This window comes from Eubacteriales bacterium (assembly GCA_041390245.1).
Classification (GTDB): domain Bacteria; phylum Bacillota; class Clostridia; order Christensenellales; family JAWKQI01; genus JAWKQI01.
In genome coordinates this window covers 57,672-173,014 of the sequence record JAWKQI010000004.1, presented here as the reverse complement: position 1 = coordinate 173,014, position 115,343 = coordinate 57,672, and the positions used below count along the sequence as shown (strand labels likewise).

114 protein-coding genes, 4 tRNA genes, 3 rRNA genes and 1 other RNA gene (2 of these 122 cut by a window edge) are annotated in these 115,343 nt (G+C 39.1%); 40 read left to right on the top strand and 82 right to left on the bottom strand.

Features of this window, described 5'->3' with window-relative positions; genetic code table 11:
• The 3 genes from gltX to R2876_06385 all read left to right on the top strand — a co-directional run.
• Nucleotides 1-424 carry the end of a glutamate--tRNA ligase gene (gene gltX, locus R2876_06395; protein MEZ4358233.1) on the top strand. It extends 1,043 nt beyond the left edge of the window, so 424 of the gene's 1,467 nt are visible here — the last part of the coding sequence; its start codon lies beyond the left edge, outside the window; the stop codon is at nucleotides 422-424.
• A complete protein-coding gene (gene ychF / locus R2876_06390) occupies nucleotides 421-1,518 on the top strand; it encodes a redox-regulated ATPase YchF (GenBank protein MEZ4358232.1) in 1,098 nt (365 codons plus the stop codon). Before gltX ends, ychF begins: the two co-directional genes overlap by 4 nt.
• Before the next feature lie 131 nt (nucleotides 1,519-1,649).
• A complete protein-coding gene (locus R2876_06385) occupies nucleotides 1,650-3,872 on the top strand; it encodes a vitamin B12-dependent ribonucleotide reductase (protein MEZ4358231.1) in 2,223 nt (740 codons plus the stop codon).
• Between the two features lie 42 nt (nucleotides 3,873-3,914).
• Here R2876_06385 and R2876_06380 read toward each other — a convergent pair whose 3' ends face one another.
• From R2876_06380 to R2876_06335, 10 genes are all read right to left on the bottom strand, one after another.
• Nucleotides 3,915-5,204 carry a UDP-N-acetylglucosamine 1-carboxyvinyltransferase gene (locus R2876_06380; protein MEZ4358230.1) on the bottom strand — a complete coding sequence of 430 codons (1,290 nt, stop codon included), beginning with the start codon at nucleotides 5,202-5,204 and terminating at the stop codon, nucleotides 3,915-3,917.
• Between the two features lie 142 nt (nucleotides 5,205-5,346).
• The gene (gene rpsR / locus R2876_06375; protein MEZ4358229.1) at nucleotides 5,347-5,598 is read right to left on the bottom strand and encodes a 30S ribosomal protein S18; all 252 of its coding nucleotides are present in this window, start codon (nucleotides 5,596-5,598) and stop codon (nucleotides 5,347-5,349) included.
• 24 nt (nucleotides 5,599-5,622) lie between these two features.
• Nucleotides 5,623-6,039 (bottom strand): single-stranded DNA-binding protein, encoded by a 417-nt coding sequence (locus R2876_06370; protein ID MEZ4358228.1) that lies wholly within the window; start codon nucleotides 6,037-6,039, stop codon nucleotides 5,623-5,625.
• A 12-nt stretch (nucleotides 6,040-6,051) separates the two neighbouring features.
• Nucleotides 6,052-6,339, bottom strand: coding sequence for a 30S ribosomal protein S6 (gene rpsF / locus R2876_06365; protein MEZ4358227.1), 288 nt, complete (start codon nucleotides 6,337-6,339; stop codon nucleotides 6,052-6,054).
• Between the two features lie 180 nt (nucleotides 6,340-6,519).
• On the bottom strand, nucleotides 6,520-8,070 hold the full coding sequence (locus tag R2876_06360; protein MEZ4358226.1) for a CARDB domain-containing protein: 1,551 nt from the start codon (nucleotides 8,068-8,070) through the stop codon (nucleotides 6,520-6,522).
• Nucleotides 8,071-8,136: 66 nt separating this feature from the next.
• Nucleotides 8,137-9,204, bottom strand: coding sequence for a branched-chain amino acid aminotransferase (locus R2876_06355; protein ID MEZ4358225.1), 1,068 nt, complete (start codon nucleotides 9,202-9,204; stop codon nucleotides 8,137-8,139).
• A gap of 80 nt (nucleotides 9,205-9,284) precedes the next feature.
• Nucleotides 9,285-9,893 (bottom strand): YigZ family protein, encoded by a 609-nt coding sequence (locus tag R2876_06350; protein ID MEZ4358224.1) that lies wholly within the window; start codon nucleotides 9,891-9,893, stop codon nucleotides 9,285-9,287.
• Nucleotides 9,894-11,120, bottom strand: coding sequence for a tyrosine--tRNA ligase (gene tyrS / locus R2876_06345; GenBank protein ID MEZ4358223.1), 1,227 nt, complete (start codon nucleotides 11,118-11,120; stop codon nucleotides 9,894-9,896). It abuts the gene before it with no gap.
• Between the two features lie 110 nt (nucleotides 11,121-11,230).
• Complete coding sequence (locus tag R2876_06340) at nucleotides 11,231-11,752, bottom strand: spore maturation protein (protein MEZ4358222.1); 522 nt, start codon at nucleotides 11,750-11,752, stop codon at nucleotides 11,231-11,233.
• Complete coding sequence (locus R2876_06335) at nucleotides 11,749-12,345, bottom strand: nucleoside recognition domain-containing protein (protein MEZ4358221.1); 597 nt, start codon at nucleotides 12,343-12,345, stop codon at nucleotides 11,749-11,751. Before R2876_06335 ends, R2876_06340 begins: the two co-directional genes overlap by 4 nt.
• Before the next feature lie 172 nt (nucleotides 12,346-12,517).
• Between R2876_06335 and R2876_06330 the strand changes: the two genes are divergently transcribed.
• Complete coding sequence (locus tag R2876_06330; GenBank protein ID MEZ4358220.1) at nucleotides 12,518-12,766, top strand: AbrB/MazE/SpoVT family DNA-binding domain-containing protein; 249 nt, start codon at nucleotides 12,518-12,520, stop codon at nucleotides 12,764-12,766.
• Here R2876_06330 and rsmI read toward each other — a convergent pair.
• The 22 genes from rsmI to serC all read right to left on the bottom strand — a co-directional run bounded on the left by rsmI (nucleotide 12,755) and on the right by serC (nucleotide 33,199).
• A complete protein-coding gene (gene rsmI / locus R2876_06325; protein MEZ4358219.1) occupies nucleotides 12,755-13,585 on the bottom strand; it encodes a 16S rRNA (cytidine(1402)-2'-O)-methyltransferase in 831 nt (276 codons plus the stop codon). The two genes, R2876_06330 and rsmI, sit on opposite strands and share 12 nt — an antisense overlap.
• Before the next feature lie 12 nt (nucleotides 13,586-13,597).
• Nucleotides 13,598-14,335 carry a tRNA1(Val) (adenine(37)-N6)-methyltransferase gene (locus tag R2876_06320; protein ID MEZ4358218.1) on the bottom strand — a complete coding sequence of 246 codons (738 nt, stop codon included), beginning with the start codon at nucleotides 14,333-14,335 and terminating at the stop codon, nucleotides 13,598-13,600.
• A 114-nt stretch (nucleotides 14,336-14,449) separates the two neighbouring features.
• Nucleotides 14,450-15,673: a peptidoglycan-binding protein gene (locus R2876_06315; GenBank protein MEZ4358217.1), complete on the bottom strand. Its 1,224-nt coding sequence runs from the start codon at nucleotides 15,671-15,673 to the stop codon at nucleotides 14,450-14,452.
• Between the two features lie 337 nt (nucleotides 15,674-16,010).
• Nucleotides 16,011-16,274, bottom strand: an RNA gene (gene ffs / locus R2876_06310) — signal recognition particle sRNA large type.
• A gap of 13 nt (nucleotides 16,275-16,287) precedes the next feature.
• A complete protein-coding gene (locus R2876_06305) occupies nucleotides 16,288-17,574 on the bottom strand; it encodes an adenylosuccinate synthase (GenBank protein MEZ4358216.1) in 1,287 nt (428 codons plus the stop codon).
• A gap of 155 nt (nucleotides 17,575-17,729) precedes the next feature.
• On the bottom strand, nucleotides 17,730-18,359 hold the full coding sequence (gene upp, locus R2876_06300; protein ID MEZ4358215.1) for a uracil phosphoribosyltransferase: 630 nt from the start codon (nucleotides 18,357-18,359) through the stop codon (nucleotides 17,730-17,732).
• A gap of 15 nt (nucleotides 18,360-18,374) precedes the next feature.
• Nucleotides 18,375-18,821 (bottom strand): ribose 5-phosphate isomerase B, encoded by a 447-nt coding sequence (rpiB, locus tag R2876_06295; GenBank protein ID MEZ4358214.1) that lies wholly within the window; start codon nucleotides 18,819-18,821, stop codon nucleotides 18,375-18,377.
• Between the two features lie 124 nt (nucleotides 18,822-18,945).
• Entirely contained in the window at nucleotides 18,946-19,983 is a 1,038-nt protein-coding gene (locus tag R2876_06290; protein MEZ4358213.1) for an L-threonylcarbamoyladenylate synthase, read from the bottom strand.
• Nucleotides 19,984-19,994: 11 nt separating this feature from the next.
• On the bottom strand, nucleotides 19,995-21,056 hold the full coding sequence (prfA, locus tag R2876_06285; GenBank protein MEZ4358212.1) for a peptide chain release factor 1: 1,062 nt from the start codon (nucleotides 21,054-21,056) through the stop codon (nucleotides 19,995-19,997).
• A 4-nt stretch (nucleotides 21,057-21,060) separates the two neighbouring features.
• On the bottom strand, nucleotides 21,061-21,924 hold the full coding sequence (prmC, locus tag R2876_06280; protein ID MEZ4358211.1) for a peptide chain release factor N(5)-glutamine methyltransferase: 864 nt from the start codon (nucleotides 21,922-21,924) through the stop codon (nucleotides 21,061-21,063).
• Nucleotides 21,911-22,933 carry a DUF1385 domain-containing protein gene (locus R2876_06275; GenBank protein ID MEZ4358210.1) on the bottom strand — a complete coding sequence of 341 codons (1,023 nt, stop codon included), beginning with the start codon at nucleotides 22,931-22,933 and terminating at the stop codon, nucleotides 21,911-21,913. The genes prmC and R2876_06275 overlap by 14 nt, the downstream gene beginning before the upstream one ends.
• A 9-nt stretch (nucleotides 22,934-22,942) precedes the next feature.
• Entirely contained in the window at nucleotides 22,943-23,149 is a 207-nt protein-coding gene (locus R2876_06270; protein ID MEZ4358209.1) for a hypothetical protein, read from the bottom strand.
• Nucleotides 23,115-23,315 (bottom strand): 50S ribosomal protein L31, encoded by a 201-nt coding sequence (gene rpmE / locus R2876_06265; protein MEZ4358208.1) that lies wholly within the window; start codon nucleotides 23,313-23,315, stop codon nucleotides 23,115-23,117. The genes R2876_06270 and rpmE overlap by 35 nt, the downstream gene beginning before the upstream one ends.
• 84 nt (nucleotides 23,316-23,399) lie before the next feature.
• Nucleotides 23,400-24,929 (bottom strand): transcription termination factor Rho, encoded by a 1,530-nt coding sequence (gene rho, locus R2876_06260; GenBank protein ID MEZ4358207.1) that lies wholly within the window; start codon nucleotides 24,927-24,929, stop codon nucleotides 23,400-23,402.
• 235 nt (nucleotides 24,930-25,164) lie between these two features.
• Nucleotides 25,165-26,790 carry a CTP synthase gene (locus R2876_06255; GenBank protein ID MEZ4358206.1) on the bottom strand — a complete coding sequence of 542 codons (1,626 nt, stop codon included), beginning with the start codon at nucleotides 26,788-26,790 and terminating at the stop codon, nucleotides 25,165-25,167.
• Between the two features lie 64 nt (nucleotides 26,791-26,854).
• Complete coding sequence (locus R2876_06250) at nucleotides 26,855-27,517, bottom strand: MBL fold metallo-hydrolase (GenBank protein MEZ4358205.1); 663 nt, start codon at nucleotides 27,515-27,517, stop codon at nucleotides 26,855-26,857.
• Complete coding sequence (locus tag R2876_06245) at nucleotides 27,511-27,972, bottom strand: DUF1934 domain-containing protein (GenBank protein MEZ4358204.1); 462 nt, start codon at nucleotides 27,970-27,972, stop codon at nucleotides 27,511-27,513. The genes R2876_06250 and R2876_06245 overlap by 7 nt, the downstream gene beginning before the upstream one ends.
• A 180-nt stretch (nucleotides 27,973-28,152) precedes the next feature.
• Nucleotides 28,153-29,484 (bottom strand): germination protein YpeB, encoded by a 1,332-nt coding sequence (locus tag R2876_06240; GenBank protein MEZ4358203.1) that lies wholly within the window; start codon nucleotides 29,482-29,484, stop codon nucleotides 28,153-28,155.
• 10 nt (nucleotides 29,485-29,494) lie between these two features.
• Nucleotides 29,495-30,172: a spore cortex-lytic enzyme gene (gene sleB, locus R2876_06235; protein ID MEZ4358202.1), complete on the bottom strand. Its 678-nt coding sequence runs from the start codon at nucleotides 30,170-30,172 to the stop codon at nucleotides 29,495-29,497.
• Nucleotides 30,173-30,183: 11 nt separating this feature from the next.
• A complete protein-coding gene (gene spoIIR / locus R2876_06230) occupies nucleotides 30,184-30,732 on the bottom strand; it encodes a stage II sporulation protein R (protein ID MEZ4358201.1) in 549 nt (182 codons plus the stop codon).
• 188 nt (nucleotides 30,733-30,920) lie between these two features.
• Nucleotides 30,921-32,105: a phosphoglycerate dehydrogenase gene (locus R2876_06225; GenBank protein ID MEZ4358200.1), complete on the bottom strand. Its 1,185-nt coding sequence runs from the start codon at nucleotides 32,103-32,105 to the stop codon at nucleotides 30,921-30,923.
• A gap of 14 nt (nucleotides 32,106-32,119) precedes the next feature.
• A complete protein-coding gene (gene serC / locus R2876_06220; GenBank protein MEZ4358199.1) occupies nucleotides 32,120-33,199 on the bottom strand; it encodes a 3-phosphoserine/phosphohydroxythreonine transaminase in 1,080 nt (359 codons plus the stop codon).
• Nucleotides 33,200-33,357: 158 nt separating this feature from the next.
• Between serC and R2876_06215 the strand changes: the two genes are divergently transcribed.
• Nucleotides 33,358-34,662: a replication-associated recombination protein A gene (locus R2876_06215; protein MEZ4358198.1), complete on the top strand. Its 1,305-nt coding sequence runs from the start codon at nucleotides 33,358-33,360 to the stop codon at nucleotides 34,660-34,662.
• A gap of 327 nt (nucleotides 34,663-34,989) precedes the next feature.
• On the top strand, nucleotides 34,990-38,106 hold the full coding sequence (gene ileS, locus R2876_06210) for an isoleucine--tRNA ligase (protein MEZ4358197.1): 3,117 nt from the start codon (nucleotides 34,990-34,992) through the stop codon (nucleotides 38,104-38,106).
• A 57-nt stretch (nucleotides 38,107-38,163) separates the two neighbouring features.
• On the opposite strand, the gene R2876_06205 is transcribed toward ileS, so the two are convergent.
• The 14 genes from R2876_06205 to mnmA form a co-directional block, all read right to left on the bottom strand.
• Nucleotides 38,164-38,523 (bottom strand): DUF4437 domain-containing protein, encoded by a 360-nt coding sequence (locus R2876_06205; protein MEZ4358196.1) that lies wholly within the window; start codon nucleotides 38,521-38,523, stop codon nucleotides 38,164-38,166.
• A 197-nt stretch (nucleotides 38,524-38,720) separates the two neighbouring features.
• A complete protein-coding gene (locus tag R2876_06200; GenBank protein ID MEZ4358195.1) occupies nucleotides 38,721-38,891 on the bottom strand; it encodes a 4Fe-4S binding protein in 171 nt (56 codons plus the stop codon).
• A gap of 74 nt (nucleotides 38,892-38,965) precedes the next feature.
• Nucleotides 38,966-39,844 (bottom strand): stage 0 sporulation family protein, encoded by an 879-nt coding sequence (locus tag R2876_06195; protein MEZ4358194.1) that lies wholly within the window; start codon nucleotides 39,842-39,844, stop codon nucleotides 38,966-38,968.
• On the bottom strand, nucleotides 39,841-40,800 hold the full coding sequence (locus tag R2876_06190) for a hypothetical protein (GenBank protein MEZ4358193.1): 960 nt from the start codon (nucleotides 40,798-40,800) through the stop codon (nucleotides 39,841-39,843). The genes R2876_06195 and R2876_06190 overlap by 4 nt, the downstream gene beginning before the upstream one ends.
• Nucleotides 40,797-41,432, bottom strand: coding sequence for a dTMP kinase (tmk, locus tag R2876_06185; protein MEZ4358192.1), 636 nt, complete (start codon nucleotides 41,430-41,432; stop codon nucleotides 40,797-40,799). Before tmk ends, R2876_06190 begins: the two co-directional genes overlap by 4 nt.
• Nucleotides 41,429-42,088: an HAD hydrolase-like protein gene (locus R2876_06180; protein ID MEZ4358191.1), complete on the bottom strand. Its 660-nt coding sequence runs from the start codon at nucleotides 42,086-42,088 to the stop codon at nucleotides 41,429-41,431. Before R2876_06180 ends, tmk begins: the two co-directional genes overlap by 4 nt.
• An 11-nt stretch (nucleotides 42,089-42,099) precedes the next feature.
• Nucleotides 42,100-43,503, bottom strand: a complete 1,404-nt coding sequence (locus R2876_06175; GenBank protein ID MEZ4358190.1) for an aminotransferase class I/II-fold pyridoxal phosphate-dependent enzyme — start codon at nucleotides 43,501-43,503, stop codon at nucleotides 42,100-42,102.
• Nucleotides 43,504-43,645: 142 nt separating this feature from the next.
• Nucleotides 43,646-43,762 (bottom strand): 5S ribosomal RNA (rrf, locus tag R2876_06170).
• Nucleotides 43,763-43,900: 138 nt separating this feature from the next.
• A 23S ribosomal RNA gene (locus tag R2876_06165) occupies nucleotides 43,901-46,820 on the bottom strand.
• Nucleotides 46,821-47,010: 190 nt separating this feature from the next.
• A tRNA-Ile gene (locus tag R2876_06160) sits at nucleotides 47,011-47,087 on the bottom strand.
• A gap of 23 nt (nucleotides 47,088-47,110) precedes the next feature.
• Nucleotides 47,111-47,186: transfer RNA gene (locus tag R2876_06155), tRNA-Ala, on the bottom strand.
• Nucleotides 47,187-47,313: 127 nt separating this feature from the next.
• Nucleotides 47,314-48,841, bottom strand: a 16S ribosomal RNA gene (locus R2876_06150).
• Together the 16S, 23S and 5S rRNA genes with 2 tRNA genes alongside form the textbook arrangement of a ribosomal RNA operon.
• Nucleotides 48,842-49,026: 185 nt before the next feature.
• Entirely contained in the window at nucleotides 49,027-49,809 is a 783-nt protein-coding gene (locus R2876_06145) for an NUDIX hydrolase (GenBank protein ID MEZ4358189.1), read from the bottom strand.
• Nucleotides 49,809-50,882 (bottom strand): tRNA 2-thiouridine(34) synthase MnmA, encoded by a 1,074-nt coding sequence (mnmA, locus tag R2876_06140; GenBank protein ID MEZ4358188.1) that lies wholly within the window; start codon nucleotides 50,880-50,882, stop codon nucleotides 49,809-49,811. The genes R2876_06145 and mnmA overlap by 1 nt, the downstream gene beginning before the upstream one ends.
• A 172-nt stretch (nucleotides 50,883-51,054) precedes the next feature.
• Here mnmA and R2876_06135 point away from each other — a divergent pair, with 172 nt between their 5' ends.
• On the top strand, nucleotides 51,055-51,969 hold the full coding sequence (locus tag R2876_06135; GenBank protein MEZ4358187.1) for a ComEC/Rec2 family competence protein: 915 nt from the start codon (nucleotides 51,055-51,057) through the stop codon (nucleotides 51,967-51,969).
• Nucleotides 51,970-51,983: 14 nt separating this feature from the next.
• Here R2876_06135 and R2876_06130 read toward each other — a convergent pair whose 3' ends face one another.
• The 4 genes from R2876_06130 to R2876_06115 form a co-directional block, all read right to left on the bottom strand.
• A complete protein-coding gene (locus tag R2876_06130) occupies nucleotides 51,984-52,487 on the bottom strand; it encodes a GNAT family N-acetyltransferase (GenBank protein ID MEZ4358186.1) in 504 nt (167 codons plus the stop codon).
• A 62-nt stretch (nucleotides 52,488-52,549) separates the two neighbouring features.
• Nucleotides 52,550-52,951, bottom strand: a complete 402-nt coding sequence (locus tag R2876_06125; GenBank protein MEZ4358185.1) for a thioesterase family protein — start codon at nucleotides 52,949-52,951, stop codon at nucleotides 52,550-52,552.
• 49 nt (nucleotides 52,952-53,000) lie between these two features.
• Nucleotides 53,001-53,216: a trp RNA-binding attenuation protein MtrB gene (mtrB, locus tag R2876_06120; GenBank protein ID MEZ4358184.1), complete on the bottom strand. Its 216-nt coding sequence runs from the start codon at nucleotides 53,214-53,216 to the stop codon at nucleotides 53,001-53,003.
• A 75-nt stretch (nucleotides 53,217-53,291) separates the two neighbouring features.
• Nucleotides 53,292-56,744 (bottom strand): DNA polymerase III subunit alpha, encoded by a 3,453-nt coding sequence (locus R2876_06115; GenBank protein MEZ4358183.1) that lies wholly within the window; start codon nucleotides 56,742-56,744, stop codon nucleotides 53,292-53,294.
• A 164-nt stretch (nucleotides 56,745-56,908) separates the two neighbouring features.
• Between R2876_06115 and R2876_06110 the strand changes: the two genes are divergently transcribed.
• From R2876_06110 to R2876_06100, 3 genes are all read left to right on the top strand, one after another.
• The gene (locus tag R2876_06110) at nucleotides 56,909-57,433 is read left to right on the top strand and encodes a hypothetical protein (GenBank protein ID MEZ4358182.1); all 525 of its coding nucleotides are present in this window, start codon (nucleotides 56,909-56,911) and stop codon (nucleotides 57,431-57,433) included.
• A gap of 99 nt (nucleotides 57,434-57,532) precedes the next feature.
• Nucleotides 57,533-58,390: a class II fructose-bisphosphate aldolase gene (locus R2876_06105; GenBank protein MEZ4358181.1), complete on the top strand. Its 858-nt coding sequence runs from the start codon at nucleotides 57,533-57,535 to the stop codon at nucleotides 58,388-58,390.
• A gap of 8 nt (nucleotides 58,391-58,398) precedes the next feature.
• Nucleotides 58,399-59,925 carry an FGGY family carbohydrate kinase gene (locus R2876_06100; protein MEZ4358180.1) on the top strand — a complete coding sequence of 509 codons (1,527 nt, stop codon included), beginning with the start codon at nucleotides 58,399-58,401 and terminating at the stop codon, nucleotides 59,923-59,925.
• 44 nt (nucleotides 59,926-59,969) lie between these two features.
• On the opposite strand, the gene R2876_06095 is transcribed toward R2876_06100, so the two are convergent.
• From R2876_06095 to R2876_06070, 6 genes are all read right to left on the bottom strand, one after another.
• Nucleotides 59,970-60,437, bottom strand: a complete 468-nt coding sequence (locus R2876_06095; protein MEZ4358179.1) for a hypothetical protein — start codon at nucleotides 60,435-60,437, stop codon at nucleotides 59,970-59,972.
• Nucleotides 60,430-61,176 carry a sulfite exporter TauE/SafE family protein gene (locus R2876_06090; GenBank protein MEZ4358178.1) on the bottom strand — a complete coding sequence of 249 codons (747 nt, stop codon included), beginning with the start codon at nucleotides 61,174-61,176 and terminating at the stop codon, nucleotides 60,430-60,432. Before R2876_06090 ends, R2876_06095 begins: the two co-directional genes overlap by 8 nt.
• A gap of 40 nt (nucleotides 61,177-61,216) precedes the next feature.
• Nucleotides 61,217-61,561, bottom strand: coding sequence for a hypothetical protein (locus R2876_06085; protein MEZ4358177.1), 345 nt, complete (start codon nucleotides 61,559-61,561; stop codon nucleotides 61,217-61,219).
• A gap of 241 nt (nucleotides 61,562-61,802) precedes the next feature.
• The gene (locus tag R2876_06080) at nucleotides 61,803-62,270 is read right to left on the bottom strand and encodes a hypothetical protein (GenBank protein MEZ4358176.1); all 468 of its coding nucleotides are present in this window, start codon (nucleotides 62,268-62,270) and stop codon (nucleotides 61,803-61,805) included.
• Nucleotides 62,263-62,736, bottom strand: coding sequence for a TSUP family transporter (locus tag R2876_06075; protein MEZ4358175.1), 474 nt, complete (start codon nucleotides 62,734-62,736; stop codon nucleotides 62,263-62,265). Before R2876_06075 ends, R2876_06080 begins: the two co-directional genes overlap by 8 nt.
• A gap of 22 nt (nucleotides 62,737-62,758) precedes the next feature.
• Nucleotides 62,759-63,259, bottom strand: a complete 501-nt coding sequence (locus R2876_06070; protein MEZ4358174.1) for a TSUP family transporter — start codon at nucleotides 63,257-63,259, stop codon at nucleotides 62,759-62,761.
• 134 nt (nucleotides 63,260-63,393) lie between these two features.
• On the opposite strand from R2876_06070, the gene istA (R2876_06065) reads away from it, so the two are divergent.
• The 4 genes from istA (R2876_06065) to R2876_06050 all read left to right on the top strand — a co-directional run bounded on the left by istA (R2876_06065) (nucleotide 63,394) and on the right by R2876_06050 (nucleotide 69,135).
• Nucleotides 63,394-64,929, top strand: a complete 1,536-nt coding sequence (gene istA, locus R2876_06065; GenBank protein ID MEZ4358173.1) for an IS21 family transposase — start codon at nucleotides 63,394-63,396, stop codon at nucleotides 64,927-64,929.
• Nucleotides 64,919-65,629 (top strand): IS21-like element helper ATPase IstB, encoded by a 711-nt coding sequence (istB, locus tag R2876_06060; GenBank protein ID MEZ4358172.1) that lies wholly within the window; start codon nucleotides 64,919-64,921, stop codon nucleotides 65,627-65,629. Before istA (R2876_06065) ends, istB (R2876_06060) begins: the two co-directional genes overlap by 11 nt.
• Before the next feature lie 64 nt (nucleotides 65,630-65,693).
• Nucleotides 65,694-68,099: a glycyl radical protein gene (locus R2876_06055; GenBank protein MEZ4358171.1), complete on the top strand. Its 2,406-nt coding sequence runs from the start codon at nucleotides 65,694-65,696 to the stop codon at nucleotides 68,097-68,099.
• Between the two features lie 79 nt (nucleotides 68,100-68,178).
• The gene (locus R2876_06050; GenBank protein MEZ4358170.1) at nucleotides 68,179-69,135 is read left to right on the top strand and encodes a glycyl-radical enzyme activating protein; all 957 of its coding nucleotides are present in this window, start codon (nucleotides 68,179-68,181) and stop codon (nucleotides 69,133-69,135) included.
• Between the two features lie 1,211 nt (nucleotides 69,136-70,346).
• Here R2876_06050 and R2876_06045 read toward each other — a convergent pair.
• Both R2876_06045 and R2876_06040 read right to left on the bottom strand, forming a co-directional pair.
• Nucleotides 70,347-71,090: a site-specific integrase gene (locus R2876_06045; GenBank protein ID MEZ4358169.1), complete on the bottom strand. Its 744-nt coding sequence runs from the start codon at nucleotides 71,088-71,090 to the stop codon at nucleotides 70,347-70,349.
• Nucleotides 71,091-71,737: 647 nt separating this feature from the next.
• Nucleotides 71,738-72,886: a sugar diacid recognition domain-containing protein gene (locus R2876_06040; GenBank protein MEZ4358168.1), complete on the bottom strand. Its 1,149-nt coding sequence runs from the start codon at nucleotides 72,884-72,886 to the stop codon at nucleotides 71,738-71,740.
• A gap of 409 nt (nucleotides 72,887-73,295) precedes the next feature.
• Here R2876_06040 and istA (R2876_06035) point away from each other — a divergent pair, with 409 nt between their 5' ends.
• From istA (R2876_06035) to R2876_06025, 3 genes are all read left to right on the top strand, one after another.
• Nucleotides 73,296-74,843, top strand: a complete 1,548-nt coding sequence (gene istA, locus R2876_06035) for an IS21 family transposase (GenBank protein ID MEZ4358167.1) — start codon at nucleotides 73,296-73,298, stop codon at nucleotides 74,841-74,843.
• Nucleotides 74,821-75,585, top strand: a complete 765-nt coding sequence (gene istB, locus R2876_06030) for an IS21-like element helper ATPase IstB (GenBank protein ID MEZ4358166.1) — start codon at nucleotides 74,821-74,823, stop codon at nucleotides 75,583-75,585. The genes istA (R2876_06035) and istB (R2876_06030) overlap by 23 nt, the downstream gene beginning before the upstream one ends.
• A gap of 423 nt (nucleotides 75,586-76,008) precedes the next feature.
• Nucleotides 76,009-76,674 carry a uracil-DNA glycosylase gene (locus R2876_06025; GenBank protein MEZ4358165.1) on the top strand — a complete coding sequence of 222 codons (666 nt, stop codon included), beginning with the start codon at nucleotides 76,009-76,011 and terminating at the stop codon, nucleotides 76,672-76,674.
• A 65-nt stretch (nucleotides 76,675-76,739) separates the two neighbouring features.
• On the opposite strand, the gene R2876_06020 is transcribed toward R2876_06025, so the two are convergent.
• On the bottom strand, nucleotides 76,740-78,650 hold the full coding sequence (locus R2876_06020) for an NAD(+) synthase (GenBank protein MEZ4358164.1): 1,911 nt from the start codon (nucleotides 78,648-78,650) through the stop codon (nucleotides 76,740-76,742).
• 220 nt (nucleotides 78,651-78,870) lie between these two features.
• Here R2876_06020 and R2876_06015 point away from each other — a divergent pair, with 220 nt between their 5' ends.
• The 4 genes from R2876_06015 to R2876_06000 all read left to right on the top strand — a co-directional run bounded on the left by R2876_06015 (nucleotide 78,871) and on the right by R2876_06000 (nucleotide 81,340).
• A complete protein-coding gene (locus R2876_06015) occupies nucleotides 78,871-79,098 on the top strand; it encodes a spore coat associated protein CotJA (GenBank protein ID MEZ4358163.1) in 228 nt (75 codons plus the stop codon).
• Nucleotides 79,095-79,355, top strand: coding sequence for a spore coat protein CotJB (locus R2876_06010; GenBank protein MEZ4358162.1), 261 nt, complete (start codon nucleotides 79,095-79,097; stop codon nucleotides 79,353-79,355). Before R2876_06015 ends, R2876_06010 begins: the two co-directional genes overlap by 4 nt.
• A 3-nt stretch (nucleotides 79,356-79,358) precedes the next feature.
• Entirely contained in the window at nucleotides 79,359-79,955 is a 597-nt protein-coding gene (locus tag R2876_06005; GenBank protein MEZ4358161.1) for a manganese catalase family protein, read from the top strand.
• A 200-nt stretch (nucleotides 79,956-80,155) separates the two neighbouring features.
• Complete coding sequence (locus R2876_06000) at nucleotides 80,156-81,340, top strand: ABC transporter substrate-binding protein (protein MEZ4358160.1); 1,185 nt, start codon at nucleotides 80,156-80,158, stop codon at nucleotides 81,338-81,340.
• Nucleotides 81,341-81,397: 57 nt separating this feature from the next.
• Here R2876_06000 and R2876_05995 read toward each other — a convergent pair whose 3' ends face one another.
• Nucleotides 81,398-81,892, bottom strand: coding sequence for a macro domain-containing protein (locus R2876_05995; protein ID MEZ4358159.1), 495 nt, complete (start codon nucleotides 81,890-81,892; stop codon nucleotides 81,398-81,400).
• Between the two features lie 29 nt (nucleotides 81,893-81,921).
• Nucleotides 81,922-82,635: an alpha/beta hydrolase gene (locus R2876_05990; protein ID MEZ4358158.1), complete on the bottom strand. Its 714-nt coding sequence runs from the start codon at nucleotides 82,633-82,635 to the stop codon at nucleotides 81,922-81,924.
• A 148-nt stretch (nucleotides 82,636-82,783) separates the two neighbouring features.
• On the opposite strand from R2876_05990, the gene spoIIID reads away from it, so the two are divergent.
• From spoIIID to R2876_05970, 4 genes are all read left to right on the top strand, one after another.
• Nucleotides 82,784-83,035, top strand: coding sequence for a sporulation transcriptional regulator SpoIIID (gene spoIIID / locus R2876_05985; protein ID MEZ4358157.1), 252 nt, complete (start codon nucleotides 82,784-82,786; stop codon nucleotides 83,033-83,035).
• 65 nt (nucleotides 83,036-83,100) lie between these two features.
• A complete protein-coding gene (mreB, locus tag R2876_05980) occupies nucleotides 83,101-84,138 on the top strand; it encodes a rod shape-determining protein MreB (GenBank protein MEZ4358156.1) in 1,038 nt (345 codons plus the stop codon).
• A 109-nt stretch (nucleotides 84,139-84,247) separates the two neighbouring features.
• Entirely contained in the window at nucleotides 84,248-85,252 is a 1,005-nt protein-coding gene (locus R2876_05975; protein ID MEZ4358155.1) for an LCP family protein, read from the top strand.
• A 177-nt stretch (nucleotides 85,253-85,429) separates the two neighbouring features.
• Nucleotides 85,430-86,446 (top strand): LCP family protein, encoded by a 1,017-nt coding sequence (locus tag R2876_05970; protein ID MEZ4358154.1) that lies wholly within the window; start codon nucleotides 85,430-85,432, stop codon nucleotides 86,444-86,446.
• 29 nt (nucleotides 86,447-86,475) lie between these two features.
• Here the strand turns inward: R2876_05970 and R2876_05965 are convergent, their stop codons facing one another.
• Together R2876_05965 and R2876_05960 are read right to left on the bottom strand one after the other, a co-directional pair.
• Nucleotides 86,476-87,405 carry a PHP domain-containing protein gene (locus R2876_05965; GenBank protein ID MEZ4358153.1) on the bottom strand — a complete coding sequence of 310 codons (930 nt, stop codon included), beginning with the start codon at nucleotides 87,403-87,405 and terminating at the stop codon, nucleotides 86,476-86,478.
• Complete coding sequence (locus tag R2876_05960; GenBank protein MEZ4358152.1) at nucleotides 87,392-88,129, bottom strand: tRNA 2-thiocytidine biosynthesis TtcA family protein; 738 nt, start codon at nucleotides 88,127-88,129, stop codon at nucleotides 87,392-87,394. The genes R2876_05965 and R2876_05960 overlap by 14 nt, the downstream gene beginning before the upstream one ends.
• A gap of 101 nt (nucleotides 88,130-88,230) precedes the next feature.
• Here R2876_05960 and R2876_05955 point away from each other — a divergent pair, with 101 nt between their 5' ends.
• From R2876_05955 to R2876_05945, 3 genes are all read left to right on the top strand, one after another.
• Nucleotides 88,231-88,698, top strand: a complete 468-nt coding sequence (locus R2876_05955; GenBank protein MEZ4358151.1) for a small multi-drug export protein — start codon at nucleotides 88,231-88,233, stop codon at nucleotides 88,696-88,698.
• A 57-nt stretch (nucleotides 88,699-88,755) separates the two neighbouring features.
• Nucleotides 88,756-88,844, top strand: a tRNA-Ser gene (locus tag R2876_05950).
• Nucleotides 88,845-88,865: 21 nt separating this feature from the next.
• Nucleotides 88,866-88,959 (top strand) — tRNA-Ser (locus tag R2876_05945).
• A 144-nt stretch (nucleotides 88,960-89,103) separates the two neighbouring features.
• Here the strand turns inward: R2876_05945 and rnk are convergent.
• The 4 genes from rnk to R2876_05925 form a co-directional block, all read right to left on the bottom strand.
• Nucleotides 89,104-89,511: a nucleoside diphosphate kinase regulator gene (rnk, locus tag R2876_05940; protein MEZ4358150.1), complete on the bottom strand. Its 408-nt coding sequence runs from the start codon at nucleotides 89,509-89,511 to the stop codon at nucleotides 89,104-89,106.
• Nucleotides 89,512-89,777: 266 nt separating this feature from the next.
• Nucleotides 89,778-90,200: a Fur family transcriptional regulator gene (locus tag R2876_05935; GenBank protein MEZ4358149.1), complete on the bottom strand. Its 423-nt coding sequence runs from the start codon at nucleotides 90,198-90,200 to the stop codon at nucleotides 89,778-89,780.
• Between the two features lie 143 nt (nucleotides 90,201-90,343).
• Nucleotides 90,344-91,162, bottom strand: a complete 819-nt coding sequence (locus R2876_05930) for a metal ABC transporter permease (GenBank protein MEZ4358148.1) — start codon at nucleotides 91,160-91,162, stop codon at nucleotides 90,344-90,346.
• On the bottom strand, nucleotides 91,155-91,832 hold the full coding sequence (locus tag R2876_05925; protein ID MEZ4358147.1) for a metal ABC transporter ATP-binding protein: 678 nt from the start codon (nucleotides 91,830-91,832) through the stop codon (nucleotides 91,155-91,157). Before R2876_05925 ends, R2876_05930 begins: the two co-directional genes overlap by 8 nt.
• A gap of 130 nt (nucleotides 91,833-91,962) precedes the next feature.
• On the opposite strand from R2876_05925, the gene R2876_05920 reads away from it, so the two are divergent.
• A complete protein-coding gene (locus R2876_05920) occupies nucleotides 91,963-92,877 on the top strand; it encodes a metal ABC transporter substrate-binding protein (protein MEZ4358146.1) in 915 nt (304 codons plus the stop codon).
• A gap of 163 nt (nucleotides 92,878-93,040) precedes the next feature.
• Nucleotides 93,041-93,850: an alpha/beta hydrolase gene (locus R2876_05915; protein MEZ4358145.1), complete on the top strand. Its 810-nt coding sequence runs from the start codon at nucleotides 93,041-93,043 to the stop codon at nucleotides 93,848-93,850.
• Nucleotides 93,851-93,968: 118 nt separating this feature from the next.
• On the opposite strand, the gene R2876_05910 is transcribed toward R2876_05915, so the two are convergent.
• The 3 genes from R2876_05910 to R2876_05900 are packed head-to-tail and all read right to left on the bottom strand — an operon-like array spanning nucleotide 93,969 to nucleotide 95,199.
• Nucleotides 93,969-94,163: a hypothetical protein gene (locus tag R2876_05910; protein MEZ4358144.1), complete on the bottom strand. Its 195-nt coding sequence runs from the start codon at nucleotides 94,161-94,163 to the stop codon at nucleotides 93,969-93,971.
• A gap of 11 nt (nucleotides 94,164-94,174) precedes the next feature.
• The gene (locus R2876_05905) at nucleotides 94,175-94,567 is read right to left on the bottom strand and encodes a phosphodiester glycosidase family protein (protein MEZ4358143.1); all 393 of its coding nucleotides are present in this window, start codon (nucleotides 94,565-94,567) and stop codon (nucleotides 94,175-94,177) included.
• Complete coding sequence (locus R2876_05900; protein MEZ4358142.1) at nucleotides 94,540-95,199, bottom strand: hypothetical protein; 660 nt, start codon at nucleotides 95,197-95,199, stop codon at nucleotides 94,540-94,542. Before R2876_05900 ends, R2876_05905 begins: the two co-directional genes overlap by 28 nt.
• 244 nt (nucleotides 95,200-95,443) lie before the next feature.
• On the opposite strand from R2876_05900, the gene R2876_05895 reads away from it, so the two are divergent.
• The 3 genes from R2876_05895 to dmpI all read left to right on the top strand — a co-directional run bounded on the left by R2876_05895 (nucleotide 95,444) and on the right by dmpI (nucleotide 97,887).
• Nucleotides 95,444-97,066 (top strand): InlB B-repeat-containing protein, encoded by a 1,623-nt coding sequence (locus R2876_05895; GenBank protein ID MEZ4358141.1) that lies wholly within the window; start codon nucleotides 95,444-95,446, stop codon nucleotides 97,064-97,066.
• Nucleotides 97,067-97,270: 204 nt separating this feature from the next.
• Entirely contained in the window at nucleotides 97,271-97,630 is a 360-nt protein-coding gene (locus tag R2876_05890; protein MEZ4358140.1) for a hypothetical protein, read from the top strand.
• Nucleotides 97,631-97,698: 68 nt separating this feature from the next.
• Nucleotides 97,699-97,887: a 4-oxalocrotonate tautomerase DmpI gene (gene dmpI, locus R2876_05885; GenBank protein MEZ4358139.1), complete on the top strand. Its 189-nt coding sequence runs from the start codon at nucleotides 97,699-97,701 to the stop codon at nucleotides 97,885-97,887.
• 75 nt (nucleotides 97,888-97,962) lie between these two features.
• Here the strand turns inward: dmpI and R2876_05880 are convergent, their stop codons facing one another.
• Entirely contained in the window at nucleotides 97,963-98,706 is a 744-nt protein-coding gene (locus tag R2876_05880) for a hypothetical protein (GenBank protein ID MEZ4358138.1), read from the bottom strand.
• A gap of 158 nt (nucleotides 98,707-98,864) precedes the next feature.
• Here R2876_05880 and R2876_05875 point away from each other — a divergent pair, with 158 nt between their 5' ends.
• Nucleotides 98,865-99,551, top strand: a complete 687-nt coding sequence (locus tag R2876_05875) for a DUF3298 and DUF4163 domain-containing protein (GenBank protein MEZ4358137.1) — start codon at nucleotides 98,865-98,867, stop codon at nucleotides 99,549-99,551.
• 41 nt (nucleotides 99,552-99,592) lie between these two features.
• On the opposite strand, the gene R2876_05870 is transcribed toward R2876_05875, so the two are convergent.
• Nucleotides 99,593-99,883: a hypothetical protein gene (locus R2876_05870; GenBank protein MEZ4358136.1), complete on the bottom strand. Its 291-nt coding sequence runs from the start codon at nucleotides 99,881-99,883 to the stop codon at nucleotides 99,593-99,595.
• An 11-nt stretch (nucleotides 99,884-99,894) separates the two neighbouring features.
• Nucleotides 99,895-100,077 carry a holin gene (locus tag R2876_05865; protein ID MEZ4358135.1) on the bottom strand — a complete coding sequence of 61 codons (183 nt, stop codon included), beginning with the start codon at nucleotides 100,075-100,077 and terminating at the stop codon, nucleotides 99,895-99,897.
• Nucleotides 100,078-100,566: 489 nt separating this feature from the next.
• On the opposite strand from R2876_05865, the gene R2876_05860 reads away from it, so the two are divergent.
• Entirely contained in the window at nucleotides 100,567-101,790 is a 1,224-nt protein-coding gene (locus tag R2876_05860; protein ID MEZ4358134.1) for an O-antigen ligase family protein, read from the top strand.
• A gap of 40 nt (nucleotides 101,791-101,830) precedes the next feature.
• Here R2876_05860 and trpA read toward each other — a convergent pair whose 3' ends face one another.
• The 7 genes from trpA to trpE are packed head-to-tail and all read right to left on the bottom strand — an operon-like array spanning nucleotide 101,831 to nucleotide 108,262.
• Nucleotides 101,831-102,619, bottom strand: coding sequence for a tryptophan synthase subunit alpha (gene trpA / locus R2876_05855; GenBank protein MEZ4358133.1), 789 nt, complete (start codon nucleotides 102,617-102,619; stop codon nucleotides 101,831-101,833).
• Nucleotides 102,616-103,806 carry a tryptophan synthase subunit beta gene (trpB, locus tag R2876_05850; protein ID MEZ4358132.1) on the bottom strand — a complete coding sequence of 397 codons (1,191 nt, stop codon included), beginning with the start codon at nucleotides 103,804-103,806 and terminating at the stop codon, nucleotides 102,616-102,618. Before trpB ends, trpA begins: the two co-directional genes overlap by 4 nt.
• Complete coding sequence (locus R2876_05845) at nucleotides 103,799-104,413, bottom strand: phosphoribosylanthranilate isomerase (protein ID MEZ4358131.1); 615 nt, start codon at nucleotides 104,411-104,413, stop codon at nucleotides 103,799-103,801. Before R2876_05845 ends, trpB begins: the two co-directional genes overlap by 8 nt.
• Nucleotides 104,406-105,194, bottom strand: a complete 789-nt coding sequence (gene trpC / locus R2876_05840) for an indole-3-glycerol phosphate synthase TrpC (GenBank protein MEZ4358130.1) — start codon at nucleotides 105,192-105,194, stop codon at nucleotides 104,406-104,408. Before trpC ends, R2876_05845 begins: the two co-directional genes overlap by 8 nt.
• On the bottom strand, nucleotides 105,195-106,217 hold the full coding sequence (gene trpD / locus R2876_05835; GenBank protein MEZ4358129.1) for an anthranilate phosphoribosyltransferase: 1,023 nt from the start codon (nucleotides 106,215-106,217) through the stop codon (nucleotides 105,195-105,197).
• An 18-nt stretch (nucleotides 106,218-106,235) separates the two neighbouring features.
• Complete coding sequence (locus R2876_05830; protein ID MEZ4358128.1) at nucleotides 106,236-106,799, bottom strand: aminodeoxychorismate/anthranilate synthase component II; 564 nt, start codon at nucleotides 106,797-106,799, stop codon at nucleotides 106,236-106,238.
• Complete coding sequence (gene trpE / locus R2876_05825) at nucleotides 106,799-108,262, bottom strand: anthranilate synthase component I (protein ID MEZ4358127.1); 1,464 nt, start codon at nucleotides 108,260-108,262, stop codon at nucleotides 106,799-106,801. Before trpE ends, R2876_05830 begins: the two co-directional genes overlap by 1 nt.
• Before the next feature lie 382 nt (nucleotides 108,263-108,644).
• Between trpE and nadA the strand changes: the two genes are divergently transcribed.
• From nadA to R2876_05800, 5 genes are all read left to right on the top strand, one after another.
• On the top strand, nucleotides 108,645-109,550 hold the full coding sequence (gene nadA / locus R2876_05820; GenBank protein ID MEZ4358126.1) for a quinolinate synthase NadA: 906 nt from the start codon (nucleotides 108,645-108,647) through the stop codon (nucleotides 109,548-109,550).
• A 28-nt stretch (nucleotides 109,551-109,578) separates the two neighbouring features.
• Complete coding sequence (gene nadB, locus R2876_05815) at nucleotides 109,579-111,114, top strand: L-aspartate oxidase (protein ID MEZ4358125.1); 1,536 nt, start codon at nucleotides 109,579-109,581, stop codon at nucleotides 111,112-111,114.
• 12 nt (nucleotides 111,115-111,126) lie between these two features.
• Nucleotides 111,127-111,960, top strand: coding sequence for a carboxylating nicotinate-nucleotide diphosphorylase (nadC, locus tag R2876_05810; GenBank protein MEZ4358124.1), 834 nt, complete (start codon nucleotides 111,127-111,129; stop codon nucleotides 111,958-111,960).
• A gap of 141 nt (nucleotides 111,961-112,101) precedes the next feature.
• Nucleotides 112,102-113,022: an ATP-binding cassette domain-containing protein gene (locus tag R2876_05805; protein ID MEZ4358123.1), complete on the top strand. Its 921-nt coding sequence runs from the start codon at nucleotides 112,102-112,104 to the stop codon at nucleotides 113,020-113,022.
• The gene (locus R2876_05800) at nucleotides 113,015-113,875 is read left to right on the top strand and encodes an ABC transporter permease (protein ID MEZ4358122.1); all 861 of its coding nucleotides are present in this window, start codon (nucleotides 113,015-113,017) and stop codon (nucleotides 113,873-113,875) included. Before R2876_05805 ends, R2876_05800 begins: the two co-directional genes overlap by 8 nt.
• Nucleotides 113,876-114,194: 319 nt before the next feature.
• Here R2876_05800 and atpC read toward each other — a convergent pair whose 3' ends face one another.
• Together atpC and atpD are read right to left on the bottom strand one after the other, a co-directional pair.
• On the bottom strand, nucleotides 114,195-114,608 hold the full coding sequence (gene atpC, locus R2876_05795) for an ATP synthase F1 subunit epsilon (protein MEZ4358121.1): 414 nt from the start codon (nucleotides 114,606-114,608) through the stop codon (nucleotides 114,195-114,197).
• 5 nt (nucleotides 114,609-114,613) lie between these two features.
• Nucleotides 114,614-115,343: the 3' portion of a F0F1 ATP synthase subunit beta gene (atpD, locus tag R2876_05790; protein ID MEZ4358120.1), read on the bottom strand. Its footprint extends 656 nt past the window's final position; only the last 730 of its 1,386 coding nucleotides appear in the window; its start codon lies beyond the right edge, outside the window; the stop codon is at nucleotides 114,614-114,616.

Below are 115,343 nucleotides of genomic sequence, written 5' to 3'. Positions count from 1 at the left end.
TAACTTCAGCCTTATATCAAGGCTAATACAACCGAGGCTGGAGACTATGACAGAAATCTATGATAAGCTTGAGTTCTTAATGGAATTTAGCGAATACGACATGGAGCTTTTTGTAAGTAAGAAGATGAAGACAACTCCTAAAGATTGCCTGCCCTTTCTAACTTCCTCCCTTAAAGTATTGGAAAAGCTTAATGACTATTCTGAAGAAGGTATAAAAGACGTATTACTTAAACTCGCAGAAGAACTGGGCATTAAAAGCGGCAAGCTTTTAGGGCCTTTAAGAACAGCGGTTACAGGCGTGCCTGTCACTCCCGGCGGAGCTATCGAAGTCATATGCCTTTTAGGCAAAGAAGAGAGCTTAAGGCGGTTAAAAATAAGTATAGACCTTTTAAAAAAATATTTATCCACTGGAGAAGATAAATGAAGTTAGGAATAGTAGGGTTGCCGAACGTGGGGAAAAGCACCCTTTTTAATGCACTTACAAATGCAAAAGTCGCGAGCGAAAATTTTCCGTTTTGCACTATAAATCCAAATATCGGTATGGTTGCCGTTCCAGACGAACGGCTAAATGTGCTGTCCAAAATGCACAATCCCGAAAAAATAACTCCTGCAGTCATCGAATTTGTAGACATTGCAGGCCTTGTCCGGGGCGCAAGCAAAGGCGAGGGTTTAGGCAACCGCTTCTTATCACATATACGGGAGGTAGACGCAATAGTCCACGTAGTGCGCTGTTTTGAGGACAGCAATATTTCACATGTAGACGGCAGCGTAAACCCCCTCCGTGATGTTGAAACGATAAACTTTGAACTTATCTTTGCAGATTTGGAAACAGTTGATAAACGGCTGATTAAATCTGAAAAATTAGTTAAAACTAACGATAAAAAGTACGTAATTGAAACAGCGGCGCTAAAAAAGATAAAAGATTTTTTGGAAAAAGGTATTCTGGCACGTAATATGGATTTAGACGGTGAAGAAAAAGAAGTCTTAAATGAGCTTTACCTTTTAACAGCTAAACCAGTCATATATGCTGCAAACGTCAGCGAAGACAATATAACTGCTCCAACTGATGAATTGCCAGGTTTTACAGCCCTATTTAAACTGGCGGATAAAGAATCTGCTGAAATCATGATAGTATGTGCAAAGATAGAATACGAACTATCCGAACTAACGCAAGAAGAACGAAAAGAGTTTTTAGAAGACTTAGGCCTTTCTAAATCCGGCCTTGAAACCCTCGTTGAGAAAAGCTATAAATTATTGGGGCTTATAAGCTATCTAACTGCAGGGCCTAAAGAAGTCCGTGCATGGACTATACCAAACGGCACCAAAGCGCCACAGGCCGCCGGAAAGATACATTCGGATTTTGAAAGGGGTTTTATAAAGGCAGAGGTCATAAGTTATGAGGACTTGATAAATATAGGTGATATGCAGCATGCCAAAGAAAAAGGTCTTATCCGGCAGGAAGGGAAAGAATACGTAGTAAAAGACGGAGACATAGTTTTATTCAAGTTTAACGTATAAGAGGTCTAAAAAGGCCTCTTTTTTTACAATATTATATAAAATTACTCTTGACATCTTTTGCACTTGATAATACCATATATAGTATACCATATATTATTTCACACTATATATTATACTTTAGGAGAAAAACTATGAACATTAACGAAAATGCCAAAATAGTTTTACAAAAAAGGTACTTAAAAAAAGGCCCAAACGGCGAGGTAGAGGAAACTGTTGAACAGCTTTTTGAACGTGTCGCTAAAACTATATCTTCAGCAGACAAGTTATATGATAAGAATGCTGATACCAAGGCTACTGAAAAAGTCTTTTACGACATGATGACCAACCTGGAATTCCTTCCTAACTCACCTACACTGATGAATGCAGGGCGCCCTTTAGGGCAGCTTTCTGCCTGTTTCGTGCTCCCTGTCGGCGACAGTATGGAGGAAATTTTCGATGCGGTCAAATATGCCGCACTTATACATAAAAGCGGCGGCGGAACGGGATTCAGTTTTTCCCGCTTAAGGCAAAACGGTGCCTCAGTAAGTTCTAGCGGCGGCATAGCTTCCGGCCCTGTCAGTTTCTTAAAAGTATTTAACATGGCAACAGAAGCCGTAAAGCAAGGCGGTACCCGTAAGGGCGCCAACATGGGTATCCTTAGGATAGACCATCCTGACATCTTGGAATTTATAAACTGTAAAAGAGATAATGCCGATATAACCAATTTCAATATAAGCGTAGGTATTACCGAAGAATTTATGAAAGCAGTTGCTGGCGGAGAAGACTATGCATTGATAGACCCTAACACAAAAAATGTAGTTAAAGAACTAAATGCAAAAGAAGTTTTTGATACGATAGTAAATGCAGCCTGGAAAAACGGCGAGCCCGGCATAATATTTTTAGACAGGTTGAATAAAGATAACCCTGTTCCTAAAAAAGGCGAAATAGAATCTACTAACCCATGCGGCGAGCAGCCTCTGCTTCCTTATGAAGCCTGTAACTTAGGTTCTATAAACCTGTTTAAGATGCTAAATGATAAAAACGAAATAGATTATGAAAAACTTGAAAAGACAGTTAGAAACGCTGTGCATTTTTTAGATAACGTAATCGAAGTCAATAAGTATCCGTTAGATATTATAGACAAAAATACCAAAGACACCCGGAAAATCGGCCTTGGCATCATGGGCTTTTCGGATATGCTTATCTTGATGGGTATACCGTATAACAGTAACGAGGGCGTTGACATGGGCAGAAAAGTTATGTCCTTTATACAAAAATGTGGTAAAGAAGCAAGCATGGAGTTAGCAAAGACCCGGGGTGCTTTTCCTGCTTTCAGTGAAAGCACATTTGACCAGTCTAAGCCTATAAGGAACGCCACGGTGACCACAATAGCCCCAACCGGTACCCTTAGCATGATAGCTGGCTGTTCAAGCGGCATAGAACCTGTTTTCGCATACGCATACATAAGGAACGTAATGGATAACACCAGGTTAGTAGAGGTAAACCCGATATTAAAAGACGTCCTTAAAAAAAGAGGGCTGTTTAATGCGGATGTTATGGAAAAGATCGTTAAAAACGGGACGCTTAGACACATAGATGAGATACCTAAAGATATAAAGGACGTTTTCGTATGTGCGCACGACGTATCTCCTGAATACCATATACGTATGCAGGCGGCGTTTCAGGAAAATATAGACAATGCCGTTTCTAAAACCGTTAATTTTGCCTCCTCCGCAACGCCGGAAGACGTAAGAAAGGTTTATCTATTAGCATATGAACTCGGTTGTAAAGGTGTTACCATATATCGCGACGGAAGCCGTGACTCCCAAGTGTTAAACATCGGTTCTGTCAAAACGGGCGAAATAAAAGAGGAAATAAAAGAGGATAAAAAACTTGCTCCGCGTGAACGGCCTAACATAACAACCGGTTTTACGGAAAAGATGAAAATAGGCTGCGGTAACTTATATATAACAGTAAACTACGACGATGAAGGGATCTGCGAAGTTTTTACAAACACCGGTAAACACGGCGGGTGCCCATCCCAAAGCGAAGCAACTGCGCGTCTTGTATCTATGGCGCTAAGATCCGGAATCGATACTAAGATAATAATAGACCAGTTAAAAGGTATACGCTGCCCGTCTACTATACGCCAGCCTAATTTAAAAGTAACCTCCTGCCCAGATGCTATAGCAAAAATGATAGAAAAAGTAGCTAAATATCAAAGCAGCAACCGTGCTATAGATGAACTGGAAGCAGAAGGCCAGAATTCAAATTTTAAAGGCAAGACAAATTATTGCCCGGAGTGCGGCGCGAAAGTTGAACATGAGGGTGGTTGTATTATTTGTAGGAACTGCGGATATTCAAAATGCGGCTGATCTAAAACCCTATAAATCAGTATAAAATGAAAAGAGGAAGGCTTATATTAAGTCTTCCTCTTCTTCTTCTTCAAAATATAAACGCTTTATATTAGCGCCTAAGCTTATCAGTTTTTTATCTATATTGTCATATCCTCGGTCTATATACTTCGTATTGGAGATTTCAGTCTTGCCGTCTGCCATAAGGCCGGCAACTATAAGAGCAGCACCTGCGCGCAGGTCAGTAGCCCTGACTGGAGCGCCAGTTAGCTGTGAAACACCTTCTACTATCGCTACTTGTCCATTTATGCTTACATTAGCTCCCATCCTACGAATTTCTTCTATATGCTTAAATCTTGATTCAAAGATATTTTCTACAATTATACTTGTTCCGTCGGCAGTGCTTAAAAGTACAGTCGTGGGCTGCTGTAAATCCGTTGGAAAGCCCGGATATGGCATAGTCTTTATCGCTACGTGTTTCAAGATGTCTTTAACCGATACATGGATATAATCATCTCCCTCTTCTACGACCACTCCCATTTCCTGAAGTTTAGCAGAAAGTGCATCCATATGCGTTGGTATCACACTTTTTATAATTACATCGCCACGTGTAGCTGCTGTGGCTATCATCAACGTACCTGCTTCAATTTGGTCTGGTATTATTGAATACTCAGTCCCATGAAGCTGTTTAACACCACGTATCTTTATTATGTCTGTACCGGCGCCGGTTATCCTGGCACCCATACAGTTTAAAAAGTTAGCTGTGTCTACGACATGGGGCTCTTTGGCCGCATTTACTATCGTAGTCCTTCCTTCAGCTAATACAGCCGCTAACATAATATTTATAGTTGCGCCTACAGATACAATATCTAAAAATATCTCTGCTCCCTTAAGGCCATTTGGCGCCTCTGCTATTATTCTGCCATACTCAACGTCTACATTGGCTCCAAGGGCCCTCATGCCCTTTATATGCTGGTCTATAGGACGGGTACCTATTGCACAGCCGCCCGGCAGCAATATTTCCGCTTTTCCGAATTTGCCAAGTAAAACGCCTAAAAGATAATAAGACGCACGCATACGCTTAACAACTTTGAAATCGGCTATATATGTAGAAACACCCGAAGTGTCTACAAGCATTTTGCCGTCTTCCGTTAACGTAACGTCCGCGCCTATTTTATCAAGCATGTAGCTAAGCAGCCTTACGTCTTCGATATAAGGCAGGTTCTCAAGTTTACAAGACTCGCTACATAAAATAGTAGCCGGAATAATGGCTACGGCTGCATTTTTAGCACCGCTTACTGTAACTTCGCCTTTTAAAGGTATTCCGCCTTCTATTACTATCTTTTCAACCATAATCTAATTTTCATGTAAACGATTTTTACTTCGTTTCTCCTTAAACCCTATTATAGTGCTTTTGTATTATAACAAAAACTCTTTCTTTTATCAATACTAAAACAAGAGCCGCTAAATACGGCTCTTTAAAGTTTATTAAATATCAGTCAGCACTATACGGAAGCATAGCCATAACCCTCGCACGTTTAATTGCTGTAGCCAGCTGACGCTGATGCTTTGCACATGTTCCAGAAGCGCGCCTTGGCATTATCTTGCCACGCTCTGTTATTAACTTTCTCAACTTTGCTGTATCTTTGTAATCGATATGTTCAATATTTTCAGTACAAAATATGCAAACTTTCTTCTTAGGCCTTCTAATACGGCGGCCTCTGTTTTGTTGTTTATCTTCACTCATTTTATTTTCTCCTCAATAATTAACTTAAAAAGGAAGCTCTTCATCATCAATCGGAGTAAAATCGCTCATGTTGTCATTAAATGTTCCGGCTGAATCAGCATCCCCATCGCCTTTTTCGGCGCTTCCCGGAGCCTTCCCTAAGAACTGTACGTCTTCGGCAACTATTTCCGTAGCATATCTCTTTTCTCCGTTGCTATTGGTATAAGACCTTGTCTGTATACTTCCCGACACTGCGACAGGCCTGCCTTTTGCAAGATATTTACCGCAGTTGTCTGCTAGGCCACGCCATGTAACAACTGGTATAAAATCTGCTTTTTTTTCAGCATCCCTAGAAAAAGTCCTCTGTACTGCTACAGTAAAAGTGCAGACAGAAACTCCGTTTGGAGTTGTTCTAAGTTCAGGATCCCTTGTAAGATTACCAATAATAATAGCTTTATTCATTGATACACCTCTTTAATTTTCCTTGTTAATAACAATATAACGAAGAACTTCATCAGAAATCTTATAATTTCTATTAAGCTCGGCTGGGACGTCGCTGCCTGCTTCAAAATCCATCAATACATAATAACCTTCCGTTATATAATTGATAGCGTATGCAAGCTTTTTTAAGCCCCACTCATCTACTTTTTCTACTTTTCCACCATTATTTTCGACTATAGAAGAAAACTTGTTTATAATATCCGTTCTTTTCTCATCTTCCATATTTGGTTTTAAAATATACATAGATTCGTATTTTGCCATACCGCTTCCACCTCCTTTTTGGACTAATGGCTCTTTTTCCCAAAAGAGCAAAGAAGAACTTATACTCTTATAAGCATAGCATGGTTATTATATCATCATCAAAACGCGTTTTCAATAATATTCTTATTTTATTTTTAATTTAAAAAGGCCTGCACAAATGCAAGCCTTTTTTATCTTTTTCTAAAAGTTGTTTCTGCCTTTGAACTTAGGCGGTTTTGGTCCCTTGGAAAGCTTTGCAGCTTTTGGCCCGTTGCCTGCTTTACCCAGTTTGCCTGCCTTTGCCTTCTTTTCTTTCCACATAAGGATAAATAGCGTGGTGCCAACTCCAACTATTAATACTATAAGTATTATTATAACTACTAAAAGCGTACCCAAAGTTCCTGCCGAGTTCACATCCGAAGCATCACCAAAAGGGTTTTCTTCCGTAGCGCCAACAGTAACTTCCAGCGGATCTGCCGTCACGGTATACTCTTTCCCTGAAGCATCGGTCAACGTCATCACAAAATTAAACGTTTGGGTTTCAGTTACTTCATACTCTATTTCAGTATATTTCGTACCCTGCGGTAATGTCGTGAAAGTATGGACATCACCTATTGTCTCTTCAGTAATCACTGCATTTTGAAAAGTGTCTTCACTGTCGTTGGTAACTGTTATTTCAAAAGTAACTGTACCTGCCTCTTCCAATGCCGTAGTGTCCGTAGCGACCCCCATGGTAACTGCCGCATCTTTATCCTCCCCAGACACCTCAATGCTTACAGTGTTAGATTCAAATGTATACACTACACCCGTAGAATCTTTAGCAGTAACAGTGAAATTAAGGGTTGTATCATTGTCAAACGGTATACTCGTAGTAGCTTCTATTCTTTCATTCGGCTCAATAGCAGAATATTTTGCCGAAACTTTAGACTGCTGATGATCGTATATCGTAACATCTGTAAAAGAAATATTACCGACATTTCTAACCACAACATCAAATGTAATTTCATCTCCGGCTTCTACGCTTGTCTTGTCCGGAGTTATTGTCATCTCTATATCCGGATCGGAAATCGAAAGAGTCTTGTTAGGTAAAGTTTTGGTTTCTGTCGTCCCATTAGCTGTATATTTAACCGTAGGCGTTACTGTAACGTCTTCCGTAAGCTTATGAGTATAGGTCACTGTCCTTTTTGCTCCTGCAGCAAGGCTTGATACTGTACCTACCTTTGCGCTGCTGTTTAATGGCGACAAATATACCTCTATATTTGAAAGCGTAGCCTCGCCTGTGTTTTCAAGCGTTATAGTAAAAACAATACTGCTGTTTTTAACGGCAGTTGTCCTTGAAACGCTGACTTTTGCAGTAAGCTCGGCGCTAAGTGTTTTTTTAGATATTACAACAGAATCAGTGTCGACATTTACAGAGTCACATTTTGCCGTAAATACAAGTGACGTTCCGAGTTTGCTTTCCGGTATGGTCAGCGTTTTATTGGTTGATTCAGTTCCACCAGCTGAGATGCTGGCTATAGTTGCAATTTCACCACCATCATAGATAATGCTAACATTATTTACTGTACTGCTTGTATTATTTGTTACTTTAAAAGTAAAAGTTACATCGCCTTCCCCAGAAAGCGACGTTGGATTAGCTGTTACATTAAGAGTTAAATCCCCAGCCGTTATCGCCTTGGCTACAGGAACCCCCATAAACATAGTCATAAATATAAATGTTATAGTAAGAACTATGCTAATAACCTTTTTCAAAATATAAATCCTCCTATCTTGGCTGCTAATAATTAGACGAATTTTTATTAAGCTTGTTTCTTCTGATTATAGTACTTTTATAGTCCAGCCAAAATCGTCTTTAACGGTACCGTTTTGTATTCCAGTTAATGTATCATACATAAGCGATGTGGTCTCGCCCATTTTGCCGTTGTTTATAATAAGAGTATCGTCATCGATCATAAGTTCCCCAACAGGGCTTATAACTGCAGCAGTCCCAGTTCCAAAGACTTCTTTTAGCATACCGTTTTTGTGTGCATCTTTAAGCTCATCAACACTTATTAAACGTTCTGAAACCTTCATCCCAAATTTATTTGCAAGTTTAATTACAGAATCCCTTGTTATTCCGGGCAGTATGCTCCCCGTAAGCTTAGGCGTAACAATCTCTTCTCCAATTTTAAAGAAGATGTTCATAGAACCTACTTCTTCTATATATTTTCTTTCTCTCGCATCCAGCCACAGTGCCTGGTCGCATCCTTTTTCTTCTGCCCTGGCTGATGCTACTAAACTTGCGGCATAATTGCCTCCTGTTTTAACATAGCCCGTTCCACCTTTAACCGAACGTACATATTCCGTTTCAATGTATATTTTAGTTGGTGCCAGCCCGTTTTCATAATATGCACCAACAGGCGATAAAATTATATAGAATATATAGGTATGAGATGGATGAACGCCAAGGAACGGATCTGTTGCTATTATAGTCGGTCGGATATAAAGCGATGTCCCCGGAGAAGAAGGTATCCAGTCTGCATCTAACCTGATAAGCTCATAAAGCGCCTCTAAAACAGCATCTTCTGGAAGTTTTGGCGCGCATATCCTTTCGCAAGTGGAATTCATTCTCTTAATGTTGTCCCACGGGCGGAAAAGCGCTATGCTTTTATCCGGCCTCTTATATGCTTTCATGCCCTCAAATGCCTCTTGCCCATAATGGAAAACAGCACATGCCGGCGACAATTTAAAATCTTCAAACGGCTTTATTTTCAAATCATACCATCCATCTTCAATACTGTAATACATAGTAAGCATATGGTCTGTAAATAAACGTCCGAACCCCAATTTAGATTCATCTTTATATTTGGGCTTCGGATTCGAAGTTCTTTGAATATTTAGTTTCATAAACCTTTTTCTCCCTTAAACATATAAATAAAAACATCTATTTAATTATTTTAAAACTTTTTCTTTCTTATTTCAATGCCCTATTTTATTATATCTGTTTCCCCGCGTTCCTTTAATTCAGCTTCGCCTGCGGTTATTTCAAGAATATGTTTTAATATATTTTCTTTATCTTCCGTTATATAAATAAGCGCATTAACATTATCTAAATACTTGATTTCGCCAATTGTTACACTATTTTTATTAAGATAAGCCTCTATCTTTGCCCATTGTGGATACTTACAGCTTATGCCCAAAATACTTGCGCTTACTATTTCTTTTTTCCCTGCCTTGTTAATAGCTAAAGCCGCACATTTTGAGTAGGCGCGCGTGAGCCCTCCTGTACCTAGCAATACACCGCCAAAATAACGTGTAACGACTATAAGTACGTGATTTAGTTCATTTGACTTTATAACCTCTAAAATGGGCATGCCTGCAGTCCCCTGTGGTTCTCCGTCGTCGCTTGCCCGAACGGTATTTTCATCTATTACATATGCAAAGCAGTTATGCCGCGCATCAAAGTGCTTTTTTTTGATAAGCTCTATTTTTTGGCGGGCTTCACTTTCATTCTCTACGTTTAATACGTATCCTAAAAACGTGGATTTATTTACAGTTAGTTCTGCAACGGCTTCGCATCCTATAACGTAGCGCATTTATTCCTCAACAACCAATTTGTGGTAGACTTTTTTGCCTTTTTTTATGATGATGTAGCCAGAAGATATATCTTCATTTGTCACTTCATAAAACTCATCTTTAATTTTTCTATCGTTAATACTTACCCCTCCGCCGGATATAAGCCTTCTGCCTTCTCCTTTAGATGACGTAATTAAGCACAATATCATTAAGTCTATAAGCTTGCTGTTTTTATCAAGCTCGGCCTTTGTTATCGTAGTCGTCGGCATATTTTCGTTATTGGCCCCTCCGCTAAACAAAGCCTTTGCCGCCTCTTTAGAATCCTCCGCAGCCTTTTCGCCATGAACCTGCTTGGTTACTTCAAACGCCAAAGTTTCCTTTGCCTTGTTTATCTCTTCTCCGGAAACGGCGCACATCTTCTTTATGTCTTTAATAGGCAAGAACGTTAAAAGCATTAGGCAGTTTTCAACGTCTGCATCATCTACGTTACGCCAATACTGGTAAAACTCATAAGGCGAAGTTTTATCAGGATCAAGCCATACTGCACCCTTCTCCGTTTTGCCCATCTTTCTTCCGTCGCTGGTTAAAAGCAGTTTAAATGTCATTCCAAAGGCTTCGCCCTGCTCTTTTCTGCGTATAAGGTCTGCCCCGGCTAAAATGTTAGACCACTGGTCGTCGCCGCCAAGCTCAAGGACGCATCCATATTCTTTATATAGCACTAAAAAATCGTATGCCTGCATAAGCATATAGTTAAATTCAAGGAAGTTAAGCCCTCTTTCCATGCGGCTCTTAAAGCATTCTGCCGTCAGCATCTTATTTACTGAAAATTTAACCCCTATGTCACGTAAAAACTCTATGTAGTTTAATTTTAAAAGCCAGTCGGCGTTGTCGACCATTAATGCCCTGTCCAAAGAAAAATCCAAAAAACGCCCTATTTGCCTTTTAAATTTTTCAGAATTATTTTTTATAGTTTCTTTATTCATCATACGCCGCATGTCCGTTTTTCCGCTAGGATCACCGACCATTGCAGTCCCTCCGCCGACCAATGCTATAGGGGTATGCCCTGCGCGCTGCATATGCGCCATAGCCATAAGCTGAACATAGTGCCCGACATGTAAACTGTCTGCAGTTGGGTCAAACCCTATATAAAAAGCGATTTTCTTGTTTGCAAGCATTTCTCTTAACCCTTCATGGGTTACCTGCTTTATAAAGCCTCTCTCCATTAAAACGTCGTATGCGTTTTTCATATGTAGTTCCTCCAAGCAATTCATATAAATAGATTATACCTTTTTTCCTCCAGTTAGAAAAGTATAAAAATACACCTCATAAAAATTAAGGTGTATTTTAAAGAGATCTTTTATTTAAATACAACTGAACATATAATAACCGTCGAAATAAGACCTGCAACTTCTGCCGCTAATGCTGCTGGGACTATATACTTGGTTTTGGTAATGCCTGCATTGCCAAAATAAACTGCGATAGTATAAAAAAGCGTTTCAGATGAGCCCATAAGTGTAGATGCCATCCTGCCCACCATAGAATCCGCCCCGTACGTGCTTAATATATTTGCTAAAATTCCAAACGATGCATTGCCCGAAAATGGCCTGGTTATTGCCAAAGGCAATAATTCCGGCGGTATATTAAATACGGAAAGCACCGGGGATAAAACTGCTGCTAAATACTCAAACCCGCCTGCTGCATTGAACATAGACACTGCAAATACAAAAGCAACTACATACGGTATTATTTTAATAGCCATTTTAACGCCGTCAGCCGCACCTTCTACAAAGGCCTCATAAACCGGCGTTTTATTTAAAAGGCCATAAGTAACTACGCCTACTATAAATGCCGGAACGAAAAGCAAAGATACGTACATCATCTTTTTGACTTCCAAAATCTCTTCATAATCTTGGCAGATAATATCCCAACGCATGTAGTAACCGTAGTTGCCAAAAGCGTTGTTAGAACTATGTCTGCTGGGTTTTGCGCCCCGGAAGCTGATCTTAGCGCAATTACACTTAAAGGCAAAAGCTGTATAGAAGATGCGTTTATAATAAGAAACATACACATATCATCCGTAGCCGTTTTTTTATCCTTGCTGCTCTTTTGCATTTCCTCAATTGCCTTTATACCATATGGGGTAGCAGCATTACCCATACCAAGTACATTTGCAGATAAATTAAGTGTTATCATAGAGGTTGCTTCTTCACTTTTTTTGTCCTTGAAAAGCGGCTTAATAATAAACCCAAGCAACTTTGCTATTTTTTTTACCAGACCGGATTTTTGTGCAATGTTTAATATGCCCATCCATAGTGCATACACCCCTATTAAATTTACGCAAAGCAATGCAGCATCTTTGGCTCCATCCATTGCTGCATTTGCTAGCAGAGCTAAATTACCAGAAAAGATAGCGCTCGCAATAGACGCGATTATTATTATCGCCCAAAGATAATTTATCACTATATACTCCATTTTTTTTAGTATATAAAAATATATTGTTATAAATATTTTAATAGACCTTTAACAATGAAATAAATGTGTTAAATTTTTGAAAATAATCCTTTTCTCTCATTGACATTACTTTACAAAATTTATATTGTTTATAATAAATAGTTAAATAATGTTATTTAGAGGTTTAAAGTATATGAAATCAACTGGTATCGTAAGAAAAATTGATACTCTTGGGCGTATCGTTCTTCCTATTGAATTAAGAAGAATAATGGGGCTCGACATCAAAGATCCTGTCGAGATATTTGTAAGCGAAGACAGTATAATCTTAAAAAAATATCAGCCCACATGCATGTTCTGCAATAGTGCTGATGATATGGTCTCATTTAAGGATAAGAAAATCTGCAAGAAATGTTTAAATGAAATTAATAATTTAAATAGGTAATATGAGCTTATAAACTCTATTCTTACTTACACCAAAATATAATGCCGTTTTTAAAACAGCGTCTCTTTTTGTTAAACCATTTTGCATTAAATCTTTAGCATAATCTATTAATATACTATCGTCTATTTCCTTCTCAACTTTATTTATCCCAGCTAAAACTATAACTATCTCTCCCTTAACTTCATTTTCACCGATATCACCTATAATTGAATCTATACTTCCCCGCAATGCTTCTTCGTGTACTTTTGTAAGTTCACGCGCAATACAAACCGGCCTATCACCACCGCAATTTTTCCTTAAATCAGCAAGCGTTTTTTTTAGCCTAAACGGGCTTTCATATATAACAGTCGTATACTCACGTTTGGCGATTTCGCTTAATATCTGCTTTCTGTCTGCCCCTTCGCGCGGTATAAAACCTTCAAATGTAAACCTTCTTAGATCAAACGCACTTAAAGTCAGTGCGGAAATCAAAGCGCATGCACCCGGAATAGTTATAACGTCTATTCCAGACTCAACTGCCCTTTTGATAAGTTCGCTCCCGGGGTCTGAAATTAGCGGAGTCCCCGCATCAGATACTATGGCTATGTTCTTCCCCGATAAAAGCATATCTACTACACTTTTTGCCTTTTTCTTTGCGTTGTGTTCATGAAAGCTTATCTGTGGTGTGCCTATGTTAAACGCATTTTTAAGTTTAGCAGTCTGCCTCGTATCTTCTGCTGCTATTATATCAACGCTTTTTAGCGTTTCAATTGCCCTTGCTGTGATATCGCCTAAATTGCCAATAGGCGTTGAAACTATATAAAGCCTGCCTCTTTCCACAATATATCCTCCTTAGATAAGATGGTAAATTTGCTTAAGCGTGTCAGTATATTCCCCATCCTCTTTGTAAACGATTAAATTAGGCTTAACTATTATGCCAGCTGACGCTCCTTTAACGCCTTCTACTAAAAAATGGCTGGGAGCTTTTCCTTCTCTAGACTGGACGAATTGTAACCTTTTAGCTTCTATCCCGGCCTTGTTTAAAATAACAAAAACTTCAGATAATCTGGCAGATCTGTGTATCATATAAAGCCTGCCTTTTGGCTTTAAAATCTTTGCCGCATTATCTATTATCCCGAATAAAGTACACTTTTTCTCAAATCTGGCGACCGAATGACAATCCTCTTTTGGCTCTATCCCGCTATTAGCTTTTTCATACGGTGGATTGACTGTAACTACATCGACACTTTCTTTTATTATATCATCTGCATGCATTATGTCCCCGTTTATTATACTTATTGTTTCATCAAGGCCGTTTAATTTTACGCTCCTTAAAGCCATTTGTGCCATATAAGGCTGGATCTCAATACCTGTAATATACTTTGCTGTGTCTTTACCGCTTAAAAGGATGGGTATGATACCGGTCCCTGTACAAAAATCCACAACTTTGTCCCACTTCTTTAGAGTTGTAAACCACGAAAGTATAACTGCATCCGTGCCAAAGCAAAACATATCCGGATTTTGGATTATTTTAAGCCCCTTATATTCTAAATCGTCAATACGTTCGTTTCCTTCTAAAATTTCATTCATAATATCCTCTGTTATATTTTAAGCAACTTTTTAAAAATTTTAACATGAATACATTAAATTTAAAATGCCAAAATTAAAAGCCGCCCTTAAAAGACGGCTTTTAATTTTGTTTTTTTAAAAAACCCTTCTCCCACAGACAAAGTATGTTTGGTAATAACTGCTTGAAATATCGCCTATTACAACTTGTTTATTTGAAGAAGATGCGTGTATCATTTTATTAGAGCCTATATATATGCCCGTATGATTAACATTCGAGCTGCTGCTCGATCTGAAAAATACCAGGTCACCCGGCTGAAGTGAGCTCATCTTGGTTACCTTTGAAAAGCTGCTTAAATTAGAATACCCCAGTGCAGATAATCTTGAAACTTTAACTCCCATTTCGCGAAGTACGTAATAAATGAGGCCTGAACAATCGAAGGAAGACGGCCCTTCAGTACTATATTTATACGGTTTGCCAAGCTGTTCCTTCGCAAATGCTATCATTTTTTCTACTTTCGTCTGCGTAGTAGTCGTAGTTGTGTCATCACCACTGCTATCGCTGTCGCTTGTGCCTGTAGCGGCTATTGCTGAAGAACCATATAGTACAGCCCTCGTGTTTTTACCCAGCTTACCGTCAGCTGTTAGATTGTTTGCCTTTTGAAAAGCCTTAAGCGCTGCTTCTGTTACATTTCCAAAGTATCCGGTAGCGTTTCCGGAAAAATAATTTAATTCCTTTAACCTTTTCTGCAGTTCTACAACCAAGTCCCCTTTGTCTCCGGGATACAATACAAAATACTTTGCGTTCCCCGATTCCAGCATACTTAAAGTCTCTTTACCGACTATTCCGTCAACCGTTAAATTATTTACACTTTGGAAACGGCGGACCGCATCTTCTGTTATGGGCCCAAAATACCCGGTTATATTTGAATATGTATAATATTCAAGATCTTTTAGCTTCTGCTGTATAACTTTTATATAATCTGCCCTGTCCCCAGGATAATAAACTTCTGCTTCGGTTTTTTCTCCTGTAGTAAGCCTGTCCGAGCTTATGGTAGTATAGTTGCTTCCAAGCAAAGACTTCCTTGTTTCGGGCCCGGCTTTTCCATCTACTGCCAGTCCATTGTCTTTCTGAAACTGTATTACTGCATCCTGAGTATTTGTACCGTAATATCCAGTAGGATTTTGTTTTAAATATCCCCGTTTATAAAGTTCTTCTTGAAGTTCGGTTACCCAGTTGTCTTTGTCGCCCTTCATCAAAACCTCATATCTCTCTACTGCTAGCGCCGAATTCATGGTAAGAATAAGACACATTAAAACCGACACTGTAAATAATACCGTCTTTTTAAACATTGATCTCATAATACTGCAAAAAACCTTTCTAATAAATTTACCACTCACTGTTACTATCTAAATTAAAATATCTCTAAATACTGTGCCGGCATATACCCTTAAAATGCCGTTATAATTAACCTTCTTTCCTTAGAACCAGAACTTATAAAACCTACATCTAGTTTAATGATTTTGTAACATCTTTGTAATAAATATAGAACATTTTTTCCAATAATGCAATAACTTTTTGAATTTTTTTTGCAATTTAAGTGAAATTTTAATGATTTTAACCAAAAAATACAAAAAAGCATGCCTTTTTTCGATATTTTCATACAAAAAGCATGCTAAATTTATTTTTAAAATTAAGCCGTGCACTCGGTTTCGATACCGCCATCACGATCGTTACCTTTTTATAAAGCTCCAAACAGGTAAATCCGCGGCACATATACGATTCTGCTTACTGCTGCTTCCGTCAGGACCTGACAGGGTTCACAGATGCATATTGCACGAAGCCCATCTATCAACGCCGCCAAAAAGGGCAGCACCGCAATAGAAATACCTAGACCGAGAATTAAGCCCCGCTGTAGCGGATTGCGGGTACAGGGCACCGCTAACTCCCCGCCTAGCACGGCAAACTTATAAACTTATTTAAAATACGCCTTTCTAACAATACACTCTTCCCGCCCCGGGCCAACGCCGATCATATCAACGGGAATACCGGTATACTCCTCTATAAACTCGATATAGCGCCTTGCTTCTTTGGGGAGGTCTTTATATTCTCTTATGTTAGAAAGATTTTCATCCCAACCGGCAAAAGTTTCGTAAATAGGCTTTGCCTTCTCAATTTCTACCACTGTAGCCGGGTAATCTTTTGTTATGGTTCCATCTATATCATATGCTGTACATACCTTAACGTCGCCTATACCGCCAAGCGTATCCATTCTGCTAAGTGCAATAGAAGTCAACCCGTTAACTCTCTTGCTGTAATTTATTATAACAAGATCCAGCCAGCCGCATCTTCTTGGCCTGCCGGTAGTAGTTCCATATTCATGGCCTTTTTCACGTATTACATCACCTATTCCGCCAAACAGCTCAGTCGTAAATGGTCCTTTGCCAACTCTGGTCGTATAGGATTTTACAACACCTACAACTTCGCTTATCGCTTTTGGCCCAAGCCCTATGCCCGAGTATACGCCGCCGGTCGTAGGATGCGAGGATGTAACATACGGATATGTTCCAAAATCTATATCTAGAAGCATACCCTGAGCGCCTTCAAACAACAGCTTTTTATTTCCTTCCAAATATTTATATGCCATTAACGATGTATCTACCGCCATCTTTTTAAGCCTTGAAGCATATTTTGAATACTCTTCATATATCTCATCAAAGTCAAGCGGCTTTTCTTTATAGACTGACACTATCTGCTGATTCTTTTCATCTATATTCTTTTTAAGCAAAGAAGCAAACTCTTTTTCATTTATAAGGTCACAAATGCGTATACCTTTTCTTGCTATCTTATCTGTGTAGCAAGGTCCTATACCTTTTTGAGTCGTTCCTATTCCGCTTTTTCCAAGATTTTTTTCAGACAGCCCGTCTAAAAGTATATGATAAGGCATAACAAGATGCGCGCGAAGCGACACAAATAAATTATCTGTCTTAATTCCTCTTTCATTAAGGGAATCTATCTCTTCAAAAAGAGATTTTGGGTCTATAACGACCCCGTTCCCAATAAGACAAGGTTTATTTTCATATAAAATGCCAGATGGTATAAGATGCAGCTTATACTCCTTATTGTCCGAAACAACAGTATGCCCTGCGTTGTTTCCTCCCTGAAATCTTATTACCATATCCGCGCTAGAAGCAAGGTAATCTACAAATCTGCCTTTTCCTTCGTCTCCCCATTGCGCTCCAGCCACTACTAATCCTGGCATAAAATCACTTCCTTAAGAAAAATAATACGGGCTTCTAGCCCCTTGAATCATACCATTAACTTTAATTTAAGTCAATCAATAAAATGTTAAGATTTAAGTTAACAAAAGGCGGAGTTGCCGCCTTTTGTTAACTTAATATGTACTTTAAAAAACTTTTACTTAGTGCCAAAAAGCCTGTCTCCCGCATCGCCAAGGCCTGGGACTATATATCCGTGGTCATTTAGCTGTTTGTCAACTGCACCGATATATATGTTTACATCTTCGTGATTTTTGCGGACGGCTTCTATGCCCTCCGGTGCAGCTATCATGCACATGAGCTTGATATTCTTTGCCCCGTATTTTTTAATTAAGTCAATAGCGCTGACAGCAGACCCTCCTGTAGCCAGCATCGGGTCTAATATTATTACGTCCCTCGTATCTATGTCATTTGGGAGCTTACAGTAATATTCAACAGGAGATAGCGTTTCAGGATTTCTGTATAAGCCGATGTGGCCGACTCTGGCAGATGGAACCAACTTTAAAATCCCATTGACCATACCAAGACCTGCACGCAAAATAGGAACGATTGCTATGGCCTTGCCTGATATTACCTTTGTCCTCGCAACTGCGACCGGAGTCTCTATTTCCACTTCCCTTAGCGGCATGTCTCTTGTGACTTCATATGCCATAAGCATGGCGATTTCCTCTACCATTTCGCGGAAATCCTTTGTTCCGGTGCTTTTATCTCTTAATAAAGAAATCTTATGCTGGATTAACGGATGATCCATTACAAATACTGTTCCCATTTTTACCTCCCCGCTTTACTGTTCGTTTTCTATCTGTGTGATTAAATCCAACCTTCTTTGATGTTTTTCAAGCTTTGAGTAATCCGTCTTTAAAAACGCATCGGCTATCTCAACAGCCAGCCCTGGCCCTATTACTCTTGCGCCCATCGCAAGAATGTTGGCGTCGTTATGCTCTTTTGTCTTTTTAGCTGAATATACATCGCTGCAAAGCCCGCATCTTATGCCGTGGATCTTGTTTGCCGCAATAGATATGCCTATTCCTGTACCGCAGAAAAGCATCCCATAGTCACATTCTTTTGCTAAAACCGCATCAGCGACTTTCTTCGCAAAAACCGGATAGTCTACAGAATTTTCATCGTAGCATCCATAATCGATATATTCAAAACCGTTAGATTCAAGATATTTAATTATTTCCTTTTTAAGAGGGAATCCACCGTGATCGCATCCTAATGCTATTTTCATTTTTCTTTTCTCCTTTTAAATTCTTTTATAAAAATTAAATGGCAAAGCCATTTAAAACTTGCCTATATTTTAATTATATATTATTTGATGTTTTTAGCAACCACCTTTTTGATACGGCTTTTAATCATATCTTTTTAAAAGCGGCAGACTTTAAAACCCGGTTCATTACCGCAAGGCCTATGCCGTTTTCAGGTATCGCCTCAAAATATATCGTGTCCGCACCTATATCGTCTGCTTCTCTAAGGGTGTAAAACAGCCTTTTAGCAATGTCCTCGCTGGATTGCCCTAGGGACAGTAAAATAAATCCACTGTAAACATTAGCTCTTTTATCAGTGCAAAGTATCACCGGTTTTTTAGAAGCCTCTTTATCCTGACTTGCGTGTTTTATAACTTTTGAAGTGATTTCCTCCTCGTTTTTCCCTTCAACGATAAAAACTTCTGCCCTGGGTGCGTAGTGCTTATACTTCATTCCCGGGGATTTGGGCACCCCTTTTACTTCTTTTTTAGATAAAACCCCGTCATTTAATCTAACGTCTCCTAAAACGGCCTTAAGCATCTCTAAAGTAACTCCGCCCGGCCGAAGTATAACGCATTTATCATTAGATACGTCTACAACGGTAGATTCAAGGCCAACGCTGCATTCTCCTCCGTCTAAAATCAAGGGTATTTTCCCGTTTAAGTCCTCTTTTACGTGCAAAGCCGTAGTCGGGCTTGGTCTTCCGCTTAAGTTTGCAGACGGAGCTGCTATCAAAACTCCGCTTTCTTTAATAAGTTCCCGTGCATATTCGTTTTCCGGCATTCTAACCGCAACGGTTTTAAGGCCGGCAGTCACGGCATCGCTTACTATATCCTTTGCCTCCAACACTATCGTTATAGGGCCCGGCCAAAATGTATCCATGACCTTTTTAGCTGTATCAGTTACAAATGCTATTTTATCAACATCAGTTATCTTGCTTATATGCACTATAAGCGGGTTATCTGCCGGGCGGCCTTTCGCTTCAAAAATCTTCTTAACCGCTCTAGCATTTAGCGCATCTGCTCCAAGGCCATATACCGTCTCTGTCGGGAAGGCAACTACACCGCCTTCTTTTAAAATTTTCCCGGCCTTTTTAATGCCTGTTTCCCTGTCTTTTTTAAGATCTATTATCTTTGTTTTATACATTTTATCCCTTTTTATATGCTCGACAGTTGCTGTTCCCTGTCTTTTAATATGAGCCCATCTATTATCTCGTCTAAATCTCCGTCTAAAAACATATCGAGTTTATATAGCGTCATTCCCGTACGGTGGTCTGTAACCCTACCCTGCGGAAAATTATATGTGCGAATCCTCTCGCTCCTGTCTCCGCTGCCAACTAAAGTTTTTCTTTCCTCGGAATATTGCTTGTCTTTCTCTGTCTTCATCAAATCGTATAATCTGGATACTAAGACTTTCATAGCTTTTTCTTTGTTTTTAAGCTGGGATTTTTCATCCTGGCATGTAACTACCAGCCCGGTCGGCAAATGGGTTATCCTGACTGCAGAATCCGTTGTATTGACGCACTGCCCTCCATGCCCTCCGGCTCTGAAAACATCTATCCTGAGGTCATTAGGCCCTATTGCAACGTCAACTTCTTCTGCTTCTGGAAGTATAGCAACGGTGGCCGCAGAAGTATGTATCCTTCCGCTGGATTCCGTCTCCGGTACGCGCTGGACCCTGTGTACGCCGCTTTCATATTTAAGCCTTGAATAGACTCCGCGCCCGGAAATAGACATAACTACTTCCTTAACTCCATTTAGCTCAGTAAAGTTGCCCGTTAATATTTCCGTTTTAAAACCATGTCTCTCTGCATACCTCGTATACATCCTGAGTAGATCCATCCCGAAAAGCGCGGCTTCATCACCGCCTGTTCCTGCACGGATCTCAAGTATAACGTTTTTTGTATCGTTTTCATCCTTTGGAAGTAAAAGGACTTTTAAATTCTCTGTCATCTTTTCCTTTTCTTTAGTAAGCTTTGCAAGTTCGTCTTTTGCCATGTTTTTAAAGTCGTCATCGTCGGAATTCAAAAGCTCGTTTGCTCCGGAAATTTCTTCTTCGTTTTTCAAATATTCTTGGTATGCTAAAAAGACCTCTTCAAGATTAGCATGCTCGCATGCTAGTTTTTTATATAGTTCCTGATTAGTTATTACTTCATTTTTAGAAAGCTCTTTTGTCAATTCCTCGTATCTTGATTTTATGCCGTTTAATTTATCTAACATTTAGTCAATCCTTTCCTTTGAAAACTGCAACCCTGTCTATATCTGAAAAATCCTTTATCCACTTAACGTTTTTAAAGTATGATGAAAAAATCTCATTTATACTGTCTTTTTGCCCGTATCCTACCTCAATTATAAGCACGCCATTTTCTTTTAAATGTTTTCTTGCATCTCTTGCTATAATCTTATAATAAAAAAGCCCGTCTTCCCCGCCCAAAAGCGCTCCCTTTGGTTCATAGTCCGTGACATACGGGTCCAGGCCCAAATATTCGCTTTCACATACATAAGGAGGGTTCGCTGTTATTACGTCAAACTTGCCTTTTATATTATTAAACATATCGCTTTTTATAAAGGAGATGCTATCTTTTCCTAAAATGTCTTTAGCATTCTTTTTAGCAACTTTCAATGCTCTTTTTGATATATCACTGGCAGTTACTTTTACATAAGGGAGGGACTCTTTAACGCTTATAGCAATGCAACCGCTCCCTGTACAAATGTCGAGCACATCTTTTTTATTTTGTTTTAAGCTTAAAATAGCTTCTTTAACCAAAAATTCCGTTTCAAAGCGAGGTATCAATACCCTTTTATCCACGTAAAATTTAAACCCGTAAAAATCAGCCGATTTAATGGCATATTGAAAAGGCATACCTTTTAATATTTTTTTAAAACTTGTTTTTATAAAAGAACTTTGAGCGCGCGAAAGGAGGGTATCCCCATTTAAAAACATATCGCCCGCACTTAAGCCAACGGCGTTTGACAATAAAAGCTTGGCCTTTGTCTCATTGTCCTTAATGTTTGCCTTTTTAAATACTCGCTTTAATTCCCTGAACGCTTCTATCCTGGTTTTGTTTTTATAATTATTGCAGAACATTTAGTTCCTTTAGTTCTTCTAAATCTTCTTCTTTTTCTTCTTCGGTCTCTTTAGCAGGCTTTGACCTGTCATACTGTTTGATTAATTCGTCTACTTTTTCCTGCTCTTCACCTAAAGCAATCTTAAAAGCAACAATAGCTACTTCGACCATATTGTCTTCAGGCGGTTTTGTCGTAATCTTTTGAAGCATTAGTCCCGGAAAACCGATGATTTTGGCAATCCAATTGTCTTTTTTGGCAAGAAATTTTAAAAGTTCGTATGATAGTCCGGCAACAAGAGGCAAAAGCAATATCCTAAGTCCATACTTTAAATACCAGACTTCGCTCCAGTCCACCATTGAAAATAGTAAGACTGAGACTAAAACGATAAAGAACAAATAACTTGTTCCGCATCTGGGGTGAAGCGTCCTATACTTCTGGACATTTGATACGGTCAACTCCTCTTCGTGCTCAAAACAGTTTATAACCTTATGTTCCGCTCCATGATACATAAATACCCTTCTTATGTCCTTTATAAAAGAAGTGCTGATTATATAAACGAGCAATATGATAACACGGATTAGCCCTTCTATCAAATTCCTCAAAAATACAGACGGAACAAAACTCTTAAAAAGCCCGGCCAAAAACGTCGGCAGTATGAAGAACAACAAAACCGACAGGCCAATTGCCATTATAACTGCGAATATCATCATAATATTCAAAACATCTTTGCCCGTCTTTTTGGCAACGAATTCTTCGAATTTGCTCGGTTTTTCACTTACAAGCTCTTCGCTGTACATATTAGCAGAATCAAACAACGTAGACGTTCCAATTACCATAGTGTCTACAAAAGCAATGACCCCACGGACGACAGGCAGGCGTAAAAACCAGTTTTTCTTTCTGTTTTTTAAATCTGTTTTCTTATAGACTATCTCGCCGCTTTCTTTTCGTACAGCCAGTGCGGTAACATTTTCGGACCTCATCATGACGCCCTCTAAAACACCCTGGCCCCCTATACTTGTCTTTTTCATTCTCTCTCCTTAATTTAAAAAAACAGGCCGAATGAAATCGGTCTGCCCTTTCAATATGAACGGCGCATATTCCGATGCACCGGATGCAAGCTTTTTCATGCCCGCAAAGAAATATATATTATACTGTCTTAAAACTATTTTTGTATATACTAAAAATGCATGACAAATAAACACCATATTTTTAGTCGATGTTATAACGTTTTTTGAACCTGTCAACGCGGCCGCCAGTATCTACCAGCTTCTGCTTACCTGTGAAAAACGGATGACAGCTAGAGCAAATTTCAACTTTCAACTCGCTTTTTACCGAACCGGTTTCAAAAGTTGCACCGCAGGCACATTTTGCTATACATTTTTGATATTTGGGATGTATTCCCTCACGCATTTTATTTCACCTCTTAACGTCAAAACTGCAGATTATATTATAACAGTTTTTATATAAATTGCAACAATTATTTAAAACTTTGTTTTATTTAAGGCTGTAACCATCCTTTTCCCAAACCCCGATCAAGCTCTTTAAATTATTTAAGAACTCATCATTGTCCCTTGTTTTTGCCAGCATGCCAACTATCTGTTCTACAACCTCGGCCGTACTTCCGGCAGACATTACACGGCGAAGAGACCATATTCCCTCCAGCTCTTTTGGCGAGAGTAGCAAGTCTTCTCTTCTTGTTCCGGATTTGTTTATGTCTATTGCAGGGAAAATACGTTTTTCAGACAATTTCCTGTCTAAATGAATTTCCATGTTACCTGTTCCCTTGAATTCTTCATATATTATATCATCCATACGGGAACCTGTTTCTACAAGGGCGGTCGCTATTATAGTTAAGCTTCCTCCACCTTCTATATTTCTCGCAGAACCAAAAAACCTCTTTGGTTTATAAAGCGAGCCCGGGTCAAGGCCTCCTGATAGAGTTCTGCCAGTTGGCGGTATTACCAAATTGTAAGCTCGCGCGAGCCTCGTAATACTGTCCATCAGCACAACTACGTCTCTTCCGTTCTCAACAAGCCTTTTCGCGCGTTCCAATACCATTTCAGCAACGCGGGTGTGGTTCTCCGGCTTTTCATCAAACGTTGAATATACTACGTCGCCATTTATGGAACGCTGCATATCCGTCACCTCTTCTGGACGTTCGTCTATTAAAAGAACTATAAGCTCAATTTCCGGATAATTAAGTGTTATGCTGTTAGCTATTTTTTTAAGCAGTATAGTTTTACCTGCTTTTGGCGGAGATACAATAAGGCCTCTTTGCCCTTTTCCTATCGGGGCAATAAGATCAATGATCCTGATAGCTAAATCCTTTACGGACATTTTATTTTCAAGCGTTAAACGTTCTTCCGGATAAATAGGAGTTAAATCTTCAAATGCCGGCCTGTGTATACAATTTTCAACCGGCCCGCCGTTCACCTCTTCTATAAACAAAAGGGCTAAAAGCTTTTCGCCTTCTTTAGAAGGCCTGGTTTTCCCAACGACTTTATCTCCGGTCTTTAAGTTAAACTTCCTTATCTGCGCCATAGAGACGTAAATGTCCTTATTGCCCGGCAGATAATTTTCTCTTCTTAAAAAACCATACCCATCAGGATGTATCTCTAAGATACCCGAAGCTTGGCCGCACTCTCCTGTATTTAAAAGCGCATTGACCGCCTCGTTGCCGTGTACATATTCTATAATCTTCTGGTCTTTTTTATTTTGCTCTTCGAATTCATTTACATGTGCCTTTTCTTCTTCTTCCTTCCTGTCATCATCATCCCTGTAATTAAATTTATCTTCTTCATCTTCAACTTCATCGTAATCATCAATTCGGCGCACTATCTGTTCAGGGCGAAATGCAAACGTAGCCTCTTCCTGCTCATGTCTATTTGCATCTCTTTCGTTCATGTCTAAAAGCATTTGCAATAATTCTTCTTTTTTGTACTTATAGGGAGTTTTAACTCCTGCTATTTTAGCTATAGCACGCAAATCAGAAAGACTTTTTTCCTTTAGCAACTCTGCGTCCATAAATTTTCTCCTTAAATTAGATATAAATACACAGTAGAGTTTCCTACTGTTAACAAAGTTAAAAGTATATTATATTTGGAAATATTTTTTTGAGATTCAACATATCATTTGTAGATATTATATCCCCAGATATTAGGGTTTAAACGAACTGTACCAAAAGTAATTGGTTTTTTATTTAAGAATACACGCCATATGATAACTTTGTCAAGTTTTATAGCGTGTATTTTTCCATTTTTTAGATATTTCGACATTGTTTATCATTATATTTTATAGCTGCAGCTACAAATTCACGGAAAAGAGGTTGCGGCCTTATAGGCCTTGATTTAAACTCCGGATGGAACTGAACAGCTACAAAAAACGGATGGTCTTTAAGTTCCACTATTTCAACCAAGTTCCTAGATGGGTTTATTCCGGCGATTTTCATACCCGCCTTTTCAATTGCATCCCTATATGAATTGTTAAACTCATAACGGTGGCGATGCCTTTCATCAATTTCTTCCGTACCATAAGCAGCATATGCCTTAGTCCCTTTAACTAAGCGGCATTTGTAACTGCCAAGGCGCATTGTGCCGCCTTTGTCCTTTAAATTCTTTTGGTCAGACATCAAATCTATTACAGGGTTAGCCGTATTAGGCGCAAATTCTGTAGAATTTGCATCTGCTAGTCCCAAAACGTTGCGCGCAAATTCAATAACCGCCATCTGCATACCAAGGCATAACCCTAAGTATGGCACTTTGTTTTCACGCGCATACTTAACTGCCATTATTTTGCCTTCTATGCCTCTTTCACCAAATCCTCCCGGAACTATTATCCCGTCTACATCATTTAAGAATTTTGAAATGTCTTTTTCTTTTTCCAGGTCCTCGGCGTTTATCCACTTTACATTTACTTCAACTCCGTTGTAGATTCCGGCATGGCGGAGAGATTCTACTATACTTATATATGCATCATGAAGCTGCACATATTTACCTACCAAACCAATAGTGATTTTTCCCTTAAGTTCTTTTTCCTTCTTTACTATTTCTTCCCATTCTTTTAACTGCGGCTCTTTAGTAAACAGATTTAATCTGCGGCATACCATTTCGCCTAGTTTTTCCTTTTTCAACATGAGCGGGACTTCATATATACTGTCTGCATCTAAATTCTGTATTACACAGTCTGTAGATACGTTACAGAAAAGGGCTATCTTGCTCTTTAATTCATCGGTGATAGGTACCTGCGAACGGCAGACTAAAATATCCGGGTCAATACCTATTGCCCGTAGTTCTTTTACACTGTGCTGCGTTGGTTTTGTTTTTGTTTCGCCTATTTTTCCAAGATATGGTATCAATGTGACGTGGATGTACATGCAATTTTCTTCACCGACATCCCACTTTATTTGCCTTAGGGCTTCTAAAAACGGCTGGGATTCTATATCGCCGACCGTGCCGCCTACTTCAGAAATAATTACATCTGGTTTTAACGTTTTCGCTACTTTAAAAATGCTATCTTTTATTTCATTTGTTATATGAGGTATGACTTGAACGGTGGCTCCTAGATAGTCTCCTCTCCGTTCCTTTGTGAGTACGGACCAGTATATTTTCCCGGTCGTAACATTTGATTCTTTAGAAGAATTTTCGTCGGTAAATCTCTCGTAGTGTCCAATATCGAGGTCTGTTTCCACACCGTCGTCGGTTACGAATACCTCCCCATGCTGATATGGACTCATTGTGCCCGGATCGATGTTGATATAAGGATCACATTTCTGTATAAATACCTTAAGTCCCCTGCTTTTTAAAAGCATTCCGAGCGATGCCGCCGTTATTCCTTTCCCCAAAGAAGAAACAACGCCTCCTGTTACGAAAATATACTTTGTAGCCATATAAAACCCCTCAAATAACTTATATCAAAAACACGTTCATTCTACTAAATTAACCCTCCAACTGTCAAGTGTGATCAACTAAAGGTGTGTTTAAAATTATGATTCTTGTACGTTTTTTTAATTTTTGTTTGGATATATCAAGATAATTTTTACCGGATTTTGATACATCAAAAACGCCTGTTGCCTGTTCTATCAAAGAATGTATACTATCAACAGGAATATTGCTTTGATTTATCCTATAGTGCATAGGCAATGCAATGTTGGGTTCTAGTTTATCTATCAGTGATACCGCTTCTTCGGCATTTATTGTATAAACTCCTCCAACCGGTACCATTAAAACGTCTGCATGCCCAATCTTTCTTACTAGTTCATCTGTTATTTCTTCGCACAAATCTCCTAAATGACAAATAATAAGTCCTTCTGCTTGAATCTTAAAAATAATATTTTCTCCCCGAAGAGCACCTTTTTTCTTATCGTGGAACGTTTTTACTCCACTTATCTTAATACCGCCTTTTTCATATTCGCCCGGCTTATCTATAATTTCATAGTTGCCGGTTAAACTGTCGGCGCATGAATGATCAAAGTGATGATGGCTTATTAAAGCTATGTCTGTTTCAATATGTGGCTGGGGAAATCCTACCGTTTCGTCAAAAGGGTCTATCGTTATTTTAAGACCGTTGGTTAATTTAAGCCTAAAACAAGCATGCCCGTACCATTCAATTAACATAATCTTTTAAAGCCCCCTTCTTTCTTTTCGTATGTCAAATTTAAGATATTAAACGTATGCACATCTCCTAAATTCATTTCATACTCAAGATCAATACGTCCAGGATTGCCAATGGTATTTACATCGACTAAAGTAGCAAATATATTAAGAGTCATCACATTATATGGAGTTACGTAATTCCCCTCAAATATCCTTCCTCTTTCAAATACCATATTTGATTTAACTTTCCCCGACCGTGTTAAAGTCACCTTATTATCTTCAATTTCCATTTGTGTCTTAACACCAGCATATCCCATAGCTTCTGCTTCATCATACTCTATCAATATTTTATTATCTTTTTCATACTTAATGCCTTCGGTTATGTATTCAATTGGACCTGTTTTGTTGTCATCAAGGTATTGTGTGCTTTTAATGGATAAACGAATATTTTCCAATGATGACACACTTCCTTTCATGTCTAAATACTTAACTTATATTATACCAAATCCTTTTTATATTTTAAACATTAAATTTTTTATATACTATTTTTACAGTTTACTTAGTTAATTTATACCTGTAATCTAATTAAATTATAACTTCTTATACGAAAAAAGCCAACATAAGAAGGCTTTTTTAACGTTTTTTTTATATGCTCCTTATTGCGCCAAAGTTCCGTCATTAGTATGCTTAATTATAAGTATATTTTCTTCTGCGCAGGTTTTAGCATTAATATATACCAAACAATCCGTATCTTCTAGCTTTGCTTTAAATTCATAGCACAAATATTCCTTGTTATCGTCCTTTGGTATAAGCGCGAGTGTAACACCGGTTATCTGTAGGCTTGGGTTGATTATCGCTCTTGCCTGCTCCTCAGTCACAGTTGCCGCATCAAGCGTCCTGTCTGTATGCGACATCCAGTAATTATTAGCATCAAAGCCAATGACCTCGTTAGTTTCGATATCCACGTAAACCTTTATTAGATCCGGATAAAGCTTGACTTCATCTTGAAGCGGAACTAAGTTTATAACCGCACAGCCGTTGTAAAACTGTGCATAGCTCCCAGTGCATTCCGGAAATCCCTTTTTAACGATCCACTTCTTGGCAATGTCTATAAGCTGCTCATAACGCTCATCGGATGGTACTGCGCTCATTCCCCATTCTCTGTCAGTGTTGTAATAAAGGACTTTTCCTCCTGTTTTAGTTATATAAATTGAAATAGTCCTGTCATCAGCCTTCCCTTCAAATACATAGCACGGTATAGTGCCGTCCATATCGTTTGACTGTACCAACTCTGCATTGTCCAAAAATTCCTGCGCTATTTCTTTTGCCTGATCCGCGCTTAATTCCTTATCCCCAAGGCCTATCGGCTCCTTGTTCTCGGTACTTTCAGAAAATGGCCCGTCGTATATAAGCTTAACGTACATGTCGTCCGTATACTGGTCTGAACTGTCGCCTGCCAGAGTCTCGGCAGCTATTTCAGAGTCGTCCATCAAACTTTCATAATCTCCGCCCGTCTCAGCCCATCTCTCCTTTAAATCGGTAGCCATCTGGGAAAGCGAGTCCCTTAAAGATTTAATTTGCCCAATGTCGTCTTCCGATAATTTTTCGCCGCTTAAGATCCTGTTAGATAAGCTTTTGCAATAGTCTCCTACCCTGGTTATGAATTGCGTAAAAGGTAAAATCACTTCATTTTTTATCGGCAGTGCAGTTATAGATGCTTCGGTATCGCCTGTCTGCCTCCATACGTCCATTAAAAATAATACGTATGTGTCATCTGTATTGGCCACCAAAAGTTTTTCCATCTTGGTATCTAGGGATTCTATATCTTTAACTATATCTTCATAAGCCCGTTGATACTGTGCATTTATCAAGCGTTCTTTTTTAGTGCTGTTTACAGAAACAATAATAAGTGCGGTTATAAGTCCTGCAATAACTACAGCGGCAACTATATACATTATTCTTCTGTTTCTTTCCCGTACGTCCTTCATAAATTATCTCCTATTTACAAAAATTATGGTTGCCTATTACCAAAGTCACCGTTTTTGAAAGCATGTATGCGTTGGTAGTCTTGCTGGGATTATAGTAAAATAATGCCCCTCCGGTAGGGTCGTATCCATTCATAGCATCTTTTGCAGCAGTTATGGCAGTATTATCCGGCGTCAGATTAATTTGACCATCTGAAACTATTGTAAATGCACCTGGCTGATAAATTACTTTAGCAATAGTGTTAGGAAAAGAAGAACTTTCAACGCGGTTTAATATTACTGCCGCTATTGCCACCTGCCCTTTGTAAGCTTCTCCCCTCGCTTCTCCGTACACAGCTCTTGCAAGAAGGTATATATCGCTTGATGCCCCGCTTGTACCTGAAGACGTGGAAGAAGACCCAAGTGCAATGCCTAATTTTTCTGCCGTAACGCTCCCTACCACCCCATCAACAGTTATTCCGTTATTTCTCTGAAACCATTTAACAGCTGCTGTTGTAGCAGATCCGTATACGCCATCTATGCTTCCGCTGTAATATCCCCAGTTTTTCAACCTTGTCTGTATCTCTTGTACCTTCGCTCCGCTGGACCCATAAGAATAGCTGACAGCTGGTACACTGCATGCACTAACAGCAAATATGATAGCTAAAGCCAATGCCAACAGCATGTACTTAGTAATCCTTCTTTTTCTCATAAATACTCCTTTTAGCTAAGCCCGAATAATTCTTTGAATATTTCCTCAAAAAACGAAACAAACTGTATGTCTTCCTCTCCGTTTTGCACGCTTAAATCATCAGTGCTTTCCGGATCGATCTCCATTAAACAAAGCGGCGGGAATAAAACGCACCACCAGTTCTGTCCTTCTCCCTTGCCTAGAACTATTCTGAGCGCATCATATTCTCCGGCCGGATAAACCACGTCTCCATAAGTCTTTTCCGGAAATTCAAACGTCCCTATAACTGGCATGGCAGTATAATCCATTCCGTTTTCATTTAAGACTTCGTCCGCTTTTTCTTTTATTATTTGGAGATTTGAGGCAATATATTCCTCTGCTTCCTCTTTTGTACTTATATTGTCCATATCTTCATTGACTAACTCTAAAATAGCATCTCTAACTTTTAACTTAACTTCCTGGTCTACTTTAGAGTCGCTGTTGGCTATTACATGAAGACGAAAAGGCTCGGTTGTGCATGCTGTTAAAATTATGGCGGTTAGAATTATCATTACAGTAAAATATAAAAGTTTTTTCTTCAATTTATTTCACCTCATCTAAGAAAATGTGAAATAAATTATTAACTAAACGTATATATTTTATACTTTAAACAAAAAAAGCCTTTAACCTTACATTAAAAACACCTACCAAAATATTTTGGTAGGTGTTTCATTGTCTTTAATATAATACTAAATTTAGGTAGCTTTATAAACTATATAAAGCAATTACTTTATACAGATATAATCCGTACTTTTATAACTCCCTCGATTTCGTTTAATTTATCGATAGTAGACTGATCTAGAGGCTCATCTAAATTAAACACCGTATATGCAACATCTCCCTTAGACCTGTTGACCATTTCAGCGATATTGCATCCGTTATCTCCTAAAACTTTAGACATCTGCCCGACCATATTGGGCAAATTCTTATGAATAGCGGTGATACGGTAATTGTCTGATAAAGGCACTACACAGTCCGGCATATTGACGGAATGTGTTATGTTCCCCGTTTCTAAAAATTCCCTGAGCCTTTCTGCCGCCATCTGTGCGCAGTTTTCTTCGGACTCCGGTGTAGAAGCGCCAAGATGCGGGATCGGCACTACACAGTTAAGCCCTGCAAGCTTTTCATTTGGAAAATCCGTTACATACTTAAAGATTATATTCTTTTTGATAGCACCCAAAAGTGCGTCTTCGTCTACCAAGCCGTTTCTGGCAAGATTTAAAAGGATAACCCCTTTTTTCATCTTTGAAAACTCCGCGGCAGATATAAAGTTTTTGTTTTTATCTATTAATGGTATATGCAGCGAAATATAATCAGATTGCTTCAAAAGGTCCTCTAACGAAAGTGCACGTTTTACCTCTTTGGACATCCCCCAAGCAGATTCTACGGAAATATAAGGATCAAATCCTATTACATTCATGCCGATAGCTGTTGCCGCATTGGCAACCATTACGCCGATGGCACCAAGGCCTACGACGCCAAGCGTCTTTCCGCAAAGTTCGTTGCCCACAAATGTTTTTTTGTTCTTTTCTACGTTTTCCATGAACTTATCGTCTTGGCAGTGAATAGTCCTGACCCATTGGACCGCCTCGAGTACGTTTCTCGAAGCCATAAACATACCGCAAAGTACAAGTTCCTTAACAGCATTTGCATTGGCCCCGGGAGTATTAAAAACAACGATCCCTTCATTAGTGCACCTGTCTATCGGAATGTTATTGACGCCTACACCCGCCCGTGCGATAGCCTTTAACCTTTCAGGGAATACCATGTCGTGGCATTTTGCACTTCTTGCAAGTATGGCATCGTATTTATCGTCCTTATCATTTTCTTCCAAAATACTATACCTGTCGTCCGGCAGGCAATCGTATATGACTGAAGAAATTGCATTTAATTTTTTTATTTTATATTTTTGCATGGGTTACTCTCCTTTTAAGCGTTTGCCTCAAATTTTTTCATAAAATCTACCAGTGCTTTAACACCTTCCGGTGGAAAAGCATTGTATATGCTTGCCCTCATTCCGCCGACAGAACGGTGCCCTTTAATATTCACAAATCCGTTTTTCTTCGCTTCTTCAATAAACTGTTTATCAATGTCGGCATTTCCGGTTATGAAAGGTATGTTCATAAGCGAACGGTCTTCTTTTCTTACTGTTCCCTTAAATAGTTTGGATTCATCTAAGAAATCATAAAGCATTTTTGCTTTTTCCTGGTTTATCTTATTAATAGCGCTGATACCACCTTTTCCCTTTAGCCATTCAAGGACCAGCCCCAGTATATAAATTGCATAAGTAGGAGGGGTGTTGTACATAGACCCATGTTGCGCATGGGTTTTATATGAAAGCAAAGTTGGTGTGTTATCAGGTTCTTTGCCTATCATATCCTCTCTTATTATAACCGTCGTAACGCCGGATGGGCCCATGTTCTTTTGTGCGCCCGCAAATATCAAAGCATAGTCAGATACGTTTACAGCCTCTGATAAGATACAAGAAGACATATCACTAACCAGCGGAAGCCCGTTTACGTCCGGGATTTTAGTATACCGTGTACCGTATATGGTATTGTTAGATACCATATGGACATAATCTGCATCTTTAGTGAACATTTCTTTTTTTAGCTTAGGTATATAAGAAAATGTCTTATCCTCAGATGAGGCAACTACGTTTGCTTCACCTATTTTATTGGCTTCTGAAATAGCGCGTTTAGACCACATTCCGGTATTTATGAAATGTACACGTGAAAACTTAGCCATTAAATTAATAGGTACCATTGCAAACTGAAGGGATGCCCCGCCTTGCAAAAAGAGCACTTTATAGTTATCGGGAATATTCATAAGTTCTCGAAGGTCTGATTCGGCCTTATCTATTATTTCCTCAAAATCATGGCTCCTGTGGCTCATCTCCATAACTGACATGCCGCTATTTCCATAACATACAAGTTCGCTTGCAGCACGCCTTAATACCTCTTCCGGAAGACATGCAGGACCGGCAGCAAAATTATAAACTCTTTCCATTATTAGACCTCCAATGAAAAATTATAATATATATAAAAATTATTTATATTTTATTAACACTCACATAGTTATTATATTTCATGCTCGGCGTTGTGTAAATATAACTTTTGAGTTATATTTGTATTAAAAGAAACTATAATGAAAAAAAGGCGTGCTTAATGGATTTATTTTCAGACAACATAAAGAAAAATTCACCCCTTGCCGACCGTATGCGCCCGCGTAATTTTGAAGACTTTTTAGGGCAGCAGCACTTGATTGGAGAAGGAAGGCTTCTTAGGCGTGCAATAGAAGCAGATAAACTAACTTCATGTATTTTTTTCGGCCCGCCTGGAAGCGGGAAGTCCACTTTAGCGGAAATCATAGCAAATAACACAAAGAGTAATTTCGTGCGTCTAAACGCGGTTTCCTCCGGCGTTAAGGAAATAAGGGCAGTTATAGAAAAAGCAAAAAACGAGCTTGAGCTTTATGATAAGCCGACATACGTGTTGCTAGACGAATGCCACCGCTATACAAAAACGCAATCCGATAGTATCTTGCCGGCTCTTGAAAAGGGCTATATACGCTTTATCGGCTCTACGACAGAAAACCCATATGTATCAATGACCCCGGCCATAGTATCCCGCTGCCGGGTATTCCAGTTTTTGCCGCTAAGCAAGGAAGATATAATAAAAGCTATAAACAATGCCATTTCAGACAATGAAAATGGTTTTTTAAGCAAAAATGTGATAATAAAAAAAGAAGCTCTCTCGCATTTGGCCGATGTAGCCAACGGAGACGTAAGAATTGCTTTAAACGCGCTGGAACTGGCCGTTTTAACTACTAAACCAAATGATAAAGGCGAAATAGTAATTACACTTGACATTGCAGAGGATTCTATACAGCGCCGCGCCCTAAGGTGCGACAACGAGGAATACTACAACATGCTGTCTGCTTTTTGCAAATCCCTAAGAGGGGGAGATTCTTCTGCCGCACTGTTTTGGTTCGGGCGCCTTATATACGCAGGGGTAGACCCAAGATTAATAGTCAGAAGGATTATAGCCCATGCATCTGAAGATGTAGGCCTTGCTAATCCTTCCGCTTTAACGCAGGCTGTTGCAGCCGGCCATGCGCTTGAAATGATAGGCATGCCTGAAGCTAGGCTGAATATCGCCCAGGCTATAATATTCATCTGTGAATCGCCTAAATCCAACTCCACTGTAATGGCAGTCGACGCAGCTTTTTCCGATGCTGAAACTACATACCAGTTGCCAGTTCCTAAGCATTTAAAAGACACCTCTTTTTCAGGGGCTAAAAAATTAGGCAACGGCGAAGGATATAAATATCCGCATAACTATAAGAACCATTATATTGACCAGCAGTATATGCCGGATAACCTGGTTGGCAGGCAATATTACACCCCCTCAGACGAAGGATATGAAAAAAAGATAAAAGAACAGCGGCATCTTACGGGAAAGCAAAAATAGCTTTTGCTTTACAAAAAATTTTTTAAGATTTATAATTAACTAAATATGTACTTAAAGGCAATAATAAGAGACACGGCCTTTAAAATTCCCAAGGTCTTTAAGAGAGCAGAGAATTTAGGTGAAATCTTTGCAGCCGGATTTTAAAAGTTATCACTCTTTAGCCTTTTGGCCGAAATTAAAAAGTAAGCCAGAACGTATCGCGTGCGTTAAACGCATCTTAAAGATAGGGTAGATTTTACTCTAATTTGGGTGGTACCGCGGGAAAAGATAAGGCTCGCCCCATTTGGGGAGGCCTTTTTATTTTATATTTTATTCGGAGGTATAAACATGCTTTATAAAAAGGTTTCAACAGATCTAAACTTTGTTGAACGTGAAAAAGAAATTTTAGATTTCTGGCAGAAAAACGAGATCTTTAAAAAAACTGTAGCACAGTCTGAAGGAAAGCCGGAATTTACTTTTTATGACGGCCCGCCGACAGCTAACGGCAAACCGCATATAGGACATATTTTAACCAGATGCATCAAGGACTTGATTCCTCGCTATAAAACTATGCAGGGGTATAACGTACTTAGAAAAGCAGGATGGGACACACATGGCCTTCCCGTTGAGCTGGAAGTTGAAAAAGCGCTTGGGCTAGACGGAAAACAGCAGATAGAAAAATACGGTATAGAGCCATTTATAAAAGAATGTAAAAAAAGCGTGTGGAAATATAAAGGCGAATGGGAAAAAATGTCTGACCGGGTCGGATACTGGGCGGATATGGAAAACCCATATATCACATATGAAAACAGCTATATAGAGTCTGTTTGGTGGTCTTTAAAGGAAATAGCTGAAAAAGGCCTTCTTTATAAGGGGCATAAAATCGTCCCTTATTGCCCGCGCTGTGGAACGGCACTTTCTTCCCATGAAGTTGCGCAAGGATATAAAGACGTTAACGAAACATCGCTTTTTGTTAAGTTTAAAGTTAAAAACAAAAAGAACTCGTATTTAATGGCATGGACGACCACACCCTGGACGCTTCCTTCCAATGTCGCGCTTTGTGTCAACGCCAAAGAAACTTATGCCCTCGTAGAATATCAAGGCGACGAGATAACAATGGCAAAAGCGCTTATAAACGATGTTTTAGTTAAAAACTACAAAATAATTGCCGAAATGAAGGGAAAAGACTTAGAAAAGACAGAATATGAGCCTCTTTATGACTTCGGTGTAGACAAAAAAGCCTGGTATGTGACTTGTGACGACTATGTAACATTAACAGACGGTACCGGGATTGTCCACATCGCGCCCGCATTTGGTGAAGACGATGCCAGGGTCGGCAAAAAGTATAACCTGCCGTTTGTACAAATGGTAGACGAACGCGGCCGCTTTAAAAGCGAAACTCCATGGGCAGACGTATTTGTAAAAGATGCCGATGAACTTATAATAAAAGATTTAGAAGAACGCGGCCTGGCATTTGCAAAGAAAGAGTTTACTCACTCGTACCCATATTGCTGGAGATGCGATACCCCGCTTCTTTACTATGCAAGGAGCACCTGGTTTATAAAGATGACTGCTGTTAAAGACAACCTTATTAAAAACAACAGGACGATAAACTGGCTCCCGGAAAACATCAAGGAAGGCAGGATGGGCAACTTTTTGGAAAACGTCATCGATTGGGGGCTGTCTCGTGAAAGGTACTGGGGTACCCCGCTTCCGGTCTGGGAGTGTGAATGTGGGCATTTCCACGTTATCGGCAGTATTGCCGAACTAAAAGAGCTTGGCGAAAATGTACCTGATGATATCGAGCTTCATAAGCCCTTTATAGACAAAGTAAAAATAAGGTGTGAAAAATGCGGTGCTTTAATGACCCGCGTACCCGAAGTTATAGACTGCTGGTACGATTCCGGTTCCATGCCATTTGCACAGTGGCATTATCCGTTTGAAAACCAGGACAAATTTAAAAAGCGTTACCCGGCAGATTTTATAAGCGAAGCAATAGACCAGACGCGCGGATGGTTTTATACCCTGCTTGCGATATCAACGCTTATATTTGACAGGGCATCGTTTAAAAACTGTATAGTTTTAGGCCATGTTCAGGATAAAGACGGGCAAAAGATGTCTAAACACAAAGGCAATGTAGTAGACCCGTTTGCTGTTTTAGATAAACAGGGTGCAGATGCTGTCCGCTGGTATTTTTATTACAACAGCGCCCCGTGGCTGCCAAACCGCTTTTCCGACGAAGCGGTTTCAGAAAGCCAGCGTAAATATATGGGTACGCTTTGGAACACATATGCTTTTTACGTACTTTATGCGAACATAGATAACTTTAACCCATATGAATATAGCTTAAAGGCAGAGAACCTGTCTGTTATGGATAAGTGGATACTCTCAAGGTTAAATACGCTAATATTAAGCGTTTCAGATAATTTGGACAATTACCATATAACAGAGGCTTCAAGAGACTTAGGAGCATTTGTAGATGAGCTTTCCAACTGGTATGTGCGCCGCTGCCGTGAACGTTTCTGGGGCAGTGAAATGACTAAAGATAAAGAGGCAGCATATATGACGCTGTTTACAGTGCTTGAAACTTTAAGCCGCTTGACTGCACCGTTTACCCCGTTTATTGCAGAAAGTATCTATCAGAATATAGTTAAGGGTGTTAAAAAAGACGCGCCTTTAAGCGTTCATCTGGCTTCTTTCCCTAAGGCGGATAAATCTATGATAAATAAAGATTTGGAAAAGTACATGGATGATGTGCTTAATATCGTAGTTTTAGGGCGTGCAGTAAGAAATTCTGCAAATATCAAGAACCGCCAGCCTGTGGCTAAAATATTCGTCGGCGGCATTAAGACTTTGCCTAAGATGTATACAGACGTAATAGCAGACGAACTAAATGTGCACGAAATCGTCTTTAATGCTAATCTTGAGGAATATATATCGTATAACATAAAGCCCCAGTTAAAGACTTTAGGGCCAAAGTACGGAAAGCTGCTAAAAGATATAAAAGAGCACTTGTCCTCAGCAAACGGCAAAGAAATAGTGGATAAGACGTCTTCCGGCGGGCTGTACGAGTTTAAAGCAGGAGATACTTTAATTTCATTAAGTGATGCAGACATTTTGGTCGAACCCGTTCAAAAAGAGGGTTTCGCCGCCGAAACTATGCAAAATAAATCCGTTATATTGGATACAGTGCTAACGCCTGAGCTTATTAAAGAAGGCTTGCTGCGCGAGCTGACAAGCAAGATACAGACTATGCGCAAAGAGGCAGACTTTGCAGTTACAGACCACATAAGGCTGCGCGTATATTCAAACGATATGTTAAAAGATATTATTGAAAAAAATGCGGACACTATTAAAAAGGAAACCTTAACGGACGATATAGCCTTTGCAGACGATATAGACGGATACAAAAAAGAGTGGAACATAAACGGCGAAACTGCCGGATTCACTGTTGCTAAAATTTAAATTAAAGTTAAAAATACCACTCATTAAATGAGTGGTATTTTTATACCCCTTTTATACTTACACAAATTGTATATCAAACGTCTTATCAGTTATAAAAAATACCGTAACATCGCCCTCCTCAGTGGCACCGTGTTCTGCTAGAACCCCTTCCGGAAACCAAACAAATCCGCCGGGGCCTAGGCATCCTTTATCCGTATACAGAGTTCCTTCAAGCACATACATGCCATGTGAGCAGTTATGTTTATGCCACGGCGTCATAAAACCTGCAGGATACCTGTGTAAATGTATTCTCATTCCGGTCTTTGGATCTATATGGAAAATCTTTTTATAGGAACTGAGCCCGGTCTTTGCGCTTTTCTGTTCCTCCCACTGCATATTATTTGAATCTATTATTATGGTCTTATCATCCTGATTCAATTTTTCACATCCTTAAATATCCATTTTATACTAATTATATAATTTTTTAAGGCGTTTTCAATAACTTTTTAAAATTTATATATCAACATTAAAAAAGGGGTATAAGCAAACTACCTATACACCTTTTTTTGACGCAAACAGCAAAAAGTTCTTTGCTGTGCTAAAACGAGAATAATATAAGAAATATTTAGTTTTCTTTATTCTTCGCTGATTGCCTCCGTCGGACAAACTTCTGAGCATGCTCCGCAGCTTATGCAAACTTCAGGATCTATCTCATACTTTCCGTCTCCCTCTTTAATAGCACCAACAGGACATTCTTCTGCGCAGGTACCGCAGCTAATACATTCATCAGAAATCTTATATGCCATTATTTTACCTCCACTCTAATATAAATCTAATATTATTTATACATATAATTTTTTAAAAAATCAAGTATTTTTTATTAATCCTCTATTAAATATTTAATTTCTTCATCTTCTATGTTAATAGTATCCGGTTCATCTGCAGCGACTTCTGTAACCCCTAAATCGTTTACCTTGAAATTTTTGGCAGTAATTGTACCGTCTTTTTGCGTAAGCTTGACCTTTGCCGTTTCTAAAAGCACATTTATTTCGATTACCGTACCTTGCCCTTCCGGCGTCTTAACTTCGCTTCCTACTTTAGGCATTTTCTTTCGTGCTTCCTCATATTGAGACTGCTCATAATTTAGGCAGCACATTAGCCTTCCACAAAGGCCGCTTATCTTATTAGGTGAAAGCGATAAGCCCTGCTCCTTTGCCATTTTAATAGATACCGGCTGAAAATCACCTAAATGGTTGTTGCAGCAGGCTACCCTGCAGCAAGGCCCCAGCCCGCCGATAAATTTAGATTCGTCTCTAACTCCAATCTGCCTTAGTTCAATCCTGGTTCTAAAGACCGCCGCTAAGTCTTTTACTAACTCCCTGAAATCTACCCGGCTATCTGCCGTAAAGTAAAATATTATCTTATTATTGTCAAAAGTATATTCAACATCGACAAGCTTCATCTGCATGTCGTGTTTCTTTATCTTTTCAAGGCAGATATTAAAAGCCTCTTTTTCTTTGGCCCGGTTTTCATCTTCTTTGGCAGTGTCACTTTCTGTTGCTTTTCTAATAACCTGTTTTAAGGGAGCAACTATTTCCTCTTCCGAAACTTCCTTAGCGCCGATAACAACTTTGCCAAATTCCATCCCGCGCGTAGTTTCGACTATGACATTGTCATTTATATTTAATTCTTTATCGCCGGGATCGAAATAATATATTTTCCCTGCCTTTTTAAAGCGAACACCTATAACTTTTGTCATTTATTCTTCTCCTCCAGTATATTAAAAAGCATTGCCTGTGTTTGTAATTTTAAATTAAGTGGTATATGAGTATTGTTTTCCGCCTCAATTAATATATCTATAATATTGCTTAATGCCCCTCTTGTAAAGCCGTCTGCCCTAATTTTTATATCGCGTACCAAATCTGAATTTACTATGCTGTCTACACTTGAGGTTATTTTAAACATAAGTATATCCGAAAAATATGATATAAGGCAGTTAATTATCAAGGATAAATCTTCTTTTTGTTTTAGCATCTTGTCGCTAATCCGTGTAACCGGCATTCCCTTTGCTTCGCATATGCTTCTAGCTATAGCGATAGAAATATCCCTTACAGAAAAAAACTCTTCATCCTTTACTATATTCTTAGCTTCATTCAAATATCCGCCAGATAGGTTAGCAATTAAAGAAGCCTTTAATGTAGAAATATCAAATTCCCTAATAAGTATATCCCTTAATTCACTTTTATCAATAGGGTTTACTATAATTGTTGCCGCCCTTGACATAACTGTCGGCAGTATACTTTTTTTTGTCCTTGCAAGAAGCAAAAAAACCGTTTTTTGCGGTGGCTCTTCTATGACTTTTAAAAGGCAGTTCTGCGCTCCCTCGCTTAAAAGTTCCGCATTGTTTATAACAACTGCCTTATAGCCTCCTTCATATGCCTTCAAGCTTGCAAAAGATATAGCCTCCCTAACATCATCTATTCTGACAGTCTTCCCCTTGGGAGTTATGTTCATAATATCCGGGTGGTTATTTGAAAGAACCCGCCTGCATAAAGCACATTCTTTACAGCCAGTTTTATTTTTACAAAAAAGCTTTAACAAAAATTCTCTTGATAAGTTAAGCGTTTCGCTTTGCTTTTCACATATCAAAAGATATGCGTTTTTAACCTTATCGTTTAAAATGTCTTTTAAATAATAGTTTAAGTCAACGCTCATATTATTCCTGCATTTTTGAGGATTTTATCCATCTCAGTTTTTATCTTATCATGCGTCTCGGCCTTTTGCCCAGACGCATCTATCAAAATAATGTTTTCCCCATGCTTTTTAATTATATCCAAAAACCCAAAATAGACTGCATCATGAAAGGTATCCCCTTCACTTTCCAGCCTGTCATGAACCTTGTTTTCATTCATGCGTTTAAATGCCGCTTCTGCTGTTATCTGCAAAAAAAACGTCTTGTCAGGCATACAGCTGCCACATGCAAAACGGTTTATATCCATAATGGCATCATAACCTAATTTTCTGCCGTAACCCTGATATGCAAGGCTTGAATGGATAAACCTGTCGCAAATGACTATTTTGCCGCTTTCAAGCGCCGGCACAATAACCTCCGCTACATGCTGTGCCCTCGCAGCAGCATAAAGAAGCGCTTCCGTCTTGGCTACCATGCCGGCGTTGGTCACGTCCAGTAAAATCTCCCGTATCTTTTCTGATATCTCACATCCTCCCGGTTCCCGCGTCGTTAAAACGTCTAGGCCTAGGGTTCGCAAATACTCTGCTAAAAATCTGATTTGCGTAGATTTTCCTGCTCCGTCGTTTCCTTCGAATGTTATAAACAGTCCCTTCATAACTCACTTCCGTCTGATAGTAATATTTTTTTTAGATCGCTTACGCTGTTTGCAATAAAGTCCGGGCCTTCTTCTTCAAGTTCATTTGGGCTGGCATAGCCGTATTTCGCCCCAATAGAAAGCACTTTATTTCTCTTCCCTGCTTGTATGTCAATGCGCCTATCTCCCACCATAGCGGCGCATTTTGGGTCTACATCCAATGTTTCAAGGCACGTCTTTAAAAGTGTAATTTTATCATCTATGCCTTTTTGAGGTTCAAAGCCATAAATACCATCTAAAAATCCATCTATTTCAAAATTAAGTGCCGCAACATCTGCCTGATATGTTCTTTTGCCCGTTGCTATATAAAGTTTCCTGTCATTTTCCTTTAATTCTTTTAGCATGGCATAAATCCCGTCGAAAAGCTTTGCGTTGAATACGCCTATCGCCATATTGTAATCCCTGAAATAATCATGCGCCGCTTTCATGGTTTTATCATCAGTCCCCATATAATCTGCAACAAGAGCTTTTATAGGAGGCCCGACATATGTCGTTAGCACCTCATCCGATGGTATATTAAGTTTCATTTTCATAAACATATAGCGAAAACCGCCGAGTATGCCTTTTAAAGAATCTACTATTGTTCCATCTAAGTCAAAAAATATGTGTTTTATCATTATAATGCCCGTTAAAAATCTGATAGTGATACGTTCCCGTCTTCAATACCGAATAATTCAAATCCTTCCTTTTTAGCAGCCAAAAGATAGCTGACAACTTCTTGTGTTATTTGTTCTCCCGGTAAAACTATAGGCACGCCCGGTGGATAAATCCCTACAGGTGCCGCTGCGATCAAAGATTCTGCATCTTCAAGTGGCAAACTTACCTTTTCCCTCATCTCAACCTGTGCCGGTGTAGATATTTTCATTAGCTTTGGATAAACATACTGCGAAAAAGCACTGATTTCGTTTCCATCTTCTAATTGCTTTAACGCTTTTATCAAGCGCTCAAAATCTTCTTTCTCATCGGCTACTGTTATTATCAAGACAAGATGCTTTGCATCTACAGCTTCTGTAAATACTCCGCAGTATTCAAGTATTCTTCCTGCTGAAAATCCAGTTAAACCTTTGCCGGATACGTCTATAATTAATTTTAAAGGATCTTTATCAAATACATTTTCAGGCAAACTATCTATATCTACAGTCTTTAGCCCAGGTATGTCGTTTATTTCTTTTGTGAATTGTTCGGTTAAAGTAACAACTCTGCTCAATTCTTCCCTTCCGCATCTTGCCATATAGTCTGAAGCATAATCCAATGAAGATAATATTATATAAGACGGGCTAGTGGTCAATATCATTTTAAGTTTCTCTTTAACTGTTTTTGCATCGATAAACGAATTTTTCCCTACATTTATATATGCGCCTTGATTCATGCAGGGAAGTGTCTTATGGGCACTTACAGTCCAAACGTCTGCTCCGGCTGCCGCACAGCATTTAGGCAACATATCAGAATAAGAAAAGTGCGCCGAATGTGCCCCGTCAACTATCAACGCCATGCCCGCATCGTGAGTTATTTCAGATATTTCAGATAGGTTAAGGCAAAATCCAAAATAATTTGGATAAGTTACATAAACAGCCTTAGCGTCCGGGTTACTTGAAATGGCCTCCTTTAAATGTTTCGTATAAAAAAGCTGCGGCAAAAAAGACTCTTGTTCCGGTTGGCGTATATAAACCGGGCAAATCCTGCTAAGCCTAAGTGCATTCACCGCAGAAACATGCATATCCCTTGCCATGATTATCTTTTCTCCCGGTTTTACGGCTGCCAAAATCATGGCTACAACCCCGGCGGAAGCACCGTTTACACTATAAAAGCTATTCTGAGCACCTACTCTTACGGCATGCAGCTGCTCAGACTCCTTTATCGCGCCCGAAGGTATAAACAGGTTGTCCGAAAAAGAAAGCTCAGTAATATCCCCCGACAGATACTCTCCGCCAAAGTAGTAAGGTTTTCCTTTATGCCCAGGCATATGAAACCTAACAGGCTCCTTTTTCGCATATTCATTTAACATATTGATAATAGGTGTGTTTCTTTCCATACTTACCACCAATAACTAATTAGTAAATATAATTATATCATAAAGGTTAAATGTTAAAAAGAGTTTGACATCAAAACCTCTGAAATGCAAAAAGTCCTTCTTTGTTACAAAAAAGGACTTCCCACCCATATATAAAAATTGAATCCGGCAGCTACCTACTCTCCCGGGTCGTTGCCAACCAAGTACCATCGGCGTATAAGGGCTTAACTTCTGTGTTCGGCATGGGAACAGGTGGATCCCCTTAGCTATCACCACCGGAAATTTTTATCTTCTTTAGCGTATTCTCCGCTTCGTCATCGCAAAGTATACCATATCATTATTTACTTTTCAATACCTTTTAACAAAGTACCATTGAAAACTGCACAGCTTTTATTTATCTTAGATTAAGTCCATTACCGAAATCAAGCCCTCGACCTATTAGTATTGGTCTGCTACATACATTACTGCACTTCCACATCCAACCTATCAACCTTGTAGTCTACAAGGGGTCTTACTCCTTTCGGATGGGAGATCTTATCTTAAGGGGGGCTTCACGCTTAGATGCTTTCAGCGTTTATCCCTTCCATACTTAGCTACCCAGCTATGCTCCTGGCGGAACAACTGGTACACCATAGGTATGTCCATCCCGGTCCTCTCGTACTAAGGACAGCTCCTTTCAAATCTCCTGCGCCCACGATGGATAGGGACCGAACTGTCTCGCGACGTTCTGAACCCAGCTCGCGTGCCGCTTTAATTGGCGAACAGCCAAACCCTTGGGACCTACTACAGCCCCAGGATGCGACGAGCCGACATCGAGGTGCCAAACCTCCCCGTCGATGTGGACTCTTGGGGGAGATAAGCCTGTTATCCCCGAGGTAGCTTTTATCCGTTGAGCGATGGCATTTCCACTCACATACCACCGGATCACTAAGCCCGACTTTCGTCCCTGCTCGACATGTCTGTCTCGCAGTCAGGCTCCCTTTTGCCTTTGCACTCTAATGAATGATTTCCGACCATTCTGAGGGAACCTTTGGGCGCCTCCGTTACTCTTTGGGAGGCGACCGCCCCAGTCAAACTGCCCACCTGGCAATGTCCGTTACCGGGTTTACCGCGTATCGTTAGAACTTCAGCAATAGAAGAGTGGTATCCCAAGGTTGGCTCCACGAAAACTAGCGTCTTCGCTTCCAAGCCTCCCACCTATCCTGTACATCTATTGCCAAAATTCAATACCAGGCTACAGTAAAGCTCTACGGGGTCTTTCCGTCCTATCGCGGGTAATGGGCATCTTCACCCATACTACAATTTCGCCGGGTCCCTTGTTGAGACAGCGCCCAAGTCGTTACGCCATTCGTGCGGGTCGGAACTTACCCGACAAGGAATTTCGCTACCTTAGGACCGTTATAGTTACGGCCGCCGTTCACCGGGGCTTAAGTTCCGTGCTTCGGTTACCCTAACACTTCCCCTTAACCTTCCGGCACTGGGCAGGCGTCAGCCCGTATACGTCGTCTTTCAACTTCGCACAGACCTGTGTTTTTGCTAAACAGTCGCTTGGGCCTCTTAACTGCGACCACCTCTCGATGGCACCCCTTCTCCCAAAGTTACGGGGCTATTTTGCCGAGTTCCTTAACAAGGGTTCTCCCGTTCGTCTTAGGATTCTCTCCTCGCCTACCTGTGTCGGTTTGCGGTACGGGCGGATAATGCTCTCCTTACCGCAGCTTTTCTCGCCAGTGTGAATTCAGTCCCTTCCATACTTATTTTCTGTCGCCATCACGCCTCATGATTGAAGTGGTGTACTTCACTGCCACTCCTCACTTGACGCTTGGGCGGGTTTATCCATCAACCCGCGTGGACCTATCCTCCTGTGTCACTGCTTAAGTTCATACGATCATTACCCGGTACAGGAATATCAACCTGTTGTCCATCGCCTACGGCTATCGCCCTCGGCTTAGGTCCCGACTTACCCTGGGCGGACGAACCTTCCCCAGGAATCCTTAGGCTTTCGACGATGAAGATTCTCACTTCATTCTCGCTACTTATGCCGGCATTCTCTCTCCTATACAGTCCACAGCTCCTTTCGGTACTGCTTCTGCCCGTATACGATGCTCCTCTACCGATGTAATTACTTACATCCCACGGCTTCGGCGGCAGGTTTTAGCCCCGGACATTTTCGGCGCACGTCCACTCGACCAGTGAGCTATTACGCACTCTTTAAATGTATGGCTGCTTCTGAGCCAACATCCTGGTTGTCTGTGCGTTCGCACATCCTTTCCCACTTAACCTGCACTTTGGGGCCTTAGCCGGTGATCTGGGCTGTTTCCCTTTTGACTACGAAACTTATCTCACGCAGTCTGACTCCCGTTAAACAATATATGGCATTCGGAGTTTGATAAGGTTCGGTAAGCTTTGAGGCCCCCTAGCCCATTCAGTGCTCTACCTCCATATATCTTAAAACGAGGCTAGCCCTAAAGCTATTTCGAGGAGAACCAGCTATCTCCGAGCTCGATTGGAATTTCTCCGCTATCCACAGCTCATCCCCGCCCTTTTCAACGGACGTGTGGTTCGGACCTCCACGGTGTCTTACCACCGCTTCATCCTGTCCATGGATAGGTCGCCCGGTTTCGGGTCTACTACATGCAACTAACTCGCCCATTTAAGACTCGCTCTCGCTGCGGCTTCAGCGCTTTACGCCTTAACCTCGCTACATACAGTAACTCGCCGGCCCGTTCTACAAAAAGTACGAGGTCGCACTCTTAACGTGCTTCCTCTGCTTGTAAACATAGGGTTTCAGGTTCTCTTTCACTCCCCTCCCGGGGTTCTTTTCACCTTTCCCTCACGGTACTTTTCCGCTATCGGTCATTAGGTAGTATTTAGCCTTGGGGGGTGGTCCCCCCTGCTTCCCACAGGATTCCTCGTGCCCCGTGGTACTCTGGTACCGGCTGCCTCACTCGCCTTTTCGTCTACGGGGTTTTCACCCTCTTTGACCTGCCTTTCCAGTACAGTTCGACTAAAGCTCATGAATGGCGTTCGCCGGCCCTCAACCCTTAAAGTCCGAAGACTCTAAGTTTGGGCTCTTTCCCTTTCGCTCGCCACTACTCAGGAAATCGATGTTTCTTTCTCTTCCTCCGGCTACTTAGATGTTTCAGTTCACCGGGTTCCCTCCTGCCAGACTATGTGTTCACCTGGCGGTAATGGCCCATTACGACCATTGGGTTTCCCCATTCGGACATCCATGGATAATTACGCCTGCTTGCGGCTCCCCATGGCTTTTCGCAGCTTACCACGTCCTTCTTCGGCTCCTAATGCCTAGGCATTCACCCTACGCTCTTTTTAGCTTGATTTCTCGTCACCTAGATTTTTCTATTTCGGTTGTTTTCTTTCCTAAGACGCTTCTTTTTCCCTTTTTGAAATTGTTTTTCCCTTTTAGTTTAAAAAAAAGCTTCTTTTTGCTATGCAGTTTTCAATGTACTTTGCTTAAAAAAAGCTACTTACCTTTTCGCTTTTTCTTGCTTGTGATATGTCTTCCATATCTGGTGGGCTCAAGTGGACTCGAACCACCGACCTCACGCTTATCAGGCGTGCGCTCTAACCGGCTGAGCTATGAGCCCTGGTCCCTTTGAGCTTCTCCCACTGGTGGAGATGAGCGGAATCGAACCGCTGGCCTCCTGCTTGCAAGGCAGGCGCTCTCCCAGCTGAGCTACACCCCCATATCCTTTTTAAAGGATTTGCTGAGCGTGTTTAGCCGCCCTATCCTTAAACCTTTTAATAAGCACCTTACTTAATCGCTAAGTATTTTAATAACTCCTTAGCTGCCTGTTTCACTTTTCACCTTAGAAAGGAGGTGATCCAGCCGCACCTTCCGATACGGCTACCTTGTTACGACTTCACCCCAGTCATTGATCTCGCCTTCGACGACTCCTTCCTTGCGGTTAGGCCATCGGCTTCGGGCGCTCCCAACTCCCGTGGTGTGACGGGCGGTGTGTACAAGGCCCGGGAACGCATTCACCGCGACATGCTGATTCGCGATTACTAGCAACTCCGACTTCATGTGGGCGGGTTGCAGCCCACAATCCGAACTGGGACCGGCTTTTTGGGGATTTGCTCCGCGTCTCCACTTAGCTTCCCTTTGTACCGACCATTGTAGCACGTGTGTAGCCCAAGACATAAGGGGCATGATGATTTGACGTCGTCCCCACCTTCCTCCGAGTTATCCCCGGCAGTCTCATTAGAGTTCCCATCTTAACATGCTGGCAACTAATGATAGGGGTTGCGCTCGTTGCGGGACTTAACCCAACATCTCACGACACGAGCTGACGACAACCATGCACCACCTGTCTCTCTGCCCCGAAGGGATAGTATGTTTCCATACCTGTCAGAGGATGTCAAGCCTTGGTAAGGTTCTTCGCGTTGCTTCGAATTAAACCACATGCTCCGCTGCTTGTGCGGGCCCCCGTCAATTCCTTTGAGTTTCAACCTTGCGGTCGTACTCCCCAGGCGGGATACTTATTGCGTTTGCTGCGGCACAGAGACCTTCTTAGATCCCTACACCTAGTATCCATCGTTTACGGCGTGGACTACCAGGGTATCTAATCCTGTTCGCTCCCCACGCTTTCGTGCCTCAGCGTCAGTTACAGTCCAGAAAGCCGCCTTCGCCACTGGTGTTCCTCCTAATATCTACGCATTTCACCGCTACACTAGGAATTCCGCTTTCCTCTCCTGCACTCTAGTTCAGCAGTTTTAAATGCAACTCCCGAGTTAAGCCCGGGGATTTCACATCTAACTTACCAAACCGCCTACGCACCCTTTACGCCCAGTAATTCCGGACAACGCTCGCCCCCTACGTATTACCGCGGCTGCTGGCACGTAGTTAGCCGGGGCTTCCTCCTAGGGTACCGTCACTTTCTTCGTCCCCTAGGACAGAGGTTTACAATCCGAAAACCTTCTTCCCTCACGCGGCGTTGCTGGGTCAGAGTTGCCTCCATTGCCCAATATTCCCCACTGCTGCCTCCCGTAGGAGTCTGGACCGTGTCTCAGTTCCAGTGTGGCCGTTCACCCTCTCAGGTCGGCTATCCATCGTCGCCTTGGTGAGCCGTTACCTCACCAACTAGCTAATGGTCCGCGAGCCCATCTTAAAGCGGATTGCTCCTTTTACCACTTGGACATGCATCCTCGTGGTCTTATGCGGTATTAGCATCCGTTTCCAGATGTTATCCCCCTCTTTAAGCCAGGTCGCTCACGTGTTACTCACCCGTCCGCCACTAAGATATATTTTGTACAAGTACTCTATATATCTCCGTTCGACTTGCATGTGTTAGGCACGCCGCCAGCGTTCGTCCTGAGCCAGGATCAAACTCTTAGTTTAAAATTTATTAAAACTGCTCATCGCAGTTTCTTTCTTTTTTACTATTCGTGATCCAGGCTGCTTATTTTTTTTCGTTATCTTCCTTACTTTGCTCTTTTTCAGGCGCTTATTTAAAGTTTTCAAGGTTCTCCGCTATCAAGCGGCTCATTTATATTATCAAATCTAGCTCCCATTGTCAACATCTTTTATCCTTTTTTTCGAAAGTTTTTAAGATGTTCTTTAATAGATTCAATACACTCTTTATTCTTGTCTACTGCGATTATATTATACACATTTTCGGCCTTATTAATATCTTCTAAAATCGCTCCTGATACTATAAATCCTTTTTTAAGTTCTTCTATCAAAGCCTCATATGCGAGTATGACAGACAGTGCGTGATCAAATGCAAGCCCGCCTGAAGAGACTATCTTAGTGGTAGCCGACACGCCGCCCTTTTTCAAAGTTTCTCTTGTCTCAACAGACGGTGTAAGAATCTCGCTTCCTTTAAGCGTAATGCTTCTGTTTATTATATATGTACTGCCTTCCCATGCTACTAACCTATTATAATCTGAAACTTTCACCCACTCGACAACTGCAGCATCGTCTCCGGCACGGGCATTTACTTTTTTTATATCAGTTAGGCCTACAAATGAAGTTGTGATTACCCGGCTTCGAGGGTCCCTGTCCGGGGCTCCAAATGTATGGTATTGCTTTAGCTCGATATCTTCAATTCCCGTCTCCTCTAATAGCTCTCTTTTTACGGCGGTCAGTATATCCTCGTCTATATTGACGAAACCGCCAGGCAGCGCAAAGCAGCCTTTATACGGGAACCCTCCCCTTTTTATAAGCAGCAGCTTTAAACACTTTTCTTCAAAGTCTATCGCAAACAGCGCTCCGTCTGCTGCAAAGCCCGGCTTCTCATAAATGCTTGCATCGTAGCTCTCTAAAAATTTTCTTTCTTCCTCTGAAGAAGGCATATACTTTTTCATCAAAACTCCACCTCGTCTATAATTCCTCCACCAAGACAAATTTCCCCGTCGTAAAATACTACGTATTGCCCTGGTGTTACTGCACGCTGCCTTTCTTTAAATTTAACATAAGCCTTTTCGCCATCAAATTCTGCTGTAATATCCTGATCCGGTTGCCTGTAACGAAACTTAGCTTTTAGTTTCCCATCATTTGGCTTTTTGGTTATGAAATTAATATCGGTTGCTTTAAGCGCCTTTGAATAAAGCTCTTTCCCTTCGCCCTGTATTACATAAAGTATATTATTTTTAAGGTCCTTGTCCACTACGAACCAGCGTTCCCCTGTGCCTGCTCCACCAATACCAAGGCCGCGGCGCTGCCCTAAAGTGTAATACATGAGTCCCTCGTGCGTTCCGACTTTTTTATTGTCCAGCGTCTTTATATCTCCTGGCATTGCCGGTATAAAGGTCTTTAAAAAATCTCTGAAGCGGCGCTCGCCTATAAAACAAATGCCCGTAGAATCTTTTTTATTTGCTACGCTTAAACTAAGTTCATTGGCTATTTTTCTAACTTCGCTTTTTTTAAGGTCACCGACAGGAAAAAGCGCTTTTGATATCTGCCCTTGTGAAAGCATGCAAAGGAAGTAGCTTTGGTCCTTTGATTTATCTGTTCCTTTTTTTAAATAGACCCCGTCGCATGTCTTTTCCGTCCTCACATAATGCCCGGTGGCTATCATCTTGGCGCCAAGTTTTAAACTGTAGTCTAAAAACGCCTTGAATTTTATTTCCGAATTGCAAAGCACATCTGGATTTGGCGTTCTCCCTTTTTTATATTCTTTTAGAAAATAGGAAAAGACCCTATCGTAATATTCCTTTTCGAAGTTTACATTATAATAAGGTATATCTAAATTTTCACATACGTTTCTTACATCTTCTAAATCTGCTGCGGCCGTGCATTCGCCGAACTCATCTTTTTCGTCCCAGTTTTTCATGAATACACCGGCAACATCATACCCTTCTTTCTTTAAAAGATATGCAGCTACGGAAGAATCCACGCCGCCGGACATGCCGACTATAACTTTTTCACCACTTGGCATTTTATTTCCTCATAAGTTTTTCTTTTACTTAGATTATACTAAACATAATAAAAGTTGCAAAAACTTTTTTATTTTAACTTTGCATTTCTTAAAATATTATCCGTTAACTTTGTTATTATAAACCGTGCTTTATGTTATAATGAACTAAAACAATTCGGCCTAAGGTGGTACCATGTTTAAAAAATGCTTCTTTAATTCAATTATAACTTATTTGGTTTTATTGGCAGTTTCGCTGTCATCATTTGCTCTGCCTCTGCTTGGTGGCTGTTCGGTTATACAAGAAGTGACTGAGATAAGTGCTTCAGTCTCTGTCAGCAGTATAGCTGGAGATGAACTTCTAGTTGAAACCGTTGATGTCGGGCAAGGGGACTGTATCATTATAAAGGCGCCGGACGGCAGTGTCATTATGGTAGATGCCGGAGAAAAGTCTGCTATATATAATATTGTAGAAACCTTTAAAAAATATAATATAGGAAAAATAGACCTATTAATAGCAACACACCCCCATTCAGACCACATAGGCGGTATGCAGTACTTTGTTGAGAGCTATCCTATTGACACCATAGTTATGCCAAAATCAGACCACTCAACTAACACATATGCAAATCTCCTTAAATCTATAAAAGACAATGATTTAAAGATAACCGAAGCAAAACCCGGGCTTAACTATCAGTTCGGAGACGTATCAATAGACATCTTAGGACCTGTTTCAAACGAATATGATGATTTAAACAATATGTCGGTAGTATTTAAGTTAACATACGGCGATACATCTTTTCTGTTTATGGGAGATGCTGAAGAAGAATCGGAAGAGGATATTTTAAATTCCGGTGCGGACCTTTCTGCGGACGTGCTAAAGGCAGGCCATCATGGCAGTAGCACTTCTACATCGCAGGAGTTTTTAGATGCTGTGTCGCCTTCAATTGTTTTGGTATCCTGCGGAGTAGACAATGAATACGGGCACCCGCACGAAGAATTTTTAAACAGAGTTTCGCAAAAAGGATGTACGCTTTTAAGAACAGACTTAAACGGAAATATAACTTTATATTCTAACGGCGTTGATATAACGACCGAAACGGAAAAATAATGACAAATGGCCTTTTATTTTACTAGTGAAAATATGTAAGAATCGTAGATTTTCCCGTTCTTGAAAATACTCCTTCTTTTTATGCCTTCAAGCTTAAACCCTGCTTTTTCAAGCACACGCATAGATGCTTTGTTAAATTCAAAAACCTCTGCATCAATTCTTACTGCATCATAATCATTAAAAAAATGTTCGCACATTTCTTTTACTGCTTTAGTCATTATGCCTTTTCCCCAATAAGGCTCTGCAAGCCAGTAACCGATCTCAGCGCTCTTCTTATATACGTCTTTTCTCTTAAATATGCCGATACTTCCAACTATCTCCTTGTCGACAACTATAGCCCTAACCAGCTTCTCTCTTTCGCCGCCTTCAAGGCTATTAATTATATAGTCTTTAGCATCATTAAGAGTATATGGGTGTGGGAAAGCGTCTCTTAAATTATCTGATATTTTTTTATTATTAGCGTGTTTATATATCGCTTCCGAATCTTTAATTTCCCATTTTTTTAGTTCAATTTCCATTTACAAAAATTCCTTTCATTTTAAAAAAGCGGCATTGTTTATGCCGCTTAAAGTTTTAAGTTTTATATAGTATTAAATATTGAAGGAAATACTTTTGCAATAGAAGTTATATGCATATCAGCATCTACCACTATATGTTCGCTTTCCCCAGTTGCCAGTAAGCGCCCGTCGCCTTCACGAAAAACTTCATAGCCGAACTTGATTCTGATGCTTTTAATATCAGTAATCTTTAGGCGGACAATAATCGCATCTCCATAGACTGCCGGCGTCTTGTAATTACAGGAATTGCTTATAGGCAAAAGCCGAAAGCCTTCTTCCTCAAGCTCCGCAATATTAACGCCCATACTTTCAGCAAACTCCTGCTGCGCTATGTCAAACCAGTTAAAGTACTGGGCATGGTGCACAAACCCGGTTTTATCGACTTCATAATACCTGATTTTTATTTTGCAATCAAAACTGTGCATTTTTATGCCATCCTTTTAGTTATTAATTGGCCCTATGGACTTAAAGAAGCTAATTGCCTTTTCCGGAAGTCATCTCTCCGTGTGCTGTTAAAATATGAGCTTTTCCTCTAATTTTAACGGCAGATGTGCTTTCGGTAAACTGTGCCAATAAGACTTCGCCTTCATCAAGTTTTTCTGTATGATGAAACTTAGTATCTTTTCCTCTGGTCATACCGATAACCGAAACACCATCTTCCAAAGCTTTTATAATAAAAAAATCATCCATCTTTTATCACCTTAACTTTCACAGATATTTTACCATATTATTTCATATACGTAAATAAACATTAGGATAAAAGCTCTACTTTAAAACCACGTTATTTTCTCCGAAATTTTCTCTTAGCTTATATATAAGTTCATTAGATAAATTAACGCACCATCTGCCCGTCGTCTTAAACTTCTGGTTGGTTCCTTCTATATATATATTGACGGGGGAAGCACCTGGGAATTCTCTTAATGCTGCAAAAAGAGCATCTTTGCCTTTCTCTGCTTCCTTTGGTACTTTAACGCAAAGCGTTTTGCCCAAAAATTCATATTTATCCGGTGTAAACGGTACTATGCTAGAAGCAATGATAGACGGGGCCTCTCCCTCAGCTATTTCCACCTTACCTCTGACTATAACTATTTGGTCTTCTGCCAGGTTTTGTTCGCAAGCTGCAAATACCCCTGGAAATACAGTTATGTTAACTGTGCCAAATAAATCTTCCAGCACTGCATTTGCCATAAGCTTTTTAAGGCGGGTAGATCTTCTGTGGACAGAGGTTAGTATCCCTACCAATTCAACTTCCCTTCCTTCGATACTGTCCATATCACTGTCTGATTCCCCTGCTGTCATAAGTACATATGTATTAAAGGTAGCCTTATCCAAAATATCTTTTATCTCATTTAGCGGGTGCCCGCTTAAATACATACCCGTGGTACGCTTTTCCATAGAAAGCTTGTGTCTTTCTTTAAATTCCGGAATGTCCGGCATTTCATCTGACACATCTTCATCTTCAATGCCAATGTCAAAAATAGACATCTGCCCGGTTAAATTCCGTTTTTTATCTTCTATTATGGCTGAAAGCACCTTTTCATAAACATTCATAAGCTGCGAACGTTTGTATGTAAGCGAATCAAAACAGCCGGACAGTATTAATGCCTCCAGCATTTTTTTGTTTATCGCATCTGAGTTTCTGTTAAGAAAATCGTTAAAGGATGTATACTTCCCGTTTTTATCCCGCTCGGCGATAATGTCTGAAGCCACCTTTTCTCCGACATCGCGGATAGCTACCAACCCAAAGCGTATAGCACCGGACGTGACTTTGAAAAATACGTCTGATTCATTTATGTCAGGGCCTAAAACCTGTATCTTGCACTTCTTAAGATATGCAATGTAAAACGCAACTTTATCCGGGTTATTTAAATAGCTGTTTATAAGCGCAGTTAAAAACTCAAGCCTGTGATAGCGTTTTAAGTATGCTGTCCAATAAGCTATTACTGCATATACACATGCGTGAGACTTATTAAAGCCATAATCCGCAAACTCTAGAACCTGGTCAAATATCTCCTCTGCTATGTTCTTAGGGACGCCAAGTGCAACGGCTCCCGGAACTACAACCTTTCCTTTAACTTTTTCACCGTTTATAAATATATTTTTTTCTTTTCTTAGTACGCTTTCTTTTTTCTTAGACATGGCACGCCTAACAAGGTCGCTTCGCCCAAGAGAATACCCTGCCAAAGCACGGACTATTTCCATTACCTGCTCCTGGTATACCATACAACCATAAGTCTCAGCTAAAATGCTTTTTAAACTGGGATGTTTATACTTTATAAGGTTAGGGTGCTTTTTCGCCTCTAAATACACAGGTATGCTTTCCATTGGACCCGGGCGGTAAAGTGAAATGCCGGCCATTATATCCCCTAAATTTTTAGGTTTCAACTGCATCATCAGTGCTCTCATGCCCGAACTTTCAAGCTGGAACACCCCATCTGTGTCTCCTTCGCCGATAAGCTTATAAACCTCTTTATCATTTAGCCCAATTTCCTGTATATCTATATCAATGCCCTTGTTTTGCTTAACCATATCGATAGTATGGCGTATAACCGTTAAGTTCGTTAAACCAAGCAAGTCCATCTTTAAAAGCCCCAGGCTTTCAAGGTCGTCCTTTGTGAACTGTGTTATTAAGCCGCTTACTTTAGTGCTTGTCTGCAAGGGGACATAATCGTCTATCCTGTCTTTTGATATAACAAGCCCTGCCGCATGAACGGAGGCATTTCTTGGCAGACCCTCCAGTTTCTTTGCTATATCCAATATATTTCTTACGTTTTCATTGGTATCGTATTCGGCCTTAAGCCTTGGGTTTTCTTCCATTGCACGGTCTATTGTCATATGCAGGCTAAAAGGGACCATCTTTGAAATGCGGTCCGACTCAGACGGCGGGCAGCGCAGCACCCTTGCAACGTCCTTAATAGCTAGTTTTGCTTTTAGGGTATTAAAAGTTATTATCTGTGCAACGCGCTCCTGCCCATATTTTTTAACTATATAATCCTTGACTTCGCTCCTTCTCTCAACGCAAAAATCTATATCGATATCCGGCATGCTTACACGCTCTGGATTTAAAAAACGTTCAAACAATAGGTCATACTCAAGTGGGTCTATATCAGTTATTCTAAGCGTATACGCAACCAAACTTCCTGCGGCAGAGCCACGCCCCGGGCCTACGTATATGCCGTTTTGCTTGGCAAAATTGACGTAATCATAAACTATCAAAAAGTAATCCGTAAACCCCATCTGGTTTATTACGTTAAGTTCATAGTCTAGCCTTACTACATACTTTTCGTCTACATTTGGCACGCGTTTTAAAAGGCCTTCCTCGCAAAGGTGGCGCAAGTATTCTTGCCCGTTAAATCCTTTGGGAGGAATAAATTCCGGCAGATAGACCTTATCGAAATTAAAGGTTACATTACACTTTTCTGCAATCTTACCAGTATTTTCAATAGCCTCTGGTATATACGAAAAAAGCTCGTTCATCTGCTCTTGAGATTTTAAATAAAACTCCTGTGTCTCAAATCGCATCCTGTCTGTTTCATCTAAGTAACGCCCTGTCTGTATGCACATTAAAATATCCTGCGCTTGAGCGTCCTCTTCTCTGACATAGTGAACGTCGTTTGTTGCTGCAAGTGGTATGCCAAGTTCTTTTGACATATTTATCAGCTGCTCATTTACTTCTTGCTGTTCTTTTATTCCGTGATTTTGAAGCTCCAAGTAAAAATCTTCGCCAAAAACCTTCTTTAAGTCCAGTGCCAGTTTTTTCGCATTGTCTATTTCTCCGCGCATTATAAACTGGGGGATATCACCGGCCAGGCAGGCTGACATGCAAATTAACCCTTTTGAATACTCCCTTAGGGTTTTATAATCTATCCTTGGCTTATAATAAAACCCTTCTGAATAAGAAAGCGTGCTTAATTTTATAAGGTTCCTATACCCCTCGTTATCTTTGGCTAACAGTATCAAATGCGAATACTCTTTTGCTGCCGAGGTCTTCTCGCTCATGTCCTCTGCTACGTACATCTCACAGCCGATTATAGGTTTTATGTTTCTCTTAACCGCTTCACGGTAAAATTCTAAAACCCCGTACATATTGCCGTGGTCAGTTATTGCAATCGCATTCATGTTGTATTTAGCTGCAGTGTCCAGCAGGTCTTTTATCTTACTTGCGCCATCTAGCAGGCTGTATTCGGTATGAACATGTAAATGTGTAAAATCAAACATTATTTTACCTTTTTCTTGTGTTTGTGTATTTTTTGATTGTATATAAATTAGAAGTTAATTATATGCTAAAATTATATCTCATAGGCACACACGTGTCAAAACGATTGTCAATAATAAAAGTATCGATTATTATTAGAATATACTAATGTTTAGGAGCGTAAAAAGTGAATAATTTAATCTTTCCTATCGTTGCCATAGTCATTTTTGCATTAATTTTTTCTTCAGCACGTTTTATCAAACCTTTTGAAAAAGATGGATACAAAGTTTTTAGGCCAAATATAATAATCGGTATAGTCGGCGGGGTTTCACTGGCCTTTTGCCTTTTTGTTATTTTTATATTTGCGTTTCAGATTTTTTATATGCAATTACAGGAAGCTTTAGTTATAGGAGGGCTTTTTGCAGTGCTTGGCACTCCGCTCTTTATACTGCAGTTTACTGTCCGTATCTATGTCAACGACACTTCCATAATATACCGCAATTTCTTCGGTAAACAAAAGCAGATAAATTTTAACGAAATAGAATCCATAAAAAGGTCTTTAGGCGGAGGAAATGAATTTATTATTAAAAGCACTGACAACAAAAAGATCCGTGTCAGCCCTCTTTATTCAGGATACTTAAATATTATGCAAATAGTTAGAAACAACACCTCATTTTCAATAGACATTTTACCTAATAAGCTAGGGTTTTAGCTAAATTTAAAAAAATAGCATCCTCTCCTTAATTTTATCTTTATTTTATGCTAAAATATTTTTATTGCTAACAAATTAACATGTAAGGAGAATACTGCTTTGCCACTACTAACACCAAAACAACTATATGATAATATACCGAAAGACGTAAAATGCGCTATCGGCGCTTTTAATGTACACGATATGGAATATACCCAAGCGGTAATAAGAGCTGCCGAAGAGGAAAACGCCCCTGTGATATTGATGCTGGGCGAACCTATGCTCGCGTTTGCAAACTTAGATATGCTTGCTAACATAACTTTATTTGCCGCTAAAAATTCAACCGTACCCATCGCCGTTACATTAGACCACGGTACTAAAAAAGAAAATATAAATAGGTGCATAGAACTCGGGATTTCTGTAATGTGTGACTGCTCACATTATGAATATAAAGAAAATATAGCTTTAACTAAAGAATATACTAAAAAGGCACATTTAGCCGGTGTTTCTGTCGAAGCAGAACTTGGAAATATCGGCGGCGCTAATGGAGACGAGGTCTTACCTGAAAATATGACAGACCCGCTTAGGGCGAAAGAATTTGTAGAGGAAACGGGCATAGATGCCCTTGCCATAGCTATCGGCAACTGCCATGGGTTTTACAAAAATCCACCTAAGCTAGATATTGAGCGGCTTATAAAAATTAAAGAATTGGTAGATATTCCGCTGGTTTTACATGGAGGGTCTGACCTGCCTTTAAATATGTCTAACGCTGCAATAGATGCCGGGATAAGAAAATTTAATATAGGCACAGACCTTAAATGTGCATATGCACTGGCAATAAAAAAAGAACTTTTAAAAGATCCGATGCCAATACAGCCGCCGCAGATTTTAGGCCCGGCAAGAGATGCTGTATTAAAAGTTACAAAACAAAAAATAAGGCTGTTCCGTTCAAACGGGATAGCTAAATACTATAAGTAGGTAATAATATGTCTGTTTTAGTAAGCGTAGACGTTGGTACCACCAATCTAAAAGCTGCTGCATTCGATGTTGATGGGAACCTCATCAGTCTAAAAAAGATGCCCTCTTTAATAACGTATGGCGATAACGATGAAGGGTATATCGATCCGGAACTGTTGTTTGAAAATATCGCCTCGCTGCTTTGCCAATTAACAAGCGAAGTTGGCTCCAGTAACGTTACTGCTATTTCCGTTGCCGGAATGGGTGAAGCAATAGTACCTATAGATAAAGATGGGCACAATACTTACCCGGTAATAGCATGGTTTGACATGCGTTCAAGAGACCAGGTAGAATTTATGCTTGAAAACATATCTAATGAGCAGTTCTTCAGTATAACCGGGCTTGAATGCCACCCCATGTTTTCGCTTTCTAAAATGCTTTGGATAAAAAGCAACCATCCGGAAGTTTACGAAAAAAGCGTGATGTGGCTCCCCGTTGCAAGCTATATCCTATACCGGCTTTCCGGTGAGGCTGCAACGGATTTTACGCTTGCTTCTCGTACGCTTATGCTTGATATACATAATTGCAAATGGTCTAAAAAGATACTTGATACTTTCAACATAGATAAAAACACTTTGCCAAAACTCGTCGATGCCGGAACGCTTATAGGTTCTGTCACACATGAATCAGCTAAAAAGACAGGTTTAAAAGCTGGTACTCCCGTAGTCATGGGCGGGCACGACCATCCCTGTACTACTATCCCTGCTGGAATACTCTTAAGCAGAAGGCTTTTAGATTCTTCCGGTACGGCAGAAAGCGCTCTTGGCATATTGAACAAAGGCGCAACCCCACCCACTAAATATGAAGGTGTACGTATCAACCGCCATTTAGACAGCTCCCGTATTGCAACATCGGCTGGTATAATATCTTCCGGCTCTTCACTGGACTGGAGCATAAACCAGCTTGCGTCTCTAACTAACTGGGGTATTAACTCAAAGATATCCTACGAAGGCATAATGGCAAAGGTGGTAAAAGTCCCGCCAGGCAGCGGCGGTGCAATGTTTATGCCGCATATACGAGGTGCAGGCGCCCCGTTTAGAAACCCTGCATCAAAAGGTGCTTTTGTGGGGCTTAGGTCTTCGCACACGCAGGTAGATCTGATCCGCGCCGTAATCGAAGGGCTTTGCTTTGAACTTAAAACCATTGTAATAAAAATGGAAGAAGTAGGCGGAATAACCTACGATTCTGTCGCAACTGTAAGCGGCGCATCCAAAATAGCATTATGGCAGCAAATAAAGGCATCTGTTATCGGGAAACCTATAATGACTCCTGAAATAACTGAGGCTACTGCACTTGGAGCTGCAATGCTTGCCGGAATAGGCGTTAAGATCTTTAAAGATATGCGTGAAGCCTCTGCCGCATCGTTTAAACCGGGGAAAGTTTATGAACCGGATGTAAAAATAATGCGTTTATACGAGGACTTATATCAAATATATAAAAATCTATACCCCTCGTTACTTAATATAAACAGTAAAATCGATGCATTGATAAAATAAAAAACCACGGGAAACTTTCCCGTGGTTTTTAGCTTTTTTAAATATCAGCCGGCATCTATGCTTAAAACCCCTATTGCAGAAAATAATATCAATGCAAAGAATATAAGCCCTAAGAAAGCCTGAACATAACTCTTTTCCTTAAATACCTGTATCAATATCGTAGGAGCAAGAGCAAATAGGCCAATAGCACAGCCTCCGCAAATCGCTATCTGCCCCCAGGATTCTGCAAGGCCGATATAATTTAAGTAAAAATGTGCCCCGGGGAAAGACCCCGTCGTGCTTAATTTCCAAATCTCGCTCACCGATGTCCCGTTAAATATAGCGCCGAATACTAAGCTTGGATTTAAAAGATTACTGGACTGATCTATCAGCATAAACAGCGGTGCAAATAATGCCAATACTGTAAAGAATATCGTGCCCCAGTGTATTACATTAGCATACGCTATATTACTTGTTGGAACTTTCAGAAGCTCAATATCATCTGTGCTTTTAACGTCTTTTTTTTCAGCCATTTTCTTTTTCCTCCTTCTTCCCAGCTTTATTCATAAACACTGAAATTGTAAGTACCGTGGCTATAATCGCAACAAATAATATAACCTGTACGATAGAAGGTATTTTGCCAATAGCTCCCATCATCTCAAGCCCTTTTGTTACGAGGCCAAAACTTGTGTATGCCATTATGCCAATTAGGATAACGCGTACAATGCTTACTTTAGCTTTGGCTAAAATATATGAACCTACGAATCCGCCGACGACCTGGCCTGAAAGCCATGGTAATACAAACAGCGCTATAATACCGCCTGTAAAGATATACGGCCATACGGAAACGCAGCTTCCAACTCCTAAAATAATTCCGGAGTTTGCAGCAGCAACTTTAAGCGGTATGCCCATGCCCATGTTTAAAACAGGGGTAATGGCCCAGCCGCCGCCCATACCGAAGAAACCGCCGATTACGCCAACAAGGAAAATAAGGATTATACCTAAAGGAGCACGTGTGACTTCATACTTTCTCACTCTTCCTTCAGATTCCTCGAAATACTGACCTCCGAGATTAAACTTCTGTGTAACCGGCCCTATCTTTTTAATAACAGGATAATCCAGTTTCTTGCCGCCCATAAAAAGGTATATTCCAATGCCTAACAGCAATACGCCTAAGACGATACGCATCAAAGCTTCGCCTGTAACTCCGAAACTCTGCGCCGCACCTATTGCCAAAATTGCTCCGGCTAAAGCTCCTGCTGCCTGGCTTATTGTTAGAACAAGGCACAGTTTATAGTTACCGATTCCCTTTTTAAGAAAAATACCCAGTTGAAATCAGCCCAGAGAACATAGCGACTATTAAACCAGTCCCTCTTATTATAACACTGTCGACATTTGTAAACGCCAGCATTATCGGAGTAAATATTACCCCGCCGCCGATTCCTGCTACAACGGCTATCATTGCTATTGCTACGCTTAACAGGAAAAATGCCAGCAGTATCAAAAAGATTGACGCTGTTGTCATATGCCCTGTCAATACATCTTCAGGTACAAGCGCTAACACACCAATACCAAAGTAAGATAAAATAGTAGCGGCAATCATTATAATAGCTTCAAGCATTGGCGACTTTAAAAATTTACTTTTAATTGCACCCATTTTTCTCTCCTTTTTATTTTTATATCCTTAAAAACCGTTAACTATTGTTAACTGTTGATTTTTCGGTGTGTGTTAAAAATTTAAATACATATGATAACTTTTGCATATGCCAATGGTAATTATAGCATATCCGCACTAACATTCAACTATTTTATGAATTTTTAATGAACATTTTGTCGAAAAATTATATAAAATAAAAAACCACAGGAAACTTTCCCGTGGTTTTTAGCTTTTTTAAATATCAGCCGGCATCTATGCTTAAAACCCCTATTGCAGAGAATAATATCAATGCAAAGAATATAAGCCCTAAGAAAGCCTGAACATAGCTCCTTTCCTTAAATACCTGTATCAATATCGTAGGAGCAAGAGCAAATAGGCCAATAGCACAGCCTCCGCAAATCGCTATCTGCCCCCAGGATTCTGCAAGGCCGATGTAATTTAAGTAAAAATGCGCTCCGGGGAAAGAGCCTGTTGTGCTCAATTGCCATATCTCGCTCGTTGATTGTCCGTTAAATATAGCACTATATACTAAGCTTGGATTTAAAAGATTACTGGACTGATCTATCAGCATAAACAGCGGCACAAATAATGCCAATACTGTAAAGAATATCGTGCCCCAGTGTATTACATTAGCATACGCTATATTACTTGTTGGAACTTTCAGAAGCTCAATATCATCTGTGCTTTTAACGTCTTTTTTTTCAGCCATTTTCTTTTTCCTCCTTCTTCCCAGCTTTATTCATAAATACTGAAATTGTAAGTACCGTGGCTATAATCGCAACAAATAATATAACCTGTACGATAGAAGGTATACTACCAATAGCTCCCATCATCTCAAGCCCTTTTGTTACGAGGCCAAAACTTGTGTATGCCATTATGCCAATTAGGATAACGCGTACAATGCTTACTTTAGCTTTGGCTAAAATATATGAACCTACGAATCCGCCGACGACCTGGCCTGAAAGCCATGGTAATACAAACAGCGCTATAATACCGCCTGTAAAGATATACGGCCATACGGAAACGCAGCTTCCAACTCCTAAAATAATTCCGGAGTTTGCAGCAGCAACTTTAAGCGGTATGCCCATGCCCATGTTTAAAACAGGGGTAATGGCCCAGCCGCCGCCCATACCGAAGAAACCGCCGATTACGCCAACAAGGAAAATAAGGATTATACCTAAAGGAGCACGTGTGACTTCATTTTCTCACTCTTCCTTCAGATTCCTCGAAATACTGACCTCCGAGATTAAACTTCTGTGTAACCGGCCCTATCTTTTTAATAACAGGATAATCCAGTTTCTTGCCGCCCATAAAAAGGTATATTCCAATGCCTAACAGCAATACGCCTAAGACGATACGCATCAAAGCTTCGCCTGTAACTCCGAAACTCTGCGCCGCACCTATTGCCAAAATTGCTCCGGCTAAAGCTCCTGCTGCCTGGCTTATTGTTAGAACAAGGCACAGTTTATAGTTACCGATTCCCTTTTTAAGAAAAATACCTGTTGAAATCAACCCAGAGAACATAGCGACTATTAAACCAGTCCCTCTTATTATAACACTGTCGACATTTGTAAACGCCAGCATTATCGGAGTAAATATTACCCCGCCGCCGATTCCTGCTACAACGGCTACCATAGCTATTGCCACGCTCATTAGGAAAAATGCCAGCAGTATCAAAAAAATTGAAGCTGTTGTCATATGCCCTGCTAATACATCTCAAAAATCCATAGTATTGCAAGTTGGAAAATGCACAATATTGCAAAAATCCATTGCGGGCAAAACTCAAGTCAATTATCCTTGTATCTGACCAAAGAACAAGGAGGAAATGGAGAATGCTCACAATGGATCAGATACATGATATCAGAAATCGTTTTTATGAGAAAGGGGAAAATATTTCCCAGATTGCGGAAGCGTTGCACCTGGATTGGCGAACGGTACGCAAATACATTGATCAGACTGATTTTAACAGCCCGCCGCCAAAGCCGGCGTTGGAGAAACAATTCTGTCCCAAACTGGATCCCTACAAGGAGATGATCGATTCCTGGCTGATTGAGGACAAATCAGCCCCACGCAAACAGCGCCATACAGCTAAACGGGTATTTCATCGCCTGCTGGCCGAAATTCCCGGTTTTGACTGCTCCTATCGGACGGTCGCCAGCTATTACGCAGTGAAACACCGGGAAATATTCAAGCAGAATAAACAGGCCTATCTGCCACTGGTACATCAACCCGGAGAAGCGCAGGTTGATTTTGGTACAGCTGAGTTTTATGAAAATGGCCAAAAACTGACTGGAAAATACCTGGAGGTCTCTTTTCCATACAGCAATAAAGGCTATCTGCAGCTGTTCTACGGGGAAAATATGGAATGCCTGCTGGAAGGGCTGGATGCCATATTCCGCCACATTGGCTGTGTGCCAAGGGAACTCTGGTTTGATAACACGAAAGTCATTGTTACCGAGATTATCCGTGGTGGCGGGCGAAAACTGACTGACAAATTCGAACGGTTCCGGGAGCATTACCATTTTAAAGCCGTCTTCATGAATCCCGGGGCCGGCCATGAAAAAGGAAACGTCGAAAACAAGGTCGGCTATCAGCGTCGCAACTTCATGGTACCGGTTCCCCGCTTTCTGTCGCTGTCGGATTATAACCGGCAGTTGCTGACAGAGTGTGAGAAAGATGCCCGGCGGAACCATTATCGCTACGATGAAACCATCGAGGAGCGGTTTCAGGCTGATCTGACGGCCTGCCACAAACTGCCCGGAATTGCGTTTGACCTCACCGGTCATCAAACCCTCAAAGCCGACAACTGGGCCAGGATTTATCTGAACAAACGACAGCATGCTTATTCGGTGGCTCCAAAGTACGCCCAGTGCCCGGTTCATCTGGTTTTAACTTCAGCGCTGGTGATTATACAAGATGAAAACTTTCGTGAAATTGTTCGCCACCGGCGTCTTTACGGAGATACCAAACAAGAGCAGATGGACTGGCTGCCCTATCTGAAACAATTATCCCTGCGACCCCGAGCCCTGAAATATACTGGGATCTATGAGCTGATGCCGGAAACCATGCAAACCTATCTGGCCACCTGTTCAGGCAGCGAAGTTGGACAGATCCTCAAGGTTCTTTCCGAGTTGACCAGTCGCACCGGTTTTGACAGTGCCGTAAATACCGTTAACCATGCAATTGCTCATCAGGCGCGAGATGCCGATAGTCTGGAGAGTCTTTACCGGCGGTTGTATTCGGATGTACCTGAGCTGCCTGCAATGACCCTTGCTCCGGGCATTCCCAAAATGATCCCGATGCAGCCCAATCTGACGGCCTATGATATCTTGCTTCAGGGAAAGGGGGCTGACGGATATGCTCGATAAAGAAATCTTTGAATGCTGCCGGAAGCTGCGTCTGAGTCGCAATCTGGCCGAGTTGGCGCAAACCACCGAAGGCAGCTCTCACCAGGAATATCTGTATCAGCTGCTTAGTGACGAACTCCGTTACCGGGAACTCAGCCGCACCCAAAAGTTGGTTACCAGCGCCGGTTTCTATGGGATTCATACCTTTGAAGGATATCGCTTTGATGAAATCACCCTGCCTTCGGATCTGACTCCAGAAGGCCTGAAATCCCTGGCCTTTATCCACGAAAAGAAGAATCTGATTCTCTATGGTGGCACCGGAACCGGTAAAACCATGTTGTCAACCGCACTCGGCGTTGCCGCCTGTCGACAGGGAATCCCGGTTAAATTCTTTCGAACGGCCGCTCTGGTGAATAAACTGTCGGAAGCCAAAGTAGCCGGTACCCTGACCGCTTTTCTGAAAAAACTGAATAAAGCCGAAGTGATTATTCTGGATGAATATGGTTATGTCCCACTGGACCGAACGGGAGCACAGCTCCTGTTCGAAATCATCTCCGATTGTTATGAACACCGGTCTATCATTCTTAATACCAACCTGGAATTCTCCCGATGGGTCAATGTGCTCTATGATGAACAGATGACGGCTGCCCTGCTGGATCGGCTCCTTCATCACTGCCACCTGCTCATGTTTCCGGGACCCAGTAACCGGATGCGGGAATAATACAAATTATACTATATATAGAGAACGTTCTAGTACAATATTGAAAAATTGAAAGGATATACTTATGATTAATCTTAGTAACTCTGAAAGAGGAAACAAGCTCAAGGAACAATTTTTCGCAAATAATCCAGGAATATGCTCTGAAAGAGCAAAAATTGTCACTCAGGCCCATAAGGATTTTACTGCAGATCCAGCAGTTATACGACAGGCTAAAACACTTAAACGTGTATTGGAAAATGTTAGTATTTGGATTGCAGATAATGAGCTAATTGTAGGGAATCAGGCAAAAAAGCCACGTTATGCTCCGATTTTCCCAGAATTTTCTTTTGACTGGATTATTGATGAACTTGAAAATGAACCGTTTGAATTACGTAGTGCAGATAGATTCGATATAGATGAAGAAACTAAAAATGACTTGCGTTCAATACAAGAGTATTGGAAAGGTAAGACGGTTAACGACCGGGTAAAGGCACGACTTCCAGAAGAAACTTTTGAAGCAATAAAAACTTCTGCTGTTTATACATTTGGGCCTGACGTTGTAAATTATTCCGGAATAGGTCATTATTCGCCTAATTATAAAACGATTCTTACAAAAGGTTTTCTTCAAATAAAAAAAGACGCTGAAAACAATATCCAATCAATGGGTATTCCAGCTAATGGGCGAGATTTAGATAAACACAATTTTTGGAGATCTGTGATTATCAGTTGCGAAGCGGTTATTGCTTTCGCAAAGCGTTACTCTGAACTTGCTAAAAAAATGGCAAATGAAGAAACAAATGATATTCGGAAAAAAGAACTTGAAGAAATCGCAGTAGTTTGTGAGCGAGTACCAGCTTTTCCCGCTTCTTCTTTCCATGAAGCATGCCAATCCTTTTACTTCTTTCAGTTGGTTCTTCAGCTAGAATCCAGCGGACACTCAATTTCACCCGGTCGATTTGATCAATATATGTATCCTTATTATAAGGCTGACATTGAATCAGCTAAACTAAACCAGGAACAAGCTCTTGAAATTCTGGAATGCTTGTGGGTGAAACTTGCTGAAATTAATAAAGTAAGACCAATCCGTGGTACCAAAAATGCTGGCGGTTATCCCATGTTTCAGAATCTTTGTGTGGGAGGTCAGACAAGGGAAGGACAGGATGCAACAAATGATTTATCGTATCTTTGTTTGGATGCTTCCAAAAATATGGGATTACATCAGCCTTCCATATCTGCAAGAATCTGGAACTTTACGCCAGAGGAATTCTGGAAAAAAGTTATTCAGGTTACTAAAACGGGAATTGGTATGCCCGCTTTGTACAACGATGAAGTTATTATTCCAGGTATGTTAAATCGAGGAAAATCAGTTGAAGATGCAAGAGATTACTCCATTATTGGTTGTGTTGAACCAGGCGTACAAGGATATGAATATGGTTGGTCAGGAGGAAATGGCGATGCTCCATATTTCAGTATGCCAGCGTGCCTTGAGTATGCCTTGAATGATGGTAAAAATATGTTGACGGGAGCTCAAACTGGTCCAAAAACAGGCTTGCTATCAGATTTTGAAACATTTGAAGAATTACAAAATGCTTATGATATCCAAGTGCAATATTTTATTGATCATTTTACGGTTATTACAAATGCTTGCGATTTAGTGCATCAAGAATTCACACCTTTACCTTTCCTTTCCTGTGGAATGGAACCTTGTGTCGAAAGAGGAATCGAAGTAAATGCAGGGGGGGCTAAATACAATTCAATTGGGACAGCAGGAGTTGGGGTTAGTAATGCTGGCGATTCTCTTATGGCTTTAAAGAAGTTTGTATTTGATGAAGGAATCATTGAAAAGACTGAGTTTTTAGAAATACTGAAAAATAATTGGGAAGGCCAGGAAATACTGCGTAATCGTATACTCGCGGAAGTTGAACATTATGGCAATGATGACGACGACGCAGATAATATGGCCAGCTGGGTAGCTAAACGATATTGCGAAATGACAGAAAAATCAATGAGTTGTAGAGGCCCATATAGTCCCGGATTATATCCTGTTTCTGCTAACGTACCGATGGGTGCTGTTTTAGCAGCTTCTGCTGATGGAAGAAAAGCAGGGGAACCATTGGCTGATGGAATATCACCGGTACATGGAAGAGATACTAATGGACCCACTGCCTTGCTAAATTCTGCAGCCAAGCTCGATCATTTCATCAGTTCAAATGGAACACTTCTTAACATGAAATTTCATCCCTCAGCTGTTAAAGGTGAAAAAGGTGAAAGTTCGCTTGAAGCGCTTATGAAAAACTATTTTTACTCTAAAGGACTTCATGTGCAATACAATGTTGTTAGTTCGAAAAAATTACGAGATGCACAATGTAATCCAGCCAAATATAGAGATCTTGTTGTGAGAGTTGCTGGTTATAGTGCCCTTTTTGTAGGCTTGGATCCTGATTTACAAGAAGATATTATTACTAGAACAGAAATTGTGGAAATGGCTTAAAGTATCGCTTAAGTTTTAAAATTTTTAGCCGGATTTACCTTACGGTGAATCCGGCAAAAAAATTAGGAAGGATTATTTAATGAAACAAATACTAACTGGTAATGTTTTTGATATTCAGCGATATACATTAAACGATGGACCTGGAATCAGAACAGAAATATTTCTTCAAGGATGTGATTTGAAATGTCCCTGGTGCCATAGCCCTGATTCACAATCTTATAATGGAGATCTTGCCTGGTTTCCAATGTTATGTGTTGGACTTGAAAAATGTGGCGCTTGTATTGCTAGTTGTCCCAATGGTGCTATTGAACCGGGCAGTGAAATTTACTCTAAACTTACCAAGACAACTTTGCACATACCAAAACTTGATCGGAAAAAATGCAATATCTGTGGAGCCTGTGCTAAAGTATGTTATCCTAAAGCTTTTTATTTAACTTGTCGACAAATGAGTGTCGATGAAATAATGGAAATCATCAAAAAGGATATGCGATATTATCACACTACAAACGGTGGGGTAACTTTATCTGGTGGTGAACCAATGGTCCAATCGGATTTCACTGCCGCGATTCTTAAAGAATGTAAATCTCTAGGTTTACATACTGCTTTAGATACAACAGGTTTTGCGGCATGGAGTGAGTATAAAAAAGTAATTGAATATGTTGATTTGTTTTTATTTGACCTGAAATGTATGTCTTCAGATCGATCGGAAGAACTAGTCGGTGTACCGAATGAATTGATTCTGGAGAATGCGAAAAGACTTGCGAAAATTGGTAAAAAAATTCAAATCCGTTACCCCATAATACCAACTTTGAATGATCAGAAAGAAAATATGGTAGCAACGGCATCGTTTTGTAGGGATCTGGGAGACGCTGTAACTGTGATACAACTTTTGCCTTACCATAGATTAGGAACTGTAAAATATGAACGGATCGGAAAAGATTACACTTTAAGTGATCTTGAACCTATGAGTGATATTCAGGCGGAAGAATATGCAAAAATTTTCCATAGTTATGGTTTGAAAACAATAGTTGGATAAACACAATTGAAATAATGTTTAAGTTTAAATTTGGGTCTTAATTAAATCAGAAGTTTTAAATACCAATTTAATTAAGTACCCCTAATTCTAGGTGCAGCAAACTAACCATGTCAAAATTAACATTGATAAAATGCTTCAGTTAATCGTGTTTTCCATATCAGCTATTATTAATCCTTGTCGAAAAATGACTTCAAACAATCTGCTGGAATGAAAATGCTTGCAAGTAATCTTTGGGTTCAAAATCCGAGACGATTGTATGGAAAACTATCGAAAAAGGTGCACCAAACTCTTTCCAATAGAAAAAGGAATATGTCTGAACCACTGCGTCTGGCATTAGAAACATGCATTATCCGGGCGGAGTAAGGTTATTCCCGTGTGGAAACCCCACTTGATTTAGGAAACCATACCTTCAGTTTTTTGTGGCTTCAGTGAATCTCGTGATGAGCCACCTTTTGATGCATCATTAATAGTTTACTTCGTAAACCCTTGACCCTGAGAATCTAGGAGTGATCAATGAAATGATTATTCAAAAAGCAGAAGTTGAAAAGCAGGGAGATGACACCGATGATAAAGATGCTCCTTCAAAGGACGAACCAACTCTATAACCAACCGTAAAGCCGTTGGAAAGCAACAGCGCTATCTCAGACGAGATTATAAAGTGCACATTTTTCCCGACACAGAATTAATATTACTGAGATAAACTCTTTGATTTTAAAATTTCTATATAAAAATTTATTAAGAAAAAATCTGAAGTACTAGCGGTAGCTTGATTATAAGAATTTTAAGAATCGATAATGCCATTATGTACAATTCATGCACATTAGGAATAACAAAATGCGCTTAAAGGACAGGTTAGTGGAAAAATAGTGTATCAGTAAAAAAAATTAGAAACATTGGATTGAGAAAACAAATAAGTTCTTTTGCAAATCCCATAACAAAGGGGTTTTAAGCGTTATTTATGCCGATAATAATAATTATTATGAAGTGGTGTGACCCACTGTTACCAAGAAAAGTGACAATATTTTGATGTAAATCATAGGAATTCGCCAAATAATACGATAATTTCTTAAACAATTCTTAATTAAAATCGCGCTTTTGCCTTGATTAATGTCGTGCATATGGGAGGGTACGCCCAGGGCACACCATAAACGTGATTAAACAGCCATCTAGTGGCTGTTTTTTATTTGTCAATAAATGAGTTGCCCCTTTTTTTACCCATTATAGATTGCGTTTAACCGTTCAGCGGCTGATGCTGATACACTTTCTTCAACATGAGTATAGGTATTTAAAGTTACTGAGATATCGGTGTGACCTAAGATGGTTTGTATCGTTTTTGCATTTTCCCCGAGTTCAAAAATCCGGGTGGCATATGTATGGCGGAGGTCATGAAAACGCCTGTCCTCAATTCCACAATTCCCCAAAACCTTTTTTAAGTTTTTTCTTATATTTTTCGTTTGTATTCCTTTAAATAACCAGCCAAAACTGTTGGGATTGAAACATCCCGGATGCTTGCAGAAGTTTTTGGTTGCCCTACGATACCGCTTCTTTTTTGTATCAATATTTTTTATGACCTTATATGTTTTATTGACTCTTATTTGTTTCGATTTTAAATCAATATCCTGCCATTGAAGCGCCAAAAGTTCCCCTTGCCGTATTCCGGAATAAAGCGCCGTCAAATATAGGGGGCTTAAGGGTTCGTTTTTTATGGATGCTTCAAAAATCTTTTGTTCCTCTTTTGTGAATGGCCGTATTTCAAGCGGTTTTGGCTCATTATTTTGATCTTTTGGAATAACTACAAGTTTTGAAAAGTCCCGGATAACTTCACCAGTCATGGCGGCATGACGGATTGATGGGACAACAAGCTTATTAATTTTTTTAATAACACTTGTGGACTTTCCGTTTTTGTGCAAACTATTATAGTAACTTTGAATATCACCATGTTTAAGGTTTTTCATTTTTATTTTAGCAATTGATGTATTCTCAATATGATTTCAATAAATACCATCATAAAGGTTTTTAGTGGATGGCTTTTTATTAACTAGATGGGTATCATAAAGCCACGCCCTAATAAAACTAAAAATTTACGAAAGCACTAATCAGCTTTTTGAAATTGATTAGTGCTTTCGTGCGATCCTCATTCGAATACATTGGCGCACCTCCTAATGACTAATCAAGTCCAGGATTATGTCCGCACCCCCGGTGCACTATTCAAGTGGAATACTCAAATATTTATAAACAACAAATTAAACAATTAATTTATCTATTTCATTTTGATTTTTTGTCCTAAATATCGTTCCCATCATAACTAAGGTTAGTGTGAAACTAGTCGCCGTCGACAAAGCAGAATAAAATTATGGATTCTTTCTGTGATTCGCAATGAAATTAAAAGATTACATAAAAGTGCTATAAATATATCACAACAAGGACTTTATAAAAATTATACCATGCAGCAATTTATTTGATGAACTGGATGTCATTGAGTGCTTCGAAAAACATGTCGGTGACATGAGAAGTAGCGATATGAACAAGAAATAAGAGGCGCTTTATCGCAAGTAAGATGCAAAACCACCGTCCTTTTTATAATTTGGACGGGAATTTAGGTTTAAACCTCTTCAGTTTTTATTTTATCTGATCTTTTTAAAAAACTATGGAGCAGACTTAAAAAAAATTGATCGCTATTATTATGTAAAGGATCTATACCAAAAAAATTCTTAATCTTATTTAGTCTAAATACTAAAGTATTTTTATGAATGTAGAGATCTTGACTTGCTTTACTTAAATTAAAATTACTTACTTTAAGTGTTTCGAAATTGTCAATTAAGACTTCTCTAAGTTGCTGATCCATCAAATCGGCGATTGCACCATAAATATTGTTTTGTTCCAAAATTGGCATAAGTGAAGTAAAGTATTCTTCTAAATAATTAAAAAAATCCTCACCAGAATAATTATGACGTTGCATCCAGCGACAATGTTTATAACCAGAAGAATAATTATCAATATTATTTTGAAGCGCCCCTCTGTAATACTTATAGGTAATCTCTCTTTTATAAAATATACTGTTTATAGAATCAATAAAATTTTCTAGTTCGCGATTGATGCGGATGAGAATTTCGTCCTTATTTTCTTGTACATATTTAAAAATTAAGATGTCACCTTCATGGGTTGTTAATATCATATCATTTTCATGAAAATGGTTTTTCAACTCTAAAAGAAAAAGTTTGTCATCTGAGTAAATTGTGTTGCTTAACTCTAAAAGTATTGGAACTCTGAATAGATTAGTTTTATAATTCAGACGATGTGCCAGTGCTCTTAAATCATCCGGGTGTTTCGTTTCAGAATATATAAGATAATCTCTAAAAAGGTTTAGTTCACTACTTTTTTTTGCAATACTCTGTTGATAGTAATCATATTCTAACATTGTTTCAAAAGCCATTTTTGCAATGAGGATAGCTGGACGCACATCTCGTGGAATCCCGGTAATACCAATTGCTCCCATCATTTCATTTTTATACACAATAGGTACATCAATACCAGGCTTTACTCCGAAATATTTTTTTACATCTTCAGGGGGTACGATCATTATGTCTCTACCTTCTTGCATCATCTGATAAGAAGCTTCATGAAAATTTCCGACTCTTTCTGTTTCAGTTGCTGCGATGATCATCCCATCTGGATTCATAACAGTGAACTTATAATGAGTATAACTTCTTGCGTTTTCGATAAATCGTTCAGAGAAAAACTTGTTAAGCATTTAATCAGCTCCTTTTCTAAAGTACTTATAATTATATCTAAAGCCATTGTTAAGGTATATCACAAATTTTGAAAAAAATACTTAAAAATATTTTGGAATTATTTTAAGTTGTTCAACATTTGTATCTATACCACAAATGCTAAGAGCATTTATTGTTTCGAATTGACAATTTTTTTACAAATTTTATTAATAACTGATTTATTATACAACAGTAATGAATTATTATTGTTGTCTGAAAACCTTTACAAATTATAATATGTTTATTGTAAAATAAAAATGTAGAAAGTTGCAAAGCAAAAATCCATAGTATTGCAAGTTGGAAAATGCACAATATTGCAAAAATCCATTGCGGGCAAAACTCAAGTCAATTATCCTTGTATCTGACCAAAGAACAAGGAGGAAATGGAGAATGCTCACAATGGATCAGATACATGATATCAGAAATCGTTTTTATGAGAAAGGGGAAAATATTTCCCAGATTGCGGAAGCGTTGCACCTGGATTGGCGAACGGTACGCAAATACATTGATCAGACTGATTTTAACAGCCCGCCGCCAAAGCCGGCGTTGGAGAAACAATTCTGTCCCAAACTGGATCCCTACAAGGAGATGATCGATTCCTGGCTGATTGAGGACAAATCAGCCCCACGCAAACAGCGCCATACAGCTAAACGGGTATTTCATCGCCTGCTGGCCGAAATTCCCGGTTTTGACTGCTCCTATCGGACGGTCGCCAGCTATTACGCAGTGAAACACCGGGAAATATTCAAGCAGAATAAACAGGCCTATCTGCCACTGGTACATCAACCCGGAGAAGCGCAGGTTGATTTTGGTACAGCTGAGTTTTATGAAAATGGCCAAAAACTGACTGGAAAATACCTGGAGGTCTCTTTTCCATACAGCAATAAAGGCTATCTGCAGCTGTTCTACGGGGAAAATATGGAATGCCTGCTGGAAGGGCTGGATGCCATATTCCGCCACATTGGCTGTGTGCCAAGGGAACTCTGGTTTGATAACACGAAAGTCATTGTTACCGAGATTATCCGTGGTGGCGGGCGAAAACTGACTGACAAATTCGAACGGTTCCGGGAGCATTACCATTTTAAAGCCGTCTTCATGAATCCCGGGGCCGGCCATGAAAAAGGAAACGTCGAAAACAAGGTCGGCTATCAGCGTCGCAACTTCATGGTACCGGTTCCCCGCTTTCTGTCGCTGTCGGATTATAACCGGCAGTTGCTGACAGAGTGTGAGAAAGATGCCCGGCGGAACCATTATCGCTACGATGAAACCATCGAGGAGCGGTTTCAGGCTGATCTGACGGCCTGCCACAAACTGCCCGGAATTGCGTTTGACCTCACCGGTCATCAAACCCTCAAAGCCGACAACTGGGCCAGGATTTATCTGAACAAACGACAGCATGCTTATTCGGTGGCTCCAAAGTACGCCCAGTGCCCGGTTCATCTGGTTTTAACTTCAGCGCTGGTGATTATACAAGATGAAAACTTTCGTGAAATTGTTCGCCACCGGCGTCTTTACGGAGATACCAAACAAGAGCAGATGGACTGGCTGCCCTATCTGAAACAATTATCCCTGCGACCCCGAGCCCTGAAATATACTGGGATCTATGAGCTGATGCCGGAAACCATGCAAACCTATCTGGCCACCTGTTCAGGCAGCGAAGTTGGACAGATCCTCAAGGTTCTTTCCGAGTTGACCAGTCGCACCGGTTTTGACAGTGCCGTAAATACCGTTAACCATGCAATTGCTCATCAGGCGCGAGATGCCGATAGTCTGGAGAGTCTTTACCGGCGGTTGTATTCGGATGTACCTGAGCTGCCTGCAATGACCCTTGCTCCGGGCATTCCCAAAATGATCCCGATGCAGCCCAATCTGACGGCCTATGATATCTTGCTTCAGGGAAAGGGGGCTGACGGATATGCTCGACAAAGAAATCTTTGAATGCTGCCGGAAACTGCGTCTGAGTCGCAATCTGGCCGAGTTGGCGCAAACCACCGAAGGCAGCAGTCACCAGGAATATCTGCATCAGTTGCTTAGTGATGAACTCCGTTACCGGGAACTCACCCGCACCCAAAAGTTGGTTACCAGCGCCGGTTTCTATGGGATTCACACCTTTGAAGGATATCGCTTTGATGAAATCACCCTGCCTTCGGATCTGACTCCAGAAGGCCTGAAATCCCTGGCCTTTATCCACGAAAAGAAGAATCTGATTCTCTATGGTGGCACCGGAACCGGCAAAACTATGCTATCAACCGCACTCGGCGTTGCCGCCTGTCGACAGGGAATCCCGGTTAAATTCTTTCGAACGGCCGCCCTGGTGAATAAACTGTCGGAAGCCAAAGTAGCCGGTACCCTGACCGCTTTTCTGAAAAAACTGAATAAAGCCGAAGTGATTATTCTGGATGAATATGGTTATGTCCCACTGGACCGAACGGGAGCACAGCTCCTGTTCGAAATCATATCCGATTGTTATGAACGTCGGTCTATCATTCTTAATACCAACCTTGAATTTTCCCGATGGGTCAATGTGCTCTATGATGAACAGATGACGGCTGCCATGCTGGATCGGCTCCTTCATCACTGCCACCTGCTCATGTTTCCGGGACCCAGTAACCGGATGCGGGAATCCAGCATCAATGAATTATATCGCTCAATATCGGATAATCAATTAAAAAAACAATAACAAACTGCCTGCAATGCTTAGATTGCTCATGAAATTGCTTCGCATTTTAGCTTGCAAAACTATGGATTTTCCATAATGCAACATTCTGTATTTTTAACTTGCAACTTTCTGCAAAAAGTACTTGCAAAAAACATATTTGTTAAAAGGCCGTCTAAAATTAAATACATAATATATTTAAAAATTAGACAAAAAATAAATATTTGGATTAAAATAAAATGATTGTAATTGATATGATTAAAAAATTTAAAAATTATTTTTTTAATATTTTACCATATATAAATTTATATGTCTAGGTAGAACAATTAAATGTACAAACCAATATGATATTTTGTCTATAAAAAATTGCAAAAAGTTGAAATAAATTATTGCTTTTGCTATAATTTTTTAAAATACTTAAACTTATATGTGTAATTAGGGGTAAACATGGTAAACTTCGGTAACGATTGGGATGAAATTTTAGCAGATGAATTAAAAAAAGAGTATTACCTTAAACTTCGCGAATTTTTAAAAAACGAATATATGACAAAAACCATATATCCGGATATGAACGATATTTTTAACGCTCTTAAATATACGCCTTATAAAGATGTAAAAGTTGTAATCTTAGGGCAGGATCCGTACCACGGCCCTGGGCAGGCACATGGCCTTGCCTTTTCAGTAAAAGCGGGAGTTGAACCTCCACCGTCTCTTAAAAACATATTTTTAGAACTCGAAAACGACGTTCATATATCTCCTCCCAAAACCGGCTGCTTGATACCATGGGCTAAGCAAGGCATATTACTTTTAAATACCGTACTTACGGTACGCAAGCATCAGGCAAATTCTCATAAAAACCATGGCTGGGAGATTTTCACCAACAAGATAATATCCCTTTTAAATGAAAGAGAATATCCTGTAATATTCATGTTATGGGGCAGCCCTGCCCGGGCAAAGGCATCTTTCATAACAAATGACAGGCATTACATACTTCAGTGTGCACACCCAAGCCCCTTCTCTGCAAGCGGATTTTTTGGCTGCCACTATTTTTCAAAAGCCAATGAAATACTAAAATCTCTTGGCAGCCCTGCTATAGATTGGAACTTAGAATAAGCTAATTAAAAAACTCCCGGGAGCATAATAGCAGCCAGGAGTTAAAAACTTATTTACATATCTTATTAAAGTTTACTCAGCTCATCAAGCCAAATTTCAGAAGAAGCATCGCTTGGCATTCTAAAGTCTGCTCTTGGAGATAAGGTTATAGTACCAACTTTAGGACCGTCCGGCAAACATGAACGCTTAAACTGCTGTGCAAAAAACCGCTTATAGAAATTCTTAAGCCATTTTAAAATCTCTTTCTCAGTATAATCTCCATTAAAAGCATAAACAGCCAGCTTATACACTTTAGATGGGCTAAACCCAAAACGCAGTATATTATATAAGAAAAAGTCATGTAATTCATAAGGGCCAACGATATCTTCCGTTTTCTGGGATATCTCCCCGTCTTTACCCGGCAAAAGCTCTGGGCTCACCGGTGTATCCAGGATATCGTTTAAAATATCGCTTAACTGCTCATCTGCCTCTTCATCTGCCACATACTTGATTATATGACGTACAAGAGTTTTTGGGACAGATGCGTTTACCCCATACATAGACATATGGTCGCCGTTATACGTTGCCCAGCCAAGTGCCAACTCAGATAGATCGCCCGTCCCGACTACAAGACCGCCCATCTGGTTTGCTATGTCCATAAGGACTTGTGTTCTCTCTCTTGCCTGTGCATTTTCATAAACAACATTCAGGTTATCGATGTCGTGCCCTATATCGTTTAAATGGGATTTGACAGATTTAGTAATGTCTATATCCCTGAAAGTTACATTTAGACATTCAGACAGTTTTTGTGCATTGCTCTTTGTCCTGCTTGTCGTTCCAAAGCATGGCATTGTAACAGCTACTACGTCGGTCGTGGGGCGTGATAGTTCTTTCATTGCCCTGACCGCAACCAAAAGTGCAAGGCAGGAATCCAGCCCGCCGGAAATACCAACTACCGCAGTTTTGCTTTTCGCATGGGCAATACGCTTTTTAAGGCCTTCACCTTGAATACGGATTATTAATTTAGCCCGAGATTCTCTTTCCTTTATGTCTTCTAAAACGAACGGATATTTTTTTACTTCACGGGTCAATTTTGTCTCAGTTAACGGCATTTCAAAATTTACTACTGTATATTTATTTTCATCAGCAGTTTCAAACGAAGTGTTCCTCCGCCTCTCTTCTGCCATTCTTGAAACGTCTATTTCGCTTATAGCCATCTTACCGTCAAAAAGTTCATTCTGATTTAAGATTATTCCGTTTTCGGCAATGATATTATGCCCTGCAAACACCATATCCGTTGTAGACTCACCTTCGCCTGCATCGGCAAATAAATATCCGCATAAAAACCGTGCGGACTGCCCCTTAACCAGGCTTACCCTGTAATCTGCTTTGCCGACGGTCTCATCACTTGCAGACAAGTTCGCTATAACAGTTGCCCCTACCAAAGCATGCATGCTGGACGGCGGTGTCGTTGCCCATAGATCCTCGCATATCTCAACTGCCAAAGTAAATTCAGGCATATTGCTGCACCTAAAGAGCAGGGCAGCCCCAAAAGGATATGCCTTTCCATCTATATATATATTACCATTTTCTTTGGGCGCAGAATTAAAATGTCTCTTTTCATAAAATTCGTTGTAATTTGGAAGATATGATTTTGGCACAACTCCCAAAATGTCTCCGTTATAAATCACTGTGGCACAGTTATAAAGCTTTGTCTTATAGATAAGCGGTGCCCCGACTATAATCAGCATATCAAGCCCTTCACTTGCCTTAACTACTTCTTTTAGGCCATCTACCGCACCGGATAACAAACTGGATTGCAAAAAGAGGTCTCCACATGTATAAGCTGTCAAGCAAAGTTCAGGTAGTACTAAAAGCTTTACGTCTTTGTCTTTTGCTTTCTTTATTACTTTTATAATATTTTTAGAATTTTCTTTTGTATTGGCTACGCATACTTTAGGCGTTGCCGCCGCAGCCTTTATAAAACCATGCCGCATATGTTTTTCCCCATCTTTAATTAAAATTTATACTTAAAACCTATTTTACCCCTATTAGCATAATTTATTTTGACAGATTAGCGTTATTTTTTCAAGTAACTTCCAAAAATAGCGAATAATTTATTTTTTAACTGAACATATAAAGCTTTCATTCATATATTAATATTAGGATATTAAATACCTATATAAATCAACCAAAATGGAAAGGAGAGTAAAAATTTTGGATAAATTTAATACTTCTTCATATTCCCCAATGATGCCGCCAATGGATATGTCAATGATGCGTATATCCGACAGTGATCAATTGGGGCAACTACCTTTGGCTATGGCATACGTACCTATGCAGCAATGGGGAGAAACTTATAGCGCAGATATGGCATTGACAAAAGGTACAATATTCCCAGACTTAGATCTTCCCTTTAAGGATGGAAGGGGGTCTATGCTATGAGAATGACAGAAAAAGATAAACTTATGAGAAATGTTCAGGCTACATCTTTTGCAATGGATGACGTTATCTTATACTTAGATTCTCATCCGCATGACAGAAATGCCCTTAACTACTACGAGAAATACAAGAGAATGAGGAACCAGGCTATGGAAGAATACACCAGCAGATTTGGGCCTTTAAATGCATACGAAGTAAATGTAAATAACAATTCTTGGGCATGGGTTGCATCACCGTGGCCATGGGAAAGGGAGGAATAATATATGTGGAACTATGACAGAAAACTACAATACCCGGTTAATATAAGCCGCCCTAACACAGCTCTTGCCAAAGTAATAATCAGCCAAATGGGAGGGCCGGATGGTGAACTAGCCGCTTCGATGCGTTACTTATCACAGCGGTATGTTATGCCGAGCAAAAAAGTTTCCGGGCTTTTAACAGATATAGGAACGGAAGAACTTGCTCACTTAGAAGTTGTCAGCGCTATTTTACACCAACTGACTGAAGGCGCATCTATCGAGGAAATTAAGAGATCCGGCTTTGACACTTATTTTGTAGACCATACTATTGGGCTTTGGCCACAGGCTGCATCCGGTACGCCATTCAGCTCTACTTTTTTCCAGTCTAAAGGAGACCCAATAACCGATTTAGTAGAAGACATGGCTGCGGAACAAAAGGCAAGGACCACCTACGATAATATATTGCGTCTGGCAGATGACCCTGATGTAAGAGACCCAATTAAGTTCTTGCGTGAAAGGGAGATAGTACATTTTCAGCGATTCGGTGAAGCACTGCGTATTGTACAAGATAGCTTAAACCCCAAAAATTTCTATGCCACAAATCCAGCATTTGACAGCTAAGTATTTACATGTAACTTTTCGTGCATTTTAAAATTAATTTTAGCCGGAACTTAAATTTAAAGCATAGCTCCGGCTAAAAATTTACATAATTATAATATTTTAAAATTGTTAAATATTTATATTTTGCAAAAAACAGGTTAATCATTTATAATAATATAAATTTTTATTCTTATATAACAAATATAAGAGGAGGTTAATGCGTGAAAAGGATATTATCATTGCTTATTGCAGGTTGCATGACTTTTGCTCTATTTGCAAGCTGTTCAAATTCAAACGATAAAGAATTAACCCCATCAAGCACACCTTCTGGAGAAACAACTGAGCAAAACGATTATTTTTATGATATACAGCCATTATCAGAAAGCGTTACCATAAGATATGCTGCTATTCTTGGCAGCCCTGAATCCTCAATACCAATTATGGCTGAAAAATTAGGCCTTTTTGAAAAGGCAAATATAGATTTTGAGTGTATAGTATATGCAAATGGTATCGAGATCGCAGATGATATTGATAATGATGCTTGGGACGTTTCACAATATGGTATGGGCGGTATGGGAGAACAGATAGTATTAAACAGCGGTTATTTTGTCGCTCCTTTATCAAGAAGCGTCGGTACTTCCAACGCTATATTCGTAAAGAATGATTCTTCTATAATCACTGCCGGAACAGGTCAGTTGACCGATAACCCGGATATGTACGCAGATGCAGAATCCTGGAGGGGTAAGACTATATACCTTCCAACAGGATCAACGCTTCATTATTTACTATATACTGCATTAAATAAGATGGGGCTTAGCCAAGAAGACGTGGATTTGGTCAATAAAGACGTGGATTCTATCAATACTGACATGAAAGAAGGTAGTATAGAGATAGGCGGATTATGGACTCCGTATTCACAAGATACAGAATCTTACGAAAACTATAAGGCGGTAATCGACATGGATTCCCTCAATATTTCGGCTGATACAAACCATGTAGTCACAAAAGATGCTTGGGATACTAAGCAAACTGCCGTCTTAAAATACTACGAAGTAATTGCAAGAGTTATAGACTGGCTATATTCAAGCGATGAAAACATGAATGAAGGTGCTGGATATTATAAGGAGTGGAGCGAAGAAAACGGAAATATGACATCTGCTGAAGAGTGCTTAAGTAATTTAAAAACTGTGCATATATACAATGCGGCAGAATGGTACTCTAAAATTACAACCCAGATAAGCGTAAATAACAGAAATATGTCTGAATATAAGGCGTCTCAATACAGCCAGTTTTTATTTTTAATAGACTGCGGAAAATATAGCGAAGAATCGGAACAAAACTTTTTTAACCGCGAAAAATTCATAGATAATGTAATTAAAGACGTTTACTCTAAATTAAATAAATGAGGTTAATAAATTTAAAAGCCATAACTTAATTAAGTTATGGCTTTTTAGTTTGCAAAGTTAAATATATTTTTTACTAAAAGAGTAAGTTTCATTGTCAAAAATCACTAAATAAACATTCATCTCATTTTCCTTAAGAAATTCCTTTATTGTTAATATAGCAATTTTAAGAGCTTTACCTTTTGGATACCCGAATATGCCAGATGAAATCAACGGAAAAGCTACAGATTTACATCCATATTTTAAAGAAAGATTTAAAGAATTTATATAACAGTTTTTAAGCAGCTCCGGTTCACCTTCAGAGCCTCCCCTCCATATAGGGCCGACAGTATGTATAATGTATTTTGCCAAAAGGTCATATCCGCTTGTGATAACGGCTTCACCAACGGCACATCTCCCAATGGTATCGCACTCCTCTTGCAGCTTTTTCGCACCTGCAGCAGCGAAAATTGCACCGCATACGCCTCCCCCCATCTTAAGGGTGCTGTTAGCCGCATTGACTATAGTATCTACAGGCATCTTTGTTATATCATTTTTAACTAAGTAAAAAGGCATAAATTTAACCTCCTTTTAAGATATCACTTCTAATTTAGCAAAAAATTAAGAACTATTTTTACAGATTCTATCGGCTCCATATCAAATATGAAATGGTCTGCACCTTTTATTATAATTAGATCCGCACCTTTTATTGAAGATGCTATTAAGCGGGTGTGCTTTTCTTTTATCATATCTTTTTCTCCGGCCAGTACAAGAGTCGGTACATCTATAGCCGATAACTGACGTGGCTTAAAATGTGGTTCAAGTACCATAAGGCCGATGATTTTGCTCTTTTCATATGCATTTTTGCTTAATATAGAGCAAAAGCGTAAAAATACATATTTAAATACCGTTGGAATTTGATAATACTCCTTAATTCCAGAAGGATACAGGTTGGCTCCAGCAAGAACAAGTTTATCAAGCCTGTCTTTTGCCATTAATGTAAATGCTATGGCTACGTTTGCCCCGTCGCTAAACCCCAGCAGCGAAACTTTATCTAATTTTAATTTATCGAGTACGGCAATAACGTCTTTAGCCATCAGATCTATTGTTATTTTTTTACTGTAACCAGACTTCCCATGTCCCCTGCTGTCTATCGCTACAATAAAGAAATGTTTTGAAAAGTCCTCCAGCACCTTTTCAAAACAGGTGTAGTCCTCTCCGTTCCCGTGAAGTAAAATAAGAGGTTTACCTTTACCAAAACATCTGTAGTAAATACTGGTATCACCGTTTAAAACTCTACCTTCAGTTACAGGTGCCATATGCTTCCTTCTTTATTAAAATTGTTTATATACATATAAATAATATCACAATTTTAAAATGCCAAATAGCTTTTGACTTTTTAAATCATATTTTTAAGTTATTAAACATAAGTTTAAACAAGTATCGTTCAAGTAAGAGAGGTTAAATATGAAAGACTATATCGAACAACGTGTACTAAAAATAGCAAATTATGTATTAGAGACAAAGGCAACAGTAAGGCAGGCTGCAAGCGTATTTAAGATAAGTAAATCTACCGTACACAAGGATATGTCTGAGCGGCTTTTTGAGATAAATCCACAGCTTGCACGAAGCATTAAAGATATTCTTAAAACTAATAAAGAAGAAAGGCATCTACGCGGCGGAATTGCTACTCATAACAAGTATAAAAAATGTTTATAGTATTGAATTATTAATTAAAGTATATTAAAATATACCATGTAATGTTTATTTTGAAGGAGCATAGCATGGCTTTATTTGAATTTAATGATATCGGTATTGATCTTGGGACATCCAGTGTACTTGTATATGTAAAAGGTAGAGGAATTGTATTGAGGGAACCATCGGTTATCGCTGTTAACAGGCTTACCGGTGAATTAGTCGCAATAGGTGAAGAAGCTCGTATAATGCTTGGGCGTACGCCTGGCAACATCGTCGCTATCCGTCCTCTGCGTGAAGGTGTTATATCTAACTTTCATGATACTGAAAGAATGCTTAGATACTTTATTAGAAAAGTTGTCGGCAAAAAACTTTTCTTTAAACCTCGTGTTGTCGTTTGTGTACCAAGCGGCGTAACTGAAGTTGAAAAACGTGCTGTTATCGATGCCACAGAGGAGGCAGGCGGCAGGCATCCCTGTCTCGTTGAAGAACCTGTTGCAGCAGCTATCGGCGCTGGCCTAAATATAGCAGATGCCAGCGGCAACATAGTCGTTGATATCGGAGGCGGAACAACTGATATAGCTATTTTATCTTTAGGTGGCGTAGTTTGTAGTGATTCTATAAAAGTAGCCGGAGATAAATTCGACGAAGCTATCGTTCGCTATACAAAGAGAAAATACAACCTTTTGGTCGGCGAGAAAACAGCTGAAGAAATTAAAATCAATGTAGGATCTGCGTTCCCAAGAAAAGAAGAAATATATATGGAAATAACAGGCAGGAGCCTAGGGTCTGGTCTTCCTAAAACAGTTACTATAAGTTCTAATGAAACTATAGAAGCTTTGGAAGAACCGCTTTTGACAATTCTTGATTCAATACATACTATACTTGAATCCACTCCTCCGGAACTTGCAGCAGACGTTGCTCAAAACGGGCTTTGCATGACTGGAGGCGGGGCACTTCTTTATGGTATGGATAAGCTCTTTACCGAAAGGCTTGGTATACCCTGCTATTTAGCAGAAGATCCGGTCTCTTGTGTAGCTCTTGGAACTGGTAAGACTCTTGATAATCTGGATTATTACTCAGGATCTATTTACGATTATCGCCGTGGAGACTTTTACAATTATTAATAAATTATGAATTACTTTAAAGGCCTTTTTTAAGGCCTTTTTTTTTAATTGACTTTTTATATTATATTGTATTATTATATTTATGTTTAATTGCAAGGAGGCGGTTGCCATGAACAGAAGAAAAATTATCAAGGGGCTAATGGCTACATTATGCATTTTACTTGTACTAGCCTGTGCCTCTTGTGTTTGGTTCTTCGTTAGATATAATCAAATACGCTCAGATCCGCATTCTATAATAAATAACCAGGAAACAAACAATGAAGAGGAACTTTCCATTATCACATACAATGGAGAGGAATACTATAAAAACCCAAATATAGCTACTTTGTTATTTCTAGGTATAGATGTTTATGAAACACGTGGCGGGGCATCGCTAGGATATAGGAGCGATATGATAATGATTTGCGCTATAAATACTGAGACTGATGGCGTCACTCTTATTTCTATACCACGAGACACAAAAGCCACTGTTACCAAAATGGATCCAGATACTGGAGAAATCGTGGGTACAACCGTTAACAGAATAAATGCAGCCTTTGCTTTTGGTTATGACAGGCATAAAAATTCATATTTAAATGCAATGCAAAGTATAGAAAACTTTATCAACTGTGATGAACAGTTCGACATTGATTTGTCGTTATATGCCGGAATAGATATAGACGGAATCCCTGATATCGCCAATTCTGTTGGCGGAGTAACAGTAACTTTAGATATTGATTTCCCAGGCCTTGGCGATGAAGGAGATACAGTTACATTAAAAGGCCAGGATGCCATAGACTATGTCCGTGAAAGGAAAACTGTCGGCGGAGATTTAAAACGCGCTTACAGGCAGCAGCAATTCATGATAGCCTTAGCTAAGAAAATAAAACAAATGGGGGCTAAAAAGTCTATTTTAGCACTGTGGGATAAAGTTGGAGATATAGTAGATACAAACTTAAATACAGACCAGATGCTTGCATTTGCAACCATTCTTGAAGATGTAGATGTAGATGGCATAGAAAAAACCACTATACCAACCACATCAGATACAACAAGTTCTGTAAGCTACGAGATACACGACGAAGAAGCACTTGAAGAAATTATATTAAGTACATTTTACGTTAAAAAATCCTAAAAGCTAAAGCCCAGGGTTTAACCCACGGGCTTTTTTTATTTATTAAAGTTTAAGGTAAATACAACTTCTAAATACTTTTGTTAATATTAATTTAATAATTAATGCATTATTAATTTTGACTTTTTATGTCCCATTGTAGTATTATATTTATGTTTCTGTATCAAGGAGGCACTTAATATGAACAGAAAGAAAGTTATCAAGATATTAACCGCTACATTATGCGTTTTATTGGCTCTTGCATGCGGCTCTTGTACTTGGTTCTTTGTTAGATATAATCAAATACGATCAAACCCTCATTCCGTTATTAATTCAAACGTAGACACTCAGATAAATACTGACACTGGAGTTGAACTTCCCACTATTACATATGATGGTAAAGAATACTATAAAAATCCAAATATGGTTACTTTATTATTCCTAGGAATAGACGGCTACCAAGAGCGTGCAAGCAAAAACCTTGGGTACCGAAGTGATATGATAATGATATGTGCTATAGATACTAAGAAATATAAAGTCACACTTATTTCAATACCAAGAGATACAAAAGCTAATATAACTAAGATGAATCAAAATGGAAACATCACCGGCTCATACGTTAATAAAATAAATGCAGCTTTTGCCGGCTACAGCGGAAAAGATTTAGCATACCTTAACACTGTTCAAACCGTAGAAAACTTTATTAACTGTGATGAACAGTTCGATATAGACTTATCACTGTATGCCGGAGTAGATATAGACGGTATCACGGATATTGCAGATGCTGTGGGCGGCGTTCAAGTCAATTTGGATATGAGCCTTTCAGGTATAGGCAAAAAAGGCCAGACTGTTACTTTAAAAGGACAAGACGCCATAGACTACGTCCGTGAGCGGCATGGAGTAGGCGGAGACTTAAAACGCGCTTACAGGCAGCAGCAGTTTATGCTTGCCCTGGCTAAAAAAATCAAGCAGCTAGGAGCAAGAAAATCTATATTGGCATTATGGGATAAAGTCGACGGTGTAGTTAAAACTAATTTGGATACTGACCAGATGCTTGCATTTGCAACTATTCTTGAAGATGTTAACCTTAAAGGCATAGCGCATGTCACAATACCGACTACAGGAGATTCTTCGAGCGGTAAAAGCTACCAGATACACGATGAAGAAGCTCTTGAAAAAATCATAATAGATACGTTTTACATTAAAAAAACTGAGTAATAAAAAACGGGCTTTAAGCCCGTTTTTTATTACTCTTCAATCAATTGCCTTAAATATTTGTTTGACATAAAATATTTAAGCGTAACGCCTTTTTCCCCTATCTCTCTAACTACTTTTAACCCTATTTTAGAATCGTTATGATAATCAGAGCCGCCTGAAATTATCTTTAACCTGTTTTCATATGCTTTTTTGACTTCATCCTCAATATGTTTATCTGTCAGGCTACCTTTATAGCTTGTCTTTGAATATGGATACGCCGCCTCTATCCCATCGATTCCAAAAGAGATTATGCTTTCTATATAGTCCCTTCTTTTTATGCCCGTTGCTGTTACTTCGTCTATTAAATACGGATGTGCAAGAATTGCAATCCCGCCTGATTTATGAATTAAATTTATAGCAGATTGCGGCAATATCTTTTCCCTTTTAAAATCTACGTACGGATGCTCTACCTGCGTCAATATCTTGGCTTCTTTCCATGTCTTTGTCATTCCGTGTTTTGCCATAAGCTCAAATATATGTTTTTTCTGAACATTTGCATCAGTATGGGCCGAATTTTGATTTAATACTTCTTCCCATGTTATTTTAAACCCTTTTTCATTAATCGCTTCAACCAGTGCCTTAAAGGTATCTATTTTGCTCTTTTCAATTTTTAGCTGTTCTTCACTAAAACCTGGATCTGAAAAGTTACACCCTAGCCCTAAAATATGTACGTCTTCTACATCAGTATCGCATGAATATTCTATTCCGGGTATTAAATAGATTCCGTTCCTTTTAGCATAATCTTTCGGCGATATCTTTTCCCCTTCAGCCTCTATAGTTTCAAGCGGCGTAATGTCATGGTCCGTTATCGCAAGTATCTTAACGCCCCTTCTTTTCGCGTTTAATATGATTTCTTCGTATATGTCGCGTCCGTCTGAATTAGTCGTGTGTGTGTGCAAGTCACATTCATAAAACTCCATCTTTGCCCTCCGTCTTGTCCCATAAGTGATATTTTTCTATTGAATCAATACTATGAATAACGCTCTTTTTAAAATCTAAATAATCCTCTGAAAAGCTGCTGATTAGTTCTTTTATCTCCTGGCGCTTGGTGTTTCCGCAAGCCGGGCAGGAATTTTTGATTGTAGACAGACCTACATTTTCAACTGTTCTTTTGATATGTGTTTCCTCAAGATATATAAAAGGCCTAATCAGAGTTATGTCCCTTTTAGAAAGGTATGTAACAGGGCTTAAAGTATTTAAACGTGATTCGAATATCAAGCTCATAAAAAACGTTTCTATAACATCGTCCATGTTATGTGCGAAAGCAGCCTTGTTACAGTTTAGCTCCTTGGCTTTTTTGTAAAATGCACCTTTCCTAAGTTTTGCACATAATGAGCACGGATTTTTTTCCTGCCTTATATCAAATACTATCTTCCCTATGCTCGTTTTCACTATATGAAGCTCAACATCCGTCTTATCGCACATCTTTTGTAACGCCGCTTCGTCAAATCCTTCAAATCCCAGATCTACACTAATGGCTACAATGCTATACTTTTTCCTGGAAAATTTGCGGTATACATTAAGTGCATGAAGAAGTAAGGCGCTATCTTTACCTCCCGACAGCCCAACTGCGATTTTATCACCTTCATCGATCATGCTAAATTTTTCATCTGCACGCCTTAAGCAACCAAGTGTATGTTTCATAGCCTTCTCCTCAAGTTATATATTATATCAGCAATTATAAGTTGCGTAAACTTTTTTATATTGGTATAATTACTTGGTATTAGTTTAACCGGAGGTTCATTATGGCTACTTTTTGGCAATACTTAATCGTCATGGGCCTATCTGCAACACCAATACTAGAGTTGAAAGCTTCAATACCTTTTGGTGTAATTACATATGGAATACCTGTTCTAACTTGCTTTATAATAGCTATATTAGGTGCAATCATTCCAGCACCTTTTGTGATTCTATTTGTTAGAAAAGTATTAGATTTTTTTGCTGAATGCAAAATTAAGCCTCTTAATAAACTCGGCCATTTTATCCATTGCCATACAGAAAAAAAGGCGGCAAAAGTCCGAGCAGGAAGCTTATTTACATTGTTTATATTCGTTGCCATCCCTCTTCCTGGGACAGGGGTATGGACGGGGTCTTTAATAGCCGGTCTGCTAGATTTAAAGCTTAAACACGCCTTGCCTACTATATTTTTAGGCAATATTGTAGCCGGCATTTTAATGCTGTTTGTAACCCATTCCATTAATATGATAGTATAACTTTTATACTTGACTAAGAGATTTCATATTGCTATAATGAAAAAGCTATATGACTGAGGAGAGATGTCCGAGTGGCTTATGGAGCTGGTCTTGAAAACCAGTGATACCGAGAGGTACCGGGGGTTCAAATCCCTCTCTCTCCGCCATTAAATTTTAGTTTATTATTTGGAGAAATACCCAAGTATGGCTGAAGGGGCTCCCCTGCTAAGGGAGTAGATCGTGCGAAGCGATGCGAGGGTTCGAATCCCTCTTTCTCCGCCACATAAAAAAGCCTTTAATTATTATAAATAAAGGCTTTTTGTTTATAAAATTATTATATAAAACCCCTTAATAAACCCCTTTTAAAAAGGCCTTGTTTTCTTTTGCCTACGTCATTAAAACTGGCTAGCATCGTATATTTTAAAATTAAAGATGGTAGTCGCCTGCCGCTTCCGGTTGATATAAAACTTTTTTAATATGAATTTTGGAGCTGCCAGATGGTACTTCCCATTCAACAATATTTCCTTCCTTATATCCAAGAATAGCAGTGCCTATAGGAGAAAAAATAGATATCTTCATTGAACTTAAATCGGCATCTTCAGGATACACCAATGAAACTTCTATCTCCTCATCATTAAGCTGCAACAACGCTTTTGAATTCATGGTAATGACATCTCGTGGTATCTGCTTTGAATCAGATATTATTGCTCTGTTAAGCTCACGCTCAAGATTTTTAACAGATTTATCAATCTGTTGATTATTTTCTGCCATTTTATCAATTTTCTTTTTTATTCGTTCTCTGTCAATGTTTGTAAGATAAATATCGGTAACCATAGTATACGCTCCTCTTAATAACTATAAATAATACTCCATTGTTATAAATATAAATCTTAAAATTTGAATATTTCGTTTTTTATAAATTAAATTCCTCGTTAGCAAGTGATTTAATCGCCCTTTTAGAATATAAAAAAATAAAAGGTCCTTTTATCTTTCCCACATCTTTATATAAGAAAAAGCCTTTCATTAAAATATTATGACGGTTCTTTTATTTTTAATATTATTTGCCTTTAGTATATATTGGCTATTTACATAAGTCAAATTTAATCTGATTTTTTTCGGTGGCAATCCTTACAAAAACCATAAATCTCTAAATTATGGCCAACTACATGGAATTCATCATCTTCAAGTTCGGGGACGAATTTTTCCATCGGGCAATTATCCATCGGTATCATCTTATGGCAGTTAATACAGACAGCATAATGTTTATGTTTAGAATTACTGAGTTCATACACTGCCATTTCACTATTCATTACATTGGTCTTAACTACTATGCCTTTTTTTATAAAAAGCTCCAATATCCTATAAACGGTAGATAAACAAGCGATATCACCGTTTTTTTCTATTTTAGAACAAATATCCATTGCGCTTAATGGTTTTTCAGCGTTTAAAAGAACTGAAATCACGCTTTCACGCTGTCTGGTTTTTTTTATTCCTGAGGGCCAATTATTGAGTGCCTTTTTCAACGTATTTTCACCTCATTTAATATATAAAAGAAAATACCCGTAACTTTACGGCTCTGTCTCAACTTTTTACTGTATAAATGCAAGTAGTTCGCATGTGGTTTTATTATAAAGTGCACTTTATATGAAGTCAAGCATTCAAAACCCTATGATCTAGCGCGAACAGCGTTTATACCTGAGTATATTTTTTTAGTTACCAATACTAAAACAAGGACTGCAACGGATACAAGTGCGGTAAATCCTCCTGGTGCTACATTAAGATAATACGAAATAAACAACCCAAGCATGATATCTATTATGCTAAAAACAATAGAAAATATCAACGTAGTTTTAAATCCCTTTCCAAGCTGAAGTGCAGTTGCAACCGGAAGTGCAATCATGGAGCTTATTACCAGCATGCCCACTATTCTTATAGATACTGATATCGCACAAGCTACAAGTATGGAAAAAACATAATTGATAAACCTAACTTTTACTCCCGCTACTTTAGCAGCTTCCTCATCGTAGGCGATATACACCATCTGGTGATATAAGAAAATAAGTGCCAGAACTGAAATTATACTTAATATAACTACCATTAGTACGTCGAACTTGGTCACAGTTAGTATACTCCCGAATAAAAAGGAGTCTGCATTTGCATTTAGTTTTCCAGAACTTATCAACGTGATCGCAGTACCTACGCTTAAAGAAAGTACAATAGTCAGTATAAGATCAGTATATTTCTTAAAATAATTGCGCAGTAATTCAATCAAAGCACCGCAAATAGATGTGAAAACAAATGCACCAAGTATTGGGTTCTGGTTAGATATAAGCCCTATCGTTACTCCAGCTAAAGATGCATGAGATAGGGTATCTCCTATCATAGAATAACGGCGAAGAACCAAAAAAATACCGATACAGGGGCACAATATAGAAATAAATACTGAAACAAAAAGAGCGTTTTGCATAAAACTATAATTAAGCATTATTATTCTCCTCTCCGTTGTTCTTGAAAAATTCATCAGTATATTGCTCAGGCGTACAAAGATGACCTTGTCCCTCTAACATATGGTATATCAATGTTGAATTTGATATAGCGGCGTCTAAATTATGTTCTACGGAAACAATCGTGATACCATTTTCTTGATTTATTTCTTTCAAAAACCTATAAATTTCTTTTTGGCTGTTATTGTCAACTCCACTTGAAGGTTCATCTAAAATCAGTAAATCAGGCTCACCAATAAGTGCCCTTGCAATAAGCACCTTTTGGCTTTGCCCGCCAGACAAAGTGCCTACCAGTGAGTTCATAAAGCCTTCCATACCTACTTTTTCAAGGCTTTTAATAATAACGTCTTTATCTTTTATTTTTAGAATCCTTCTATAAGAATTAAGAGCTTCGTATACAGTAATTGGAAAATTAGAATTTGAAAAATCATTTTTCTGCGGAAGATAACCTATTCTCTTTGCCCTAGATAATACCTTCCCGCTTGTAGGTTTTAGAAATTTTAATATTAAACGTATAAGTGTGCTTTTTCCACTGCCATTTTCACCTACCACTGATATATAATCACCGTCGTGCACATTAAGGTTGATTCCATTAAGTACATACGGTGCTAAACCAGTATAAGAAAAAAATAAATTCTCTACCTCAATCATAAAAACTCTTTCTGGCAAAAAGCCTTAAATAAATTTTATTTTCTTGACAAATATGTAACTAAAAAATATCATATATATTATAGATGCAAATGAGAAGCATTTGCAAGTAAAATTTCGGAGGTTGGTAAAAATGTTAAAAAAATGGGCTGTTTTGCTATTAAGCTTAATTACCATTATAAGCTTTTCATCATGCAGCAGCAATAATCAAACTTATGGTGAATCAGAAGAAACCAAAATCCAGGTTTCCGTAACCTTTAATGCAATGAAAGAATTTGTCTATGCTGTTGGGCAAGACAAAGTAGAAATTTCAACGATTATTCCCGATGGAACGGAGGCTCATAGTTTTGAACCAAAAGCTCAAGATTTAGCAGCATTAAGTACTGCCGATATTTTCGTTTACAATGGTCTTGGAATGGAATCATGGGCAGATGATGCAATCGAATCGGCAAATAATGATAAATTGATTGTCGTTAAAGCTTCTGATGGAGTCGACACTATTACAAATACGGATGCTGAGGAAGTAGAAGAACACGGGCAGTATGATCCTCATACATGGTTGAGCCTTAAATGTGCTGAAATCGAAGTTGAAAATATAAAAGATGCACTGGTTGAGGCAGATCCAGATAATAAAGATTATTATGAAGAAAACTGCAGCAATTACATTTCTCAATTGGAAAGCCTTTTTAACGAATATTATGAAAAATTTAAATCCGTTGAAAAAAAGAGTTTTGTAACTGGTCATGCTGCTTTTACTTACCTTTGCCGGGACTTTGGTTTAGAGCAAAATAGCGTAGAAAACGTTTTTGCAGAAGGTGAACCTAGCGCCCAGCAATTAGTTGAACTCGTAAATTACTGCCGCGAAAATAATGTTACTACAATATTTTCCGAGGAAATGGTAAGTACGGAAATCTCACAAACACTAGCAGATGAAGTTGGAGCAAACGTTGAGACGATTTACACCATAGCTAATAATGAAGACGACAAGACTTACCTTGAACGTATGAGTGAAAATTTATCTAAAATTTATGAAAGCTTGATAGATTAAAGCGTATATAAAGTTTTAATTAAATAATTTTACTAAAAACAAAGCAAAAAATTTTTTGCTTTGTTTTTTAATTATAGGCAATTATCATTGGAGCAGTTCTATTTTAAAGGCTTAAATTCATACTATAAAACTAAATATAAAATATAATTATTAGAGGTGAATTATGTACTACATAGAGGTTGAACGAGGCGTTAAAATCTATGTCAACGATTTAAACCCATCAGGCAAGAAAAATATATTTTTAATACATGGCTGGCCTGTTAACTATAAGATGTTTGAATATCAGCTTGATGTCCTGCCAAAACACGGCTTTAGATGCATATCGATTGATTTAAGAGGATTTGGCAACTCGGATAAACCTTGGGAGGGGTACTCATATGATCGGTTAGCAGATGATGTCTTTATGGTAATTAGGTCTTTAAATGTAAACAACCTGACGCTAGTAGGTTTTTCTATGGGCGGACCTATCGCCATACGATATATGGCCCGGCATATGGGTTATAAAGTTACTAAGCTAGCCCTGCTTGCCGCCGCCGCACCGTCTTTTACAAGGCGTCCCGGGTATCCTTATGGGATGAGTACCGAAGAAGTAAATGCATTGATTAGCAAAACTTACAAAGACCGTCCCCAAATGGTAAGTGATTTTGGCAAGCAGTTTTTTGCAAGCAGGATTACAGAAAGCTTTTCCAACTGGTTTAATTCCTTAGGGCTTAGCGCCTCCGGACATGCTACTATAAAAACCGCGCAGTCTCTGCGCGATGAAGACATGTCTTCAGACTTACCTAAAATAAGCGTTCCCACAGGTATATTCCACGGGAAGCTGGATAGGATATGCCCATTTGAATTTGCGCTTGAAATGCATGAGGGCATGAAAAACTCACGGATAATTCCATTTGAGGAAAGCGGTCATGCAGTTTTTTACGACCAGCTTGAGCTTTTTAACAGTGAATTTTTGGAGTTTTTAAAATTGTAAGAAATTTCTTTTAATTTAAAAAGGCCATTAATGGCCTTTTTAAATTAATAAAAAATAACAATATTTTTCTTTTTTATATAATTTTCACCTAAATATTACTTTTTTTATTGCATTTTAGCTAAGGCCTTCTTCTGTTGTAATATATAAGGCACGCAGATGCTATTATAGTTGCTATAGCATATATCAATAAAAGTACTTTAAATATCTCATTACCTACAAAGTTCATTCCCGGATTAAATTTATCCAGAATAAAAAACGTTATCATCATAAGCGAAAGAATTATACAGATATGTGGAACTACTTTCTTTAACATTTTTCTTCTCCTTATTCATCTACGATATATAAAATATCGCTAACGCTTCTTCCTCCATTGTATGGCTGATTAAAAAAATCGCCTTCGAAAACCATTTCTGAAGTCTGGCCGCCGTCTAGATTAAAGGCTGCCTTACAACCTAAGTTGTAAAAGAGCTGCGATAGGGCCTTTAAAGAGTATCCGTTTGAATATCCAGGCTGCCTACCATCCACTACTACAAAGCAATAATGGCCAGGTTCGTAGTATCCAATAGCGGTTCTTGGGTTCCTTGCATTAAGATCGGAATTAAATTCTTCCATTGGCTGTCCGCCGTCTAAAAGCATCGGCCCAAATGTCCAAGCTTGATATGCGCCTTTACTCTTTATTTCATCTATATCTATCTCATCTGCTGTATACGTCTGCATGCTGCCGTCGTTGTACATGACCAACGAATCTTATATATTTCGTCACGATAAAGTACACCGTTACGAATAACGATTCCGGCATTATTGGCATAATAATCTCCGTTTATCGCAATTATTGCATCGTTGTTTTCAGCAATAGTATCTGTACCTTCATGGTACCCTTTACCATATGTATCTTTAGCAAATGCAGTTTTAAAATACTTTATGTCCGCTATATATATGTCCGCAACGTAATACGTAACGTCGTCTTCTTGAACTTTTTCAATGCTTATATTAACGTTTGCACTCTTATATGAATTTTCAGTCTTCTCAACTTCTCCTTTTGTAAACTTGTCCGCAAATTTAGTGCTCCAAGAAACTTCTGTATCAGTTGTGGAGGAACCTTCAGTATTTGTATCCTCAGTTTGGCTTGCCTCCGGGAGAACTTGTGAATCCTGGCTTAGATCCCTTGGCAATATAAAATAATAAAGGGAAAATATCAAAAGCGCCAAAGCAGCTATTAAAACGTCTATTGCAATGACTAGTAAAATAGGTAATCTACGCTTTTCTCTCTGCTTTGACACATTATTATCTTTACCAAAAGAATTGTTTTTTACATTATTACGATTTGGTCGGTCATAACGCCTGTTCATTTAATCACGTCCTATCTATTCTATTTTTACAACTTAAAGATAAATTAGTCAATATTTCTTTTTCTTACTTTTAAATAATTAAATCTTCCTGCCCTTAAAAGTACATAATATCAGCCTTAAAACTAAGATTTTACTAAAAATAAGACAACCATTCATATAAAATTCTTCCGCGCATATACATAAAAAAGTATAGCAAATTTTTCTTTGTAAATACTATAAAAAAATAATATACGGAGGATACAATATGAAAAAGTATATCTCAATTATACTTGTGGTTTTACTTGTATTCACATTAATACCTATGCAAGCCTTTGCCTATCAAGCAACACAAGTACACGTCAAGAATGTTCCTAGCGGTGTGAAAGAAGTATACGTTAACTTCTCAAATGGAAGCAGCCTTCCATGCACCAAGTATGGAGGCGGGAGCAACTGGAAGCTGCCAGACGGCGGCTTATATGTTAGCGACGACATCACAGGCGTAACTATCGTTTGGAACGAACTTCAACGCTTAACTATATCAAGGTCTGGCCTAACATTTGGCGTTGAAGGAGGAGGCACATTGAACCTGACAATAAAGGGATGCCCGCAGCCTCCTACGCTATACGATGTTACCTACCAGTACACCGGGTCTGTGCCTAGTGGCGCTCCATCAGTACCGTCCAGCGAAAACTATACTGCCGGCACAGAAAATATTTCAGTCGCTGATAACCCGACATTAGAAGGTTACGTGTTCTCAGGCTGGGTGACAGACGACACAACAGTATCTAATGGTACATATACCATGCCAAGTCACGACGTAGTATTTAAAGGATACTGGACAAAAGCTAGCTATAACGTAACATATCAGTATACCGGAACTGTACCAAGCGGTGCACCTGCACTTCCTTCAGGTGGAAGCTATACTTGGGGCACTACCAATATCCCCGTAGCTTCTAAACCATCCATGTCAGGCTACATCTTTACCGGCTGGACTACGGATGACGTAACAGTTATATGCGGAAAATTTACTATGCCTAAAAAAGATGTGGTATTTACCGGTACTTGGACAAAAGTGTCTTACGACGTCAGTTATGAATACACCGGAACTGTACCGTCCGGCGCTCCTGCGCTGCCATCGACCAGCAGCTATGCATGGGGAACGGAAGATGTTGCAGTTGAAGCTACTCCAACTTTAGCAGGCTATATCTTTAATGGTTGGACAACAGACGACGCAACAGTTACAGATGGGACATTCACCATGCCACAAAGCAACGTAGTATTTACGGGAAGCTGGACAAAAATACCATATAACGTAACTTACCAGTATACAGGAACAGTACCAAGTAATGCTCCTACACTTCCTACAGGCGGAATTTATGAATGGGGCACAGAAGGTATTACGGTTGAAGCAGATCTTTCTTTAGAAGGCTATACCTTCTCAGGCTGGGTGACCGATGACGTAACTGTCGCCGGTGGCTCATTCACCATGCCGCAAAACCACGTAGTATTTACGGCAACATGGGCTAAGATACCTTATAAAGTAACTTACCAGTATACAGGAACAGTACCGTCTGGTGCTCCTGCGCTTCCCTCAGATGAAAGCCATGACTGGGGCACAGAAAATATTACAGTTGCCACTGCCCCGACTATGGAAGGCTATACCTTCTCAGGTTGGGCGACCGGCGATGTAACTGTTACATCCGGAACTTTCACCATGCCTCAAAAAGACGTAGTGTTTACGGCAACATGGGCAGAAAATGAAGTGCCAAAAACCGGAGATACATCAAATATTTTATGGTCAATAATTATTATGATAGTAAGCGTAATAGGTTCTAGTATCGCAGTTGTTTTAAAGGTGCTTAGTAGCAGAAAAAAGATAATGGAATAACTAGCTTAGATATTAAAAATTAATTTCATTATCATATAAGAAAAGGCTGATTTAAAATCGGCCTTTTCTTATATGATAAAAAATAATAGTAGCTGTAATCTTATTTTTATATTATAATATATTTACATTTTAAATTAACTTTTATATCATCAATCTTTTTTAACGCATATGATAATTCAAAAACTATATACGGAGGATAAAAATATGAAAAAAAAGTATATCTCGTTTATCATCGTAGCTTTGCTTATGTTAACCTTAATACCTATACAAGCTTTCGCATCTAAATCAACGCAAGTACATATCAGAAATGTTTCCAGTAGTGCCGTAGAAGTCTATGTTAACTTTTCAGATGGAAGCAGCATTTCTTGTGAAAAAACCGGGAGTATGTGGAGAATACCAGATAGCGGCGAATATGTATCTGACGATATCTTAAGTATAACAATTTGGTATTCAGATCAGAGTATAACATTACCAAGAGCTGTGTTAGACTTCGGAGTTGAAGCAGGCGGCACGGTAAACATATCTATTGGCGATTATCCGGACTTACCTGAGCTACCAGAATAATATAAACGATATAAAATCGTTTACCGGTTATATACTATTCAATTTTAAATTTAGGAAGGAATAAAAAAATGCCAGTTATTACACTAGAGGGCCCTAAAATGACAAAAGAACAAAAAGCCAAACTCGTAGAAGGGTTTGTTACTAATGCAAGCGAAGTACTTAATATTCCAAAGCAAGCTTTCGTTACGATCATTAAAGAAAATAGCTTTGACAATATAGGAAACGGAACAGTACTTTTGTCCGACAGGGATAAATAGTAATAACTTATATAACTTGATATAAAAAACGGCAGCTTTAAAGCTGCCGTTTTTTATAAAATATTTTTCAAACCTTTAATCAACTCTTGCATCTTCAAGCGCGCAGATTATTATTTCTTCAACGTCATCCATACTGACACTTTCGGGCATGTATCCACTGTAATACTGGCTATCGCTTAGGTCTTCTGACATTGGAACTATAACTGGGTCTTTGCCTTTTATATATATAACCCCTGCCCCTATTTCAGGATAATTGTCGGTTTTAATCTTTAATAAATCGTCTACTATTCCCCAGCTTTCGTTTACAATTTGAAATTTATCTTTATCCTCTTTTATAAAAGAAAGCGGAGTGCCATCTAAAATGGGTTCCTCCAGAGTTATAACATCTGTACTTATAACAACTTTATTGATATCCTTTACGCTATCCATTTGCTCTTCACTTAGAATATAATTATGAAAATCTACAACCAAAGTAAAGTCAGCCAGTCCATTAAAAGACGTATCCCCAAAATAAGTATTTGCAGACAATTTTATTTCATCGTCTTTTAACAGATCAATGTTTAAATAAAGCCCTACGTCAGAAGTTAAAACTTCCGAACTTTCAAATGTAAGTGAAAACAAATATTGTTCTAGATCACTGAATTCGTCTTCCGGTATATATTTCATAGACCAGCTTTTTAGACTTATTTCAGGTTTCAATACCGTTACTTGCTCAGTAGCCTGGCTTGATTGCTGTATTGTTTCTTCTGCTGCTGTACTGCAAGCGCTTACTATAACAAGAAAAACTAAAACTAATCCTACTGAAATTAATTTACGCATTATGCAATACCTCCCAAATCATCTAATTATTTACATTTTATAATAACTGTTATTCTCTAAAAAAGCAATAAGCCTTTATAGTTAAAGCAACCGCTTTTAGTAAAATAAGTGTCATATAGATATTAAACGCATAAGATGAAGTGTAGGAGGGGATTAATATGTATTTAGAAAATAATAGTGCAGATATTTCCTTTAAGGAAATCAACAGGGAATTTATATATAACGATTTAGTAATGATAACGCTTAAGATTACATATCCAGAAATAAAACTAGCAGATAACTTTAGGGCGCAAAACCGTATAAATGCCAGTATTACATCGGAAGTATATGACTTTTTTGGCTATACAGCAAGCACATTATACTTTGAGGCAATAAGAGAATATAAAAATGCAATTCAAAATAATTTCCCATTTAGAACATACGAAGCCGTTTTAAACTATGAAATAACGTATAACGAAGACTGTTATTTAAGCGCTTACTCAGATCAATATGTATTTACAGGCGGCGCACACGGCAATACTATAAGGTCATCCAACACATGGAGCCTAAAAACAGGCCGGAAGATCCCGCTTTCTAGCTGGTTTATTAAAGATAAAGATTATAAACGTTTATTATTAGATCAGATACTAAAACAGGCTGGGATGAATATTAACCAAAACCCTGGAATATATTTTGAGGATTACCGTTCTTTAATCGTCAAGTATTTTAACCCCAAAAGTTACTATCTTACTTCATCCGGCATAGCCGTATATTATCAGCAGTATGAAATTGCCCCATATTCTACAGGCATAGTCGTTTTCAATATCCCATATAAAATACTTGGGGTATATCCTTCGTGCGATTAATTACATTTGTCTTTAACATAAAACTAGGGTAGGAAACTAACCTACCCTAGTAATGTCGCCATTAAAAATGCTACCACCGCGCCTATAACTCCGGTTGCTAAAGAAGCCCAGATCATATTTATTTTATATCGCTTGTCATTTTCAATAGCGCCTAAACGTCCATCTATATTTTTAAATTGCTCTGCTAATTTTTCAACTGATAAAGCCAAATTATTTGTGCTTTTTGCAAGTTCACGTATTTCCTTTTGTTGTTCAAAAAGTGTCTTTATTTGCTGCCCGTGTTCCGCTATTTCTGTCGTATGAGAAAATAGTATCTCATCTACATTTTCCATGAAGCCCTCCTTTAGATATTTTTACTATCTGTAGGATTGTTTATTATGCCGAAACCTACCAGTACTGGGCAAAGCACATCTAGGAATCCATTCATGAAGTCGCCTATGTCAATACCGGCAAACTGCTTTACGCAAAATACTACAAGTGCCGCAATAGATAACCATAAAGCCCACGACTTAAACCTGTTTTGCATATACATTCCCTCCTTTTATTTTATTCTGTATGCCCATCTATCTGTGATTGAATTTACTTATCTTTTTATAAAATAACAACTAAGTTCAAAACAAATAGGCCTTTTTAAACGTCGATATAGAAGAGCATAGTGATATTTATGCTTTAAATCCAAATTAAATGCGGGAGGACACTTTAAATAAGTAAAAACAGCAAAGAGAAAGCCCTAATATCTGTCCTATAAGATTAATGTAAAATCAACGTGCAAATTTTAAATGGAAACTTTAAAAGTTATATAATAAACTTTTTTTAAATATACATTTTCTATATTGTTAAATATATGATATACTTATAAAAACGGTTAAAAACACGAATTATGTAATATAAATGGTTAAATATTCGCGTTTTGCCCCAAAAGCGCTAAAAAGCTTTAAAAAACAGCATGTCGGGTATTTTGATATATGCAATAAAAAGATGTAATATATTGAGCATGATGCTAGAAAAGTAAAATATGATTGTAAATAAGATGTTGACTAATATATTAAAAACAAAATACACTGGCGATGAAATCGCAGTCTTACTTATGGTATTTTCTATATTCATATCGGTTTACGCAGTTGGCGTATGTGTAGTTTCATTAGTTATATACTTAATTGCCTCCGGTAGAATAAAGGAAATATTTTTTGGTGTAAAAAATTCTTTAATTTTAATGCTGCTTCCTGCTGTAGCAATAATAACCTCAGCTATTTATGGATCGATTCTAGAAATAGGAATAGCACTTGGCATCACTCTTATATTTATAGCAGCTATATATATAAGATCTGTGATGACTAAAAATCTGTTTGACAATATTATCGAACTAAGCTGCTTTTTAAGTATCCTTATTTTTGTCATCGCATTGCTGCAAAAATTTATTTTAGGGTTTGACAGCCCGAAGTTCCGTTCTGAGTCTGTATTTAACAATGCAAATTACTATGCGACTATGATCGAAATAGTAACTATATTTGCTGTATATAAACTAATTGATAAAAACAGAAAATATAATTTCCCTTATTATATTTTTGTACTTTGCGTTAATTTAATCGGGCTTATATTAGCCCAATGCAGAACAGCCTTTGTAGTTATTTTGATACTTGTTCCGATCTTATTTATGCTCCTTAACAAAAAAAAGTATTTAATTATATACGCCGGGTTTATGGTAACGATTACAGCACTTCTCCTTATAATCCCCGAAATCTTACCTAGAGTGGATAGCGTAGATGCCGATATAGGAAAAAGGATGCTCATTTGGAAAGCAGCGATAAAGTCTATTGAAAGTCGGCCGTTATTTGGCGGCGGCTGCCTTACTTACCCTCATATATATTTACTTTATGGAGGTATAAAAGCCAACCATGCCCATAATATATTTCTTGAATCAATGCTAAACTACGGAATAGTTGGAACCGCCTTTGCACTTTTTTATTTTTACACAAACATCTTTGAGATTTTTAAAATCTATATAAGCGGGATAGATAAAGAAAGAACTTCCCTTGCAATAGTGATAGTGTTTGTCGTTTTAGTTCACGGTATGCTAGATGCCACGGTCTTTTGGCCGCAGACAGGCCTGCTCGTTCTTTTAATCATAGCATGTTCAGGTATATACGAAAAAGACCACCCGATGATGGTTACATCTTGCCAAACATGTAATAAGAATGTAAATAAAAATCTATTTAACAGTTTAAAACCTAGATTTTAAAACCATAAAAAAAGTGCGGTATACCGCACTTTTTTTATGGCTATTTTAAAGCGTCTTTTAATTCTTTAACGAACTTAGAAACCCTTTTAACCATATCGCCCTTTGAGCCATCTCCAATTAACCGTACTATAGCAGAGCCTACTATTATGCCTTCTGCGTATTTTTTGAGCTCTTCAACCTGTCTAGGCGTTGAAATGCCAAATCCCAAGACTCTCGGAGTATCTGTAAAACACGCAATCTCGGATGTAAAAGATGCAAAATCCGTTTTAAAACTGCTCCTCGTCCCGGTAACACCAGATGACGTAACACAGTATATAAAACCGCTCGAGTCTTTAACTAACTGCTTTAAACGCTCTTTTGATGACGGAGTTACAAGGGCAATTATATCTACAGGATATTTTTTAAAGGCATTTTTATAATTTAGCTTTTCTTCATAAGGCAGATCCGGGATCACAAGTCCATCTACACCGGACAGTGTACAGTCTTTTAGAAAGTTTTCTATACCATACTGCATTATACAATTAAAATACAGCAAAAAAACTATAGGTATATCTGTAACTTTTCTAACTCTTTTAACAAAAGAAAATATATCCTTTATTTTAAAACCGTTTTTTAATGCCCTGCTGGCTGCCTGCTGATTTACCGGGCCATCTGCCAACGGGTCCGAGTATGGTATACCTAGCTCGATTATATCTGCCCCAGCACTTTCAGCGGACAGTATTAATTCAAAAGTCGTTTCCATATCCGGATCCCCTGCAAAGAAGAATGGGATAAGCGCTTTTTCCCCTAACCTTTTAAGTTCAATAAATTTATCACCAATCCTTGTCATTTCACTTTAACCCCCATATGTTTTGCAACGATCTGAACGTCTTTGTCTCCCCTTCCTGATACATTTATAACGATTATAGCATCTTTAGAAGTTTTAGGTACTATTTTCATAGCATAAGCGACCGCATGAGAGCTCTCAAGTGCCGGAATTATCCCTTCTGTCTTAGATAAAAACTCAAATGCATCAACCGCCTCATCATCTGTAACCGATTCATAATAAACCCTGCTGCTGTCGTGAAGATATGCGTGTTCAGGGCCTATTCCGGGATAATCGAGCCCCGCGGATATCGAATGTACCGGTAATATTTGCCCGTCTTTATCCTGCAAAAAATAAGACAACATCCCATGTAGCACCCCAGGTGCACCGGCAGCTAATGCCGCAGCATGATACGGTGTGCCAATACCTAGGCCTGCCGCTTCAACTCCGATCATCTTAACTTTATCGTCATTGATAAAAGGATAGAAAAGCCCCATGGCATTACTTCCTCCTCCTACACATGCTATTAAAAGATCCGGCTGCCTGCCCTCTTTTTTATTTATCTGTTTTTTTACTTCCTTCCCGATAATACTTTGAAAATCTCTAACCATCATAGGGTACGGATGCGGCCCGACAACGGAGCCTATAACATAATATGTATCTTTATACGTTGCCGCCCAGTCGCGTATTGCCTCGCTTGTCGCATCTTTTAACGTAGCCGTTCCAGTTTTAACAGGGTTGACTTTTGCTCCTAAGAGCTCCATCCTGAATACATTCAAACCCTGCCGGTCAACGTCCTCCTGCCCCATATATACCTCACACTCCATGCCAAACAGTGCGGCTATCGTTGCAGTTGCGACACCGTGCTGGCCCGCGCCCGTTTCAGCTATTATCCGCTTCTTGCCCATTCTTTTTGCTAAAAGCATCTGTCCTATAACGTTATTTAGCTTATGCGAACCGGTATGGTTTAGATCTTCACGCTTTAAGTATATTTTCCCGCCGTTTAAAATCTCTGTCATCTTCTTTGCATAATAAAGAGGCGTTTCCCTGCCGGCATATTCCTTTAAGTAATATTCCTTTTCTTTTTTAAACTGTATATCTTTCCTGGCTGCATTATATGCATCGTTTAATTCGCTTAATGAATTCATAAGCGTCTCTGGCACATACATACCACCATATTTACCAAAGTAACCTTTACTAAATTCAGGCATGACAATTCCTCACTTTATCTATAAATTCTTTTACTAAACAATAATCTTTTTTCCCTTCTGTTTCTACGCCGCTGCTTACGTCAACTGCATATGGATTTACCGTTTTAACTATTGTCTTAACATTTTCAGGCGAAAGGCCTCCAGCCAGTACTATTTCGTCTTTCTTGCTAAGATATCGGATCAAGTTTAAATCAAACATTTTACCTGACCCTCCGTAAGAGCCTAATACAAACGTATCTAGTAAAAACCTGTCTACATTATAAAACTTAACCTTGTCTAGATCTATTGAGTCTTTTATACGTATCGCCTTCCATACGCTTGCACCATCGTAAAAACAATCCTGCGGTTTTTCATCGCCATGAAGCTGCAAAACATCAAGATTGCATTCCTCTTTTAGCTTATTTATAGTCTCCTTTTTTTCGTTTACAAAAACGCCTACCTTTTTTATCTTGCTGCTTAATAAAGAAGATAAAACTTTAGCCTCGTTTAAACTTATGTACCTCTTGCTCGTAGGGCAGAATACAAAACCTATATAATCAGGTAATAGCGCGTTTACTATATCTATATCATCTCTAGATTTAATCCCGCATATTTTTACCTTAGCCACGTTTATCGCCTCTCAATTCGTCCATTTTCCGCTTTATAGACCTTGCCTTCATCAAGCTCTCTCCGATAAGCACTGCGTCAACTTTAAATTCTTCTAAGTAGACTATGTCGCTTCTTTTATCTATACCGCTCTCGCTTACAACTGCCACTCCTTTAAGTATCATATTAGCAAGTTTGCCCGTCGTCTGTATGTTAACGTCAAACGTATTTAAATCCCTATTGTTAATGCCGATAATATCTGCGCCAGAATTTAGCGCCCTTATTAATTCTTTACTGTCATGAACTTCTACCAGCGCATCCATATTAAGTTTATTTGCCATTTCCCTAAAGGCTTTTAGTTCGGCATCTTTTAATATCGCTGTAATAAGCAATATTGCATCTGCCCCCATCAAAGCAGCCTCATATACCTGCCATATGTCGAATATAAAATCTTTTCTTAAAACGGGAATTTCAACCGCCTTTTTTACCTGCTTCAGGTATTCCCCGCTGCCAAGAAAAAAATCCTCTTCCGTTAGAACAGATATAGCTGCCGCCCCAGTTTTCTCATACTCTTTGGCTATTTTAACAGGATCAAAATCCTTACAGATAAGCCCTCTGGATGGAGACGCCTTTTTTACTTCGGCAATTATAGAAATTCCGCCTGATTTAAGCGCATCTTTAAAAGAATGATGCCGCGCCTCACTATTAATGTCTATTTGCGACTTCATTTCGTCAATCGTAATATCTTTTTTTGCCGCTTCAACGCGTATTTTCTTTTTATCTACTATAGTATCCAGAATCATTTAACTCACCTTTAATGCATTGGTAAATTCAACAAATTCGTTTAGCTTTTTGTATGCGCTTCCATTATCTATTATATCAGCTGCTAACTTCATTCCCTCACTTAGAGTCTTTGCTTTGTTTCCTACATAAATAGCAGCCCCCGCATTTAAGATAACTATATCCCTCTTTGCACCTTTTTCACCTTTGAATAAAGCTATGATCATTTCCGCGTTTCCCTTCGGGTCAACGCCCTTTACTTCAGATAACTTTCTCTTTGAAAATCCGAAATCTTCAGGATTAATAGTATACGTACGTATCTCACCGTTGAAAACTTCGCTTACCTTTGTCGGTGCAGATATAGATATTTCATCCAGCCCATCTTCGCTGTTTATTACCATTGCGTGTTTGGCGCCTAAGTTCTTTAAAACTTCTGCCATTGGCTCTGTCATGTCCGAACTGTATACCCCCATTAACTGCCCTTCGACTCCGGCCGGGTTGGTAAGAGGCCCTAACATATTAAACACAGTCCTGACACCTAATTCACGTCTTGGCCCTATCGCATATTTCATGGCCCCGTGAAAAGCCGGTGCAAACATAAAGCCAATTCCTACGTCCTCTATACAACGGCAAACGTCTTCCTTAGGAAGGTTTATAATTACGCCCAGCTCCTCAAGCACGTCTGCGCTACCGCTTTTGCTGCTTACAGAGCGGTTGCCGTGTTTAGCAACGCCGACTCCGGCCGCACTTGCCACGAAAGCAGCTGCAGTTGAAATATTGAATGTATTGGCACCGTCTCCGCCTGTTCCGCATGTATCTATCAAAAACGGTACTTTAGGAGAAATTCTGCTTGCATTTTCCCTCATAGAAATGGCAAACCCTGTTATCTCGTCTACAGTTTCACCCTTCATTCGCATAGCTGTTAAAAATCCCCCTATTTGCGCTGGTGTTGCTGAACCGCTCATTATATAATCCATTACGGCCTTTGCTTCGCTACGAGTTAAATCTTCTTTATTTATTATTTTAGATATTGCTTCCTTTAACATTTTTATATATCCCCCTATCTATAATCTTAAAAAATTTTTAAGTATTTGCTTCCCGTCTGGTGTCAATACCGATTCCGGATGAAACTGGAGCCCGAATATAGGCAGCTTTTTATGTTTAATCCCCATTATCTCTTTAGAATCTGTCATTGCTGTAATCTCAAGAGTATCCGGAAGGGTATCTTTATCAACTATCAGCGAATGGTACCTAGCCGCTTTTATTACAGGCGCTATCCCATTAAAAATAGGGCAGTCCCCCAATTTTATATCAGATGCCTTGCCATGTACAAGCTGCGGCGCATGGACTATATCCGCGCCAAATGCATAACCTATTGCCTGATGTCCAAGGCATATTCCAAGTATCGGGGATTTTTCCGATAAAGCTTTTATAGCATCTACTGCAATGCCGGCAGACTTCGGATAACCCGGCCCCGGCGATATTATTAAGTGGCTGTATGGCATATCAGCCAAATCGCTAACCGTAATTTGGTCGTTCCTTATTACCACTACGTCTTTATTTAATTCTCCTATATACTGATATAAGTTATAAGTAAACGAATCGTAATTATCTATTATCACAATCATTAAATATCACCTGCCTCACGAAGCGATGCAAATAAAGCATGCCCTTTATTTAGCGTCTCCTCATATTCGTTTTCGGGAACAGAGTCTGCAACTATTCCCGCTCCTGCCTGTATATACGCCTTTCCTTTATTAAAGACAATAGTACGTATAGCAATACAAGTATCGAGGTTGCCATCAAAACCCATATAACCGACGCAGCCACCATAAATACCCCGTTTTACCGGTTCTAATTCGTCTATTATCTGCATAGCGCGTACCTTCGGTGCACCGGATAAGGTCCCTGCCGGCAACACTGCCGTAAGTGCATCAAAACAGTCTTTATCATCGTCTAGTTCACCTTGCACGTTCGAAACTATGTGCATAACTTTTGAATATTTTTCTATATGCATCGGGTTTAAAACCTTAACGCTACCAAACTTGGATATCTTGCCTAAATCGTTTCGCCCGAGGTCTACTAACATCGTATGTTCCGCCATTTCCTTTTCGTCTTTTAAAAGCTTTTTTGCCAAAAGTTCATCTTCGTCCTTATCTTTCCCCCTGCGGCTTGTACCGGCTATGGGGCAGGTCTCAACGATGCCGTTTTCAACGCGTACCATCAGCTCGGGCGAAGAACCAACGATGATAGCATCACCGAACTTTAAGTAATATAGATATGGCGATGGATTAAGCGTTCTTAATACACGGTATACGCGAAGAGGGTTTATGTCCGTTTCAATTGCGAAACGCTGGGATAAAACCACTTGAAAAATATCGCCGTTTCTTATATACTCCTTTGCCTTATCTACGTTTAACATAAATTCGTTTTTAGTAAAGTTGCTTTCCATTTTAATCTCGTCAAACGATACCGCCTTTATTGGCTTAATATATTTATAAGGTGTTATAAGCTCATCTGCCGTGATTTCAATGCGCTGCCTTGCTATCTCATAATTCTTTTCAATATCGCCCGCTGTGTCAACATTTACTATAACCATGACCCGCTGTTTTAAATGGTCGTAAGCTACTACTTCGTCATAAAAGGCAAGATAACTGTCCGGCAAGCGTATGTCATCTTCCGGTGTATCAGGCAGGTATTCTATATGCCTGACCATATCATAGCCTATATATCCGACAGCACCGCCACAAAACCTAGGCATGCCCTTAAGGCTGATGCCTTTATAATCATTTAAAAGCGCCTTTAGTTCCTTGAATGGGTTACCCTTTTTAACGGTTGTTTTTTCATCCTTAGTTATGGTTATATCATCTCCACTGCTTTTAAAGGTCATGAACGGGCGGCGTGCTATAAATGAATACCTCGTCCATCTCTCCCCGCCTTCAACACTTTCCAGGAGGAAACTGTTTTCGTCGTCTGCATAACGCAAAAATATGCCTATGGGCGTTTGCGTGTCTAAAAACAGCTCCTCATAAACAGGGACCATACGAGCAGTTTTTGCAATTTTTTTAAATTCTTCAAAGTTTGGATACATAAAAAGCCTCTCCTTTTTGAAAAGAAGAGGCAGTTGATTTGTTTTTCAAAATTAAAATAAATACAAATACCAAAGCACATATCATAAAACTGATATGCCAAATGGAAAACTCTTCTCTTCTAATCTCATCTCATCTAACTAAATTTACTTAAATAAAAAGTAAAATCCAGTTGTTAAATTATAATATCATATGAAATACTAATTGTAAAGGTTAAAATATTGGTACCTTTATAGTTTTAAAAAAAGATAACGGATGCCCTTTAATATATGCATATTTAAAATTTTATTGATTAAAATTTGCAATTTGTATAGCAGACTGGTAAAATAACTATTAAAAATATGTAATAAAATAAAGATTTTAAACATAAAAAGGCAAAATGAAATGCAAGAAATTGAAAATGAAATTGAAAAATTAAAAAAAGAAAAAAACGCCATAATCTTGGCACACTATTATCAAACTGGAGATATCATAGACATTGCTGACATGGTCGGTGATTCTTTTGATCTAAGCAGGAAGGCAAAAGAAAATAATGCAGATATAATTGTCTTTTGCGGGGTCAGATTTATGGCGGAAAGCGCTAAAATTTTAAGCCCACAAAAAAAGGTGCTCTTACCTGCAAATGAAGCAGGCTGCCCTATGGCTGAAATGGTAACTACCGAGGATATAAAACGCTTAAAAAGCGAATACCCGGATGCAGCTACAGTCTGCTATGTCAATTCAACAGCAGATGTCAAAGCTGAGTGTGATGTATGCGTTACATCATCCAATGCCGTTAATGTCGTAAGCTCCCTTCCACAAAAACGTATCATATTCGTTCCAGACCAAAATTTAGCCAACTATGTTGCGAGCAAGCTGCCTGAAAAGGAAATAATACCGTTTAGCGGCTACTGCATAGTTCACCACAAAATAGACTTAGACGACGTAAGCAAGGCACTTAATGCAATGCCAGATGCTTTATTTTTAGTACACCCAGAATGTATTACGGCTGTTCTTAAAAAAGCAGATTTTATCGGCAGTACGGCACAGATAATAAAATATGTGAAACAATCCAGCCACAAAAAATTTATTATCGGAACCGAGATGGGCATTTTGCATGTGTTAAAAAAGGAAAATCCAGATAAAGAATTTTATTTATTATCCCCAAAATTATTCTGTACCAACATGAAAAAAACTAAATTAGTTGATGTACTAAATGCACTAAAATATGAGCAACATGAGATAACTCTTAGCAACGATATAATTGAAAAGGCTGGAAAAAGCCTTAACCGTATGCTTGAAATGGCATAACGGGTTTTAATATAATGGGGTTTTTTAAATGAAAAGATATACATTTGATATACAAGATAAGGACATAGAAAAACATTCTATCGACGTAGCTATTATTGGAAGCGGGCTGGCCGGCCTATATGCGGCTTACCACTTAAATCCTGCTTTAAAATGTGAGATGTTCACCAAAGAACGAATGGAGATAAGCTCCTCCTCACTGGCGCAAGGCGGAATTGCCGCCGTCACCAAAGAAGAAGACAGTTTTAATTACCATTTTGAAGATACAATAAAAGCCGGTGCCGGCATGTGCGATGAAAAGGCAGTTCATGTCATCGTAGAAGAAGGGCCTAAAGAAATAAACGAACTTTTAGCCCTTGGCACACATTTTGACCTGGATATAGATGGAAACCTGATGACAACACGTGAAGGCGGCCATGGTATGAGCCGTATACTTCATGCAGGCGGCGATGCAACTGGCCTTGAAATGGTCAGGACGCTTAAAAAAACGGTAATGAATAAAAAAAGCGTTACCATACACGAAAATTCATTTGTTTCAGATATTATAACTAAAGACAAACGCGTATGCGGATTAATGGTATTCGAAAATGACAAGTGGCATTTATACAAAACCGATTATATTATAGTCGCTACTGGCGGCCTTGGGCAGATCTACCGATATACGACCAACCCTATAGTTTCAACGGCAGATGGTTTTGCCCTTTCTAAACGCGCAGGTGCAACGCTTGAAAACATGGAATTTATACAATTTCATCCAACAGGGCTTTATACTCCTAAAAACAGAAACAAGCAGTGCTTCTTGATTTCAGAGGCAGTTCGCGGCGAGGGTGGCGTTTTGCTAAACGATGCCGGTGAAAGGTTCATGGTGGGAAAACATCCTTTAGCAGAGCTTGCACCAAGAGATATAGTAGCAAGAGAAATTTATAGAGAAATACAAAACCAAAAAACCCCTTATGTTAAACTTGATATAACAAGTAAGCCAAGTGAATTTTTAATAAAGCGCTTCCCTACTATTTACCATGCCTGCCTTGATAACGGAATAGATATAACTAAGGACTATATTCCTGTAGGCCCTGTTCAACATTATATGATGGGCGGAGTCAAAACTAATTTGTGGGGCGAGACCAAAATCAAGGGTCTTCTTGCCTGTGGCGAAGTCGCGTCTACGGGTGTCCACGGAGCCAACCGTTTGGCCAGTAACTCTACACTTGAATGCCTTGTGTTCGGCCGCCGCTGTGCTAACGTTATAAACGAAGGGTTTACGCATCTAAGCACTAACGTCTCACTTCCTAAAAATGAAGGGTTTATAGACAAAGATATAGATGCGGAAGCAAGGATTATAGACTTAAAGGGTATAATGGTAAAATACTGTGGTATAGTACGTACTGAAGAGGGGCTTTTAAAAGCCATAACCCTATTAAAAGATATGCTTAATGATATCGAAGGCGCAAAGCTGAAAAGCATAAGGGCGCTTGAGCTTTATAATATGGTAACCGTAGCTCAAACCATAGCAAAAGGTGCGTATAACCGTAAAGAGTCGGTCGGGGCACATTACCGGATAAACTAAATGGAGGGGCCTATGATAGATAAAAAGGTGCTTAACGATATAATAAAAATGGCTATAAAAGAAGATTTAAATACCGGCGATATAACCACTATGAGCACCGTACCTGAAGACAGGATGGTAAGTGGCAAATTTATTGCAAAATCACAGGGCATACTTTGCGGCATTGATATTGCAAAGGCTGTTTTTACATATGTGGATCCAGATATTACCCTTAACAATAATTTTTCCGATGGCGATGCTGTAAAAAAGGGAGACATAATAGCCACTATTGAAGGCCGCGCTGTATCCGTATTATTAGGCGAAAGATTAGCTCTTAATTTAATGCAGCGTCTTTCCGGGATTGCAACCAAGACAAATGAAGCCGTTAAAAAAGTGGCTGGCTTTCCGGTTAAGATAATAGATACGAGAAAGACAACTCCTGGCTTGAGGGTTTTAGAAAAATATGCTGTCAGAACTGGCGGCGGATATAACCACAGATACACACTATCAGATGGTATATTAATTAAAGACAACCATATTAAAGCTGCCGGCGGTATTGAAAATGCAATCTCTAAGGCACGTAATTTTGCACCTCATACTCTTAAAATTGAAGTAGAGGTAGAATCTATTCAGCAGGTTAAAGAAGCGCTTGCAGCAGGTGCCGAAATAATAATGCTTGATAATATGTCTTATGAGTCAATGGCTAAAGCTGTTAAGCTAATAAATAAAAGGGCACTTATTGAAGCTTCTGGTAATATGGATGAAAAAGACTTAAGAGAAGTAGCAAAAACCGGAGTTGACTATATATCTATGGGTGCGTTGACTAATTTTGTCAAACCACTTGATATCAGCTTAAAATTCATATAATATTTAAGAAAAGCTAAACGGTATAAATCTTAAACTTTACGTTTAGCTTTAACTTTATATCAAAGCTAACATTACTGTTATTAAAATTTTTATATTCCGTATATAGCAAAAACTTTATATTCTTAAAGAAAGGTTATAGTAATGGATAAAATTATTACTGTCAAAAATCTTAAAAAATACTATGGTGAAGTCAAGGCAGTAAACGGTATTGATTTTTATGTGGAAAAGGGAAAGATGTTCGCACTTCTTGGCCCTAATGGTGCCGGGAAATCCACCACGATCGATATCATCTGCACTTTGCTTAAGCAAAATACCGGAGAGGTCATTATCAATGGATATAAGTTAGGACAAGAAGACGGGAAAATACGCGAATCTATAGGCGTTGTATTCCAAGACGGTGTCCTTGACCCGCTTCTCACAGTTAGGGAAAACCTAACAACCAGGGCAAAATTTTATCCTATTGAAAAATCCAAACTCAAAAATGCAGTTGCCAATGCTGCAAATATAACCGAATCTGCAGAATTTATCGACCGCCCGTACGGCAAGCTGTCCGGAGGGCAGAAACGGCGCGCCGATATAGCAAGGGCACTTGTCAATACACCTAAAATTTTATTTCTAGACGAACCGACTACGGGGCTGGACCCTCAAACCAGAAAGAGCGTGTGGGATACTATATCCAAGCTTCAAAAAGAAACGGGAATGACAGTATTTTTTACCACACATTATATGGAAGAAGCAGCTGCCGCCGACTTTATTATAATCATAGACCATGGCACTATATCCGCAAAAGGGACTCCGTATGAGCTGAAAGAAAAATTCAGCTCCGATCTATTAAAGATAAAAGCAACGGATACATCCGCTCTTAAGGATTTACTTAATAGCAAAAACATAAAATTTGATTTAGAAGACGAATTCGCAGTAGTAAAGATAGAACAGACCAGGGAGGCTTTGCCTATTTTAAAAGCCGCAGAACCTTATATTGAAAGCTTTGAAGTTATAAGGGGAACTATGGACGATGTATTTATAAATGTAGTAAGCCAGGAGGGAAATAACGATGATTAGTATAGCTTTTAGAAATTTAAAAGTATTTTTCAGAGATAAAAGCTCTGTCTTCTTTTCCCTTTTAAGCGTCCTTATCATTATAGCCCTTTACGTCTTGTTTTTAGGCGATACTTTATTACAAAATATGAACGATGTACCCAGCGCGCGGTTTTTAATGGATAGCTGGATAATGTCGGGATTATTGGCCGTTACTTCCATTACTGCTACTATGGGTGCGTTTGGTATCATGGTTGAAGACCAGGCCAAAAAAAATATAAATGATTTTTACGCCGCCCCACTCAAAAGGCGGGATATCGCTGCCGGATATATACTAAGCTCATTTTTAATAGGCATTATAATAAGCTTCATAACCTTTGTGCTTTCAGAAATATATATTGTTTCATATGGTGGTGAAATACTTCCTTTTTGGAGCATAATAAAAGTATTTGGGCTAATATTCCTGTCCGTTATATCTTCAAGTTCAATGGTCTTTTTCATGGTCAGTTTTTTTAAAAGTAACAATGCCTTCTCAGTTGCCAGTACTATACTTGGAACACTTATAGGTTTTCTAACCGGGATATATATCCCGATCGGCATACTTCCAGGCGCAATACAATTTATAATCAAGATATTCCCCGTCTCCCACGCCGGAGTACTTTTCAGGCAAATTTTAATGGATGTGCCACTTTCAACCTCATTTGGAAATGCTCCTATAGAAACGGTTTCAAGCTTTAAAGAGGAGATGGGTATAGTATTTAAATTCGGAGATACTCAGGTAAGCACTTTAACTCATATACTCGTTTTAATAGCAACGGCTATAGTTTTTTATGGGCTCGCAGTGTTCAATATTTCCAGAAAAAGCAAACTAAAATAATTTATTAATTAAAGAAAGGCAAGTTTAAAACTTGCCTTTCTCCGCTTTTATAAATAAGAAAGCAACGACTTAAAACAGTATTCTCTAAAATCCTTTTTCATAGTCATAATCATTTTTAGAATTATTATTTTTACTATTTTCCTGTTTGTTTCGGTTATAATTTTTCTGACAATTCTTCTGACTGCAATTTTTCAAAATATCACCTCCTTATTTACACACATTTATTATTAAAAAATTAAAGATAAAATATTCTGAAAAATTATGTAAGTAAATAAAATAAAGCTGCCTAATATTAGGCAGCTTTATTATTTTAAAAATTTTATTTTACATCTATATCCTGATGGGCCACTTTAAGGCGTGCTATGGAGTGTTCAAATGCAATTTGAGCAAGCCTGTCTTCATGTTCGTCTTTACGGTGGCTTAGCCTATCCTTTGCTTGACGAAGCACACTATAGGCGCGCTCAATGTCTATGTCCTCCGGCCATTCACATGATTGAACGAACAAATTGACTTTGTTATGGCCGACCTCCATAAACCCTTCCGCACAATACGCCTCTTTCCACTCATCATCTATTTTTATAGACAATTTTCCAACTAATATCGGCGCAGCCAAATGTGCATGCCCTGCAAGTATCGTTATTTCTCCGTCTGGTACCGAAACTGTAAGCGCTTCAACCTCGCCGCTAAAGAACTGGTGCCGAGGCGTCATTATATTCAGCGTGTAGGTCCTCATTTAAATTACAACCCCTTTGCCTTTTTAAGCACATCGTCTATATCGCCGACTAAGAAGAAAGCAGATTCCGGCACATCGTCTACTTCACCGTTAATTATTGCTGCAAAGCTCTTTATCGTATCCTTTATCGGAACAGTACGGCCTTTTATACCAGTAAAGACTTCGGCTACGTTGAATGGCTGTGACAGGAATCTTTGTATTCTACGCGCACGGTAAACCGTCTTTTTATCTTCTTCGGATAATTCATCCATACCTAAAATAGCGATTATATCTTTTAGCTCACTGTATCTTTGCAAACATTCCTGGACGCGTTGTGCAACATCATAATGATCCTGCCCCACGACATCTGGATCGAGTATCCTGGAACTGGATTCAAGCGGGCTAACCGCAGGATAAATACCCATTTCAGATACCTGCCTTGATAAAACAGTTATAGCGTCTAAGTGGGAGAATATCGTCGCAGGTGCCGGGTCTGTCAAATCGTCTGCCGGTACGTATATCGCCTGTACAGAAGTTATAGATCCATCTTCTGTGGATGTAATACGTTCCTCAAGTTCGCCTAGCTCTGTTGCCAGGGTCGGCTGGTAACCAACTGCAGACGGCATTCTGCCGAGCAATGCGGATACTTCGTTTCCTGCCTGAACATATCTAAATATATTATCTATAAATAGTAAAACATCCTGATGAAGTATATCTCTAAAATACTCTGCAATCGTAAGACCTGTTAGGGCAACA

Excerpts from the sequence above, each read along its gene's own strand:
- R2876_05900 (MEZ4358142.1), bottom strand. The coding sequence starts at position 95,199 with ATGAACAGGCGTTATGACCGACCAAATCGTAATAATGTAAAAAACAAT.
- R2876_05870 (MEZ4358136.1), bottom strand. The coding sequence starts at position 99,883 with ATGGAAAATGTAGATGAGATACTATTTTCTCATACGACAGAAATAGCG.
- R2876_05880 (MEZ4358138.1), bottom strand. The coding sequence starts at position 98,706 with ATGCGTAAATTAATTTCAGTAGGATTAGTTTTAGTTTTTCTTGTTATA.
- spoIIID (MEZ4358157.1), top strand. The coding sequence starts at position 82,784 with ATGAAAGACTATATCGAACAACGTGTACTAAAAATAGCAAATTATGTA.
- R2876_05955 (MEZ4358151.1), top strand. The coding sequence starts at position 88,231 with ATGGCTACTTTTTGGCAATACTTAATCGTCATGGGCCTATCTGCAACA.
- serC (MEZ4358199.1), bottom strand. The coding sequence starts at position 33,199 with ATGGAAAGAGTTTATAATTTTGCTGCCGGTCCTGCATGTCTTCCGGAA.
- R2876_06115 (MEZ4358183.1), bottom strand. The coding sequence starts at position 56,744 with ATGTTTGATTTTACACATTTACATGTTCATACCGAATACAGCCTGCTA.
- R2876_06045 (MEZ4358169.1), bottom strand. The coding sequence starts at position 71,090 with ATGAAAAACCTTAAACATGGTGATATTCAAAGTTACTATAATAGTTTG.
- R2876_06320 (MEZ4358218.1), bottom strand. The coding sequence starts at position 14,335 with ATGAATGAAATTTTAGAAGGAAACGAACGTATTGACGATTTAGAATAT.
- R2876_05970 (MEZ4358154.1), top strand. The coding sequence starts at position 85,430 with ATGAACAGAAAGAAAGTTATCAAGATATTAACCGCTACATTATGCGTT.
- R2876_05860 (MEZ4358134.1), top strand. The coding sequence starts at position 100,567 with ATGATTGTAAATAAGATGTTGACTAATATATTAAAAACAAAATACACT.
- R2876_06370 (MEZ4358228.1), bottom strand. The coding sequence starts at position 6,039 with ATGAATAAAGCTATTATTATTGGTAATCTTACAAGGGATCCTGAACTT.
- mtrB (MEZ4358184.1), bottom strand. The coding sequence starts at position 53,216 with ATGGATGATTTTTTTATTATAAAAGCTTTGGAAGATGGTGTTTCGGTT.
- trpA (MEZ4358133.1), bottom strand. The coding sequence starts at position 102,619 with ATGACAAGGATTGGTGATAAATTTATTGAACTTAAAAGGTTAGGGGAA.
- istB (MEZ4358172.1), top strand. The coding sequence starts at position 64,919 with ATGCTCGATAAAGAAATCTTTGAATGCTGCCGGAAGCTGCGTCTGAGT.
- prfA (MEZ4358212.1), bottom strand. The coding sequence starts at position 21,056 with ATGTTAGATAAATTAAACGGCATAAAATCAAGATACGAGGAATTGACA.
- R2876_06125 (MEZ4358185.1), bottom strand. The coding sequence starts at position 52,951 with ATGCACAGTTTTGATTGCAAAATAAAAATCAGGTATTATGAAGTCGAT.
- R2876_05830 (MEZ4358128.1), bottom strand. The coding sequence starts at position 106,799 with ATGATTGTGATAATAGATAATTACGATTCGTTTACTTATAACTTATAT.
- R2876_06070 (MEZ4358174.1), bottom strand. The coding sequence starts at position 63,259 with ATGACAACAGCTTCAATTTTTTTGATACTGCTGGCATTTTTCCTAATG.
- R2876_05990 (MEZ4358158.1), bottom strand. The coding sequence starts at position 82,635 with ATGGCACCTGTAACTGAAGGTAGAGTTTTAAACGGTGATACCAGTATT.
- upp (MEZ4358215.1), bottom strand. The coding sequence starts at position 18,359 with ATGGGAACAGTATTTGTAATGGATCATCCGTTAATCCAGCATAAGATT.
- R2876_06275 (MEZ4358210.1), bottom strand. The coding sequence starts at position 22,933 with ATGAAAAAGACAAGTATAGGGGGCCAGGGTGTTTTAGAGGGCGTCATG.
- rpsF (MEZ4358227.1), bottom strand. The coding sequence starts at position 6,339 with ATGGCAAAATACGAATCTATGTATATTTTAAAACCAAATATGGAAGAT.
- R2876_06085 (MEZ4358177.1), bottom strand. The coding sequence starts at position 61,561 with ATGGGTGCAATTAAAAGTAAATTTTTAAAGTCGCCAATGCTTGAAGCT.
- R2876_05895 (MEZ4358141.1), top strand. The coding sequence starts at position 95,444 with ATGAAAAAGTATATCTCAATTATACTTGTGGTTTTACTTGTATTCACA.
- tyrS (MEZ4358223.1), bottom strand. The coding sequence starts at position 11,120 with ATGAAAAACGCATACGACGTTTTAATGGAGAGAGGCTTTATAAAGCAG.
- R2876_05910 (MEZ4358144.1), bottom strand. The coding sequence starts at position 94,163 with ATGTTAAAGAAAGTAGTTCCACATATCTGTATAATTCTTTCGCTTATG.
- R2876_05890 (MEZ4358140.1), top strand. The coding sequence starts at position 97,271 with ATGAAAAAAAAGTATATCTCGTTTATCATCGTAGCTTTGCTTATGTTA.
- R2876_06225 (MEZ4358200.1), bottom strand. The coding sequence starts at position 32,105 with ATGCAAAAATATAAAATAAAAAAATTAAATGCAATTTCTTCAGTCATA.
- R2876_06380 (MEZ4358230.1), bottom strand. The coding sequence starts at position 5,204 with ATGGTTGAAAAGATAGTAATAGAAGGCGGAATACCTTTAAAAGGCGAA.
- R2876_06050 (MEZ4358170.1), top strand. The coding sequence starts at position 68,179 with ATGAAACAAATACTAACTGGTAATGTTTTTGATATTCAGCGATATACA.
- sleB (MEZ4358202.1), bottom strand. The coding sequence starts at position 30,172 with ATGAGAAAAAGAAGGATTACTAAGTACATGCTGTTGGCATTGGCTTTA.
- R2876_05995 (MEZ4358159.1), bottom strand. The coding sequence starts at position 81,892 with ATGCCTTTTTACTTAGTTAAAAATGATATAACAAAGATGCCTGTAGAT.
- R2876_06290 (MEZ4358213.1), bottom strand. The coding sequence starts at position 19,983 with ATGTATAAAACAAAGATAATAGATCTTAAAAAAGACAGGGAAACAGGC.
- prmC (MEZ4358211.1), bottom strand. The coding sequence starts at position 21,924 with ATGTTCTGCAATAATTATAAAAACAAAACCAGGATAGAAGCGTTCAGG.
- R2876_06180 (MEZ4358191.1), bottom strand. The coding sequence starts at position 42,088 with ATGATAAAACACATATTTTTTGACTTAGATGGAACAATAGTAGATTCT.
- istA (MEZ4358173.1), top strand. The coding sequence starts at position 63,394 with ATGCTCACAATGGATCAGATACATGATATCAGAAATCGTTTTTATGAG.
- R2876_06040 (MEZ4358168.1), bottom strand. The coding sequence starts at position 72,886 with ATGCTTAACAAGTTTTTCTCTGAACGATTTATCGAAAACGCAAGAAGT.
- R2876_06385 (MEZ4358231.1), top strand. The coding sequence starts at position 1,650 with ATGAACATTAACGAAAATGCCAAAATAGTTTTACAAAAAAGGTACTTA.
- R2876_06175 (MEZ4358190.1), bottom strand. The coding sequence starts at position 43,503 with ATGGAAAGAAACACACCTATTATCAATATGTTAAATGAATATGCGAAA.
- R2876_06340 (MEZ4358222.1), bottom strand. The coding sequence starts at position 11,752 with ATGATGTACGTATCTTTGCTTTTCGTTCCGGCATTTATAGTAGGCGTA.
- rpsR (MEZ4358229.1), bottom strand. The coding sequence starts at position 5,598 with ATGAGTGAAGATAAACAACAAAACAGAGGCCGCCGTATTAGAAGGCCT.
- trpE (MEZ4358127.1), bottom strand. The coding sequence starts at position 108,262 with ATGTATCCAAACTTTGAAGAATTTAAAAAAATTGCAAAAACTGCTCGT.
- R2876_05965 (MEZ4358153.1), bottom strand. The coding sequence starts at position 87,405 with ATGGAGTTTTATGAATGTGACTTGCACACACACACGACTAATTCAGAC.
- trpB (MEZ4358132.1), bottom strand. The coding sequence starts at position 103,806 with ATGCCTGAATTTAGTAAAGGTTACTTTGGTAAATATGGTGGTATGTAT.
- trpC (MEZ4358130.1), bottom strand. The coding sequence starts at position 105,194 with ATGATTCTGGATACTATAGTAGATAAAAAGAAAATACGCGTTGAAGCG.
- R2876_05875 (MEZ4358137.1), top strand. The coding sequence starts at position 98,865 with ATGTATTTAGAAAATAATAGTGCAGATATTTCCTTTAAGGAAATCAAC.
- R2876_06315 (MEZ4358217.1), bottom strand. The coding sequence starts at position 15,673 with ATGAGATCAATGTTTAAAAAGACGGTATTATTTACAGTGTCGGTTTTA.
- tmk (MEZ4358192.1), bottom strand. The coding sequence starts at position 41,432 with ATGAAGGGACTGTTTATAACATTCGAAGGAAACGACGGAGCAGGAAAA.
- R2876_05905 (MEZ4358143.1), bottom strand. The coding sequence starts at position 94,567 with ATGCAGACGTATACAGCAGATGAGATAGATATAGATGAAATAAAGAGT.
- R2876_05800 (MEZ4358122.1), top strand. The coding sequence starts at position 113,015 with ATGATTAGTATAGCTTTTAGAAATTTAAAAGTATTTTTCAGAGATAAA.
- R2876_05805 (MEZ4358123.1), top strand. The coding sequence starts at position 112,102 with ATGGATAAAATTATTACTGTCAAAAATCTTAAAAAATACTATGGTGAA.
- istB (MEZ4358166.1), top strand. The coding sequence starts at position 74,821 with ATGCTCGACAAAGAAATCTTTGAATGCTGCCGGAAACTGCGTCTGAGT.
- R2876_06335 (MEZ4358221.1), bottom strand. The coding sequence starts at position 12,345 with ATGGAGTATATAGTGATAAATTATCTTTGGGCGATAATAATAATCGCG.
- R2876_06025 (MEZ4358165.1), top strand. The coding sequence starts at position 76,009 with ATGGTAAACTTCGGTAACGATTGGGATGAAATTTTAGCAGATGAATTA.
- R2876_06245 (MEZ4358204.1), bottom strand. The coding sequence starts at position 27,972 with ATGAAAGGAAGTGTGTCATCATTGGAAAATATTCGTTTATCCATTAAA.
- R2876_05960 (MEZ4358152.1), bottom strand. The coding sequence starts at position 88,129 with ATGAAACATACACTTGGTTGCTTAAGGCGTGCAGATGAAAAATTTAGC.
- trpD (MEZ4358129.1), bottom strand. The coding sequence starts at position 106,217 with ATGTTAAAGGAAGCAATATCTAAAATAATAAATAAAGAAGATTTAACT.
- ileS (MEZ4358197.1), top strand. The coding sequence starts at position 34,990 with ATGCTTTATAAAAAGGTTTCAACAGATCTAAACTTTGTTGAACGTGAA.
- R2876_06005 (MEZ4358161.1), top strand. The coding sequence starts at position 79,359 with ATGTGGAACTATGACAGAAAACTACAATACCCGGTTAATATAAGCCGC.
- atpC (MEZ4358121.1), bottom strand. The coding sequence starts at position 114,608 with ATGAGGACCTACACGCTGAATATAATGACGCCTCGGCACCAGTTCTTT.
- R2876_06080 (MEZ4358176.1), bottom strand. The coding sequence starts at position 62,270 with ATGGCTGAAAAAAAAGACGTTAAAAGCACAGATGATATTGAGCTTCTG.
- rpiB (MEZ4358214.1), bottom strand. The coding sequence starts at position 18,821 with ATGAAAATAGCATTAGGATGCGATCACGGTGGATTCCCTCTTAAAAAG.
- R2876_05865 (MEZ4358135.1), bottom strand. The coding sequence starts at position 100,077 with ATGCAAAACAGGTTTAAGTCGTGGGCTTTATGGTTATCTATTGCGGCA.
- R2876_06200 (MEZ4358195.1), bottom strand. The coding sequence starts at position 38,891 with ATGGCATATAAGATTTCTGATGAATGTATTAGCTGCGGTACCTGCGCA.
- R2876_06135 (MEZ4358187.1), top strand. The coding sequence starts at position 51,055 with ATGTTTAAAAAATGCTTCTTTAATTCAATTATAACTTATTTGGTTTTA.
- R2876_06100 (MEZ4358180.1), top strand. The coding sequence starts at position 58,399 with ATGTCTGTTTTAGTAAGCGTAGACGTTGGTACCACCAATCTAAAAGCT.
- mnmA (MEZ4358188.1), bottom strand. The coding sequence starts at position 50,882 with ATGCCAAGTGGTGAAAAAGTTATAGTCGGCATGTCCGGCGGCGTGGAT.
- nadB (MEZ4358125.1), top strand. The coding sequence starts at position 109,579 with ATGAAAAGATATACATTTGATATACAAGATAAGGACATAGAAAAACAT.
- R2876_06055 (MEZ4358171.1), top strand. The coding sequence starts at position 65,694 with ATGATTAATCTTAGTAACTCTGAAAGAGGAAACAAGCTCAAGGAACAA.
- R2876_05920 (MEZ4358146.1), top strand. The coding sequence starts at position 91,963 with ATGTTAAAAAAATGGGCTGTTTTGCTATTAAGCTTAATTACCATTATA.
- R2876_06020 (MEZ4358164.1), bottom strand. The coding sequence starts at position 78,650 with ATGCGGCATGGTTTTATAAAGGCTGCGGCGGCAACGCCTAAAGTATGC.
- R2876_06215 (MEZ4358198.1), top strand. The coding sequence starts at position 33,358 with ATGGATTTATTTTCAGACAACATAAAGAAAAATTCACCCCTTGCCGAC.
- rnk (MEZ4358150.1), bottom strand. The coding sequence starts at position 89,511 with ATGGTTACCGATATTTATCTTACAAACATTGACAGAGAACGAATAAAA.
- R2876_05925 (MEZ4358147.1), bottom strand. The coding sequence starts at position 91,832 with ATGATTGAGGTAGAGAATTTATTTTTTTCTTATACTGGTTTAGCACCG.
- R2876_06355 (MEZ4358225.1), bottom strand. The coding sequence starts at position 9,204 with ATGAAACTAAATATTCAAAGAACTTCGAATCCGAAGCCCAAATATAAA.
- R2876_05930 (MEZ4358148.1), bottom strand. The coding sequence starts at position 91,162 with ATGCTTAATTATAGTTTTATGCAAAACGCTCTTTTTGTTTCAGTATTT.
- R2876_05975 (MEZ4358155.1), top strand. The coding sequence starts at position 84,248 with ATGAACAGAAGAAAAATTATCAAGGGGCTAATGGCTACATTATGCATT.
- ychF (MEZ4358232.1), top strand. The coding sequence starts at position 421 with ATGAAGTTAGGAATAGTAGGGTTGCCGAACGTGGGGAAAAGCACCCTT.
- R2876_06145 (MEZ4358189.1), bottom strand. The coding sequence starts at position 49,809 with ATGAAAAAGTATATGCCTTCTTCAGAGGAAGAAAGAAAATTTTTAGAG.
- dmpI (MEZ4358139.1), top strand. The coding sequence starts at position 97,699 with ATGCCAGTTATTACACTAGAGGGCCCTAAAATGACAAAAGAACAAAAA.
- R2876_06330 (MEZ4358220.1), top strand. The coding sequence starts at position 12,518 with ATGAAATCAACTGGTATCGTAAGAAAAATTGATACTCTTGGGCGTATC.
- rho (MEZ4358207.1), bottom strand. The coding sequence starts at position 24,929 with ATGGACGCAGAGTTGCTAAAGGAAAAAAGTCTTTCTGATTTGCGTGCT.
- R2876_06095 (MEZ4358179.1), bottom strand. The coding sequence starts at position 60,437 with ATGGCTGAAAAAAAAGACGTTAAAAGCACAGATGATATTGAGCTTCTG.
- R2876_06130 (MEZ4358186.1), bottom strand. The coding sequence starts at position 52,487 with ATGGAAATTGAACTAAAAAAATGGGAAATTAAAGATTCGGAAGCGATA.
- R2876_06250 (MEZ4358205.1), bottom strand. The coding sequence starts at position 27,517 with ATGTTAATTGAATGGTACGGGCATGCTTGTTTTAGGCTTAAATTAACC.
- nadC (MEZ4358124.1), top strand. The coding sequence starts at position 111,127 with ATGATAGATAAAAAGGTGCTTAACGATATAATAAAAATGGCTATAAAA.
- R2876_06195 (MEZ4358194.1), bottom strand. The coding sequence starts at position 39,844 with ATGACAAAAGTTATAGGTGTTCGCTTTAAAAAGGCAGGGAAAATATAT.
- R2876_06010 (MEZ4358162.1), top strand. The coding sequence starts at position 79,095 with ATGAGAATGACAGAAAAAGATAAACTTATGAGAAATGTTCAGGCTACA.
- R2876_06305 (MEZ4358216.1), bottom strand. The coding sequence starts at position 17,574 with ATGCCAGGATTAGTAGTGGCTGGAGCGCAATGGGGAGACGAAGGAAAA.
- R2876_06255 (MEZ4358206.1), bottom strand. The coding sequence starts at position 26,790 with ATGGCTACAAAGTATATTTTCGTAACAGGAGGCGTTGTTTCTTCTTTG.
- rpmE (MEZ4358208.1), bottom strand. The coding sequence starts at position 23,315 with ATGCGTGAGGGAATACATCCCAAATATCAAAAATGTATAGCAAAATGT.
- istA (MEZ4358167.1), top strand. The coding sequence starts at position 73,296 with ATGCTCACAATGGATCAGATACATGATATCAGAAATCGTTTTTATGAG.
- R2876_05915 (MEZ4358145.1), top strand. The coding sequence starts at position 93,041 with ATGTACTACATAGAGGTTGAACGAGGCGTTAAAATCTATGTCAACGAT.
- R2876_06190 (MEZ4358193.1), bottom strand. The coding sequence starts at position 40,800 with ATGAGCGTTGACTTAAACTATTATTTAAAAGACATTTTAAACGATAAG.
- R2876_06240 (MEZ4358203.1), bottom strand. The coding sequence starts at position 29,484 with ATGAAGGACGTACGGGAAAGAAACAGAAGAATAATGTATATAGTTGCC.
- nadA (MEZ4358126.1), top strand. The coding sequence starts at position 108,645 with ATGCAAGAAATTGAAAATGAAATTGAAAAATTAAAAAAAGAAAAAAAC.
- mreB (MEZ4358156.1), top strand. The coding sequence starts at position 83,101 with ATGGCTTTATTTGAATTTAATGATATCGGTATTGATCTTGGGACATCC.
- R2876_06350 (MEZ4358224.1), bottom strand. The coding sequence starts at position 9,893 with ATGCGCTACGTTATAGGATGCGAAGCCGTTGCAGAACTAACTGTAAAT.